The sequence below is a fragment of the Lelliottia nimipressuralis genome (assembly GCF_004115925.1).
Classification (GTDB): domain Bacteria; phylum Pseudomonadota; class Gammaproteobacteria; order Enterobacterales; family Enterobacteriaceae; genus Enterobacter; species Enterobacter nimipressuralis.
Genome location: NZ_SDDX01000010.1, coordinates 1 through 95,092, shown reverse-complemented (window position 1 = coordinate 95,092; position 95,092 = coordinate 1). Strand labels below are relative to the sequence as shown.

88 protein-coding genes, 1 other RNA gene, 2 pseudogenes and 1 riboswitch are annotated in these 95,092 nt (G+C 53.9%); of the genes and pseudogenes, 40 read left to right on the top strand and 51 right to left on the bottom strand.

Features of this window, described 5'->3' with window-relative positions; genetic code table 11:
• Nucleotides 1–51: 51 nt before the first annotated feature.
• The 3 genes from ETG88_RS10100 (at nt 52) to pnuC (ending at nt 2,140) form a co-directional block, all read left to right on the top strand.
• Nucleotides 52–176: non-coding RNA, RtT sRNA (locus tag ETG88_RS10100), on the top strand.
• A 163-nt stretch (nt 177–339) separates the two neighbouring features.
• Nucleotides 340–1,383 (top strand): quinolinate synthase NadA, encoded by a 1,044-nt coding sequence (nadA, locus tag ETG88_RS10095; protein WP_129035343.1) that lies wholly within the window; start codon nt 340–342, stop codon nt 1,381–1,383.
• Nucleotides 1,384–1,420: 37 nt separating this feature from the next.
• The gene (gene pnuC, locus ETG88_RS10090; protein WP_129035339.1) at nt 1,421–2,140 is read left to right on the top strand and encodes a nicotinamide riboside transporter PnuC; all 720 of its coding nucleotides are present in this window, start codon (nt 1,421–1,423) and stop codon (nt 2,138–2,140) included.
• Here pnuC and zitB read toward each other — a convergent pair.
• Together zitB and ETG88_RS10080 are read right to left on the bottom strand one after the other, a co-directional pair.
• Nucleotides 2,137–3,075: a CDF family zinc transporter ZitB gene (zitB, locus tag ETG88_RS10085; protein WP_102105247.1), complete on the bottom strand. Its 939-nt coding sequence runs from the start codon at nt 3,073–3,075 to the stop codon at nt 2,137–2,139. The two genes, pnuC and zitB, sit on opposite strands and share 4 nt — an antisense overlap.
• 107 nt (nt 3,076–3,182) lie before the next feature.
• Nucleotides 3,183–3,581, bottom strand: coding sequence for a YbgS-like family protein (locus ETG88_RS10080; RefSeq protein WP_100777159.1), 399 nt, complete (start codon nt 3,579–3,581; stop codon nt 3,183–3,185).
• A 317-nt stretch (nt 3,582–3,898) separates the two neighbouring features.
• On the opposite strand from ETG88_RS10080, the gene aroG reads away from it, so the two are divergent.
• The gene (gene aroG / locus ETG88_RS10075) at nt 3,899–4,951 is read left to right on the top strand and encodes a 3-deoxy-7-phosphoheptulonate synthase AroG (RefSeq protein ID WP_102105245.1); all 1,053 of its coding nucleotides are present in this window, start codon (nt 3,899–3,901) and stop codon (nt 4,949–4,951) included.
• A 62-nt stretch (nt 4,952–5,013) separates the two neighbouring features.
• Here the strand turns inward: aroG and gpmA are convergent, their stop codons facing one another.
• The 7 genes from gpmA to modE form a co-directional block, all read right to left on the bottom strand.
• On the bottom strand, nt 5,014–5,766 hold the full coding sequence (gpmA, locus tag ETG88_RS10070) for a 2,3-diphosphoglycerate-dependent phosphoglycerate mutase (RefSeq protein WP_102105244.1): 753 nt from the start codon (nt 5,764–5,766) through the stop codon (nt 5,014–5,016).
• Nucleotides 5,767–6,014: 248 nt separating this feature from the next.
• Nucleotides 6,015–7,055 (bottom strand): galactose-1-epimerase, encoded by a 1,041-nt coding sequence (gene galM / locus ETG88_RS10065; protein ID WP_129035338.1) that lies wholly within the window; start codon nt 7,053–7,055, stop codon nt 6,015–6,017.
• On the bottom strand, nt 7,049–8,197 hold the full coding sequence (galK, locus tag ETG88_RS10060) for a galactokinase (RefSeq protein WP_123429247.1): 1,149 nt from the start codon (nt 8,195–8,197) through the stop codon (nt 7,049–7,051). The genes galM and galK overlap by 7 nt, the downstream gene beginning before the upstream one ends.
• A 3-nt stretch (nt 8,198–8,200) precedes the next feature.
• Nucleotides 8,201–9,247 carry a galactose-1-phosphate uridylyltransferase gene (gene galT / locus ETG88_RS10055; RefSeq protein WP_100777154.1) on the bottom strand — a complete coding sequence of 349 codons (1,047 nt, stop codon included), beginning with the start codon at nt 9,245–9,247 and terminating at the stop codon, nt 8,201–8,203.
• Nucleotides 9,248–9,256: 9 nt separating this feature from the next.
• Nucleotides 9,257–10,273, bottom strand: a complete 1,017-nt coding sequence (gene galE, locus ETG88_RS10050; protein WP_100777153.1) for a UDP-glucose 4-epimerase GalE — start codon at nt 10,271–10,273, stop codon at nt 9,257–9,259.
• Nucleotides 10,274–10,478: 205 nt separating this feature from the next.
• A complete protein-coding gene (gene modF / locus ETG88_RS10045; RefSeq protein ID WP_129035337.1) occupies nt 10,479–11,951 on the bottom strand; it encodes a molybdate ABC transporter ATP-binding protein ModF in 1,473 nt (490 codons plus the stop codon).
• A 67-nt stretch (nt 11,952–12,018) separates the two neighbouring features.
• Complete coding sequence (gene modE / locus ETG88_RS10040) at nt 12,019–12,807, bottom strand: molybdenum-dependent transcriptional regulator (protein ID WP_129035336.1); 789 nt, start codon at nt 12,805–12,807, stop codon at nt 12,019–12,021.
• Nucleotides 12,808–12,935: 128 nt separating this feature from the next.
• On the opposite strand from modE, the gene ETG88_RS10035 reads away from it, so the two are divergent.
• From ETG88_RS10035 to modC, 4 genes are all read left to right on the top strand, one after another.
• The gene (locus ETG88_RS10035; RefSeq protein WP_072241805.1) at nt 12,936–13,085 is read left to right on the top strand and encodes an AcrZ family multidrug efflux pump-associated protein; all 150 of its coding nucleotides are present in this window, start codon (nt 12,936–12,938) and stop codon (nt 13,083–13,085) included.
• Nucleotides 13,086–13,262: 177 nt separating this feature from the next.
• Complete coding sequence (gene modA / locus ETG88_RS10030; RefSeq protein WP_100777150.1) at nt 13,263–14,036, top strand: molybdate ABC transporter substrate-binding protein; 774 nt, start codon at nt 13,263–13,265, stop codon at nt 14,034–14,036.
• On the top strand, nt 14,036–14,725 hold the full coding sequence (modB, locus tag ETG88_RS10025; RefSeq protein WP_100777149.1) for a molybdate ABC transporter permease subunit: 690 nt from the start codon (nt 14,036–14,038) through the stop codon (nt 14,723–14,725). Before modA ends, modB begins: the two co-directional genes overlap by 1 nt.
• 2 nt (nt 14,726–14,727) lie before the next feature.
• Complete coding sequence (gene modC / locus ETG88_RS10020; RefSeq protein WP_100777148.1) at nt 14,728–15,786, top strand: molybdenum ABC transporter ATP-binding protein ModC; 1,059 nt, start codon at nt 14,728–14,730, stop codon at nt 15,784–15,786.
• Here modC and ETG88_RS10015 read toward each other — a convergent pair whose 3' ends face one another.
• Entirely contained in the window at nt 15,787–16,605 is an 819-nt protein-coding gene (locus tag ETG88_RS10015) for a pyridoxal phosphatase (protein ID WP_129035335.1), read from the bottom strand.
• Between the two features lie 141 nt (nt 16,606–16,746).
• On the opposite strand from ETG88_RS10015, the gene pgl reads away from it, so the two are divergent.
• Nucleotides 16,747–17,742 carry a 6-phosphogluconolactonase gene (gene pgl, locus ETG88_RS10010; RefSeq protein ID WP_129035334.1) on the top strand — a complete coding sequence of 332 codons (996 nt, stop codon included), beginning with the start codon at nt 16,747–16,749 and terminating at the stop codon, nt 17,740–17,742.
• A 107-nt stretch (nt 17,743–17,849) separates the two neighbouring features.
• Here the strand turns inward: pgl and ETG88_RS10005 are convergent, their stop codons facing one another.
• The 8 genes from ETG88_RS10005 to ETG88_RS09970 form a co-directional block, all read right to left on the bottom strand.
• Nucleotides 17,850–18,170: a hypothetical protein gene (locus ETG88_RS10005; RefSeq protein WP_129035333.1), complete on the bottom strand. Its 321-nt coding sequence runs from the start codon at nt 18,168–18,170 to the stop codon at nt 17,850–17,852.
• Between the two features lie 29 nt (nt 18,171–18,199).
• On the bottom strand, nt 18,200–18,994 hold the full coding sequence (locus ETG88_RS10000) for a peptidoglycan recognition protein family protein (protein ID WP_206732578.1): 795 nt from the start codon (nt 18,992–18,994) through the stop codon (nt 18,200–18,202).
• 105 nt (nt 18,995–19,099) lie between these two features.
• Entirely contained in the window at nt 19,100–19,384 is a 285-nt protein-coding gene (locus tag ETG88_RS09995) for a type VI secretion system PAAR protein (protein WP_129035332.1), read from the bottom strand.
• 146 nt (nt 19,385–19,530) lie between these two features.
• A complete protein-coding gene (locus ETG88_RS09990) occupies nt 19,531–20,496 on the bottom strand; it encodes a hypothetical protein (RefSeq protein WP_129035341.1) in 966 nt (321 codons plus the stop codon).
• A 141-nt stretch (nt 20,497–20,637) separates the two neighbouring features.
• Nucleotides 20,638–21,600, bottom strand: coding sequence for a hypothetical protein (locus tag ETG88_RS09985; RefSeq protein WP_129035340.1), 963 nt, complete (start codon nt 21,598–21,600; stop codon nt 20,638–20,640).
• Nucleotides 21,601–21,664: 64 nt separating this feature from the next.
• Complete coding sequence (locus ETG88_RS09980; RefSeq protein WP_129035331.1) at nt 21,665–23,287, bottom strand: hypothetical protein; 1,623 nt, start codon at nt 23,285–23,287, stop codon at nt 21,665–21,667.
• 17 nt (nt 23,288–23,304) lie between these two features.
• The gene (locus ETG88_RS09975; RefSeq protein WP_129035330.1) at nt 23,305–24,138 is read right to left on the bottom strand and encodes a DUF4123 domain-containing protein; all 834 of its coding nucleotides are present in this window, start codon (nt 24,136–24,138) and stop codon (nt 23,305–23,307) included.
• A complete protein-coding gene (locus ETG88_RS09970; protein ID WP_129035329.1) occupies nt 24,138–26,096 on the bottom strand; it encodes a type VI secretion system Vgr family protein in 1,959 nt (652 codons plus the stop codon). The genes ETG88_RS09975 and ETG88_RS09970 overlap by 1 nt, the downstream gene beginning before the upstream one ends.
• An 826-nt stretch (nt 26,097–26,922) precedes the next feature.
• Between ETG88_RS09970 and tssF the strand changes: the two genes are divergently transcribed.
• The gene (gene tssF, locus ETG88_RS09965; RefSeq protein WP_129035328.1) at nt 26,923–28,755 is read left to right on the top strand and encodes a type VI secretion system baseplate subunit TssF; all 1,833 of its coding nucleotides are present in this window, start codon (nt 26,923–26,925) and stop codon (nt 28,753–28,755) included.
• 81 nt (nt 28,756–28,836) lie between these two features.
• On the opposite strand, the gene ETG88_RS09960 is transcribed toward tssF, so the two are convergent.
• Entirely contained in the window at nt 28,837–30,120 is a 1,284-nt protein-coding gene (locus tag ETG88_RS09960) for a putative acyl-CoA thioester hydrolase (protein ID WP_129035327.1), read from the bottom strand.
• Between the two features lie 224 nt (nt 30,121–30,344).
• On the opposite strand from ETG88_RS09960, the gene hutI reads away from it, so the two are divergent.
• From hutI to hutH, 5 genes and pseudogenes are all read left to right on the top strand, one after another.
• Complete coding sequence (gene hutI / locus ETG88_RS09955; RefSeq protein ID WP_129035326.1) at nt 30,345–31,568, top strand: imidazolonepropionase; 1,224 nt, start codon at nt 30,345–30,347, stop codon at nt 31,566–31,568.
• Nucleotides 31,565–32,503 carry a formimidoylglutamase gene (gene hutG / locus ETG88_RS09950; RefSeq protein WP_129035325.1) on the top strand — a complete coding sequence of 313 codons (939 nt, stop codon included), beginning with the start codon at nt 31,565–31,567 and terminating at the stop codon, nt 32,501–32,503. The genes hutI and hutG overlap by 4 nt, the downstream gene beginning before the upstream one ends.
• A gap of 19 nt (nt 32,504–32,522) precedes the next feature.
• Nucleotides 32,523–33,257: a histidine utilization repressor gene (locus ETG88_RS09945; protein WP_100777142.1), complete on the top strand. Its 735-nt coding sequence runs from the start codon at nt 32,523–32,525 to the stop codon at nt 33,255–33,257.
• Between the two features lie 127 nt (nt 33,258–33,384).
• Nucleotides 33,385–35,069: pseudogene (gene hutU / locus ETG88_RS09940) on the top strand (urocanate hydratase).
• Nucleotides 35,069–36,589 (top strand): histidine ammonia-lyase, encoded by a 1,521-nt coding sequence (gene hutH, locus ETG88_RS09935; protein ID WP_129035324.1) that lies wholly within the window; start codon nt 35,069–35,071, stop codon nt 36,587–36,589. The pseudogene hutU and the gene hutH overlap by 1 nt, the downstream one beginning before the upstream one ends.
• 103 nt (nt 36,590–36,692) lie before the next feature.
• On the opposite strand, the gene ETG88_RS09930 is transcribed toward hutH, so the two are convergent.
• Together ETG88_RS09930 and bioA are read right to left on the bottom strand one after the other, a co-directional pair.
• Entirely contained in the window at nt 36,693–37,169 is a 477-nt protein-coding gene (locus ETG88_RS09930; RefSeq protein WP_100777139.1) for a kinase inhibitor, read from the bottom strand.
• Nucleotides 37,170–37,240: 71 nt separating this feature from the next.
• Nucleotides 37,241–38,530 (bottom strand): adenosylmethionine--8-amino-7-oxononanoate transaminase, encoded by a 1,290-nt coding sequence (gene bioA / locus ETG88_RS09925; RefSeq protein WP_420890803.1) that lies wholly within the window; start codon nt 38,528–38,530, stop codon nt 37,241–37,243.
• 89 nt (nt 38,531–38,619) lie between these two features.
• Here bioA and bioB point away from each other — a divergent pair, with 89 nt between their 5' ends.
• Genes bioB through bioD form a run of 4 tightly spaced genes read left to right on the top strand, consistent with a single transcriptional unit; the run spans nt 38,620 to nt 42,244 of the window.
• The gene (gene bioB, locus ETG88_RS09920; RefSeq protein ID WP_100777137.1) at nt 38,620–39,660 is read left to right on the top strand and encodes a biotin synthase BioB; all 1,041 of its coding nucleotides are present in this window, start codon (nt 38,620–38,622) and stop codon (nt 39,658–39,660) included.
• Nucleotides 39,657–40,808 carry an 8-amino-7-oxononanoate synthase gene (bioF, locus tag ETG88_RS09915; protein ID WP_129035322.1) on the top strand — a complete coding sequence of 384 codons (1,152 nt, stop codon included), beginning with the start codon at nt 39,657–39,659 and terminating at the stop codon, nt 40,806–40,808. The genes bioB and bioF overlap by 4 nt, the downstream gene beginning before the upstream one ends.
• Nucleotides 40,795–41,550, top strand: coding sequence for a malonyl-ACP O-methyltransferase BioC (bioC, locus tag ETG88_RS09910; protein ID WP_129035321.1), 756 nt, complete (start codon nt 40,795–40,797; stop codon nt 41,548–41,550). Before bioF ends, bioC begins: the two co-directional genes overlap by 14 nt.
• Nucleotides 41,543–42,244 carry a dethiobiotin synthase gene (bioD, locus tag ETG88_RS09905; RefSeq protein ID WP_164971792.1) on the top strand — a complete coding sequence of 234 codons (702 nt, stop codon included), beginning with the start codon at nt 41,543–41,545 and terminating at the stop codon, nt 42,242–42,244. Before bioC ends, bioD begins: the two co-directional genes overlap by 8 nt.
• On the opposite strand, the gene ETG88_RS09900 is transcribed toward bioD, so the two are convergent.
• Nucleotides 42,207–42,929 (bottom strand): ABC transporter ATP-binding protein, encoded by a 723-nt coding sequence (locus tag ETG88_RS09900; RefSeq protein WP_102105222.1) that lies wholly within the window; start codon nt 42,927–42,929, stop codon nt 42,207–42,209. The two genes, bioD and ETG88_RS09900, sit on opposite strands and share 38 nt — an antisense overlap.
• Nucleotides 42,930–43,638: 709 nt before the next feature.
• Between ETG88_RS09900 and uvrB the strand changes: the two genes are divergently transcribed.
• On the top strand, nt 43,639–45,654 hold the full coding sequence (gene uvrB, locus ETG88_RS09895; protein ID WP_102105221.1) for an excinuclease ABC subunit UvrB: 2,016 nt from the start codon (nt 43,639–43,641) through the stop codon (nt 45,652–45,654).
• Nucleotides 45,655–45,745: 91 nt separating this feature from the next.
• Here uvrB and yvcK read toward each other — a convergent pair whose 3' ends face one another.
• The gene (gene yvcK / locus ETG88_RS09890; RefSeq protein WP_100777131.1) at nt 45,746–46,654 is read right to left on the bottom strand and encodes a uridine diphosphate-N-acetylglucosamine-binding protein YvcK; all 909 of its coding nucleotides are present in this window, start codon (nt 46,652–46,654) and stop codon (nt 45,746–45,748) included.
• A 227-nt stretch (nt 46,655–46,881) separates the two neighbouring features.
• A riboswitch (molybdenum cofactor riboswitch) is annotated at nt 46,882–47,015 on the top strand.
• Between yvcK and moaA the strand changes: the two genes are divergently transcribed.
• The 6 genes from moaA (at nt 47,003) to ETG88_RS09855 (ending at nt 50,474) form a co-directional block, all read left to right on the top strand.
• Nucleotides 47,003–47,992, top strand: coding sequence for a GTP 3',8-cyclase MoaA (gene moaA / locus ETG88_RS09880; protein WP_129035319.1), 990 nt, complete (start codon nt 47,003–47,005; stop codon nt 47,990–47,992). Its footprint overlaps the riboswitch before it by 13 nt.
• Nucleotides 47,993–48,014: 22 nt before the next feature.
• Nucleotides 48,015–48,527: a molybdenum cofactor biosynthesis protein B gene (gene moaB / locus ETG88_RS09875; RefSeq protein ID WP_100777129.1), complete on the top strand. Its 513-nt coding sequence runs from the start codon at nt 48,015–48,017 to the stop codon at nt 48,525–48,527.
• A gap of 3 nt (nt 48,528–48,530) precedes the next feature.
• A complete protein-coding gene (moaC, locus tag ETG88_RS09870) occupies nt 48,531–49,016 on the top strand; it encodes a cyclic pyranopterin monophosphate synthase MoaC (RefSeq protein ID WP_100777128.1) in 486 nt (161 codons plus the stop codon).
• Complete coding sequence (moaD, locus tag ETG88_RS09865; protein ID WP_123429230.1) at nt 49,009–49,254, top strand: molybdopterin synthase sulfur carrier subunit; 246 nt, start codon at nt 49,009–49,011, stop codon at nt 49,252–49,254. Before moaC ends, moaD begins: the two co-directional genes overlap by 8 nt.
• Nucleotides 49,255–49,256: 2 nt before the next feature.
• Nucleotides 49,257–49,709, top strand: coding sequence for a molybdopterin synthase catalytic subunit MoaE (gene moaE / locus ETG88_RS09860; RefSeq protein ID WP_129035318.1), 453 nt, complete (start codon nt 49,257–49,259; stop codon nt 49,707–49,709).
• A gap of 57 nt (nt 49,710–49,766) precedes the next feature.
• A complete protein-coding gene (locus tag ETG88_RS09855; protein WP_100777125.1) occupies nt 49,767–50,474 on the top strand; it encodes a Bax inhibitor-1/YccA family protein in 708 nt (235 codons plus the stop codon).
• Between the two features lie 77 nt (nt 50,475–50,551).
• Here the strand turns inward: ETG88_RS09855 and ETG88_RS09850 are convergent, their stop codons facing one another.
• The 3 genes from ETG88_RS09850 to ETG88_RS09840 are packed head-to-tail and all read right to left on the bottom strand — an operon-like array spanning nt 50,552 to nt 53,513.
• Nucleotides 50,552–51,514, bottom strand: coding sequence for a lysylphosphatidylglycerol synthase domain-containing protein (locus ETG88_RS09850; RefSeq protein WP_102105216.1), 963 nt, complete (start codon nt 51,512–51,514; stop codon nt 50,552–50,554).
• Nucleotides 51,514–52,755 (bottom strand): cardiolipin synthase ClsB, encoded by a 1,242-nt coding sequence (clsB, locus tag ETG88_RS09845; RefSeq protein ID WP_100777123.1) that lies wholly within the window; start codon nt 52,753–52,755, stop codon nt 51,514–51,516. The genes ETG88_RS09850 and clsB overlap by 1 nt, the downstream gene beginning before the upstream one ends.
• Entirely contained in the window at nt 52,752–53,513 is a 762-nt protein-coding gene (locus tag ETG88_RS09840; RefSeq protein WP_102105215.1) for an endonuclease/exonuclease/phosphatase family protein, read from the bottom strand. Before ETG88_RS09840 ends, clsB begins: the two co-directional genes overlap by 4 nt.
• 133 nt (nt 53,514–53,646) lie before the next feature.
• Here ETG88_RS09840 and ETG88_RS09835 point away from each other — a divergent pair, with 133 nt between their 5' ends.
• Nucleotides 53,647–54,057 (top strand): YbhQ family protein, encoded by a 411-nt coding sequence (locus ETG88_RS09835; RefSeq protein WP_100777121.1) that lies wholly within the window; start codon nt 53,647–53,649, stop codon nt 54,055–54,057.
• Here ETG88_RS09835 and ETG88_RS09830 read toward each other — a convergent pair.
• From ETG88_RS09830 to cecR, 5 genes and pseudogenes are all read right to left on the bottom strand, one after another.
• A pseudogene (locus ETG88_RS09830) lies at nt 54,019–55,124 on the bottom strand (ABC transporter permease). The gene ETG88_RS09835 and the pseudogene ETG88_RS09830 sit on opposite strands and share 39 nt — an antisense overlap.
• A 96-nt stretch (nt 55,125–55,220) precedes the next feature.
• On the bottom strand, nt 55,221–56,354 hold the full coding sequence (locus ETG88_RS09825; protein WP_129035317.1) for an ABC transporter permease: 1,134 nt from the start codon (nt 56,352–56,354) through the stop codon (nt 55,221–55,223).
• On the bottom strand, nt 56,344–58,083 hold the full coding sequence (locus ETG88_RS09820; protein WP_129035316.1) for an ATP-binding cassette domain-containing protein: 1,740 nt from the start codon (nt 58,081–58,083) through the stop codon (nt 56,344–56,346). Before ETG88_RS09820 ends, ETG88_RS09825 begins: the two co-directional genes overlap by 11 nt.
• On the bottom strand, nt 58,076–59,071 hold the full coding sequence (gene hlyD, locus ETG88_RS09815; RefSeq protein ID WP_100777117.1) for a secretion protein HlyD: 996 nt from the start codon (nt 59,069–59,071) through the stop codon (nt 58,076–58,078). Before hlyD ends, ETG88_RS09820 begins: the two co-directional genes overlap by 8 nt.
• Entirely contained in the window at nt 59,068–59,745 is a 678-nt protein-coding gene (gene cecR / locus ETG88_RS09810) for a transcriptional regulator CecR (RefSeq protein WP_100777116.1), read from the bottom strand. The genes hlyD and cecR overlap by 4 nt, the downstream gene beginning before the upstream one ends.
• Nucleotides 59,746–59,977: 232 nt before the next feature.
• On the opposite strand from cecR, the gene rhlE reads away from it, so the two are divergent.
• The 3 genes from rhlE (at nt 59,978) to ybiB (ending at nt 64,679) form a co-directional block, all read left to right on the top strand.
• On the top strand, nt 59,978–61,372 hold the full coding sequence (gene rhlE / locus ETG88_RS09805) for an ATP-dependent RNA helicase RhlE (RefSeq protein ID WP_100777115.1): 1,395 nt from the start codon (nt 59,978–59,980) through the stop codon (nt 61,370–61,372).
• A gap of 97 nt (nt 61,373–61,469) precedes the next feature.
• Nucleotides 61,470–63,647: an ATP-dependent DNA helicase DinG gene (dinG, locus tag ETG88_RS09800; protein WP_129035315.1), complete on the top strand. Its 2,178-nt coding sequence runs from the start codon at nt 61,470–61,472 to the stop codon at nt 63,645–63,647.
• Nucleotides 63,648–63,713: 66 nt separating this feature from the next.
• A complete protein-coding gene (gene ybiB / locus ETG88_RS09795; RefSeq protein WP_129035314.1) occupies nt 63,714–64,679 on the top strand; it encodes a DNA-binding protein YbiB in 966 nt (321 codons plus the stop codon).
• A 116-nt stretch (nt 64,680–64,795) separates the two neighbouring features.
• Here ybiB and ybiJ read toward each other — a convergent pair whose 3' ends face one another.
• The 3 genes from ybiJ to mcbA form a co-directional block, all read right to left on the bottom strand.
• Entirely contained in the window at nt 64,796–65,056 is a 261-nt protein-coding gene (gene ybiJ / locus ETG88_RS09790) for a DUF1471 family protein YbiJ (protein WP_100777112.1), read from the bottom strand.
• 285 nt (nt 65,057–65,341) lie between these two features.
• Nucleotides 65,342–65,608 (bottom strand): DksA/TraR family C4-type zinc finger protein, encoded by a 267-nt coding sequence (locus tag ETG88_RS09785; protein ID WP_100777111.1) that lies wholly within the window; start codon nt 65,606–65,608, stop codon nt 65,342–65,344.
• A gap of 122 nt (nt 65,609–65,730) precedes the next feature.
• A complete protein-coding gene (gene mcbA, locus ETG88_RS09780) occupies nt 65,731–65,997 on the bottom strand; it encodes a DUF1471 family periplasmic protein McbA (RefSeq protein WP_100777110.1) in 267 nt (88 codons plus the stop codon).
• Nucleotides 65,998–66,244: 247 nt separating this feature from the next.
• Between mcbA and rlmF the strand changes: the two genes are divergently transcribed.
• Nucleotides 66,245–67,162 carry a 23S rRNA (adenine(1618)-N(6))-methyltransferase RlmF gene (gene rlmF / locus ETG88_RS09775; RefSeq protein ID WP_164971791.1) on the top strand — a complete coding sequence of 306 codons (918 nt, stop codon included), beginning with the start codon at nt 66,245–66,247 and terminating at the stop codon, nt 67,160–67,162.
• A 34-nt stretch (nt 67,163–67,196) separates the two neighbouring features.
• On the opposite strand, the gene ybiO is transcribed toward rlmF, so the two are convergent.
• The 6 genes from ybiO to rhtA all read right to left on the bottom strand — a co-directional run bounded on the left by ybiO (nt 67,197) and on the right by rhtA (nt 73,808).
• The gene (gene ybiO / locus ETG88_RS09770; protein ID WP_102105208.1) at nt 67,197–69,410 is read right to left on the bottom strand and encodes a mechanosensitive channel protein; all 2,214 of its coding nucleotides are present in this window, start codon (nt 69,408–69,410) and stop codon (nt 67,197–67,199) included.
• Between the two features lie 138 nt (nt 69,411–69,548).
• The gene (glnQ, locus tag ETG88_RS09765; protein WP_100777107.1) at nt 69,549–70,271 is read right to left on the bottom strand and encodes a glutamine ABC transporter ATP-binding protein GlnQ; all 723 of its coding nucleotides are present in this window, start codon (nt 70,269–70,271) and stop codon (nt 69,549–69,551) included.
• Nucleotides 70,268–70,927, bottom strand: coding sequence for a glutamine ABC transporter permease GlnP (gene glnP, locus ETG88_RS09760; protein WP_095281341.1), 660 nt, complete (start codon nt 70,925–70,927; stop codon nt 70,268–70,270). Before glnP ends, glnQ begins: the two co-directional genes overlap by 4 nt.
• 78 nt (nt 70,928–71,005) lie before the next feature.
• Nucleotides 71,006–71,752: a glutamine ABC transporter substrate-binding protein GlnH gene (glnH, locus tag ETG88_RS09755; RefSeq protein ID WP_100777106.1), complete on the bottom strand. Its 747-nt coding sequence runs from the start codon at nt 71,750–71,752 to the stop codon at nt 71,006–71,008.
• A gap of 362 nt (nt 71,753–72,114) precedes the next feature.
• The gene (gene dps / locus ETG88_RS09750; protein ID WP_100777105.1) at nt 72,115–72,618 is read right to left on the bottom strand and encodes a DNA starvation/stationary phase protection protein Dps; all 504 of its coding nucleotides are present in this window, start codon (nt 72,616–72,618) and stop codon (nt 72,115–72,117) included.
• A gap of 302 nt (nt 72,619–72,920) precedes the next feature.
• On the bottom strand, nt 72,921–73,808 hold the full coding sequence (gene rhtA, locus ETG88_RS09745; RefSeq protein ID WP_100777104.1) for a threonine/homoserine exporter RhtA: 888 nt from the start codon (nt 73,806–73,808) through the stop codon (nt 72,921–72,923).
• Nucleotides 73,809–74,163: 355 nt separating this feature from the next.
• Here rhtA and ompX point away from each other — a divergent pair, with 355 nt between their 5' ends.
• Nucleotides 74,164–74,682, top strand: a complete 519-nt coding sequence (ompX, locus tag ETG88_RS09740; protein WP_100777103.1) for an outer membrane protein OmpX — start codon at nt 74,164–74,166, stop codon at nt 74,680–74,682.
• A gap of 91 nt (nt 74,683–74,773) precedes the next feature.
• Here ompX and ETG88_RS09730 read toward each other — a convergent pair whose 3' ends face one another.
• Both ETG88_RS09730 and mntS read right to left on the bottom strand, forming a co-directional pair.
• On the bottom strand, nt 74,774–76,357 hold the full coding sequence (locus tag ETG88_RS09730) for a phosphoethanolamine transferase (protein WP_100777101.1): 1,584 nt from the start codon (nt 76,355–76,357) through the stop codon (nt 74,774–74,776).
• 279 nt (nt 76,358–76,636) lie between these two features.
• Entirely contained in the window at nt 76,637–76,765 is a 129-nt protein-coding gene (gene mntS, locus ETG88_RS09725; protein ID WP_107703991.1) for a manganase accumulation protein MntS, read from the bottom strand.
• Between the two features lie 182 nt (nt 76,766–76,947).
• Between mntS and mntR the strand changes: the two genes are divergently transcribed.
• The 6 genes from mntR (at nt 76,948) to ETG88_RS09695 (ending at nt 83,970) form a co-directional block, all read left to right on the top strand.
• Entirely contained in the window at nt 76,948–77,421 is a 474-nt protein-coding gene (gene mntR / locus ETG88_RS09720) for a manganese-binding transcriptional regulator MntR (RefSeq protein WP_102105205.1), read from the top strand.
• On the top strand, nt 77,418–78,527 hold the full coding sequence (locus ETG88_RS09715) for an anion transporter (protein ID WP_102105204.1): 1,110 nt from the start codon (nt 77,418–77,420) through the stop codon (nt 78,525–78,527). The genes mntR and ETG88_RS09715 overlap by 4 nt, the downstream gene beginning before the upstream one ends.
• A 102-nt stretch (nt 78,528–78,629) precedes the next feature.
• The gene (locus ETG88_RS09710) at nt 78,630–79,733 is read left to right on the top strand and encodes an HlyD family secretion protein (RefSeq protein WP_100777097.1); all 1,104 of its coding nucleotides are present in this window, start codon (nt 78,630–78,632) and stop codon (nt 79,731–79,733) included.
• On the top strand, nt 79,730–81,301 hold the full coding sequence (locus ETG88_RS09705; protein WP_129035311.1) for a DHA2 family efflux MFS transporter permease subunit: 1,572 nt from the start codon (nt 79,730–79,732) through the stop codon (nt 81,299–81,301). Before ETG88_RS09710 ends, ETG88_RS09705 begins: the two co-directional genes overlap by 4 nt.
• A complete protein-coding gene (locus ETG88_RS09700; protein ID WP_129035310.1) occupies nt 81,301–82,824 on the top strand; it encodes an efflux transporter outer membrane subunit in 1,524 nt (507 codons plus the stop codon). The genes ETG88_RS09705 and ETG88_RS09700 overlap by 1 nt, the downstream gene beginning before the upstream one ends.
• A gap of 108 nt (nt 82,825–82,932) precedes the next feature.
• A complete protein-coding gene (locus tag ETG88_RS09695; RefSeq protein ID WP_102105201.1) occupies nt 82,933–83,970 on the top strand; it encodes an aldo/keto reductase in 1,038 nt (345 codons plus the stop codon).
• Between the two features lie 499 nt (nt 83,971–84,469).
• Here ETG88_RS09695 and ETG88_RS09690 read toward each other — a convergent pair whose 3' ends face one another.
• The 9 genes from ETG88_RS09690 to ETG88_RS09650 all read right to left on the bottom strand — a co-directional run bounded on the left by ETG88_RS09690 (nt 84,470) and on the right by ETG88_RS09650 (nt 92,978).
• A complete protein-coding gene (locus tag ETG88_RS09690) occupies nt 84,470–84,994 on the bottom strand; it encodes a fimbrial protein (protein ID WP_129035309.1) in 525 nt (174 codons plus the stop codon).
• Between the two features lie 22 nt (nt 84,995–85,016).
• Nucleotides 85,017–85,544 (bottom strand): fimbrial protein, encoded by a 528-nt coding sequence (locus ETG88_RS09685; protein ID WP_129035308.1) that lies wholly within the window; start codon nt 85,542–85,544, stop codon nt 85,017–85,019.
• A gap of 80 nt (nt 85,545–85,624) precedes the next feature.
• Nucleotides 85,625–86,149 carry a fimbrial protein gene (locus ETG88_RS09680; protein ID WP_129035307.1) on the bottom strand — a complete coding sequence of 175 codons (525 nt, stop codon included), beginning with the start codon at nt 86,147–86,149 and terminating at the stop codon, nt 85,625–85,627.
• A gap of 4 nt (nt 86,150–86,153) precedes the next feature.
• Nucleotides 86,154–87,191 carry a fimbrial protein gene (locus tag ETG88_RS09675; RefSeq protein ID WP_164971790.1) on the bottom strand — a complete coding sequence of 346 codons (1,038 nt, stop codon included), beginning with the start codon at nt 87,189–87,191 and terminating at the stop codon, nt 86,154–86,156.
• 1 nt (nt 87,192) lies between these two features.
• Nucleotides 87,193–89,805: a fimbria/pilus outer membrane usher protein gene (locus tag ETG88_RS09670; RefSeq protein ID WP_129035305.1), complete on the bottom strand. Its 2,613-nt coding sequence runs from the start codon at nt 89,803–89,805 to the stop codon at nt 87,193–87,195.
• Nucleotides 89,806–89,850: 45 nt separating this feature from the next.
• Nucleotides 89,851–90,543 (bottom strand): fimbrial biogenesis chaperone, encoded by a 693-nt coding sequence (locus ETG88_RS09665; RefSeq protein WP_129035304.1) that lies wholly within the window; start codon nt 90,541–90,543, stop codon nt 89,851–89,853.
• Between the two features lie 134 nt (nt 90,544–90,677).
• Nucleotides 90,678–91,220, bottom strand: a complete 543-nt coding sequence (locus ETG88_RS09660) for a fimbrial protein (RefSeq protein ID WP_129035303.1) — start codon at nt 91,218–91,220, stop codon at nt 90,678–90,680.
• 461 nt (nt 91,221–91,681) lie between these two features.
• The gene (locus tag ETG88_RS09655; RefSeq protein ID WP_164971789.1) at nt 91,682–92,620 is read right to left on the bottom strand and encodes a LysR family transcriptional regulator; all 939 of its coding nucleotides are present in this window, start codon (nt 92,618–92,620) and stop codon (nt 91,682–91,684) included.
• 94 nt (nt 92,621–92,714) lie between these two features.
• On the bottom strand, nt 92,715–92,978 hold the full coding sequence (locus tag ETG88_RS09650) for a hypothetical protein (protein ID WP_100777085.1): 264 nt from the start codon (nt 92,976–92,978) through the stop codon (nt 92,715–92,717).
• 299 nt (nt 92,979–93,277) lie between these two features.
• Here ETG88_RS09650 and ETG88_RS09645 point away from each other — a divergent pair, with 299 nt between their 5' ends.
• Nucleotides 93,278–93,820 (top strand): fimbrial protein, encoded by a 543-nt coding sequence (locus ETG88_RS09645; protein ID WP_129035302.1) that lies wholly within the window; start codon nt 93,278–93,280, stop codon nt 93,818–93,820.
• Between the two features lie 61 nt (nt 93,821–93,881).
• Nucleotides 93,882–95,092: fimbria/pilus outer membrane usher protein (locus tag ETG88_RS09640; protein ID WP_252152565.1), on the top strand; the 1,211-nt coding region annotated here is incomplete at its 3' end.

Here is a 95,092-nt window from a genome sequence, read left to right as displayed (position 1 = left end):
GAAAGGCGCCCTAAAGGCGCCTTTTTGCTATGTGCGATTCGGCAGGATTTTGATATGCGCGATTCGGCAGGATGAGAGCCTGCTGCAGGTTCGGGTCGAACGCAGTGAGACACCGGAGCCGCCTGCGGCGACGGCCCGAAGGGCGAGCGAAACGAGTCATCCTGCACGACCCACCAATGTAGAAAGGCGCCCTAAAGGCGCCTTTTTGCTTTCCAAATATTGTGACTTTTTTCCTTCAACGCGCTATCTTGTTTAGTATACAAAACACAATTGTCGTATCTTTCGTTCATAACGCAAAAGAGAGACATTATTGTTAAGCCAGTAAAACGAGAAGCAATGATGAGCGTGATGTTTGATCCTGAAGCCGCAATCTATCCTTTCCCGCCCAAGCCCGTGCCTTTAAACCGGGACGAAAAACAGTTCTACCGTGAAAAAATAAAGCGCCTGCTGAAGGAGCGGGATGCGGTAATGGTCGCACATTACTACACCGATCCCGAAATCCAGCAACTGGCCGAAGAGACAGGCGGTTGTATCTCCGATTCTCTTGAAATGGCGCGCTTTGGTGCGAAACATCCAGCCTCGACGCTGCTGGTGGCTGGCGTTCGCTTTATGGGCGAGACGGCAAAGATCCTCAGCCCGGAAAAAACCATTCTGATGCCTACGCTCAATGCGGAGTGTTCTCTGGATTTAGGCTGTCCGATCGACGAATTCAGCGCGTTTTGCGATGCCCATCCGGACAGAACCGTCGTTGTTTACGCCAACACCTCCGCCGCTGTCAAAGCGCGTGCAGACTGGGTGGTCACCTCCAGTATCGCCGTTGAACTCATTGAGCATCTGGATAGTCTCGGGCAGAAGATCATCTGGGCACCGGATAAACATCTGGGCGACTACGTGCAGAAGCAAACTGGCGCGGATGTGTTGTGCTGGCAGGGTGCGTGTATTGTGCACGACGAATTTAAAACCCAGGCGCTGGCACGCATGAAAGCCCTCTATCCTGACGCCGCGATCCTTGTCCACCCGGAGTCACCTCAGTCGGTAGTCGATATGGCTGATGCGGTGGGGTCCACCAGCCAGCTGATCAACGCCGCGAAAACTCTGCCGCAGCAGAAGCTGATCGTCGCCACCGATCGCGGCATCTTTTATAAAATGCAGCAGGCGGTTCCGGACAAAGAGCTGTTCGAAGCCCCAACAGCCGGAGAAGGCGCCACGTGCCGCAGCTGCGCGCATTGCCCGTGGATGGCGATGAATGGTCTTAAGGCGATTGCTGAAGGTCTGGAGTCAGGCGGAGCGGCACATGAGATCCATGTGGACGCTGCGTTGCGTGAGGGGGCGTTAATTCCTCTTAACCGTATGCTCGATTTTGCGGCTACACTACGCTCCTGAGATGAGATAACGCGTATCAGTACGCTCTGGGGAAAAGATGGATTTTTTTAGCACGCAGAATATCCTGGTTCATATACCAATCGGGGCGGGCGGCTACGACCTGTCATGGATTGAAGCTATCGGCACCCTGGCGGGGCTGCTCTGCATTTGGCTCGCAAGTCTGGAGAAGATCAGCAACTACGCCTTCGGCCTGATTAACGTCACGCTGTTCGCGATTATCTTTTTCCAGATCCAGCTCTATGCCAGCCTGCTGTTGCAGCTCTTTTTCTTCGCCGCGAATATCTACGGCTGGTATGCATGGTCGCGGCAAAACAGCGCTCAGGAAGCGGAGCTACAGATTCGCTGGCTACCTCTGCCAAAAGCCATCGCCTGGCTCGCGGCCTGTATCGTCGCCATTGGCCTGATGACGGTCTACATCAATCCGGTATTTGGATTCCTGACGCGCGTGGCAGTGTCGGTGATGTCCAGCCTGGGATTAAACGTCACTATGCCTGAACTGCAGCCCGATGCGTTCCCGTTCTGGGATTCCTGCATGATGGTGCTGTCGATCGCGGCGATGATTCTGATGACGCGTAAATACGTCGAGAACTGGCTGCTGTGGGTCATCATTAACGTGATAAGCGTTGTGATCTTCGCGTTGCAGGGCGTCTACGCCATGTCGCTGGAATATCTGCTCCTCACGTTTATCGCCCTGAACGGCAGCCGGATGTGGATTAACAGCGCGCGTCAGCGTGGCTCCCGCGCACTGTCCAGTTAATGGTGGTGATGGTGTGAATGGTCGGGCTGCGTCTCATTGAGATGGCAGTCCGGCCCACTACAGGTCTGATACTCCATCTGAATAGTGGCGTGCGAAATCTCGTAGTGGTGCTCCAGGAAGTGCTGAATGCGGCCCAGAAGTGCGTCGTGGTCGTGCGGAGGGATCACCTGGACATGCAGGGTCATCACCGGTTTCTCGCCCACCAGCCAGACATGCACATGATGAACATCGCGCACTTCCGGAATATCCCGGCACAGCTTGCGCTTCAGCGCCGAAATATCCAGCGAAACGGGCGCACCCTCCAGCAGTTCGTTCACACTCTCGCGTAACAATCCCCATGCACTGCGCAGCACCAGACAGGAGACCAGCACCGACAAGATGGGGTCGATCGGTGTCCAGCCGGTGGAGATAATCACCAGTGCCGCCACAATCGCCCCGACCGAGCCCAGCAGATCGCCCAGCACGTGTAACGCGGCCGCGCGGACGTTGAGGTTTTTCTCTGCGCTACCGCGATGCAAAATCCAGAAGGCGAGGACATTGGCCAGCAGCCCTGCCACGGCAATCACCATCATCGTCGTTCCGGCGACAGGCTGCGGATCGCGGAAGCGCTGGAACGCCTCCCAGACAATCAAAATCGTGATCACCACCAGCGCAATGGCATTGACGAAAGCGGCGAGAGTCGTGAGACGCAGCCAGCCGAAGGTATGGCGCGCGTTAGGTGGACGGCGGGAAAACTGCACGGCAATCAGCGCAAACAGCAGCGCAGCGGCATCCGTGAGCATATGGCCCGCATCCGCCAGTAATGCCAGAGAGCCAGAAATCAGCCCGCCGATAACCTCGATAACCATAAACGTGGCCGTGACGCCGAAAGCCAGCATCAGACGTTTAGCGTTTTCGTCCCCTGGAGAGTGTGAATGCGAATGCGTGTGCGCCATGAACTCTGTCCTGATGAGTAATCATTCTAAGTGTAGATTTTTTAACATTTTGCACAAAAAAGAAAGGAGAGCCTTCGCTCTCCTTCATTTATCCGATCCGACTCGTATTACTGCGTTGTGCCATCGGTTTTGGTATCGACATCGTTGTTGATCCCGTTGCCGGTTTCAACTTTCTTGTTGATGTCCGGACATTTCCCGTCTTTACACATCGAGTTTTTGTGAATTTCGTCCTTGGTCATCCCGTCATGGTTCATGGTGCCCGAGTCGGTCCCGTTCGGGTGCAGCATGGTACCGCCGCTGGTTCCGCTGCCCGTGTTGATATTACTGTTATCAACATTGTTTGGCGCCACGTTCTGTTTGGCGTCCGGCGCGACCTGGCCTGCTGCAGCTGCAGCGTTCGCCTGGCCATTATTATCGGAACCCGTAGAATCTGCTGCAAGCGCTGCGCCGCTCGCCATGGTCAGGGTTGCTGTCAGGAAAAGGGTTGCCAGTTTAGTCATTTTCATCATGCTGCTCCTGTTCTGGTCGTTATTTGCTGGATAACTTCTTCCAACAGTGCATCCGCGAAATCAATCGCTGAGTGGTCAAAGATTCCATTATCTGAACTTATGTCAGGATGGAATCACGTTTAAATGCATAAACAGAGTGGTTACATTTAAAAAGTTTAGGGCAGATCTCGTTATTCGCTACTTTGTCGCGTTTTTTAGGGTAATTCCAGGAATTATCCGTGCGAAGTGTAAAAGCCCGTTTACACTTCCAGGCTGACAAGTTAGATTGAAAGGATTGCATTCATTACTAAAAATATGTCAGAGCCGGAACGATCATGAATTATCAGAACGACGATTTACGCATTAAAGAGATCAATGAGTTATTACCCCCTGTAGCGCTCCTTGAAAAATTTCCCGCCACGCAAAATGCCGCCAACACGGTTTCTCATGCCCGCAAAGCGATCCATAAAATCCTGAAAGGTAACGACGATCGCCTGCTGGTGGTGATTGGCCCTTGTTCCATTCACGATCCTGCGGCGGCAAAAGAGTACGCTGCGCGCCTGCTAACCCTGCGCGAAGAGCTGCAAGGCGAGCTGGAAATCGTCATGCGCGTCTATTTTGAAAAACCACGCACCACGGTGGGCTGGAAAGGGCTAATTAACGATCCGCACATGGATAACAGCTTCCAGATCAACGACGGGCTGCGCATCGCGCGCAAACTGCTGCTGGAAATTAACGACAGCGGATTACCGGCCGCAGGCGAGTTCCTGGACATGATCACCCCGCAATATCTGGCCGACCTGATGAGCTGGGGCGCGATTGGTGCGCGTACCACGGAATCTCAGGTTCACCGCGAACTGGCGTCGGGTCTCTCGTGCCCGGTCGGTTTCAAAAACGGTACCGATGGCACCATGAAAGTGGCAATCGACGCCATCAACGCCGCCGGTGCGCCGCACTGTTTCCTGTCGGTCACCAAATGGGGCCACTCAGCTATCGTCAACACCAGCGGGAACGGCGACTGCCATATCATTCTGCGTGGCGGTAAAGAGCCTAACTACAGCGCAAAACACGTCGCAGAAGTGAAATCGGGCCTCGAAAAAGCGGGGCTGTCACCGAATGTGATGATCGATTTCAGCCATGCCAACTCCAGCAAGCAGTTCAAAAAGCAGATGGAAGTGGGCGCGGACGTTTGCCAGCAACTGGCTAACGGCGAGAAAGCGGTGATCGGCGTGATGATTGAAAGCCACCTGGTGGAAGGAAATCAGAGCCTGGAGAGCGGCGAGCCGCTGGTCTACGGGAAGAGTGTCACTGACGCCTGCATCGGCTGGGAAGATACGGACGCGATCCTGCGCCAGCTGGCAAACGCGGTTAAAGCGCGTCGCGGTTAATCCTTCTTAACCCAATAAAAAAGCGTGGATTGCTCCACGCTTTTTTTATATCTGGCGAATCATTACTTCGCTTTACCCTGGTTCGCTACCGCCGCCGCTTTCGCTGCGATTTCGTCAGCGTTACCCAGATAGTAACGTTTGATTGGGTTGAAGTTCTCATCGAACTCATACACCAGCGGTACGCCCGTTGGGATGTTCAGTTCAAGAATTTCGTCTTCGCCCATCTTATCCAGGTATTTCACCAGCGCACGCAGAGAGTTACCGTGAGCGGCAACGATGACGCGCTCACCGCTTTTAATACGCGGCAGAATGGTGTCGTTCCAGTAAGGCACAACGCGATCGATGGTCAGCGCCAGGCTTTCGGTCTGTGGCAGCTCAGCATCAGTCAGTTTCGCGTAACGCGGATCGTGGCCCGGATAACGCTCATCGTCTTTGGTCAGCTCTGGTGGGGTTACCGCAAAACCACGACGCCACTGCTTAACCTGCTCGTCACCGTATTTTTCAGCGGTTTCAGCTTTGTTCAGCCCTTGCAGCGCACCGTAATGACGCTCGTTCAGCTTCCAGGATTTCTCAACCGGCAGCCAGGCCTGATCCAGTTCGTCCAGCACGTTCCACAGAGTGTGGATGGCACGTTTCAGCACAGAGGTATAAGCAAAATCAAAGCTGAAGCCTTCATCTTTCAGCAGTTTACCTGCAGCTTTTGCTTCGCTTACGCCTTTCTCAGACAGATCAACATCATACCAACCAGTGAAGCGGTTTTCGTTGTTCCACTGGCTTTCGCCGTGGCGCACCAGGACCAGCTTAGTTACAGCCATATTGCACTCCTTAAGCTTATTGAATGATAACAATTCTCATTATATTGCCGTGATCGCTCAGGCGGCAACGCTTAACCCTAACCATAGCGAAAATAGTGGCCCAGTGTAAGATGCTTGTGAATTGAGGGTTATGATTTTGTCTGCGATCGACGCTATTTTCAGCAAGACGGACAAAAAAAGCCCTCAGCATGAGGGCCTGGCGGGTTGTCGTTCGGGTGGCCGGGGAAACAACGCGCCACCCAATATCGTTAGCGAGCGATAAACTGATAAACGGTCTCGCTCACATATTCCTGGCCCGGACGCAGAATGCAGTCAGGCTGCGGCCACTCGGCATGGTTAGGGCTGTCCGGCAGAAACTCACTTTCAAGCGCCATACCCTGCCAGTCGTGGTAATCACCCTGTTCGCGCGCAGGCGTACCGCCGAGGTAGTTCCCGGAATAGAATTGCAGGGCGGGAGCGCTGGTATACACCGTCATCTGCAGCTTTTCGTCGGCGGACCACACCTGAGCGGCAGGCTGGGTAGCATCTCCCTTCGCCTGCAGCAGGAATGCGTGGTCATAGCCTTTCACGTTGCGCTGATGGTCGTCGCTCAGAAAATCCGTTGCGACAGTTTTCGCGCTGCGGAAATCAAAGCTGGTGCCCTCTACGGACTTCAGTCCTTCAAGAGGAATTCCCATCGCATCGACCGGTAAATACGCATCGGCCAGGATCTGCAATTTGTGATTGCGTACATCCGTCTGATCGCCGTCGAGATTGAAATAGGCGTGGTTGGTCAAATTGACCGGACAAGGCTGGTCGACCGTCGCACGGTATTCAATACTGATACGGTTATCGTCCGTCAGGCGGAAGAGGGCAGAGGCAGAAAGATTGCCGGGGAAGCCCTGATCGCCGTCGGCGGATTCCAGCGCAAACAGCACTTCGCTGTCATTCTGCTGCACGATACGCCAGCGGCGTTTATCAAAACCTTCCGTGCCGCCGTGAAGCTGATTCTCGCCCTGGCTTGGCACTAAGGAATAGGTTTTGCCGTCCAGAACGAAGCGGCTTTTGGCGATGCGGTTAGCGTAGCGTCCGACAGAGGCACCCAGATAAGCCGCCTGGTTGACGTACTGTTCCGGCGATGCGCAGCCGAGCAGGGTCTCGCGCACGCTGCCGTCTGGCATGGGTACACGGGCAGAGAGTAGCGTCGCGCCCCAGTCCATCACCGTCACCACCATTCCTCCGCTGTTACGCAGGGTCAGCAGGCGATACGGCAGACCGTCAGGGGCGAGGGTTGGCGTTTCATTTAGCACTGTCCAGCTCCTTGGGTTGCTTTGCACACATAGAAAGTCTCTTTAATACCGGTTTTGGCTTCATACTGTTTTGCCACGGCATCCTGAACGGCGGGAACCAGCTCTTCCGGAATCAGCGCCACAATGCAGCCACCAAAACCGCCGCCGGTCATGCGCACGCCGCCTTTCTCGCCGATGGTCGCTTTCACGATCTCAACCAGCGTATCAATTTGCGGAACCGTGATCTCGAAATCATCGCGCATGGAGGCGTGGGATTCCGCCATCAGTTCGCCGATGCGTTTCAGATCGCCTTTCTCCAGCGCAGAAGCTGCTTCCACGGTACGGGCGTTTTCGGTCAGAACGTGACGCACGCGTTTGGCCACGACCGGGTCCAGTTCGTGCGCCACTTTATTGAATTCGTTTAACGAAACATCGCGCAGTTTAGGCTGCTGGAAGAAGCGCGCACCGGTTTCACACTGCTCGCGGCGGGTGTTGTACTCACTGCCGACCAGCGTGCGTTTGAAATTACTGTTGATAATCACCACCGCCGCGCCTTTCGGCAGGGAGACGGCTTTGGTGCCCAGCGTGCGGCAATCAATCAGCAGGGCATGTTCTTTTTTACCGAGCGCAGAAATTAGCTGGTCCATAATCCCGCAGTTACAGCCGACGAACTGGTTTTCCGCTTCCTGGCCGTTGAGGGCGATTTGCGCCCCGTCCAGCGGCAGATGATAAAGTTGCTGGAATACGGTGCCGACCGCCACTTCCAGAGAGGCAGAGGAACTCAGGCCAGCACCTTGCGGAACATTACCGGTGATCACCAGATCCGCGCCGCCGAAGTTTTTATTGCGCTTTTGCAGGTGTTTAACCACCCCGCGCACGTAGTTTGACCACTGCTGGGTATCATGAGCCACAATCGGCGCATCAAGGGAAAACTCGTCGATCTGATTGTCGTAATCGGCGGCAATCACCCGCACGTTGCGGTCGTCGCGTTTGGCGCAGCTGATAACGGTCTGATAATCGATCGCACAAGGCAGAACGAAACCATCGTTATAGTCGGTGTGCTCACCAATCAGATTGACGCGGCCAGGAGCCTGTATCGCGTGGGTGGCAGGGTAGCCGAATTTTTCAGCAAACAGGGATTGTGTTTTATCTTTCAGACTCATTTATTAGACTCCTGATTCGCGGTAGTGGACATCGCTGACGGCGCGCAGACGTTCTGCCGCCTGTTCTGCCGTCAGATCGCGCTGGGTTTCTGCCAGCATCTCATAGCCCACCATAAATTTACGCACCGTCGCGGAACGCAGTAGCGGCGGATAAAAATGGGCGTGTAACTGCCAGTGCTGATTCTCTTCGCCATTAAACGGCGCGCCGTGCCAGCCCATGGAATAGGGGAAAGAGCACTGGAACAGATTGTCATAGCGACTGGTCAGTTTTTTCAGCGCCAGGGCCAGATCGTCACGCTCGGCATCGCTCAAATCGGTAATGCGCAGGACGTGGGCTTTTGGCAGCAGCAGCGTCTCGAACGGCCACGCCGCCCAGTATGGCACTACGGCGAGCCAGTGTTCGGTTTCAACGACCGTGCGGCTGCCATCAGCCATCTCGCGCTGAACGTAATCCGCCAGCAGCGCTGACTGGTTTTCATCGTAATAAGCTTTTTGCAGACGATCTTCGCGCTCAACTTCATTCGGCAGGAAGCTGTTCGCCCACACCTGGCCATGCGGATGCGGGTTAGAGCAGCCCATCGCCGCCCCTTTGTTTTCAAAAACCTGCACCCACGGATAATCCTGTCCCAGCTCGGCGGTCTGCTGTTGCCAGGTGTTGATCACGTCGGTGAGGGCGCCGAGGCTCAGCTCCGGCAGCGTTTTGCTGTGGTCCGGCGAGAAGCAGATCACCCGGCTGGTGCCGCGCGCGCTTTCGCAACGCATCAGCGGATCGTCACTTTCCGGGGCATCCGGCGTGTCGGTCATCAGGGCGGCAAAATCGTTGGTAAACACATACGTGCTCTGGTAATCCGGATTTTTATCGCCGGTGACGCGGGTATTCCCCGGACACAGGAAGCAGTCCGGGTCATGCTGAGGCAGCGTCTGTTTCGCCGGCGTCTCTTGCGCGCCTTGCCATGGGCGCTTCGCACGATGCGGAGAGACCAAAATCCATTGCCCGGTTAACGGGTTATAACGCCGATGCGGATGATCGACGGGGTTGAATTGCGTCATGTCGGATCCTTAATCCGGATAGCCCTGGGGATGGCGTGACTGCCAGTGCCAGGTATCCTGTGCCATTTCATCCAGTGTGCGCGTGACACGCCAGTTAAGCTCTTTGTCGGCTTTGGAGGCATCTGCCCAGTACGCGGGAAGATCGCCATCGCGGCGTGGCGCGAAGTGATACGCCACCGGTTTGCCGCAGGCTTTACTGAAGGCGTTAACCACGTCCAGCACGCTGCTGCCCACGCCAGCACCGAGGTTGTAAATATGCACGCCGGGTTTATTCGCCAGCTGCTGCATCGCCGCCACGTGACCATCGGCCAGATCCATGACGTGAATATAGTCGCGCACCCCGGTGCCATCTTCGGTTGGGTAGTCGTTGCCAAAAATTGCCAGCGAGTCGCGGCGGCCCACGGCCACCTGCGCGATGTAGGGCATCAGGTTATTCGGGATGCCCTGCGGATCTTCGCCCATATCGCCTGACGGATGTGCGCCAACCGGGTTGAAATAACGTAGCAGAGCGATGCTCCAGTCCGGCTGCGCTTTTTGCAGGTCGGCCAGAATCTGTTCCACCATCAGCTTGCTTTTGCCGTACGGACTTTGCGGCGTGCCGGTCGGGAAGCTCTCGACGTAAGGAATTTTAGGCTGGTCGCCGTAGACGGTGGCCGATGAGCTGAAGATAAAGTTTTTCACGTTCGCAGCGCGCATCGCGGAGATCAGGCGCAGGGTACCGTTCACGTTGTTATCGTAGTATTCGAGAGGCTTAGCGACGGATTCGCCGACCGCTTTCAGGCCCGCGAAGTGAATCACCGTATCAATGGCGTGGTCGTGAAGGATTTCGGTCATCAGCGCTTCGTTGCGGATATCGCCTTCCACAAACGTGGGCTGTTTTCCGCCGAGGCGCTCAATGACGGGCAGCACGCTGCGCTTACTGTTGCACAGGTTGTCGAGGATGATGACATCATGGCCATTTTGCAGCAGTTGCACACAGGTATGACTTCCAATGTAACCGCTACCACCCGTTACCAGAACTCGCATATTTCGCTCCATTAGGCTTATGGTATGTAATAACCATAGCATAACAGAGACGTGAAAAGTGTGACATGGGATAAAATAGTGGAATCGGTTACACTGAATCACGCACGCGAATTTGTAATGAGATGGCCCATTATAAATCAAAGAGATAACAATGTATTACTGCAGGTTGTCTGAAAAAGAGGGGCACGCCCCTCTGAGAGAACGATCAGCGAATGCGGCTTAACTCATAGCGATACTGCTCGCCGTGAGGAACAAACTCCAGCCGGTGGGTGATACAGGATGGCGCATCTTCCGCATGGTGGGAAACGAACAGCAGTTGTGTTTCGCCTTCGCTGATTAAAACGTCCACAAAGCGGCGTATCAGCTGGCGATTAAGCGGGTCGAGACCCTGCAGCGGTTCATCCAGAATCAGCACCGTAGGGTGCTTCACCAGCGCGCGGACGATCAGCGCCAGCCGCTGCTGTCCCCACGATAAACTGTGAAACGGCGCATCCGCCACGCGTTTATCCATCCCCAGAATATCCAGCCACTCCTGTGCCAGCTTGTGCTGTTTGTCAGAAACCGCCTGATAGATACCAATGGAGTCGAAATATCCCGACAAAATCACGTTTCGCACCGTGGTGCTGACGCGGTAATCGAGGTGCAGGCTGCTGCTGACGTAGCCGATGTGTTTTTTGATATCCCAGATGGTTTCACCGCTGCCGCGACGACGGCCAAACAGCGTCAGATCGTTACTGTAACCCTGGGGATGATCGCCGGTAATCAGGCTCAGCAGCGTGGATTTCCCCGCGCCGTTGGGGCCGGTGATTTGCCAGTGCTCGCCGGGGTTCACCGTCCAGCTCAGTCGATCGAGGATTGGGCGATCGTTATAAGAGACGGTACCGTTTTTCAGCTCGATGCGCGGCTGGTGGTTGTCCAGCAAATGCCGCGCCGAAGGGGCGTCTGGCTCGGGGAGTGCAATGCCGTCGAGTTTTTCGCTGTGCGCCAGCTGGGCGATCAGGGCCTGCTGAAGCAGCGCCTCTTTTTCGCCGGTTTCTGTCAGACAACAATCCACCAGCACGCCCGCGTACTGCACAAAATCGGGGATCTCATCGAAACGGTTCAGAACCAGCACGAGGGTATAGCCCTGCTGATTCAGCGTCGCGAGCAGGGAGGCCAATTGCGCGCGGGATTGCACATCCAGCCCGTCGAACGGCTCGTCGAGGATCAACAGATCCGGCTCGTTCATCAGCGCCTGGCAAAGCAAAGTTTTGCGCGTTTCCCCCGTCGAGAGGTACTTAAAGCGTCGCTCCAGCAGGCCAGTAATACCGAATAGTTCGGCCAGCTGCTGGCAGCGAGCAGCGTCTTTTCTTTCGTCCTGGATAATTTCTGCGGTGGTGCGGCCCGTATCCTCTTCGCCTGGGCTGAGCAGATCGGTGTTATTGCGCTGCCACTCGTCGCTGACCAGTTTTTGCAGCTGTTCGAAGGAGAGGCGCGTGATGCGGGTAAAACTGCACTGACGTTCGCCCTTAAGCAGGGTGAGCTCACCCGCAAGCGCGCGAGCCAGCGCGGACTTGCCGCTGCCGTTGGTGCCGACAAACGCCCAGCTTTCGCCGGCGCGCAAGTTGAGTTCGGGCAGTGAGAGGGTTCGTGTGTCGCTAAGACGAAACGTGCCTTGCGAAATTTGCAATGATGACATGACTTATCCCATTTTTTGCAGCGATATGCATCAGGGATACTCACTGGCGGCAGGTTTGTCAACGCACTTAGCACAACGTGGCGATAATCACCCGGTCAGCATTAAAATATGCGGTGACGTCAGCACCTTCCGATAAATCTTCTGCTTCGGCCAGCGGGACCGTGGCGCACAGCACTTGCCCATCGGGCAGGGTCATAAGCACTTCGCTCTGTTCGTCGCCGCGCGCAATGTGGCTGATCTTTCCGTGCAGTTGGTTATCGTCGTCTTGGGCCTGCTTTTCATCCAGCGTGATATTCACCCACGGCGCTTTCAGCAACACCAGCACCTCTTTGCCTTCGTCCAGCCCCAGTCGTTCGCCGCTCTGCGCGGTAATCGCCACTTTGAGCCGCGTCGTGCCGTCGGCCAGCAGAATATCCACGTGCTGCTGAACCTGGTCGCGATCGCGTGCGGTCACGGTGCCAAACCACTGGTTTCGCGCGCTGGTTTGCAGGGAGAAGCGGGAAATGGCGGCCAGCAGGCTGTCGAGGGGTAACGCGTCGTCATCGCTCAGGACGTCGAAGGCTTTTTGCTGGATCTGGGCCAGCAGATCGTAGAGCTGAATCAGGCGCTGGCCGTAGCGGGTTAGCATCGCGCCGCCGCCGCCCTTACCGCCGGTCGCCCGATCCACCAGCGTCTGTTCGCTCAGGCTGTTCATCTCATTGATGGCGTCCCAGGCACTTTTGTAGCTAATGCCCGCATTCTTTGCGCCCTGGCTAATTGAACCGGTTTGTTCTATCTGTTTAAGCAGGGCAATACGTCGCGGATCGGCGAAAAGCTTCTGCTGAAGTCGAAGGGTAAGGAGAATTTCGGCCTGCATAGACGGTGTCCTGGCAAAAAGCGTATTGTGACCCAATTGCCCGACAGCGCAAAGCCTACCGCACAAAAGGGGATGTTTTTCTGACTTTTCAGGGTAGAATACGCCATTCACAGTGTCTGGAGAAAACCATGTTAGAGTTGTTGAAAAGTCTGGTATTCGCCGTGATCATGGTACCCGTAGTGATGGCCATCATCCTCGGCGCCATCTACGGCCTGGGTGAAGTGTTCAACGTCTTTTCGAACATCGGTCACAAAGACCAGCCTAAAAAGCAGCATTAATTCCTCCCAAAACGCCCGGCCAGTCCGGCGTTTTGCTCTCAAGTTTCCGCCTCTCCCGCCGATAGTAGTTTCAGAATCAGCTTTGTTTACCCCTTAAACGGTACGATTTAACGCTAGGTTATCCCTGCAGTTATCGTTATATTTGTCTGTATATAACGACACTCACAGGAGCTACAAATGGCACGTACATGGTTACGCCTTTTCGCAGGGGCAACACTGACACTTACCGTCGCCGGGCAGGTACTGGCTGACGAAGGGAAAATCACGGTCTTTGCGGCGGCGTCGCTGACCAACGCGATGCAGGACATTGCGGCGCAGTATAAAAAAGAGAAAAACGTCGATGTGGTTTCGTCGTTCGCCTCGTCTTCCACTCTGGCTCGCCAGATCGAAGCCGGTGCGCCTGCGGATCTGTTTATTTCTGCCGATCAGAAATGGATGGATTACGCGGTGGAGAAAAAATCGATCGATACGGCCACCCGTGAAACCCTGCTGGGTAACAGCCTGGTAGTGGTCGCGCCAAAAGCCAGCGCGCAGGGCGAGTTCACTATCAACAAAGAGACTAACTGGACCAGCCTGCTGAAAGATGGGCGTCTGGCGGTGGGCGATCCGGACCACGTTCCGGCAGGCATCTACGCAAAAGAAGCGCTGCAAAAACTGGGTGCGTGGGATACATTATCGCCGAAACTGGCTCCGGCTGAAGATGTGCGCGGCGCCCTGGCGCTGGTGGAGCGCAACGAAGCGCCGCTGGGAATTGTCTACGGTTCCGATGCGGTTGCCGGTAAAGGTGTGAAAGTGGTTGGGACCTTCCCGGAAGATTCGCACAAGAAAGTGGAATACCCGATCGCCATAGTTGATGGACATAAAAATGCGACGGTCAGCGCCTTTTACGACTATCTGAAAGGGCCTGAAGCGTCTGCCATCTTTAAACGTTACGGATTTACGACTCACTAATGATATTGACCGATCCTGAATGGCAGGCCGTGCTGCTGAGCCTTAAAGTCTCTTCCCTGGCAGTTGCCTTTAGTTTGCCTTTTGGGATCTTCTTTGCCTGGCTGCTGGTTCGCTGCCAGTTTCCGGGCAAAGCCCTGCTCGACAGTGTGCTTCATCTTCCTCTCGTGTTGCCGCCGGTGGTGGTCGGGTATTTATTGCTGATCGCAATGGGGCGACGCGGTTTTATCGGCCAGTGGCTGTATGACTGGTTCGGCCTGACGTTTGCTTTTAGCTGGCGCGGCGCGGTTCTGGCGGCGGCAGTGATGTCTTTCCCGCTGATGGTGCGTGCGATACGCCTGGCGCTGGAAGGGGTGGACATCAAGCTGGAGCAGGCGGCGCGTACTCTCGGTGCCGGGCGCTGGCGGGTGTTTTTCACCATTACGCTGCCCCTTACGTTGCCGGGAATTATCGTCGGTACGGTACTGGCGTTTGCCCGTTCTCTGGGTGAATTCGGCGCGACCATTACTTTTGTTTCAAACATCCCCGGCGAAACGCGGACCATTCCGTCGGCGATGTACACCCTGATTCAAACGCCGGGCGGGGAAGGGGCTGCCGCACGGCTGTGCATTATCTCCATTGTGCTGGCGCTGGTGTCGCTGCTGATTTCTGAATGGCTGGCGCGTCTGAGCCGCGAGCGGATGGGGAAATAATCATGCTGGAACTCAACTTTACTCAAACGCTCGGTAACCACTGTCTGGTGCTCAACGAAACGCTGCCCGCTAGCGGAATTACCGCCGTCTTTGGCGTTTCGGGCGCGGGAAAAACTTCGCTGATTAATGCCATCAGCGGGCTGACGCGCCCGCAAACCGGGCGGATCGCGCTGAACAATCGCGTGCTTCACGACGCGGAAAATAAGATTTACCTGGCCCCTGAAAAACGGCGCATCGGCTATGTGTTCCAGGACGCGCGCCTTTTTCCGCACTATAAAGTGCGCGGCAATCTGCGCTACGGCATGGCGAAAAGCATGGCCGGTCAGTTTGATAATCTGGTCACGCTGCTGGGCATTGAATCGCTGCTGGACCGGCTCCCGTCGTCGCTCTCCGGCGGTGAAAAACAGCGTGTGGCGATTGGCCGCGCGCTGTTAACCGCACCGGAACTCCTGCTGCTGGATGAGCCGCTGGCGTCGCTCGATCTGCCGCGTAAGCGCGAGTTGTTGCCTTATCTGCAACGCCTGGCGCGGGAAATTAACATTCCGATGCTCTACGTCAGCCACTCGCTGGACGAGATTCTGCATCTGGCGGACAACGTGCTGGTGCTGGAAAACGGCAGCGTGAAGGCCTTTGGACCGCTGGAAGAGGTGTGGGGCAGCAGCGTGATGTATCCGTGGCTGCCGAAAGAGCAGCAGAGCAGCATCCTGAAGGTCAGCGTGCTGGAGCACCATCCGCACTACGCCATGACGGCGCTGGCGCTGGGCGATCAGCATCTGTGGGTCAATAAGATCGACAAGCCGCTGCAATCCGCGCTGCGTATACGCATTCAGGCGTCGGATGTTTCTCTGGTCCTCCAGCCGCCGTTGCAAACCAGTATTCGTAATATTTTGCGCGCGAAAGTGGCCCAGTGTGTGGACGATAACGGCCAGGTGGAAGTACAGCTGGAAGTGGGCAGCAGAAAGCTATGGGCGCGCATCAGCCCGTGGGCCAGGGATGAGCTTGGCATCAAACCTGGCCTGTGGCTTTACGCGCAGATCAAGAGTGTCTCGATCACCGCCTGATCACAGCAGATGGGTGTAAATGTACTGCGCGATGCTGTCGGTGGTGTTGTCGCCAATGACCACGTTGGCGCGCGCTTTGACGGCATCGTCGGCATTGCCCATCGCCACGCCAGTGCCGGCAGCCTCCAGCATGCTGATGTCGTTGTAGTTATCCCCGAAAGCGATCACGTCTTTCATCGACCCGCCCTGAGATTCAACAAACTGCGTCAGGCGTTTGCCTTTGCTGTTGCCCTTACGCGCGATATCCACCTGATCGTGCCAGGACCATTCGCACTCCAGCCCCAGCGTCTGCTCAACATGTTTCGCGAACGCGTTCAGCTTGTTCGTATCTTCGTCCGTCAGGGCAAATTTCCAGATAGCATCGACGTCGGCGGCCGCCTGGCGTAGGGATGAGACCTGCGTAAAGACCGGACGCTGGGCCTCGGGCAGTGACAGCGCCCAGTTGCTGGTACGGATGACATGCCCGGTCGGGCGCTCATAGAGCATGGCGTGATCCACGTACATCAGGCCGTGAATGGCGTGCTCATCCAGCAGATCAATCAGTTGTAACGCCTCAGTCACCGGCAGCGGATCGGACTCAAGAACCTTTTTTGCATGATAATCATACAAATAAGTGCCATTACAACAAATTGCAGGTGTATCTAACGCCAGTGCCTGATAAAAAGGATGAATGGCAACGTGATGTCGACCGGTAACAATCAGGAGTTGATATCCCGCTTCCTGAGCACGTTTCAGTGCTTCGAGCGAAGAGGGGAGCAGGGTTTTTTGCGGGGTTAACAGCGTACCGTCTAAATCCAGAGCAATCACACGCGAGGTCATTTGTTCTTCCGGGTTAATGTTGAATTATGGTCTTAGGGGATGGTACACCGAGAGGCGTGACCCACAAAATGCCAGGCTAAAATTCAGCATTCACCGTTAAAAAGTTAATCACTTTCACGCGCAGTGAGGAGAGGAGTATTCATGAAACAAACCGTTTATACCGCCAGTCCTGAGAGCCAGCAGATCCACGTCTGGCGTTTGAATGCGGAAGGCTCGCTCACGCTGGTGCAGGTTGTTGATGTGCCGGGACAGGTGCAACCGATGGTTGTCAGCCCGGATAAACGTTTTCTGTACGTAGGCGTGCGTCCTGAGTTTCGTGTGCTGGCCTACCGCATTGCACCGGACGATGGTGCTCTGACCTATACCGCCGAAGCGCCGCTCCCGGGCAGCCCGACGCACATCTCGACCGATCGCAAAGGCCAGTTCATCTTCAGCGGTTCTTACAATGCGGGCTGTGTGAGCGTCACGCGTCTGGAAGATGGCCTTCCGCGCGACAGCGTGGAAGTGGTTGAAGGGCTGGAAGGCTGCCACTCGGCCAATATCTCTCCGGACAACCGCACGCTGTGGGTTCCGGCGCTGAAACAGGATCGAATCTGCCTGTTTACCTTGAGCGACGACGGCCACCTGGCCGCGCAGACCCCGGCGGAAATCACCACCGTTGAGGGCGCAGGCCCGCGCCACATGGTGTTCCACCCGAATCAGCAGTACGCCTATGTGGTGAATGAGCTAAACAGCTCTGTCGACGTGTGGGCACTGAACGATCCGAACGGCAAGATTGAACGCGTTCAGACCCTGGACATGATGCCGTCAGACTTTACTGACACCCGCTGGGCGGCGGATATTCACATCACCCCGGATGGTCGTCATCTGTACGCCTGCGACCGAACCTCAAGCCTGATTACCATTTTCAGTATCTCTGAAGATGGCAGCGTGCTGGCAATCGAAGGCTTCCAGCCAACCGAAACCCAGCCTCGCGGCTTTAACATTGATAACAGCGGTAAATTCCTGGTGGCGGCGGGGCAGAAATCCCACCACATCGCGCTGTATGAAATCAAAGGCGAGCAGGGCCTGCTGGAAGAGAAAGGCCGCTATGCCGTAGGCCAGGGCCCAATGTGGGTGGTGGTAAACGCGCACTAAGCGGCGTAAAAACAAAAAACCTCGCAGTTGCGAGGTTTTTTTCAACTGACGGGCAGCCCTGTCTTTGAAGGGGACGGCGATTTTTTTCATTGAACATATCTTCTTTTTTAGTCTGGAATATAAAACCCGTTAAGGAGCATCTTTTTTGTTATTTTTTGTTTACATTCCATTAATTCATTGCCATATCTAATCTTGCAGTAATTAGCAAGTTCGTTATTTTTTGCGGGGGATAGGGATGAGCTTCTTAATACTTCCGTTGGAGATACTGGCATTTCAAAAATTAGATTGAGGGCTATATCGTGTTTAATGAAAACGACCGGGATCCAGTGTAAATCGCCCTCTTCATAGTAAGGCTCTTTATCGATTCCAATTAAAAAATATGCACATGCAATAAAAAAAATAGCATTGGAAAGTAAATTATTTGGCATTCTCCAACCTCGATTTGCTATATATGAAACTATTTTTCACCAGGAGAAGTTAGATTAAATTGTGCTCTTAGGCTGGCCGCAATTTGAAGTCCATAAGTTCCTGGACATGCCCTTCCCAATGCATTTAACGTAGCAAATTCTCTATGGCCTCCTAACTCTTTAATCGGGAAGTGTTTTATAAGTATTTTGACCAAAGCTTCTATCGCGTTTTTTTGTTGAATTGTTGGTAAGTCAAATGATTGATCCCAGTCATCCTTAAACTGCCCTGAAAACTCACTGAGGCTGTCCCATCGCGATGGACCATACTTTCCGGCCTCACCTGGTAAACTAAAATCAGATAAAAACACTATTCCAATATGCCCTGTATTGGCACCTTTTAGATGAGCACCTTTTTCGCGTATATCTAATGTTTCAAAGATTACGCCTAGACAATCAATTGCATAATGATAACTTAAGTGACCAAAGCTATTGATATCCGTTTTCTCGGCCTGTCGTAACTTGTTTAAGGAATCTTCATCACAAGAATAGCTATTTCCTGCATGATGTAATACTATTGCCGAATAATTCCAGTCATCACCATCAGATACTTGGGCTTTCTTTGCACCCCACTCACTACGTGTTTTTATAGTTAAGCCTGATTCCCGTGTTTCAGATAATATACTCTCTCTTATTATTCTTTTATCTTCTCTTGTTTTAGCAATTGCGTTAAGTCCCATTCGAAGTAAATCTTCGGTTGTTTTTGAGTAATCATTGTCCATATAGATATCATAGTCCTTTTGTTTTTCTAAAATTAGCATGGAGAGGGAGAGCGGATAGGCATCCATCCTATTCAGATGTTGATTATGAACCTCACAAATATTGTTTTATGTATTTCACTTATTTTTCAGTATATTATAAAAATATATGCACTCAGGATGAAGTATAACTATCTACCCGATATTAACGGTTCCACCACCTATAATTACACCTCCGCAATCAATGGTGTCGTTAGTTCTTGCCGCGGGTAATCCGTCAATAAAAACGCTTGATGAACCGCTGCTTATTTTGCGGGAGTGGGGCGGATGTAAAGGCTTTTCATGTGGTGTTAGTGGGTCCCCCAGACGAGCTGAGGGGAGATTGTCAATAAATACAGTGGGAGAACCCGCTGTGATAGTGGTTTCATGGTAACCATCATGCTGGGTACCTTTGTCAGTGACTCTGGCCGCTAAAGGCATTTTAACCTTCCTTTGAATGAAATAATCGTAATCAGAATATTATATTTTCAGTTGCAAATGTTAGAATTACTGATTAACTGATGCATTATTGAGTTGCAGTGATACCCGTCACATTACATAATAAATATGACGGGTAAAATTTATATCTATACAACCGGGACAAATTTACCATTAATTAATGAAAACACTGGAACATAGCTACTCATCTGTTTGTCACCATAAGTGAATATTATCGGCGAATACGCTGGGGTTGATTTGTTGTATAATTGTACCATCCGACCTTTATTAATAACTCTGACATCATAATCTTTCCATATAATAGGAAGTATTTTGATTTTTTTTTCCTCAAGGTTTTCTTTTGTATACAATGATAATAATATTTCATCCTCATTATTATGGGTTGTGGCGGACCATATTTTCAATGCCTCGCGGTCAAATTCTTTCAAACGCGCTCGATCTCCTGAGCGAATAATATCAGCCAATTCCATATAGGCGGCTTTTAACTTCTGTATCTGTTCATCGCTGCCGGTAAACGGAGTTGCCCGGGTCCAGACCCAGTCAGGGAGCCCTGTTACAGTAATTTTTTGGGTAAACTGAAAGAGTTTCATTCCCTTAGGGAAATAGGTTTCATCAAAGTAATCTGGATCAATAAAGCCAGGCGCAGCCTGTTCTGCCAGAATCTCTTTTCGTGTGATGGGATGCTGGCTGTCTGATTGTGTCTCAGGAATTCCCTGATCGTTAATTGTCACTTTTATAGATGACAATGTCATTTCATCTTTCTCAACCGATTGAACCACATCCAGGCTGCACTCTGCTTCAGGCGAAAACTTAGCCCGCGCTTCTGCACTGGCCGGTTTATCGGAAAACCAGCCTAACGCCCCAATTTCAAGGCTGATTTCATTTTCACCATTCTCCATCATCATCATTGCGTTCGTGCTGGAAATCGCGCCGGTGGAATCACCATTTTCTATCCAGGCTGAGCGTCGATTACTAAAACCGGTGACGCCATTAGTTTTGATAGCGCAATATGCATCTTGGATATTAAATCGGCTGCGGATAGTTTTAGTAGTATTATCTAAATAAAGTACTACACCCACGATGATTCCTGTCATTAAAAAAATTCTTTTTTTGTATTTTATCTTCATGTGAATGGTTTCATGTTTATAAATATGAGGTTTTTAATATATATGCTATGCTGCCACTTTTGTTAAGCTCATTATAAAAACCTTGAATTGGTACTAATAATTATAGAATTAAACCACTGGGATGAATTTACCATTGATTAAGGAAAATATTGGTGCGTAGGTATTCATAACTTTCTTTCCATCATCACGGATATAAGTATAAGTCAAAGGTGATAAAAGTGGTTTTGATTTATTATATAACTGTACCATACGACCTTTATTCATTACCCGAACAGCATAGTTATCCCATCTAATAGAGAGCATTTTTATTTTTTTATCTTCTAGGTTTTCTTTTTTATATAATGAGAGTAATATCTCATCCTCACTACTTGGGGTCGTGGCAGACCATATTTTCAGCGCCTCGCGGTCAAATTCTTTCAGGCGTACTCGATCTCCGGAGCGGATAATTTCAGCCATTTCCGTATAGGCGGCTTTTAACTTTTGTATCTGTTCATCGCTGCCATTAAACGGAGTTGCCCGGGTCCAGATCCAGTCAGGGAGCCCTGTTACAGTAATCTTTTGGGTAAACTGAAAGACTTTCATTCCCTTAGGGAAATAGGTTTCATCAAAGTAATCTGGATCAATAAAGCCAGGCGCAGCCTGTTCTGCCAGAATCTCTTTTCGTGTGATGGGATGCTGGCTGTCTGATTGTGTCTCAGGAATTCCCTGATCGTTGATTGTCACTTTGATAGATGACAATGTAATTTCATCTTTCTCAACCGAATGAACCACATCCAGACTGCACTCTGCTTCAGGCGAAAACGTGGCCCGCGTTTCTGCATCGGCCGGTTTATCGGAAAACCAACCTAACGCCCCAATTTCAAGGCTGATTTCATTTTCACCATTCTCCATCATCATCATTGCGTTCGTGCTGGAAATCGCGCCGGTGGAATCACCATTTTCTATCCACGCTGAGCGTCGATTACTAAAACCGGTAACGCCATTAGTTTTGATAGCGCAATATGCATCATTAATATTAAATCGAGTGCGAATGGTCTGTATGCTATCACCTGAATAAAGTACTGTGCCCATAATACCTCCTGTTAGAAAAATGACTGTTACAAAATATTTTGCTTTCATCGCAATCTCCGTTTAGTTAGTAATGTGTTGTATTATGATTATTATCATTTCCTTCACCACTGTTTGATAAAGGATTAGTACCCATCGCCCAAGGTTTTGTTTGCACTGGTGGCGTAATCTCTGGTTTTTTTATACAACGTATTTTTCCATATAAATTAATGCGCAATGGCGATTCTGATGGTTTTAGAGCTGCGCATAGTTGCCATTCCTTCTTTACTTTATTTTCTGTTTTTTTATTACCATTTTGAACATCACCATCGTCAAGGCTATAGCTTACATCAGCCATAAACTCAAACGTACCTTTAATACCATCATGATATAAAGCAAGGTCAAGACCGTTATCATGTGGATCAAATTCAAATCCGGCAATGGCTCCTATAGTGCCTTTAGTATTTGCGGTCAGTTTTACAACAAAAATTTCGGCCTCAAATGTTGCACTGACTACTCCTTTTAAACCCAAATAAATTTGATTCTTCTTGGCTATGTTAAAATCCCACTGTTTATCTTTTTCAACATAGACAGAACCAAGGTTAAGATTAATTCCCGTAGCAATCTCGATATAGCATTCAACACTAGTTCCATGTTTTTTGAGATAATCACGGCATCTGTTGACAAGATCGTCAATTTTACAGTAGGCACAAATAAAAGAGATGATGTCAAATTTAAATTTTGCTTCTAAAAAAGGTTTACCAAATAAACCATAGAAATGACAAGGGCCATCCTTAATGTCGATATATTGATAGGCATATGAAATCCCAATTTTTGCAGGTTCTATTTTAGCATTGAATAGAGAGTATTTTCGTGTGCCGTCTTGATTTTCAGGATCAGGAGCGAAGTATTTGTTGATATTTTCAATCAGAGAATCGACTCTCCTTAACTGTTCTAGGGTTTTTATTTGCCGTAATTTTCTTATTTCCTCTTCATATTTGTGTGAATATTCAACATTACCGATCTTAATACCAAAATCAACAGTTAAAGTTGTCTTGTTTGACCATTCGAACTGAGCCGTAGAATTCTGCCATCCATCACGGAGTTTATTTTTATTTTTAGGCTTTGTATTCTCCATGGCTTCGCGAGATTTTATTCTTTCATCACGACGTTCTTTAATAGTTCTTTCCCGCCTCGAGGAGATTATTTCGTAGCTTAGACCTGTAGTAAAACGAATTTCAATTGTAGGGTAAACGTAGATTTGTGCATATCGGCTACGCTCGTAGCAACCGTCAACGACTACGGTATAATGAGCAGGTTCATCAAAGATATCCAGCGGAGTGGTTATTGAACTTAGATATTCCCAGGGAGAGCGAAATGCACTAACAACATCAATATCTTTTTTCTCTCCTTTAAAATGCAGCGTAACGCTATTGGGATTTCCGTCAGTTGTTAGTTTGGAATCATGATTTCCTGATGCTTCCTCTAGCCATGCGTCATGTGAACCACTCTTGCTACACTGGCACACTATAGTGATATCACCCTCACATCCATAGCCTTTGTCGAGTATTTTAAACGGAGCTGTACCTTCTTTTGACCAAATATGTTTCTCCTTATTAGCTGGAAAATCCGTTATCACATCAAGAATACAGGGATCAGGAAGACCACATTCCGCACACGCCTTTCCTGCGGTTGAAGATGGAGATGCCATAAACTATTTCCTTTTGTTTATTGTGGAATAAAGCCAAGTTCCCCTAAAGCGAGTTGTTGAACTCGAGAATGTTCAGGGTATGACTTATTACTGAGTAGTTCATTCCATGAGTCAGGAATATCATTAGTGTCACTGATATTATTCTTTAGCATTAACATCGTCATAATTCTGATGGAATGATCATCCGTGATATTTAATGACTTGCAGTACAAGAAGTATTCCTCTGCCAGGTTTATTGCTGCTTTATTGTTTTCTGATGTTATTAAATTTGTGTTTTCTTTATTTTCAATAATAAAAGTTGATAACTTGTCCAGATAGTTTTTATGAGCCTGCTGTTCTAGTTGCTGATATTGCCTGTAATTCAGAGAGAGCATAGTGAAAGACACCAACTTAGCGTTGTTATCGTCTGGGACTCTAACTTCGGAAAAATTATCCTCATGATATATCCCATCATAACTGCTACTTACCTGGGACACTGGTTTTAAAAATAAATTAAGCTGACGAGGTGTTAAAACTGTAGTTAACGCCCAGATATTTCTCGGATCATAGAAGCGCATGAGGACAGGTTTAGTTTGTTCAGGGATCATCACCCATAAATAGCGACGGAAATGCTGCTGTAGTTCCCGTAAAGACAAATCGGATTTAAAGTATATCCCCCATGGCGTTGTTTTCTCGTTTAGCCAGGTATTCACTTCTTCAGTGACCACTACAAGATAGGGTGCTAGTGCAACCAGTTCCGGCTGAACAGGTTCTGCATACAAGCAACAATGTGGCGGAATCGTTTCTTTTAGAAAATTGACCAGGTCTGATTCGATTGCACCATCCACAATCGCATATTCTATCATCTCCATCAGACGCCATCCTTCGGGCAATGGGATACAAATATCGTTCCATTTCCCGCGGCAGCTTTCAGTATTACCGGGCGCATTGGTAAGATAACTTCTCCTGGGTTACCGAGTCCGTTCAAGTTTATCTTTGGACCTTTTATGTCCACTCCACCTGAATGAATCACTACAAAAGAGCTGCCAACTCGTAGGCTAATTTTGCTGTCGCTCTGTAAAACAATGTCCCCCTGTACGCTAATGCCGAGAGCACCGGCGACCTTCCGGGCGAGATCGCCTTTGACCTCTAAACCATGGTTACCTTCCACCAGACTGACATGGTCTTTTGTTGTTTTGTGATCCTGCTTTCCGTCCACAGTGACTTTGCGGTCATTAGCCACTACCAAATTTTCATCATGACCGATGCTTACAGTCCTGTCATAATTCACTCGTTCATCTTTGCTGTTGAGTACTACAACCTGCATATTTTTTTGTGCATGCAGGTAAACTTCTTCCTGGTTTGTTGCATCATCAAAACGCAGCTCATTAAACCCGCTACCCTTATACGTCTTTGACCGTATCGTCATTTGCGTTTTTGTTCCCGGCAAATTCCCTGGTGAGCGATTATCCTGATGGTACGTCCTGCCCATGATGATTGGCTGGTCTGGATCACCGTTAAGGAAATCTACAATCACTTCCTGGCCAACACGTGGTATTGCAATGTTGCCAAATCCTGTTCCTGCCCATGCCTGTGATACGCGTACCCAGCATGAGCTATCCTCGTTTCCCGGACAGTAGCGGTCCCAGTGAAAGCGAACCCGCACTCTGCCATGTTCATCGCAAAATATTTCTTCGCCTGCAGGACCAGTGACAATCGCGCTTTGTGGCCCATCTACGGAAGGTTTCATCTGCGGTATTGCGCGCCATGTCCGGTCTGCTGGTATGACCTCAAAGCGATTACTAAGCGTTGTTCCAGCCCCCTGACTTCCATGCAATGCCTGTGGCTGGTCCCCTGTCAGTACACTTCCCATAACTTGCCATTCACGGTTCAACAGATCAGATGGGTGTTCCGTCAAAGAGAAACGCTTTCCCGGCCATAATTTGGGGGAGTTGCTGTAGCCGATCGCCATCTCTGCATCATGCCTCCAGCCTTCTATTTGATAACGTGCAAAATCCTGTCCGTGCTGCTCATCTTTAAACCGTCCAGGATAATCGAAAATTTCATACTGCGTCAGTTGGCCATTCAAATGTTCACCAGCATGGTTGTAGTAGCCTGGCCAGCCCGGAGTTTTGAATGTGTAATCCTGGGTTTCTACTGATGAAGGGCGTATCTGTGCATGATATCTAAACTGATAGATACATTCGGCAGATTCCCCTGCCGCTACATTAGGATTAAAAAGAATGGCCCCCATTGACGACACACCTGCCACGTCGTCGCACAACACCAACTTTTGCTCTTCACCGGAGGGGGCGTGCCAGTCAAAAAAGAAAATCCCTTCTTCCGACCAAAGACGAGTTAGAAAAGCAAGGTCACTTTCACCGTACTGTACACAGAACTCTCGCGTTGGGTGCTCACTATAAAAAACGGGTGTCCATTCAGTGATACCATTCTCACTCAATAATGTGGAAGAGATGGTCTTAATATCCTGCTGCTGGAATATACGGAAGTTCCGCCGTAAACCGCTACGCCAAAGGGGAGGGGAGATGATCAGATGGTATCCCATTTGCCAGTGATTGTTTTCACTCAGGGTGACAGCGGTGACAATTCCTCGGATGTAACGCTGCGCAACCATCCCATCCCAGATGGTTAACACCGCATTTTTTTCGAGAAAATCTGTAGCTGTCAAATCAGGAAGGCTGCTGGCGATATCCACTTTCAGCAGGAAATGTTTGGAGTACGACTGAACCAGCCTAAAGCTGACTACCGCAGTAGTTTTCTCCATCAGTCCGTCTACTTCTAACGTAAAACGCAACCCCTTTAAGGACATATAACCCCCTTTGCATATCCATATGAAATGCCACTTTCAGGCATCAGTGACTGTACTGTGCTACGTCTGATTTTAAATACGCTACCGCCGAAGTATCCGGCATCCACCATCTCCCATAAAATAGAGTTCAGAACTCACTGCCTTTTTACTTTTATGGGCATTCATTAATACGCTTGCAGCCCATATCGGCCATATACTGTTTGTATTAACCAATACCCTTAATGTTGTTCACTATAATCGAATCTTTCATGTGCCCACCGCCCGTCGAACCGCTATTCTCTTACTCGTGTTAACGGGATTTATGTTTGTTATAGTCTAAAGGGGAACATGTATTAGCTTACAACATCATCCAGGGTGAAGGTATTCTATATTATTTGTATTCTATGTAATGTATTTTTTCTTTGAATATAAAACTGTGTTGCATATATTTTATCTATGCGTGTGTTTTCAGGTGTCCCTTGAGTTTATCATGCTAATTGTAAAAATGAGGATGGTGATTTAATGTGATAGTACACTAATTTTTTTTGAGAACATTGATGTCTATAAATGGGGGGTTAGTCTTCGGTAATATTTCTTTTCATGAATATGTTAATATTAAATCCATGCCATTAAATTTTATGCGAGAGTCAAGTTTTTCACATTACCCGCACAATTCATTGCCGGGGAAGGTATGCAAGCTGACTATAAAAACATTCATCTAGTCGATGCTTCAGTTGTCGCATGATTGATCTTTAACAAGGAATGAGTGCCATGGAAAAGGAATGGATATCCGAGAGTTTGAGATTCTGTTGGATAATTATCCAAACTAGTGAATGGAGTAAAGCTAATGTCTTTTGAAGAACATTATTATCGGGAGGAGTTGGATTATCTGCGTCAGCTCGGAAAGCTGCTCGCTGAGGAAAAACCTCATCTGGCGCGTTTTCTGACCGAAAAGGAGGGAGATCCGGATGTTGAACGTCTGCTAGAAGCCTTCGCTTTTCTTTCTGGTGGTCTGCGGCAAAAACTGGAGGATGAATTTCCTGAATTTACAAATAGCTTGATTAATATGCTGTGGGCTAATTATCTACGTCCGGTGCCCTCTATGGCGGTAATCGAATACAAACCTTTAGCTACTCAACTTTCTGCACCCGTTTGTGTTAGACGTAATGAGCTCATTTGTTCAGGAGCAGTACGTGTAACGTCTCCTGGGCGTAAAATTTTGGCAGAAAATACTGGCCATGGAACTCCGTCGTGCCGATTTACACTAGCGCGTGACATCTGGCTGCAACCCCTTTCTATCGCAGATGTGAGAAATACAAGTAGTTTGAAAAAAGGTTGTATCGAAATCGATTTTTTTACAGATGGAGGCATTAACGCATGTTCGCTGGACTTGAACAAGCTGACATTTTGGCTTGGCAATGAAGATGATTACACCCGATATCAACTTTATTTATGGTTCAGTCAGCACCTGATGGATGCAGAACTCGTTTCCGGTGAGAGTCGACTGCATTTGCCTGATTTGTGGCTTGAGGCTGTGGGATTCGAACATAATGATGCCCTGCTTCCCTGGCCAGAAAACACTCATAGTGGTTTTCGGGTGCTTCATGAGTATTTTTGCTTTCCGGAAAGCTTTTACTTCTTCCGCATGCGAGGTGTACCTTTGCTGCCCGATAATTTCCCAGTCAAAGCTTTTACATTGTGTCTACACTTTAACCTGCCATTACCCACAGAAAAAAAATTAAGCAAAAGTTCATTGCGCTTATACTGTGCGCCGGCAATTAATCTTTTCCCCCACAATGCTGAACCTATTAGTCCGGATGAAAGCACGGCACAATTTAAGTTACGCGCAAGCCATCAAAATCCTGAACTCTATGATGTCTTTCAGGTGAAGTCAGTCTCCAGCAAAATTATTGCACTCGACGAAACACCTGGAACGGGTGACAGAACGCGTATCTGGCCGCAGTTTGAAGGATTTCAGCATCAGCTCGAGTATAATCTTCGTCGTGAAGTCGTTTATTGGCAACACCGTACAAAAACGTCTCTTTTTCAGCAAGGTTTGGATCATTCTATTGCTTTTGTTCATGGAGATGGCAGAACACCGGAACGAACCTCAGTTAACGTCGAAGTGTTCAATGTCTCGCTTATTTGCACCAATCGAATGCAACCAGCTTCACTTCAGGTTGGTGATATTTGCATACCCATAGACAAAAACCCAGCTGTTGCCTCTTTCAGTAATATTACGCGTCCGACTCGTCCGCTTTATCCAATGACTAACGGAATTATGCACTGGTCCCTGCTCTCTTGCATGAACCTGAACTATCTCTCTTTACTTGACAGAGAGGCGTTGATTCAGGTGTTAAGTACTTTTGATTTACCCGGAATTAATGATTTTCATCACGCACGGCTCTCTTCGAATAAGCTGGACGCCATCGAAAAGATGGTGTCCGAGCCGATAGACCGCTTGTTTAAAGGCGTACCTGTTCGGGGAATGTCCACTACATTATGGGTTAATCCCACCCCGTTTATTTGCGAAGGGGAGATCTATTTGCTCGGGGCTGTGTTGTCCAGTTTCTTTGCCATGTATGCCACCATCCATTCTTTCCACAGTCTCAAAATCATTAACCTAGAAAACCAGGAATCCTGGGAATGGCTTAATACTGGCCAGCATGCTCTTATGTAGGGAAGGACGTTTTGACTGCACTAAGCCGCTTGAAACAAAAAACCTCGCATTTGCGAGGTTTTTTATGCCCGGCGTTCGGGATTACTGCTTCGGCTCTGCAACCACTTTGCTGCCCAGACCGCGGTTGTTGTATTCCCACATGCGGTTGAAGTTAGCGTCGTTCAGGTTGCGCTGCACGTTTCCTTTATCATCCATCGCGCCGGTGTTACCGGAGTAAGGACGTTTGGAGATCGCCGCGTCGGCCCATGGTTTTGCCATGTTAAAGCCTTCGTTAATCACGCTGTCGCGGATCACGACCTGACCGTTGGTGGCAGAGTCGATGTCCAGTGAACGTCCCAGCTGCGCCAAGCCGTCACCAGCTGCGGTAAAGCGGCTGTTCACGGCCAGGAAGCCGTAGAACATGTTGGACAGCGTTGCAGGTGCAAACACGTAACCTTCCTGCTGAGTACGGGAGTTCACCACGCGGAATTCGGTGTTATCAAACACCACCGCGCCGCGACCGGAGACGATATCCACATCACCTTCAATATAGCTGTTGGTCACCTGAGTTCGGGTCAGACGGTTATTCTGCAGGGTGTTCTGCACACCGCTGTTGGTCACGAAGAAGGTGTTCTGACGACCCAGAATGTTCACGTTGTTGATCTGAACTTTGTCGCCGTCAGTACGCAGCGCCACAGCCTGATGGTTACCCGCATCCACGCTATCACCCAGGGTGTTCTGGATGGTCAGGTTCTGCAGTTGCAGGCCGTTGTTCTGCGACCAGAACACCGCCGAGCACATCATGCCGATAGTGGCGCTCTGCTTGCTCTGGCAGCTGTCGAACATATACCACGCTGGTTTGCCCGGCATATATTTACCGGCCGGGTTCACCAGGTGACGCCAGGTGTTGCGGTCGATTTCTGAGTCGATCGCCAGACCGATTTTCACGTCAATCGCTTTATCACCGGTACCGTAAATCGTAATGCTGCCCGGTGCGGCGGGAACGTAGACCGTCCCTTCGTACTCGCCTGGCAGAATTGCGATGTACTGGCGTGATGCGCTGTGTTTCGTAATGGCAGCGTCAACGGCAGCCTGAATGCTGGTGTGCGTCACGCCCTGCGTGCCTGCCGGGCCAACCACGAAGTTAGGCTGTGCAGGAACGCTAATAGAAGAAGGGGTCCACGGTGCCGCATTCGGGTCCATGGCAGTGTAATAATGTGCAGCGGTGAAGTTCTTCGCTTCGCCAGCAGACAGAATAGGGCGAGATGCCGTGCCTGGTGCGGCCTGCTCAGAGGGCAGCTGGTCAGGTGGCGTTGAGCTGCACGCTGACAGTGTCACGCCAAAGGCGAGTGCCAACGCCAGACGAGAAATCCTGGAAATGTTCAAGGGAAAGCTCCTTGCTTCGCGAGTCTTAACGGGATGATCGAAATAGCCTGCTTTTTTATACTAAGTTGAGCGAAACGGGAAGATGAAATACGAAAAAGTTGCATATTTCACCCGCGCCCGGCGGGGAAGTCGTCACAAATAAATAACAATTTCCGTAAAGCCGGTTGACACGGGCAAACGAATGAAAATAAATGTCTATACAACTCATGACAAGCGGAAGTCCTATGCAGCAGCTTCATCCCGACGATCTTATCTGGCGTAACGCACGACTGGCGACCATGAACCCTGATGAACCCGCACCTTACGGCCTGCGTGACAACGCAGCTCTGGTGGTACGCGGCGAGAGGATTGTGGCGATTATCCCTGAAACGGAGGTCCCGGCCACGCATGCTCATCAGGTCGATCTCGGGGGACGACTGGTCACGCCCGGTCTGATCGATTGTCACACCCATCTGGTGTACGGTGGCGATCGCGCCGCAGAGTGGGAGCAGCGTCTGAACGGCGTCTCTTATCAGACCATCAGCGCTCAGGGCGGCGGAATCAATGCGACCGTGGCCGCCACCCGCGAAAGCGATGAACCATCATTACTGAAGCGGGCGGAACAGCGCCTGCATCGCCTGATGCAGGAAGGCGTCACCACCCTTGAGATCAAGTCGGGCTATGGCCTGAATGCGCAGACCGAAGAGAAAATGCTGCGCGTCGCCCAGACTCTGGCGCAAAGCCATCGGGTTGAAATCAGCCCAACGCTGCTCGCCGCTCACGCCGTGCCGAAGGAGTACCGTCAGGATCCGGACGCTTATCTGACGCAGGTTTGCGAGCAGATCATGCCGACTCTCTGGCGCGAAGGGCTGTTTGAAGCGGTGGACGTATTTTGCGAGAACGTCGGCTTCACGCTGTCGCAGACCGAACGGGTGTTTCAGGCGGCCGCCGCGCTGGGCATTCCCGTCAAAGGCCACGTCGAACAGCTTTCCAGGCTGGGGGGCGCCGCATTAGTGAGCCGCTACCACGGCTGGTCCGCCGATCATATTGAGTATCTCGATGATGCGGGGGTCAACGCGATGGCGCACAGCGGCACGGTCGCAGTGTTGCTTCCCGGCGCATTCTACTTCTTACAGGAACACCAGCGCCCGCCTGTCGATCAGCTGCGAAAACAGGGCGTGCCGATGGCTGTCGCCACAGACTACAACCCCGGCACCAGCCCGTTTGCCAGCCTGCATCTGGCGATGAACATGGCCTGCGTGCAGTTTGGTTTAACGCCGGAAGAGGCGTGGGCAGGCGTGACGCGTCACGCGGCACAAGCGCTGGGTCGGGGTGCCACCCACGGTCAGCTGAAGGCCGATTTTGTCGCTGATTTCGTCATCTGGGATGCCGAGCGCCCGGTGGAAATGGTCTACGAGCCGGGGCGTAATCCGCTCTATCAGCGTGTGTTTCGAGGGAAAGTATCATGACACTCTGGCGGCCAACGCCCGCTGATCTCTGGCAGGGGCGCGACGACAGCAGCGAAGCCAGCAACGCGCTGCGAATTTTTCAGACTATCGCCCAGACCGATCGTTTTGCGCCCAAAAGTTCAGGCATTGCACTGTTAGGTTTCGAGTGTGATGCAGGCGTGTGGCGCAACCATGGGCGGCCCGGTGCCGCGCAGGCGCCCGACGTGCTGCGTAAAGCGCTGGCAAATATGGCGAGCTACAGCGGGCACGACACGCTGACCGATATGGGCACCATCACCGTTGCGGGCGATCGGCTCGAAGATGCTCAGCGCGCGCTGAGTGATGCGGTGCTGGCCTGCCAACAGTCGGGTATGCGCACGCTGGTGTTTGGCGGCGGCCACGAAACGGCCTGGGCCCACGGTCGCGGAGTGCTGGATGCCTTTCCTCACGAACGCGTTGCGATTATCAATCTCGACGCGCACCTTGATCTCCGCAAGGCCGACCACGCCACATCAGGCACGCCGTTCCGCCAGCTCGCACAGTATTGCGAGGCGCAGAATCGCGAGTTTCAGTACGCCTGTCTGGGCGTCAGCCGGGCGGCGAATACACAGGCGCTGTGGGACGAAGCGGCCCGCCTCAACGTGACGCTGGTGGAAGATCTCGATTTTCGCCGCGAGGCGTTACCGGTGCTGGAAAGCGTCCTGGCGCAGGCCGACCGCGTCTATCTGACCATCGATCTCGACGTACTACCTGCCGGTGAAATGCCTGCCGTCTCAGCCCCGGCGGCGCTCGGCGTGTCGGCCCTGGATATAATGCCGGTGATTGACGAAATCTGTCGCAGCGGAAAATTGCAGGCAGTAGATTTGGTCGAGTTTAATCCAATATACGATCGAGACGGACAGGGCGCGCGGCTCGCGGCGCGTCTGGCCTGGCAAATTGCTCACTGGTGGGCATAAATCATTTTAAGGAGTAACAATGTTTTCACGCTCACCGAATCCGCCTTCCGGCGCGCCAGCCCCTTTCTACGAAAAGGTGAAACAGGCCATCAGCGAGAAGATCGCCACCGGCGTCTGGCAGCCGCACGACCGCATCCCCTCCGAGGCCGAACTGGTGGCCCAGTTTGGTTTCAGCCGTATGACCATCAACCGCGCACTGCGTGAACTCACGGACGAAGGGCTGCTGGTGCGTTTGCAGGGGGTGGGAACGTTCGTCGCCGAGCCGAAAGGGCAGTCGGCGCTGTTTGAAATCCGCAGCATTGCCGACGAGATTGCCTCGCGCAATCATCAACACCACTGTGAAGTGCTGGTGCTTGAGGAGACACAGGCCAGTGCCGAGCAGGCGGTTGAGCTGAATGTCAAAGAGGGGGCGCGGATTTTCCACTCGGTGATGGTGCATTTCGAGAACGACGTTCCGGTGCAAATCGAGGATCGCTGCGTCAACGCCGAACGGGTGCCCGATTATCTTCAGCAGGATTATACCCAGACCACGCCCCACGCCTGGCTGTCACAGGTCGCTCCGTTGACGGAGGGCGAACACATTGTCGAAGCGGTGCGCGCCACGCCGCAGGAGTGCGAACGACTGCGCATTAAAGAGCACGACCCGTGCCTGCTGATCCGCCGCCGCACCTGGTCTTCCGGGCAGATTGTCTCGCACGCCAGACTGTTATTCCCCGGTTCCCGTTACCGGTTACAAGGCCACTTTATGTCATAGGTTTTCAAAGCGTGATAGCTAACACAATATAACAAAATTGTATCTTTATTGTTAAATCTGACCTTGTGCGTGGTTGTCTATACAAGTATATCTGTTTGTATCTTTCATCCCGTATGAGGACCACACAATGTCGTCAGGTAAATACCGTCAGCAGGATGTCCGCGCCCCGCGCGGCACCACGCTCACCGCCAAAAGCTGGCTCACCGAAGCGCCGCTGCGCATGTTGATGAACAACCTCGATCCCGACGTCGCCGAAAACCCGCACGAGCTGGTGGTGTACGGTGGCATCGGTCGCGCGGCGCGTAACTGGGAATGCTACGACGCCATTGTGGACGCGCTCACCAACCTCGAAATCGACGAAACCCTGCTGGTGCAATCCGGTAAACCGGTCGGGGTGTTCAAAACCCATAAGAATGCGCCACGGGTGCTGATTGCCAACTCAAACCTTGTTCCGCACTGGGCAACCTGGGAACACTTTAATGAGCTTGACGCCAAAGGGCTGGCGATGTACGGCCAGATGACTGCGGGCAGCTGGATCTACATTGGCAGCCAGGGCATCGTGCAGGGCACCTACGAAACCTTCGTTGAAGCCGGACGCCAGCACTATAACGGCTCCCTGAAGGGGCGCTGGGTGCTGACCGCCGGGCTGGGCGGCATGGGGGGCGCGCAGCCGCTGGCAGCAACACTGGCGGGTGCCTGCTCCCTGAATATCGAATGCCAGCAGAGCCGCATCGATTTCCGCCTGCGCACCCGCTATGTCGATGAGCAGGCCGACAATCTCGATGACGCGCTGGCGCGCATTCAGAAATACACCGCCGAAGGCAAAACCGTGTCGATTGCCCTGTGCGGCAACGCGGCGGAGGTCGTTCCGGAACTGGTGGCGCGCGGCGTGCGCCCGGACCTGGTCACCGACCAGACCAGCGCCCACGATCCGCTTCACGGCTACCTGCCAAAAGGCTGGAGCTGGGAAGAGTACCAGCAAAAATCCCAAAGCGACCCGGAAGGGACGGTGCTGGCCGCCAAACGCTCGATGGCTGAGCATGTGTCGGCGATGCTGGCGTTCAGCAAAATGGGCGTACCGACCTTCGACTACGGCAACAACATTCGCCAGATGGCGAAAGAGATGGGCGTGGAAAACGCGTTCGACTTCCCTGGTTTTGTCCCGGCCTATATCCGTCCGCTGTTCTGTCGCGGCATTGGCCCGTTCCGCTGGGTAGCGCTCTCGGGCGACCCGGAAGATATCTATAAAACTGACGCCAAAGTGAAAGCCATCGTCGCCGACGACGCGCACCTGCACCACTGGCTGGACATGGCGCGCGAACGCATCAACTTCCAGGGGCTGCCCGCGCGTATCTGCTGGGTGGGGCTGGAGTGGCGCCAAAAACTCGGCCTGGCCTTTAACGAAATGGTGCGCAGCGGCGAAGTCTCCGCGCCGATTGTGATTGGTCGCGACACCTGGATTCCGGCTCAGTCGCCAGCCCGAACCGCGAAACCGAAGCCATGCAGGACGGCTCTGACGCGGTCTCTGACTGGCCGTTACTCAACGCCCTGCTGAACACCGCCAGCGGCGCGACCTGGGTGTCGCTACACCACGGCGGCGGCGTCGGGATGGGCTTCTCCCAACACGCGGGCATGGTGATTGTCTGCGACGGCACCGACGAAGCTGCCGCCCGCATCGCCCGCGTACTGCATAACGACCCGGCGACAGGCGTCATGCGCCATGCCGACGCGGGCTACGACATCGCGGTTGACTGTGCGAAAGAGCAGGGGCTGAACCTGCCGATGGTCGCCGCCACACAAGGAAAACACTGATGAATGCACTGACTATTACGCCCGGCGCGCTGACCTTCGCTCACCTGCGCAGCGCCTGGCGCCACCCGGTGACGCTAACACTGGATGAAAACGCCCATCAGGCGATCAACGACAGCGTCGCCTGCGTGGAAGCCATCGTCGCCGAAGATCGCACGGCCTACGGCATCAACACCGGTTTCGGCCTGCTGGCGCAGACGCGCATCGCCACGCACGATCTGGAAAACTTACAGCGCTCGCTGGTGCTATCCCACGCGGCAGGGGTCGGCGAACCGCTGGATGACGAGATCGTCCGACTGATGATGGTGCTGAAAATTAACAGCCTGGCGCGCGGTTTCTCCGGTATCCGCCTGAGCGTGATTCAGGCGCTTATCGCTCTGGTCAACGCGCAGGTCTATCCGTGGATCCCGGCCAAAGGCTCGGTGGGGGCCTCGGGCGATCTGGCGCCGCTGGCGCACATGTCGTTGCTGCTCCTCGGCGAGGGCAAAGCTCGCTGGCAAGGGCAATGGCTGCCCGCCAAAGAGGCGCTGCAAAAAGCCGGATTAACGCCAATTACGCTGGCGGCGAAAGAGGGGCTGGCCCTGCTGAACGGCACCCAGGCTTCCACAGCGTTCGCCCTGCGCGGTCTGTTCGAAGCTGAAGATCTGTTTGCCTCGGCGGTGGTGTGCGGTGCGCTGACCACGGAAGCCGTGCTCGGTTCGCGTCGTCCGTTTGATGCCCGTATCCATGAGGTGCGCGGCCAGCGCGGGCAAATTGATGCGGCGGCGATGTACCGTCATCTGCTGACTGATACCAGCGCAATTGCGGATTCGCACCATAACTGCGACAAGGTGCAGGACCCGTACTCCCTGCGCTGTCAGCCGCAGGTGATGGGCGCGTGTCTGACGCAAATCCGTCAGGCCGCTGATGTGCTGCTGGTGGAAGCGAACGCGGTTTCCGATAACCCTCTGGTGTTCGCCGAGCAGAATGACGTGGTGTCGGGCGGGAACTTCCATGCGGAGCCGGTGGCGATGGCCGCCGATAATCTGGCGCTGGCGATTGCCGAAATAGGTTCGCTCTCTGAGCGTCGTATCGCGCTGATGATGGATAAACACATGTCGCAACTGCCGCCATTCCTGGTGCGCAATGGCGGCGTAAATTCCGGGTTTATGATTGCCCAGGTGACGGCGGCGGCGCTGGCGAGCGAGAACAAAGCGCTGTCCCATCCGCACAGCGTGGACAGCCTGCCGACCTCGGCCAATCAGGAAGACCATGTCTCTATGGCGCCGGCGGCCGGGCGTCGTCTGTGGGAGATGGCCTACAATACGCGCGGCGTGATTGCGGTCGAGTGGCTGGCGGCGGTGCAGGGGATCGACCTGCGTGAAGGACTGAAGTCCAGCCCACTGCTGGAGCAGGCGCGCCAGACGTTGCGAGAACACGTCTCGCACTACGACGACGACCGTTTCTTTGCGCCGGATATCGATAAGGCGATGGAATTGCTGAAGGCGGGGAGCCTGGTGACGTTATTACCCGCGGTGCTGTAAAGCAAAGCCCGGCAGCGCTGCGCTTGCCGGGCCTGTAAAACGACGTTTTCGTGATGAATGAACCGTACAGGCCGGGTGAGGCGACGCCGCCGCCCGGCTTTTTTTACGAATACATCGCCGTAATCGACGCACTTCCCAGCGTGTGAAAATGCACGTTAAAGCCAACCATCGCGCCGCTCGCGCCTTCATCGACATCGATCTTCTCAACGTCCAGGGCATGAACGGTGAAAATATACCGGTGCGTCTCGCCTTTTGGCGGCGCCGCGCCGCCATATCCGGCTTTGCCGAAATCGGTGCGGGTCTGAATGGCCCCTTCCGGCAACGCCGTTAAATCAGAGCCGGAGCCCTGCGGCAGCACGCGCGTGTCAGCGGGCAGGTTTGCGACAATCCAGTGCCACCAGCCGGAGCCGGTTGGCGCATCCGGGTCGTAGCAGGTGACGACAAAACTCTTCGTCCCCGGCGGAACATCATCCCAGGCCAGGTGCGGCGAAATATTATCGCCCTGATAACCCATGCCGTTAAACACGTGACGCTCGGGTAATTTTTCACCGTCGCGCAGATCCTGACTGATTATCTTCATGCGATTTCTCCGTACGTAGCCATGCAAAAAGTGTACTGCATAAAACAGCATACCGAAGCTAACGCGTTGGGTTAAATCGCAAAATGTGCGGGAATGTTAACAGCCTCATTCACCGCGCGGGTCAGCTTCTGCAATTGCTCTGGGGTGATGATGTACGGCGGCATCAGGTAGATCAGTTTGCCGAACGGTCGCACCCACACGCCACGCTCGACGAAGAAACGTTGCAATGCCGCCATGTTCACCGGATGGCGCGTTTCGACCACGCCAATTGCGCCCAGCACCCGCACGTCGGCCACGAACGCTGACTGCGCCGCGCTCGCCAGTTCACGCGTGAGCTGCGATTCAATCGCCGCAACCTGCGTCTGCCATTCACCGCTTTCCAGAATAGCCAGACTTTCACTGGCGACCGCGCAGGCCAGCGGATTGCCCATAAACGTCGGGCCGTGCATAAAGCAGCCGGCTTCGCCGTCGCTGATGGTGTCGGCTACGTGACGGGTCGTAAGCGTTGCGGAGAGGGTCATGGTGCCGCCCGTCAGGGCTTTACCGAGGCACAAAATATCCGGGGCGATGTTCGCATGGTCGCAGGCAAAGAGCTTGCCGGTGCGGCCAAATCCGGTCGCGATTTCGTCGGCAATCAGCAGGATACCCTCCCGATCGCACATCTTTCGGATGCGTTTCAGCCACTCGGGATGATACATGCGCATTCCGCCCGCGCCCTGAACGACAGGCTCAAGGATCACGGCAGCAATTTCGTGGCGATGGGCGGCCATCAGACGGGCAAATCCGACCATATCCATTTCGTTCCACTCGCCGCCAAAACGGCTTTGCGGCGCCGGGGCGAACAGGTTTTCCGGCAGATAACCCTGCCACAGGCTGTGCATCGAATTATCGGGATCGCAGACCGACATCGCGCCGAAGGTGTCGCCGTGATAACCGTTGCGGAAGGTGAGGAAACGCTGGCGCGGCTCGCCTTTCGCCTGCCAGTACTGCAGCGCCATTTTCATCGCCACTTCCACCGCCACCGAACCGGAATCGGCGAGGAAAACGCATTCCAGCGCGTCCGGGGTCATGGAGACCAGCCGACGACACAACTCAATCGCCGGCTGATGGGTGATCCCGCCAAACATCACGTGGGACATCTGGTCAATTTGCGTTTTCATCGCCGCGTTCAGGCGCGGATGGTTGTACCCGTGGATGGTTGCCCACCAGGAGGACATCCCGTCGACCAGCGTTTCGCCGGTGGCCAGATGCAGTTCACACCCGTGCGCCGAGTCGACCGGATAAACGGGCAGCGGGCGGGTCATGGAGGTGTAGGGGTGCCAGATATGTTGCTTGTCGAAGGCGAGATCGTCCGGGGTCATAATCGACTTGTAAACCATTTTGAAAAGTTTTAGGTTTACAAGTATAAACCGAACCCACAATGAACTGAACCCCTTTTTGGAGAAGCCCGATGGCTAACCCTGTACGTTGGACAATGTCGCAAGTCACCGAATTATTTAACAAACCTTTCCTCGAACTGATGTTCGAAGCCCAGCAAATCCACCGCCAGCACTTCGATCCGCGCCATGTGCAGGTCAGTACGCTACTGTCGATCAAAACCGGTGCCTGCCCGGAAGACTGCAAATATTGCCCACAAAGTGCGCGCTACAAAACCGGGCTGGAGGCCGAGCGGCTGATGGAAGTGGAGCAGGTGCTCGACTCGGCACGCAAGGCGAAAAACGCCGGTTCGACCCGCTTCTGCATGGGAGCCGCGTGGAAAAACCCGCACGACCGTGACATGCCGTATCTGGAGCAGATGGTGCAGGGCGTGAAAGCGATGGGGCTGGAAGCTTGCATGACGCTCGGCACGCTCAACGAAACACAGGCTCAGCGCCTGTCGGCGGCGGGTCTGGACTACTACAACCATAACCTCGATACCTCGCCGGAATTCTACGGCAATATCATCACCACCCGCACCTACCAGGAGCGTCTCGATACGCTCGACAAGGTGCGTGACGCCGGGATTAAAGTCTGCTCCGGGGGGATCGTCGGCCTGGGTGAAACGGTAAAAGATCGCGCCGGTCTGCTGTTGCAACTGGCGAATTTGCCGACGCCGCCGGAAAGCGTGCCGATCAACATGCTGGTGAAGGTCAAAGGCACGCCGATGGCCGATAACGACGATGTGGATGCGTTTGATTTTATCCGCACGATTGCCGTCGCGCGCATCATGATGCCGACCTCGTTTGTGCGCCTCTCCGCGGGCCGTGAGCAGATGAGCGAGCAGACTCAGGCGATGTGCTTTATGGCGGGCGCAAACTCAATTTTCTACGGCTGCAAACTGCTGACCACGCCAAACCCGGAAGAGGACAAAGATGTCCAGCTGTTCCGCAAACTGGGGCTGAATCCGCATCAGACCGAGGTGTTGACGGGGGATAACGAGCAGCAGCACCAGCTGGAACAGCAGCTTTTCAACGCCGACACCGAACAGTTCTACAACGCGGCAGCCCTATGACCTGGCAACACCGCATCGACGCCGCACTGGAGGAACGCCGGGCGGCGGACGCATTTCGCTCGCGCGCGGCGGTCGAAAGCGGCGGGCGTTTTCTGATCCGCGAAACGCGCCGGTTCTGCAACTTTTCGAGCAACGATTATCTCGGCCTGAGCCAACATCCGGCGATCATTCGCGCCTGGCAGCAGGGGGCGGAAACCTGGGGCGTCGGCAGCGGCGGGTCGGGGCATGTGACAGGCTATACCACCGCGCATCAGGCGCTGGAAGAGGCCTTGGCCGACTGGCTCGGCTATCCCCGCGCGCTGTTGTTTATCTCCGGTTTTGCCGCCAATCAGGCGCTGATTGCAGCCCTGATGGGAAAAGAGGATCGGATTGTCGCCGACCGCCTGAGCCACGCCTCCCTGCTCGAAGCGGCCAGCCTCAGCCCGGCGCAGCTGCGCCGGTTTGCCCATAACGACGCCGCCCAGCTCAACGCGCTGCTGGCGAAATCCTGCGATGGGCAACAGCTGGTGGTGACCGAAGGGGTCTTCAGCATGGACGGTGATTGCGCTCCGCTGGGTGAACTCCATGCCGCAGCACGCCAGCACAACGCCTGGATGCTGGTGGACGATGCCCACGGCGTTGGTGTGCTGGGCGCGGAAGGGCGCGGAAGTGCCGCCCGCCAGGATGTTAAACCGGAGCTGCTGATTGTGACTTTCGGCAAAGGGTTTGGCATCAGCGGCGCGGCGGTGTTGTGCAGCGAATCCGTCGCGGATTACCTGCTGCAATTCGCCCGCCATTTGATCTACAGCACCAGTATGCCGCCTGCGCAGGCCGTGGCGCTGCTGGAGGCGCTGAAGGTTGTCCGCAGCGCAGAGGGCGAACAGCGGCGACACACTCTGGCTGCGCACATCCAGCGCTTTCGGGCGGGCGTGCGCGAGCTGCCCTGGCAGATGACCGATTCGCAAAGTGCCATCCAGCCGCTGATTGTGGGCGAGAACAGCCGTGCCTTGCATCTGGCGCAGCAGCTTCGCGAGCGTGGCATGTGGGTGACGGCGATCCGTCCGCCAACCGTTCCGGCGGGTACCGCGCGATTACGCCTGACCCTGACGGCCGCACACCACACGCAGGACATTGATGATTTACTGGAGGCGCTGCATGACGCAGGTTAACAAGCAGGCCATCGCCTCTGCTTTCGGGCGAGCGGCGCAAAGTTATTCCCGACACGACGATCTGCAGCGCCGGAGCGCCCAGGGGCTGAAAACGCTGCTCGGCGAGGGGCGTTTCCACGCCGTGCTGGATGCAGGCTGCGGGCCTGGCGCAAACAGCCGTCTCTGGCGCGAGGCGGGCAGCCATGTGACGGCCCTCGACCTCTCCCCGCAAATGCTGGAACAGGCGCGCTATCAGCAGGCGGCCGATGATTATCTGGTGGGGGATATCGAGTCTATTCCGCTGCCGGACGCGCAGTTTGACCTGGTCTGGAGCCATCTGGCGGTGCAGTGGTGCTCCAGTCTGCCGCAGGCATTGCGCGAGCTGTATCGGGTCACGCTTCCCGGCGGCACGGTTGCCTTCACCACGCTGCTCGATAACTCTCTGCCGGAGCTGAATCAGGCCTGGCGTGCGGTGGATGAACGGCCGCACGCCAACCGTTTTTTACCGGAGCAGGCGGTGAACGACGCCCTCGCCGGGTGGCGCTACAGGGCCATCACGGAGGTCGTTACTCTCTCTTTCAGCGATGCCCTGAGTGCGATGCGCTCGCTGAAAGGGATTGGCGCCACCCATCTGCACGACGGACGGGCGCGAAAACCCCTCACGCGCGGCGAGCTGACGCAGCTTGAGCTGGCGTGGCCGCGTGTGCGCGGGGAATTCCCGCTCTCTTATCAACTCTTTCATGGGATTATCGAACGTGACTGAACGCTATTTTGTCACCGGAACCGACACTGAAGTCGGTAAAACCGTCGCCAGCTCGGCGCTGTTGCAGGCGGCGCGTTTGCAGGGATTCATTACCGCCGGGTACAAACCGGTGGCCTCCGGCAGCGAGATAACGCCGGAAGGCTTGCGCAACTCCGACGCGCTGGCGCTGCAACGCCACAGCACGCTTGCACTGCAGTATCAGGCGGTGAATCCGTACACCTTCGCCGAGCCGACCTCGCCGCACATCATCAGCGCCGACGAGCAGCGCCCGATTGCGTTTTCGGTTCTCTCTGCGGGCCTGCGGGCACTGGAGCAGCAGGCGGAATGGGTGCTGGTCGAAGGGGCTGGCGGCTGGTTTACGCCGCTCTCGGCGCATCAGACGTTTGCTGACTGGGTGCAGGAAGAACAGCTGCCAGTGATCCTGGTCGTGGGCGTTAAGCTCGGCTGTATCAACCACGCGATGCTCACCGCGCAGGCGATTCAGCAGGCCGGTTTACGCTTCGCAGGCTGGATCGCCAACGACGTGGTGGCCCCAGGTAAACGTCATCAGGAGTATCTTGCGACGCTGAAAAACGTCCTTCCTGCGCCGTTCCTCGGGGAGATCCCCTGGCTTGCTGAGGGCGCAGAGCAGGCCGAGACAGGGCAGTATCTCGATCTCAGCGTCTTGCATCCAGCGACATCCAGTGGGCGATAAGCTCATCATCCAGCTCGTTAACGTGGCCCTGAGCCACGTTACGCCCGCGATACAGCACGCAAAAACGATCGGCCACCCGGCGAATAAACGACAGCTGCTGTTCCGCTAACAGCACCGTCATTCCCAGCTCCCGACTCAACCGCATCAGCAGCTGCCCAAGCCGGATGGCAAAGGTGCTTCCCGTGCCGTGCAGCGGCTCGTCCAGAATCAGCAGGCGAGGGCGGCAAATGAGCGCATTGGCCAGCGCCAGCTGGTACTGCTCGTCGGGTGACATCCCCGTCGCTCTGGCGTGACGCAGCGGCCAGAGCTGGGGAAACAGCTCGTAAATATCACTGCTCGCCGCCGCATCGGGCGCACCTTTGGCACGCATGGCGACGTGCAGATTCTCCTCGACGGTGAGCTGAGAGAAAATACGCCGGTCCTGTGAGACATAGCCAATGCCCGGCATCGCGCACTGCTCAGGTGCAGCGCTGCTCAAATTGCACGGTGGCGCGCCCGCTTCATGCCAGATGATGGTGCCGCTCTCAATGGGCAACTGGCCGGTGATGCAGTTGATAAGCGTGGTTTTGCCCATACCCGGCAGCCCGATAACGCCTGTACACATCCCTGGCGGCAAATCCAGATCGACATTCCACAGCGTGTGCTGACTTCCATAGAACTGATTAACGGCGCGCAGACTTAGCATATTTCACTCCTTAAAACGCATGAGGGATGAGACGTCTCAGGATAATCTGCAAAACCCTTGCCATAACCGATGGCGTGGTTCGATATGCTGCACTTTTCAGATTTGGCTCACAGCCGCTAAAAGGGCGTGCTGTGCACATAATGACGGAAATGTGATTAAGATCTCGCCAGTCGGTTATGCGCGGTGGGGCTGAATATCATCAAAAAAGAGCTATAAATATTTTTTACGGACATGCCCTTGGGAAAAACCGGGAATTTGCGGAGTCGCGGTCTGTACGGGCTGGAAGCACTTATCCACTATTCCTGTGGATAACCATGTGCATTAGAGTTAGAAAACCTGAGGCAAGCGAGAGAAGACGCGGCCTGCGCATGAATTGATGCGAAACGCGGCTTTAAGAAATATCTTCTATGAATTAACGAGTTAGACAAAAGCAATCATCGTCATGAAAGTGTCACTGACTGCCATAAAACTATCATTACGTGGCTTGACAAATGTTAAAAATAGAAATGTTCTGGGGATAACCGAACATTGCTGGTGTTTTATCTCGTCACAGCCTAAATTTTGCCCCCTTTCGCGCTCATCAGGCGGATGCTAATCCAGATATCCTTACACGCCACTGGTTTTACATCCAGTATTTATTACTGGCAAATTTGCCAGCCGCGAGTAAAATTACTCACCTGCCGCTTTTTCCGTCATCAGGTTGTCGCCCATGAGTAAATTGTTCAAATTGAATTCTGCTTTCCGTCCGTCTGGCGATCAGCCGGATGCGATCCGTCGCCTGAAAGAGGGGCTGGAAGACGGGCTGGCGCACCAGACCCTGCTGGGTGTGACCGGTTCGGGCAAAACCTTTACCGTTGCCAACGTGATTGCGGATCTGCAGCGCCCGACGATGGTGCTGGCCCCCAACAAAACGCTGGCGGCGCAGCTGTATGGCGAGATGAAAGAGTTCTTCCCGGAAAACGCGGTTGAATATTTCGTCTCCTACTACGATTACTACCAGCCGGAAGCCTACGTACCCAGCTCAGACACCTTTATCGAGAAGGATGCTTCGGTCAACGAACATATCGAACAGATGCGTCTGTCGGCGACGAAAGCGCTGCTTGAGCGTCGGGATGTGATCGTGGTGGCGTCGGTCTCCGCCATCTATGGTCTGGGCGACCCGGATCTTTACCTCAAGATGATGCTGCACCTGACCATCGGGATGATTATCGATCAGCGCGCGATTTTACGCCGTCTGGCAGAGCTGCAGTATGCCCGTAACGATCAGGCGTTCCAGCGTGGTACTTTCCGCGTGCGCGGCGAAGTGATCGACATCTTCCCGGCAGAATCCGACGATCTGGCCCTGCGCGTTGAGCTGTTTGACGAGGAAGTCGAGCGTCTGTCGCTGTTTGATCCGCTGACTGGCCACGTTGAGTCGGTGATTCAGCGCTTTACCATCTACCCGAAAACCCACTACGTTACCCCGCGCGAGCGTATCGTACAGGCGATGGAAGAGATCAAAGTGGAGCTTGCGGACCGTCGTAAGGTGCTTCTGGCTAATAACAAACTGCTCGAAGAGCAGCGCCTGAGCCAGCGTACGCAGTTCGATCTAGAGATGATGAACGAGCTGGGTTACTGCTCGGGCATCGAAAACTACTCGCGCTATCTCTCCGGGCGTGGTCCTGGCGAGGCACCGCCGACCCTGTTCGATTATCTCCCGGCTGACGGTCTGCTGGTGGTAGACGAATCTCACGTCACCATTCCGCAGATCGGCGGCATGTATCGCGGTGACCGCGCACGTAAAGAGACGCTGGTGGAGTACGGTTTCCGTCTGCCGTCGGCGCTCGATAACCGCCCGATGAAATTTGAAGAGTTCGAGGCGCTGGCCCCGCAAACGATTTATGTGTCGGCCACGCCGGGTAACTACGAGCTGGAGAAATCCGGTGATGAAGTTATCGATCAGGTGGTACGTCCAACGGGCCTGCTGGACCCTATTATCGAAGTTCGCCCGGTGGGAACGCAGGTGGACGATCTGCTCTCAGAGATCCGCGCTCGCGCATCGGTTAACGAGCGTGTGCTGGTCACCACGCTGACCAAACGTATGGCGGAAGACTTGACCGAATATCTGGAAGAGCACGGGGAGCGCGTGCGCTATCTGCACTCGGATATCGATACCGTTGAGCGTATGGAGATCATTCGCGATTTACGTCTTGGCGAGTTTGACGTGCTGGTGGGGATCAACCTGTTGCGAGAAGGTCTCGACATGCCAGAGGTGTCGCTGGTGGCGATTCTGGATGCCGACAAAGAGGGCTTCCTGCGTTCTGAGCGCTCCCTGATTCAGACCATTGGCCGCGCGGCGCGTAACATCAACGGGAAAGCGATTCTGTACGGTGACAAAATTACGGCGTCGATGGCGAAAGCGATCGGCGAAACGGAACGTCGTCGTGAGAAACAGCAGCAGTACAACGAAGAGCATGGCATCACCCCACAGGGGCTGAACAAGAAAGTGGTGGATATTCTGGCGCTGGGTCAGGGGATTGCGAAAACCAAAGGCCGCGGAAAAGCGCGTCATCCGGTTGAGGCTGATGCGGTGGAAGTGCTGCTGACACCGAAAGCGCTGCAGCAGAAAATCCACGAACTGGAAGGGCAGATGATGCAGCATGCGCAGAATCTGGAGTTTGAAGAGGCGGCGCAACTTCGCGATCAGCTGCATAAGCTGCGCGATCTGTTTATCGCGGCGTCGTAACTCGCGTTGCCGGGCGGCATTGCGTCTGCCCGGCTAACCGTTCGGATGCGTTGTCGGCCCGGTTAGCGTACCGCCACCGGGCGCAGTTCGGTTATCCCAACGCCTGAATCGCTTTTTCCAGCGCCAGGCGCAGCAAATGCCGGTCGTGGCGATATTTAATATCACTCGCTTCCAGCTCTGTCTGCACCACCACACGGCCTTCCATACCTGAAACATCCACCTTCGGCCCTACAACCACGCCGTCGATAATTTTTTTACCGACGTACTGCTCCATCAGATTGAGTTTATCGGCAAGCGAAAGGCTGGCGGCGGCAGGGCTTAGCTCTTTCCCCAGATTACCGATATACACCATCGGCGCGGGGGTTCTGCGCAGCGCCTGAGCCAGCTCTTTTACCAGCAGCAGCGGCATCAGGCTGGTGTAAAAACTGCCAGGGCCGATGAGGATCAGATCCGCCTCGCTGATTGCTTCCACCGCTTCGCGCGTGGCGGGAACAGTAGGGTAGGTCATCAGCTCTTTGGGGGGGACTACCAGCTGGTCAATATTGACCTCGCCGTAAACTTCATGCCCTTCCATGTCGATCGCCATCAAATCGACCGGTTGTTCCGACATAGGAATCAGGAAAGCATCCACTTTCAGCAGATTTCGGATTAAATTGATCGCCTCAAGCGGGCGCACGCTCAGGTGATCCAGCGCCTTTAACATCAGATTTCCGAGGTTATGCCCGGAAAGTTCCCCGTTACCGCCAAAACGATACTCAAACATCGCCGATGCGACGCTTTGTTCGGTAATTAACTGGTTAAGACAGTTACGCATATCGCCCCAGGCGATACCGCCTTCTGAACGACGAATACGACCTGTTGAGCCACCGTTATCGGTGGTGGTCACGATCCCGGTGAGCCTGGAGCCCAGCGAGGATAATGACGACATAACCCGCCCCAGCCCATGCCCTCCGCCGAGAGCGACCACACGGTCAAGATCCGCAAAAGTGCGATTGCGCATACAGATTCCTTATGACATTTGATCCGCGTAACAGTAACCCAACTACCCCTAAAAGACGATGCCCGACCCCTGTCAAAATGACGTATATCAATGCGAAACATTGATTTTTACGTATTCTGTAGTGAAAGTGCACGATCAGGTCGCTATATATATAATTATATAGCGAAATCGGCGAATGGCGAAAGCGCCGTTTCCGCGCTACTATCGGCATAACCCACGTTTTCAAATTTGAAAACATACACTCTAGCCCTGGCGCCTGTGTCACACGATATGGCGCCCTGGCCGTGACGGAAACGTCACCAGGGTACAGAAAGAAATGACTGTGCCTCCCGTACTGGAAAGGTGTACATGGCTTCTCAACTCACAGATGCTTTCGCGCGTAAGTTTTTCTATTTACGTCTGTCGATTACCGATGTGTGCAATTTTCGTTGCACCTATTGCCTGCCAGACGGCTACAAGCCGGGCAGCGTCACCAATAACGGATTTCTTTCCGTCGAGGAAGTGCGCCGCGTCACGCGTGCGTTTTCTGAGCTTGGCACGGAAAAAGTGCGTCTCACGGGTGGCGAACCCTCTCTGCGTCGTGATTTTCCCGACATCATCGCCGCTATCCGTGAAAACGAGAACATTCGCCAAATCGCCGTCACCACCAATGGCTATCGCTTAGCCCGCGATGTGGCCCAGTGGCGCGATGCGGGTCTCACGGCCATCAACGTCAGCGTCGACAGCCTCGATGCACGCCAGTTTCACGCCATCACCGGGCAGGATAAGTTTCGCCAGGTGATGCAGGGCATCGATGCGGCGTTCGAAGCCGGTTTCGACAAAGTCAAAGTCAATACGGTGCTGATGCGCGATGTAAACCATCACCAGCTCGACACCTTCCTCGCGTGGGTCAAACCCCGCCGCATTCAACTGCGTTTTATTGAGCTGATGGAGACGGGCGAGGGCAGCGACCTGTTCCGTCGTCATCACATCTCCGGCATGGTGCTGCGCGATGCGCTGCTGAAGCGCGGCTGGATCCACCAGATTCGCCAACGTAGCGACGGCCCTGCGCAGGTCTTTTGTCACCCGGATTATGAAGGGGAAATAGGGCTTATCATGCCCTATGAGAAAGACTTCTGCGCCACCTGCAACCGTCTGCGCGTCTCGTCTGTGGGCAAGCTGCATTTGTGTCTGTTCGGCGACGGCGGCGTGGATCTTCGCGATCTGCTGGAAGACGATGCGCAGCAGGAGGCCCTCGAAGCGCGCATTTCTGCTGCTCTGACGCATAAAAAACAGACCCATTTCCTGCATCAGGGCGACACCGGGATTACACAAAACCTGTCTTACATCGGCGGGTAATCGGCTTAAAAGGAACCAGAAAATGAGTCAGGTCAGCGCTGAATTTATTCCGACGCGTATTGCTATTCTTACCGTTTCTGAGCGCCGTGGTGAGGAGGATGACACCTCCGGCCACTGGCTGCGCGACGCCGCCCACGAGGCGGGGCACAGCATCATTGATAAAGCGATAGTGAAAGAGAATCGCTACGCCATTCGCGCTCAGGTCTCCCAGTGGATCGCCAGCGCAGAGGTGCAGGTGGTACTGATCACCGGCGGCACCGGTTTTACCGCAGGCGATCAGGCGCCAGAAGCGCTGCTCCCGCTCTTCGACCGCGAAATCCAGGGCTTTGGCGAAGTGTTCCGGATGCTCTCCTTTGAGGAGATCGGTACGTCCACGCTTCAGTCGCGCGCCGTGGCCGGGATCGCCAACAACACCCTGATTTTCGCCATGCCAGGCTCTACCAAAGCTTGCCGCACCGCGTGGGAGAACATCATCGCTCCGCAGCTGGATGCTCGCACTCGTCCGTGTAATTTTCATCCTCATTTGAAGAAATAAGCTATGTCGCAATTGACCCACATTAACGCCGCTGGCGAAGCGCATATGGTGGATGTTTCCGCCAAGGCCGAAACGGTGCGTGAAGCGCGCGCCGAGGCTTTCGTAACCATGTTGCCAGAAACCCTGGCGATGATTATCGACGGCAGCCACCACAAGGGTGACGTTTTCGCTACTGCGCGTATCGCCGGAATTCAGGCTGCAAAACGCACCTGGGATCTTATCCCGCTGTGTCACCCGCTGATGCTCAGCAAGGTTGAAGTGAGCCTGCAGGCTGAGCCGGAGCACAACCGCGTGCGTATCGAGACGTTGTGCCGTCTGACCGGCAAAACAGGCGTCGAGATGGAGGCCTTAACGGCGGCCTCTGTTGCGGCGCTCACCATTTACGATATGTGCAAAGCGGTGCAGAAGGATATGGTGATTGGCCCGGTTCGTCTGCTGGCGAAAAGCGGCGGCAAATCCGGTGATTTCAGGGCGGACAATCATGATTAAAGTGCTTTTTTTTGCTCAGGTGCGAGAGCTTGTCAATACCGACAGCCTGACCCTCGAGACGCCGTTCGACAACGTCGAAGCCCTGCGTGCCCATCTGGCGGCGCAAGGCGATCGCTGGGCGCTGGCGCTCGAAGAGGGAAAACTGCTGGCGGCAGTGAATCAGACGCTGGTGGAGTTTTCCCATCCGCTTAACGCCGGTGATGAAGTGGCGTTTTTCCCGCCAGTTACAGGGGGTTAATCATGTCTGACACGCGGATTATTGTTGGACCGGAACGCTTTAATGTCGGCACGGAATACAGCTGGCTGGCCGAGCGCGACGAAGACGGCGCGGTGGTGACGTTTACCGGTAAAGTCCGGAACCATAATCTGGGGGAGAGTGTGAGCGCGCTGACCCTCGAGTATTATCCGGGGATGACGGAAAAGTCGCTTGCCACTATCGTGGAAGAGGCCCGTCAGCGCTGGCCACTTGGTCGTGTCACGGTTATTCACCGCGTCGGCGAAATGTGGCCTGGCGAAGAGATTGTCTTTGTTGGCGTCACCAGCTCGCATCGCGGTAGCGCGTTCGATGCCGGTGAATTTATTATGGATTATCTCAAAACCCGCGCGCCGTTCTGGAAGCGTGAAGCCACACCGGAAGGGGAACGCTGGGTGGAATCGCGTGACAGCGACAAGCAGGCTGCCAGCCGCTGGTAACCGGATGGCGCGGATGTGTTAATCTTAAAAGGTGTGCCCACTTAATCAGGAGTTATCATGGACCGATTTCCACGTTCGGATTCAATCGTTCAGCAGACGCGTAGCGGCCTGCAAACTTATATGGCGCAGGTGTACGGCTGGATGACCTGCGGCCTGCTGTTAACCGCGTTTATCGCGTGGTACGCAGCCAATACCCCCGAACTGATGATGTTTATCTTTTCCAGCAAAATCACCTTCTTTGGGCTGATTATCGCCCAGCTGGCGCTGGTGTTTGTGCTTTCCGGACTGGTGCAAAAGCTCAGTGCGGGGATGGCGACCACGCTGTTTATGCTCTATTCGGCGCTGACTGGCCTGACGCTCTCCAGTATTTTTATCGTCTACACCTACTCCTCTATCGCCAGCACCTTTGTGGTGGCCGGTGGGATGTTTGGTGCCATGAGCCTCTACGGCTACACCACCAAACGCGATTTGAGCGGTTTCGGCAATATGCTGTTTATGGCGCTTATCGGGATTGTGCTGGCGTCGCTGGTGAACTTCTGGCTGAAAAGCGAAGCGCTGATGTGGGCGGTGACGTACATCGGGGTGATTGTGTTTGTCGGCCTGACGGCGTATGACACTCAGAAGCTGAAAAACATCGGCGAGCAGATTGACGTGCGTGACAGCGGTAACCTGCGTAAATACGCCATTCTTGGCGCGTTAACGCTCTATTTGGACTTCATCAACCTGTTCCTGATGCTGCTGCGGATTTTCGGTAACCGCCGCTGATGGCTGTGCCCGGCGGCGTTTACGCCTGCCGGGCATGCAACTCGTCGTTTGGTCAGTGGACCGCCACACGGATTTCGTTATTTCGCCATCGCTTTCTCATTCTTCGCCCGCAGCTTTTTCGCCCGACTCTCCAGAATCAAATAGCCGACCGTCGCCAGTGCCAGCGGCAGGAAGTAGTACAACATTCGATAGGCCAGCAGCGCCGCGATAATCGTGCCGTGGGACACGTGTTCCCCCGCCAGCAGGGCAATAAACACCGCTTCTAACACCCCGATACCGGCCGGAATGTGGACAATTACCCCGGCAATACTGCTCACCAGCAGCACGCCAAGCACGAAGAAATAGTTCACCTCTTCGCCAATCAGCAGCCAGATAATGGCCCCCATCACCATCCAGTTAGCGCTGGAGATCACCATCTGCACCAGCGCGAACTTCCACGATGGCAGCACCAGTTTCTGCCCTTTGACGGTCATATGACGGCGTTTAGCGAATGCGCAGGCCCAGAGATACGCCGCGATGATCAGCAGCAGGACGATGCCCAAAATCCGCAGCGTCGTTTCGTCGATATACCAGTGGGCCGGAAGCTGCACCACGCCAATGGTGAAAATCACCCCGCCGAGCAGGATATACCCGAGCCAGTTTGTGGTGATGCTTAGCGAGAAAATGCGCGTGATGGTACTGCCCGGCAGCCCGAGGCGCGAATAGAGGCGGTAGCGCATGCCGATGCCGCCCACCCAGGTGCTGAGGGTCAGGTTAAAGGCGTAACAGATAAACGACACCAGCATTACCTGGCGTTTCGCCAGCTTATGCCCGCAGTAGGCGCGGCCTAGAAGGTCGTAGCAGCCGTAAATCAGATAGCTGACGATCACCAGCCCGACGGCGCTGAGCAGCACCAGCCGGTTGTAGTTGCGGATGACTTTCCATACCTCTTCCCAGTCAATTTTCTGCGCGTATACCACCAGCAGCACGGCAACGGCAATGAAAAACAGCCAGGTGAGAATGCGTTTAGCCAGCCGCCAGCGCGGATGTGATTTGCTCATTACGGTTTCACCCCTGAGTTTTCGGCTTCAACCCGATCCTGGGTCTCCATTTCCGGCTGAACAGGCGCCGGCACCAGTGCGAGCTTGGGCGTATGAGCCGGCAGCCAGCCCACCAGCGCCGGGAAGTGGCGCAGGAAGTGGAACACCACCACGCTTTTGGTCAGATTCCACCAGGTGCGTTTCGGCACCATCGAATCATCTACCCGCACGCAATCGCGAGCGATAATGCCCGTAAGATTGTCGCGCAGGGTCTGGTTAAATGCGCGATCGTGGATGATCAGATTTGCCTCCAGATTAAGGGACAGGCTCAGGGGATCGAGATTGCTGGAGCCAACGGTCGCCCAGTGATCGTCCATCAGCGCCACTTTTCCGTGCAGCGGGCGGCGGCGATACTCGTAAATCTGCACGCCACCTTTGACCAGATAGTCGTACAGCAGCCGCGCGCCGACGGTGACAATCGGCATATCCGGCTCGCCCTGTACAATCAGTTTGACCCGCACCCCACGCCGTGCGGCATTGCGCATGGCATGCAGCAGACGGTAGCCGGGGAAGAAATAGGCGTTGGCGATGATCACTTCGCGCTTCGCATTGGCGAGCATCTTCAGATAGTGGCGTTCAATATCGTCCCGATGCTCGTCGTTATCGCGCCAGATAAACAGCGCCTGCGCCTCCCCGGGCTGGCGGTTTTCTTCCGGGCGATGATGGCGTTTCCACCAGCGGCGCACCGCCGACTGCCCCGGCAGATTTTCCAGCTCAAAGAGTAAAATATCCTGCACCACCGGGCCTTCTACTTTCACCGCATAATCCTGCTTCGCCTCCGGGCCGTAGTCGGACATGTGTTCGTCGGAGTAGTTGATCCCGCCCACGAACGCGACGTTACCATCCACCACCACAATTTTGCGGTGCATCCGGCGAAAGACGTTGGTACGCATGCCGAAGAGCGGCGGGCGCGGATCGTAATAGCGGAACACCACGCCTGCGGCGGTCAGCTCGTTGACGAAGCTATCGCTGAGGTCGGGCGAACCGTAGCCGTCGAGCAGCACTTCGACTTTGACGCCGCGCTGAGCCGCGCGCAGCACGGCCTGATGGAGTTGACGGCCCACGTCGTCCTCGAACCAGATAAACGTTTCGAGAATAACTTTTTGCTCTGCCGCATCGAGGGCAGCAAAAACGGCGGGATAATACTCATCGCCATTTTCCAGCAGCGTAATTTGGTTACCTTCTCGCCATGAACTTTTCATAAGTGAATCTCCGCACTTAACGGGGCATGGTCAGACAGGTGACGCCAGCCGCGCAGCGCCAGGGTGCTCGGATGGCTGGCGTGGGCGTTTTTGACGTAAATGCGATCCAGGCGCAGCAGAGGAAAACTGACCGGGAAGGTGCGCGCCGGGCGGCCATGCGCCCGGGTAAAAATCTCATCCAGCCCGGAATCGGCTTTCAGCGGGCGGTTTGCGCGCTGTCGCCAGTCGTTAAAATCACCGGCGATAACCACCGGATCGTTATCCGGCAGCGAATTGACCCAGCGGGTCATCATCTGCAGCTGTGCCTGGCGGTGCGCTTCCCGCAGGCCGAGATGCACGCAGCCCACGTGAACCGGAAAGGCCAGATCCGGCGGTTTTATCCGACAGTAAAGCAGCCCGCGTTTTTCACTTTCTCCCACCGATACGTCGTGATTCTCATAATGTTCGATGGGAAAACGCGACAGCACCGCGTTGCCGTGATGGCCTTCCGGGTAGACCGCGTTGCGGCCATAGGCATAGTCGCTCCACATGGTATCAGCCAGAAATTCGTAGTGGGTGGTGTCTGGCCAGTTCTCGACGTGCAGCGGATGAATATCGTGGGCGCCCATCACTTCCTGCAGACACACGATATCCGCGCCGACGGTACGTACCGCGTCACGCAGCTCGGGTAAAATGAAGCGGCGGTTAAATGCCGTGAAGCCTTTGTGTGTGTTAATCGTCAAAATTTTGAGCGAAAAATGCCGGGTTTTTTGCGTCATATGCTCCTGCCAGCGTCACTATCCTGATGAAAATAAAGTGTAGTCGGCGTCACAAAAAGATGCGGTGTTACGGAATTTTCCGTAAAGTGCGGTACTCTGAACTAGCAGAGAAATATCCTTCAGGAGAGAAGCCATGAAGTGGCAACAACGCGTTCGTGTCGCAACTGGCCTCAGTTGCTGGCAGATAATGTTGCATTTACTGGTCGTGGCGGTACTGGTAATGGGCTGGAAGAGCGGCACGCTGGTGCATGTCGGCTTGGGATTATGTGCGATGTATGGCGTGACCGTGCTGTCGATGCTGTTTTTACAGCGTCACCACGACGCGCGCTGGCGTGAAGTGGGTGATGTGCTCGAAGAGCTCACCACCACCTGGTATTTTGGTGCAGCGTTAATCGTCCTGTGGCTGCTGTCGCGGGTGCTGCATAACAACCTGCTGCTGGCCCTGGCGGGCCTGGTCATTCTGGCAGGACCCGCAGTGGTCTCATTGCTGACCAAAGAGAAAAAGCTAGGCGATATTGCGTCTAAACATCGCGTACGCCACTGAGCCTGTCGTGGCCGCTATGACCAGTAGCGCCACAAACTTCCCCACACAATATCCAGACTCGCATCCTTCAGATAGATCTGCTTGGTGATATCGGTAAAGTGCCGAATCGGATTCACCCACGTCAGATCCTGTAGCCACACCGGCATGTTTTCGACAGGCGAAACATACCCTGAGAGCAAAATCGCCGGCATCATAAAGACAAACACCCCGATAAACGCCTGCTGCTGCGTTGAGCAGAGCGCCGAAATCAACAGCCCGAATCCCACTAGCGACAGCCCGTAAATCAACATGGTGAAGTAAAACAGCGCCAGCGATCCGGCAAACGGAATTTGATACGCCCAGATACCTATGCCGAGCACAATACTGGCCTGGAAAGTGGCGACAATCAGCGCAGGCACGGCTTTCCCGACGAAAATCTGCCAGGTGGCGAGCGGGGAAACCAGCAGCTGATCCAGCGTCCCTTGTTCACGTTCGCGGGCGACGGAGAGCGACGTCACAATCATCACCCCAATGGTGGTGATCATCGCGATAAGCGACGGCACCACGAACCATTTGTAATCCAGGTTCGGGTTATACCAGTTGCGCACCACCAGCTCGCTGTTATTCGGCCTGGCTTTCCCCTCCATCAGCTCCTGCTGGTAATTCTTCACGACCTGCTGCAGGTAGTTGGCGGCGATTTGCGCACTGTTGGAGTTGCGCCCGTCGAGAATCAGCTGCATCGGCGCGGTCTGGACGTTATCCAGGTTACGCGAAAAATCGGCCGGGAAACGCACCAGCAGCAGCGCCTTTTGCGTGTCGATGGTGGGCTGGATCTCCTGCGGACTTTTCAGCAGCAGCACATGGGTAAAAGCTTTGGCGCGGGCAAAACGCTGGGTCAGCTCCACGGAGTGTTTGCCGTTGTCTTCGTTGTAGACGGCGATGGTGGCGTTGGTCACTTCCAGCGTCGCGGCAAACGGAAACAGCAGAACCTGAATCAGCACCGGCAGGATCAGGATCGCGCGGGTTTGCGGTTCACGCAGCAGCGATTGCAGCTCTTTGCGAATTAATGTCCATAAGCGATGAAACATCGTGTCATCCTCGTGTCGGGTGGCGCTTCGCGACCCCGACCTACAAAACCACGTCGGCCCGGCAAGCCTCTCTACCGGGTATGTTTTAGACGGCGTTTAATCCAGACGCCGTTTCGTTTTCAGCCACGTCAGGCCGATAAACATCACCGCCGACGCCATCAAAAACAGAATATTGACGATCAACACCGCCGGAATATTCCCCGCCAGGAACAGGCTTTGCAGCGTGTTCACAAAGTAGCGTGCCGGGATGATATAGGTCACCGCGCGGATAATGGCGGGCATACTGTCGATCTGGAAAATAAACCCGGAGAGCATAATCGACGGCAGAAACGCCGCGTTCAGCGCCACCTGTGCGGCGTTAAACTGGTTGCGGGTGATGGTCGAAATCAACAGGCCCATGCCCAGGGTGCTGAGTAAAAACAGGCTGGTGATCAGGAACAGGAGAATCAGCGAGCCGCGATAGGGCACCTCAAGGATAAACACCGACACCAGCATACAGAGCAGCATCGCCAGCATGCCGAGGAAGTAATAGGGGATGAGCTTGCACAGCAGCAGTTCCACGCGCGTCACTTCCGTGGAGAGCAGGGCCTCCATGGTGCCGCGCTCCCATTCGCGGGCAATCACCAGCGAAGTGAGGATCGCGCCGATGACGGTCATGATTATCGTCACCGCGCCGGGGATAATGAAATGCTGGCTGATGGCGGCAGGGTTAAACCAGTAGCGGGTTTGCAAGTCGATCAGCGGCTCAAACTTTTCGCCGCGATCTTCCGCACGCTGCATCTGCCACAGCTGCCAGATCCCCTCGACATACCCCTGCACAAAATTGGCGGTGTTTGGCTCACTGCCGTCGTTGATCACCTGAATCGGTGCGTCGGTATTTGCCCGTGCCATATTGGCGGCAAAATCCACGGGGATCACCACAAGCCCACGAATTTTCCCGGCCTGCATCTTCTGGATCAGCGCTTCACGGTTATCGCTGATGGTGGCGTCGATGTAAGGCGAGCCGGTCATTGCATGGGTGAAATCGAGCGCTTCTTCGCTCTGCTGTTCCAGTAAAATCCCCACCCGCAGCTTGCTGGAGTCGAGGTTTATCCCGTAGCCAAAGATAAACAGCAGCAGCAGGGGGATCACCACCGCAATCAGCCAGCTGCTCGGGTCGCGCACGATCTGCCGCGTCTCTTTGACGCACAGAGCGCGCACCCGGCGCCAGGAAATCGCCTTAATGCTCATGGGCGTGCTCCTTATCCCAGTCGTTAATCAGGGTGATAAACGCTTGTTCCATGGTGGGATCGGGCTGCTCATCGTCGGCCGCCTGAGCTTTTAAATCGTCCGGCGTGCCGTGGGCAATCAGCTTGCCGCGATAGACCAGCCCGATGCGGTCACAATACTCCGCTTCATCCATAAAGTGGGTCGTCACCATCACCGTGACGCCTTTCTCCACCATGCTGTTAATGTGCAGCCAGAACTCACGGCGGGTGAGGGGATCGACGCCGGAGGTCGGTTCATCGAGAAACAGAATATCCGGCTCGTGCATCAGGGAGCAGGCCAGCGCCAGCCGCTGTTTAAAGCCGAGCGGCAGTTCGTCGGTGGCGTGCGAGGCAATATGGGTAAGACCAAAGGCATCGCTCATCCGGGCAATTTTTTCACTTTGCGCCCGCCCGCGCAGGCCGTAGACCCCGGAGAAAAAGCGCAGATTCTGCTCGACGGTCAGATTGCTGTAGAGCGAGAATTTCTGCGCCATATAGCCCAGATGCTGACGGGCTTTGCCGGAGCTGACCTTCAGATCCATATCCAGCACCAGCGCTTTACCAGAGGTGGGCACCAGCAGGCCGCACATCATTTTAAAGGTGGTCGATTTCCCTGCACCGTTCGGCCCGAGCAGACCAAAAATTTCCCCGCGCTTCACGGCGAAATTGACGTTATCCGTCGCGGCGAAATCCCCGAACTTTTTGGTTAAGGATTTGGCTTCGATCACCGTCTCGCCGGGCGTACCCTCTACCGTATGCAGAATGGCCCCCAGCGGCGACTCAGAGGTGCTGGCGCCGCCAAGGAGGTCGATAAACGCATCCTCAAAGCGCGGGGCGGTCTCTTCTATCTCAATTTGCGGCATGCCCTGTGCCTGGCGGATATCGTCGGCGGTGGCCTCTTTTTTGAGGATCACGCGCACCGAACGCCCCTGAATCATGCCGTCGCTCACCTGCGGACATTTCAGTACCCGCTGCAACAGTTTGCGGTTGGTCTCATCGGGGCTGTGTAGGAGAAAACAGCGCCCGGACATCTGCTGCGTCAGCGCCGTCGGCTCGCCCTGATAGAGCAGTTCGCCTTCGTTCATCAGCAGGACGTCGCGACACTGTTCGGCCTCGTCGAGATACGAGGTGCTCCAGAGGATCAGCATTCCGTCACCGGCCAGTTCGTGGACCATCTGCCACAGCTCGCGGCGAGAAATCGGGTCCACGCCAACGCCGGGTTCGTCCAGCAATAACACTTTCGGTTCGCCCACCAGGGTGCAGGCCAGCCCCAGTTTTTGCTTCATGCCGCCGGAGAGCTTACCGGCCAGCCGGTCGGTAAATGGCCCAAGCGAGGTAAACTCCAGCAAACGGGCGAAGGTTTTTTGCCGCGTTTCGCCCGTGACGCTGCGCAGATCGGCATACAGATTAAGGTTTTCCATCACCGTCAGATCTTCGTACAGGCCAAATTTCTGCGGCATATAGCCGAGCATCGCATGCAGTTCGCTGTCGTCTTTGATCGGGTCCAGCCCGAGGACTGAGGCCGTACCTTCGTCGGGTTTCAGTAATCCGGCGAGCATCCGCATCAGCGTCGTTTTACCTGCGCCATCCGGCCCGACCAGCCCGGTGACATAGCCTTTTTGCAGAGTGCAATTAAGGGGTGCTACTGCGGGCTTATCCATGCCCGCAAAGCGTTTCACCAGATTATTGAGCTGGATAACCGCATCATTCATGTCGGTCCCCATCGTTAAATTTCACCGTGATCGGCATCCCCTGGCGCAGCGCGTCGTCGGCATCGGTCACAATAATGCGCAGGCGATAGACGAGGTCCGTGCGCAGATCCGGGGTTTCAACGGTTTTTGGTGTGAACTCGGCGGTCGGAGAGACAAACCCGACTTTACCGTGATAGGGCTTATCGGGACGCCCGTCGGTGTAGAGCAACAGCTCGCGCCCTGGCTGGGCCTGATTCAGATTCGGTTCATCAATGTAGGCGCGCACCCACACCGGGCGGGTGAGGGAGAGCGTCAGAACGGTGCTGCCCGCGCTTAACATGCTGCCTGGCTCCACGGCGCGGGTCATCAGGGTGCCGTTGGACGGGGACACCAGCGTGGTGTCATGCAGATCCAACTGCGCCTGCGCCAGCTGTGCCTGAGCCTGTTCGAGACTGGCTTTTGCCTGGGCGATATCCTGCGGACGGTTACCGGTGCGGTACTGGCTTAATTTGTCCTGGGCGGATTTCAGCGTGGCCTGGGCCTGATCGCGCGAGGAGCGAGCGTTTTCCAGATCGTTTGCGGAAATGGTGCGGCTTTTCCATAACCCCTGCTGGCGGTTGTAGAAGTTCTGCGCGTAATCAAACGCGGCCTGCGCCTGTTTAACGGCAGCTGCGGCCTGCGCGACCTCTTCATCGCGATAGCCCGCCAGCATCAGATCATATTGCGCCTGAGCCACGGACACGCTGGCTTTGGCCTGCATCAGCGCATTTTCGTACGGTGCTTTGTCCAGCTGGCCCAGCGTCTGCCCGGCGGTGATGGTATCGCCTTCGTCCACCGTGAGAGATTCCAGCCGCCCTCCGACGCGGAAGCTCATATTAAGGGTGCGGATATCCACGTTGCCGTAGAGCGTAAGACCGCGATCCTGCTGGCTCTGATACCACAGCCAGCCGCCGATCCCGGCTGCCAGTACAACGACCACCGCCAGTATGGCGACGACAGGTTTTTTCATGACTCCAGGCTCCTTTGCGTTAAACCTTGCAGGATCAGGTCGAGATGACAGGTGATGACCTGACTGATCTGCGCGGATTTATCCTCATCAAATTGTGTCCAGCCCGTGCGCAGCAGGATGGTTTCCCGGCCCAGGCGAAAAGCGAGCACTTCGCCGAGTAGCGCATGGGTATGCAAAATGGTCTGTGTGTCGTTCGCATCGCGCCCGGTGTAGGCCGCAATCAGCTGCGTCAGGTGGGTGTGCATCGGGGCAATAACCTGATCGTGGACCCGCTGGTAGGCGGCGGTGGGCGAGAGCTGCTCCCGCGAAATAAACTTACTCAGATTCAGCGTATCGTCGTGGGTGAGCAGGGCGATCATATTGTTGCAGGCGTTCAGGATAAGCGCGCGGATGGCGGCGCGATCCGGCGATGGCTCGCTAAGCAGCGCGGTGGCGGCAGCAACCTGTTCGTGAAAACGGCTGCCAATGAAATCGGCGATCCACTGGGCGCATGCGAGATACAAATCTTCCTTCGAACCGAAATAGTAGGTGATGGCAGCAATGTTTTGCCCGGCCTGCGCGGCGATATCGCGGGTAGTGGCGTGCAGGCCATATTCGCCAAACTGGGCAAGTGCTGCGGCAATCAGCTGGCTTTTGGCCTGTTCACCTTTGGTGGTCGTCGGAGTTGGATTCATAGCGTCATTAAAAATTAATCAATCGATTGATTAAGATTATGTTTAAATTTTCACCTTGTCCAGTCGGGTGGAGCAATATTTTGTTGATGAATCCCGCCGGGATATTTTATGCGCCATGTCACAAAATCTGCTACACTCCGCTGCTTCGTGACATTGTGGTTTTTGTCCTACTCGTTTCGTCTTATCTCCCTGAAAACTACACCTGTGACGGTCGGGGCGGTTCGGAGTTTTTATGTCTTTTGATACCCTTGGCCTGAACCCGGAAATTCTGCGCGCTGTTGCAGAGCAGGGCTACGTTGAGCCAACCCCTATTCAGCAGCAGGCGATCCCTGCGGTGCTGGAAGGCCGTGACCTGATGGCCAGTGCCCAGACCGGCACCGGTAAAACGGCTGGCTTTACCCTGCCACTGCTGCAGCGTCTGGTTCAGAAAGAGCCTCACGCGAAGGGCCGTCGCCCGGTCCGTGCGCTGATCCTGACCCCCACCCGTGAACTCGCTGCGCAAATTGGCGAAAACGTCCGGGAATACAGCCGTTACCTCGACATCCGTTCGCTGGTGGTTTTCGGTGGTGTGAGCATTAATCCACAGATGATGAAACTGCGCAGCGGCGTTGACGTTTTAGTCGCCACGCCGGGCCGTCTGCTGGATCTGGAACATCAAAACGCGGTCAAACTGGATCAGGTTGAAATCCTGGTGCTGGATGAAGCAGACCGTATGCTGGATATGGGCTTTATCCACGATATTCGTCGCGTGCTGGCAAAACTGCCTGCACGTCGTCAGAACCTGCTGTTCTCCGCGACCTTCTCCGACGAGATCAAAGGGCTGGCGGAAAAACTGCTGCGTAATCCGCTGGAAATCGAAGTGGCGCGTCGCAACACCGCCTCTGAGCAGGTGACCCAGCACGTTCACTTCGTCGACAAGAAGCGTAAGCGGGAACTGCTGTCCCAGATGATTGGCGAAGGTAACTGGCAGCAGGTGCTGGTCTTTACCCGTACCAAACACGGTGCCAACCACCTGGCGGAACAGCTGAATAAAGATGGCATTCGCAGTGCAGCCATCCACGGCAACAAGAGCCAGGGGGCGCGTACCCGTGCGCTGGCCGATTTCAAATCGGGCGACATTCGCGTTCTGGTGGCAACGGATATCGCGGCGCGTGGCCTCGACATCGAAGAGCTGCCGCACGTCGTGAACTATGAGCTGCCAAACGTTCCGGAAGATTATGTTCACCGTATTGGCCGTACTGGCCGTGCGGCGGCAACCGGTGAAGCGCTGTCTCTGGTTTGCGTCGATGAACACAAACTGCTGCATGACATCGAACGTCTGCTGAAAAAAGAGATCCCACGCATCGCCCTCGAAGGCTATGAAGTGGATGCTTCCATCAAAGCGGAGCCAATTCAGAACGGTCGCCAGCAGCGTGGCGGCGGCGGTGGTCGTGGACAGGGCGGTGGTGGCCGAAGCCAGCAGCCGCGCCGTTCAGAAGGTGGCGCACCAAAAGCGGCAGGCAAACCGCCGCGCCGTACGGGTGACGCGAAACCCGCCGGGGAAAACCCATGGCGTAGCGGGGAAGCAAAACCCGCAGGTGAAGGCCAACGCCGACGCCGCCCGCGTAAACCTGCCTCCGCGCAGTAATCTGGAAGCCCGGCTCTAACGCCGGGCTTTTCTTTTTGCGACAACCCCGCGAACGTGCCACAATAGTGGCTGTTTATACAGTATTTCAGGTTCCCCGATGGCTTTAACCGCTGCGCTCAAAGCGCAAATTGCCGCCTGGTATAAGGCGCTGCAACAGCAGATCCCCGACTTTATTCCCCGAGCCCCGCAGCGGCAGATGATTGCCGATGTGGCGAAGACGCTCGCCGGGGACGACGGGCGGCATCTGGCGATCGAAGCACCCACTGGCGTCGGGAAAACCCTCTCCTATTTAATTCCTGGCATTGCCATCGCCCGCGAAGAGCAAAAAACGCTGGTGGTCAGCACCGCCAACGTGGCATTGCAGGATCAGATCTACAGCAAAGACTTACCGCTGCTGCGTAAAATTATCCCTGAGCTGCGGTTCACCGCTGCGTTTGGACGCGGGCGCTACGTGTGCCCACGCAATCTGGCGGGGCTTGCCAGTACCGAAGCGACCCAGCAGGATTTGCTGGCGTTTCTGGATGATGATCTCACCCCGAATAACAAAGCCGAGCAGGAGCTGTGCGCAACGCTGAAGGTCGATCTCGACGGCTATAAATGGGACGGCCTGCGCGATCACACGGATAAAGCCATCAGCGACGATCTGTGGCGTCGCCTGAGCACCGATAAAGCCAGCTGCCTGAATCGCAACTGCCATTACTACCGTGAATGCCCGTTCTTCGTTGCACGTCGCGAAATCCAGGAGGCGGAAGTGGTGGTGGCTAACCATGCGCTGGTGATGGCGGCGCTGGAGAGCGAATCGGTTCTTCCCGATCCGAAAAACCTGCTGCTGGTTCTCGACGAAGGACACCATCTGCCGGACGTGGCGCGCGATGCTTTGGAAATGAGTGCAGAAATCACCGCGCCATGGTTTCGCCTGCAGCTCGATCTGTTCTGTAAGCTGATTGCCACCTGTATGGAGCAGTTCCGCCCCAAAACCACGCCGCCGCTGGCGGTGCCTGAGCGACTGAGCGCACACTGCGAAGAGATCTACGCCCTTATCGCCTCACTCAACACGATCCTCGATCTGTATCTTCCGGCCACCCAGGAAGCGGAACATCGTTTTGCGATGGGGGAGCTGCCGGATGAGATCATGGAGATCTGCAAGCAACTGGCGAAGCACCTGGAAAAGCTGCGCGGGCTGGCGGAGATGTTCCTCAACGATCTCAGTGAAAAAACCGGGACGCATGACGTAGTGCGCGTGCATCGCGTTTTATTGCAGATGAATCGCGCATTGAGCATGTTTGAGAGCCAAAGCAAGCTGTGGCGGCTGGCGTCGATGGCGCAGGCCTCCGGCGCGCCGGTGACCAAATGGGCGACGCGGGAAGCCAAAGACGGGCAAATTCACCTCTTCTTCCACTGCGTGGGGATTCGCGTCAGCGATCAGCTGGAAAAGCTGATCTGGCGCAGCGTGCCGCACGTGGTGGTTACGTCTGCAACGCTACGCTCCCTCAACAGCTTTTCGCGGTTGCAGGAGATGAGCGGTCTCAAAGAGAAAGCGGGCGACCGCTTTGTCTCGCTGGATTCCCCGTTTAACCACTGCGAGCAGGGCAAACTGGTGATCCCGAAAATGCAGCATGAGCCGCTAATGGAGCATGAAGTGCAGCATATTGCCGAGATGGCCGCCTATTTCCGCGAGCAGGTCGAAAGCAAGAAATACCCCGGCATGCTGGTGCTGTTTGCCAGTAATCGCGCGATGCAGCTGTTTTTAACCTATGTCACTGACCTGCGCTTATTGCTGCTGGTGCAGGGCGATCAGCCGCGTTACCGGCTGGTGGAAACCCACCGTAAACGCATTGATAACGGCGAGCGCAGCGTGCTGATCGGTCTGCAGTCCTTTGCGGAAGGGCTGGATTTGAAGGGCGACTACCTGACGCAGGTGCATATCCATAAAATCGCATTCCCGCCCATCGACAGCCCGGTGGTGATCACTGAAGGCGAGTGGCTGAAAAGCCTCAACCGCTATCCGTTCGAGGTGCAAAGCCTGCCTGCGGCATCATTTAACCTGATTCAGCAGGTGGGGCGACTGATTCGTAGCCACGGCTGCTGGGGCGAAATCGTCATTTATGACCGACGATTGCTGACCAAAAACTACGGCCAGCGCCTGCTTAACGCCTTACCGGTATTTCCTATCGAGCAACCCGACGTACCGGAAGTGACAAAGCGGCCAACGACCGTGGTGGCGGCGCGGAAAAAAGCGCCGGGTGCGAGACGACGAAGTCCCGGCAGAAAATAAGCAACACTATCGTTGATGGCTTTTTCAGGGCTATAGTGTGTCAATGTTGTTGCCAGGAGAAATGTCGTGGATTATCGCAAAATTATCAAAGAGGTAGGGCGCGGGAAGAATCATGCCCGCGATCTGGACCAGGAAACCGCTCGCGCGCTCTACACCCACATGCTGAACGGCGATGTGCCGGAGCTGGAGATGGGCGGCATTCTGATTGCCCTGCGCATTAAAGGCGAAGGAGAAGCGGAGATGCGCGGGTTTTATGAGGCGATGCAGGCGCAAACCTTCCGCCTGACGCCGCCTGTCGCCAAACCGATGCCGATTGTCATTCCCACCTATAACGGTGCGCGCAAACAGGCGAACCTGACGCCGCTGCTGGCGGTACTGCTGAACAGGCTCGGTTTCCCGGTCGTTGTGCACGGCGTCAGCGCCGATCCCACGCGCGTGCTGACTGAAACCATTTTTGAATTAATGGGCATTGCACCGACGCTTCATGCCGGACAGGCGCAGGCCAAACTCGAAGGCCATCATCCGGTCTATATTCCGGTGAGCGCGCTGTGCCCCCCTCTCGAAAAACAGCTGGATATGCGCTGGCGCATGGGCGTGCGTAACAGTGCTCATACGCTGGCGAAACTGGCGACGCCGTTTGAGGAAGATGCTGCGCTGCGTCTGTCCAGCGTCTCGCATCCGGAGTATGTCACTCGCGTGGCGGGCTTCTTCGCCGATATTGGCGGTAAAGGTCTGTTGATGCACGGCACCGAAGGCGAGGCGTATGCCAATCCGCAGCGCTGCCCGCAGATAACGCTTATCGACAAGCAGGGCACGCGCGTCGTGCTGGAGCGCGGTGAGGAGCCGGAAGGCGACGTCGTTCTGCCGACGGCAAAAGATGCTGAAACCACGGCCCGCTGGACCGAGCGCTGTCTGGCCGGGAGCGAACCGGTTCCGCACTCACTGAAGCTACAGATGGCGTGCTGTTTGCTGGCGACGGGGGAGACGGATTCCGTCGAGGCTGGGCTTAAACGCGTGGCAGAGTTTTTCTAGACAAAAAAAAGCCCGTCCGGTGAGGACGGGCAAACAAAGGGTAACAACAACAGGGTCAATGAGGGTTGGAGCAACTCGCCAGAGGGTATAGCGAGCGTGGAGCATAATTCGTTGGGTTATTTGTAGATAACCGCAGTACCGCTAAGTTTGTTGTTGGTGTTAGCAGAAGTGATGGTGTAACCACTTGCACCCGCAGCAGACGCTTTCTCAGCCAGTTTGGCTTCCAGACCATCCAGCGTGGTCGCGCCTTCAGCACTCACCACACCGATTTTATTCATGTTCTGCGCCTGAGCAGAAGTCACAGATTCCGCAGCGAACGCGCCAAATGACAGAGCAGACAGGGCAACAGCGGCAACAGCATATTTGATGGTTTTCATAGTTAATCTCTCGCAGGTTATTCTGTTAAGGGGACGATGTTCCGTCGATGTGATAAGTATCACGTTTTCTTGCGAAAGATAAAATCGAAGAGAATTGACAGCATTGCTCAAAAAAATTGAATGACAAATAACTTATTGATTATTAATAAATTCAGAGCAGCGTTTTACAGTTCTTGTCGTTGCGCTTTACAGAGGGAGTAAAGAGGGCACGTTTTGCCACGCGGTCTTAAAAAAACCGTGAGCGTAAAGGTAACCGCTTACGGCATCGTTTAAGGTAAAGAAGAGTCAACGTAGCTGGCTGTCTTTCGATCCCCTGCGATTATATCCTGAATGTGAAGTGTTTTTTGAATCTTTACTCTGCTGGCATGCGATGCACAGCCTTACGCCTGGCATGGCTTTACGCCGCGCCTCGGGAATGATCTCCCCGCACTCCTCACACTCATACAGACTTTCACCCTGCGGTATCTCACCGCGAACGCGCGCGACAGCATCTTCAATTGTACTGTTGATCTGCTCGTTCACGGCATCGTCATTTGCCCAACCGGAAGCCATAGCTCTCTCCTGATGGAAGATAAACCTTCATAGAATGAATATGGGGTTGAAAAACGTACAGTCAAGACAAGCGAAAAGAGAACTGCATCTTTTTAAACAGATGCAGTTCGATGGCGGGGAGACTATTTGTAGATGGTTGCTGTGCCAAACATACGATTGTCGCCGCTGGCGGATTCCACAACGAACCCTTTAGCCCCTTCCTGACGGGCTTTCTCAGCCAGCTTATGCTGAAGATCGTCAAGATTCGCGGCGCCGGTTGCGGAGACTGTCCCTGCAGGACGTAGCTGGCTGGTGTCGCTATCGGTCGTGAGCGGCTGAACGGACCAGGCGGGAAGCGAGGCGGTTGCAAGGGCTCCGGCAACAACGATGAGTGTCAGGTATTTTTTCATAATCACATCCTCTAAGTCTGAATGACAATGGGTGATTCAGATTAAGTTTAGAAGGATACGGAGTGTGATTTAGCGCAAAAATTTGATGGTGATCTGCTTATTTTTTGAACGATATAAATTGACAAATTATTGACAGATCATAGACATACAGGTTGCTGATTTTTGGCGATTTGTTGTGTCAGAAAGAGAGTTATTTACCGTTGGGTCATCAGAGGGTATCTTACGCCGCTGTGAAAAGGAGAATGCCATGACTGCCCAAAAGCCGGGATTACACCCGCGTAACCGCCATCGTAGCCGCTACGACATGAATGCCCTGTGTCAAAGCTGCCCTCAACTGCAGGAATTTATCGTGCAGACCCCAGCGGGTGAACCCTCAGTTAATTTTGCCGATCCGCTGGCGGTAAAGGCGCTGAACAAGGCGCTTTTGGCCCATTTTTATGGCGTTGCGCAGTGGGACATTCCGGAAGGTTTTCTCTGTCCACCGGTGCCAGGACGCGCGGATTATATCCATCATCTCGCCGATTTGCTGGCGGAAGGCAATGGCGGTGAGATCCCGAAACAGGCGACGGTGCTAGATATCGGAACCGGCGCGAACTTGATTTACCCGCTGATTGGCGCGCATGAGTACGGCTGGCGTTTTACGGGCAGCGAAACGGGGCCGGAAGCCTTTGCCAGCGCCCAGGCGATCATCAATGGTAACGAGGGCTTAACCCGCGCCATCCGTTTGCGTCGCCAAAAAGATGCCTCCATGATTTTCAACGGCATCATTCATAAGAATGAAAACTACGATGCCACAATGTGTAATCCGCCGTTCCACGATTCGGCAGCCACCGCCCGCGCCGGTAGCGAGCGCAAGCGCCGCAATCTCGGCCAGGCGGAAGAGGGTGCGCTTAACTTCGGCGGCCAGCAGCACGAGCTGTGGTGCGAAGGGGGCGAAGTGGCCTTTATCGAGAAAATGATCGCCGAAAGTAAGCCGTTTGGCCGTCAGGTAAAATGGTTCACGACGCTGGTCTCTCGCGGCGATAACCTGCCGCCGCTCTACCGTGCACTGACCGACGTCGGCGCGGTAAAAGTGGTGAAAAAAGAGATGGCCCAGGGACAGAAGCAGAGCCGCTTTATCGCCTGGTCCTTTATGGATGATGCGAAACGCCGCCGACCCTTCTGATGCCTGTTGCCCGGTGGCGCTTGGCTGACCGGGCCTACAGGGTTGGCTCCTGCGGCGGCGGTGGTGACACCGGTGCGGGGAGCACCTGGTAGGTTTGCACCGGCGGTCGCACGTCGGCGATATCGAAGTGTTTCTTCACCATGCTGTCGAGGGCAAACCGCACCGTCCACTGCTTGAGCGGCTGGGTGGTGAACGAAACGCGCAGGGTAAAGGCGGTATTCGTCAGCCCGACAATCCCTGCAAACGACGGCTCACCGATCACCAGCCCGCGAATATCGTCCATCTCCATAAGCTCTTCAACCGCCGATTTCAGCGCCTGTTTCGCTTTATCCGCATCCTCATGCCGATCCACGTCGTAATTGGCCACCACCGACCCGATACCGCGCACAAAGTTGGCGAAGGTGGTAATCGATGACCACGGAATGATGTGGTACGCGCCGGTATCCTGGCGCACGCCGACCGAACGAATCGACATCCGCTCGACGGTGCCGGTTAACGGCCCAATCGTGACCAAATCGCCCGTATTCATCCCGTTCTCAAACTGAATAAAGATCCCGGTAATAATATCTTTCACCAGGGTTTGCGACCCGAAGGAGATCGCCAGACCCAGCGCACCGGCACCTGCCAGCAGTGGAGCGATATTCACGCCGATTTCAGACAGCACAATCATGATGGTGATGGTACTGATAATCACCGCCAGCGCGTTGCGAAACAGGGTCAACAGCGTGCGTGCGCGAGCGCTGGGGAGCGGGCGGCCGTGAATATCGGACACCAGCCGGTTTTCAATCAGGCTGGCGAGCAGCGTCCAGCCGATAGCCGAGAAGAACAGAATCAGCGCGATGCGAATTAAAATATCCACGGTTTTTTCGCCCGCGCCGTTGTGCATCCAGTTCCAGAAATCAAACAGACTCCAGGCGCTGAGCAGAAGCATCACGGCGATACAGACGGTCAGGATCCGCGCCACTTTCAGGGAGGCGGAGATCCAGCCATTCACTCGTTTTTGCAGTTCGGGATAATTTCGCTGTACCTGCGGGGACAGGGTAATGGTTTTTGAAATCCAGCGTGAAAGCAGGCCGGAGACAAAGGCCGCGATGCCGATAATTGCCAGACTGTGGAAGGTGGCACCCATCATAAATTTCAGGCTATTACCCGGATCGAACAGGGAGAAGAAGCACAGTACGATGAAATAGGCGCTCGCCAGCCAGTGCCACACCAGGGCGAAGGCGCGGATAAACAGGCTAAAGAATGAGAGCGAGCGGTCCGCCAGATGCAAAAGGCCGTTGGTAATCGCCTTTTTATTATGAAAAATCAGGTACAGCGCCCAGACGGTAATCCCGAGCATAATCAGCACGTTTGCCAGGGCGCCAATTTGCACGTTGACCTGATTCGAGATAATGGGCACCGCGACCAGCAGGCCGTAGCCAATCAGACCGCTTAGAATGCTCAGGCGTAGCGCCCAGTATTTGGCGCTTTCGTCATTGACGGTGAACGGGCGTAAATCCGGCACGCGCGGGCTAAATATCAGGCGTAACAGAGCTTTAAAGAACTCGATCAGGGCGAAGGCATTGAGAAACAGGCTTTGCTGGAAGGCGATGGTTTGGCTTCCGGCATTTAGGTTATCGCTCAGTACCTGGCCCACAAACAGCGTCAGGGCCAGAATCAGTAAATCAATGACGAACGCGCCTGCGATCATGAGCGGCAAGTGAAGCCAGCTGCTTTTCTCACGATTTTTTCTGCGTCCCCACTCTCCCATTTTGCGGTACAGCGGCCACGCGCATAGCCGCGCCAGCCAGTAAAAAGCGAAGATCGCCCCGGCCAGCATCAGGAAGTGGCTGGCGGCGTTGCTGAATGTTTGTGGGTTGAAGGGTTTATGCGGGGAGCCAATCAGGTTGCGGTAGAGCTGTGCGAAGCGGGCGGAGAGGGCTTCGCCGTAGTGCCGACTGACGTCAGTCACATTCTCCAGCACGGTTTTTTCGCTTGTCACTTCAGGTGGCGTAATGCTGGGGACCGGCTCCTGCGGCGGCGTTTTCGCAACGGTGCGCAGCTGGTCGATGAGTTCTTTGCGCGACGTGTCATTCTCCAGCACGTCGGCCAGCGCGCCATAGGCAGCTTTCTTTTGCTCAACGTCCGGCTCCGCAGCAGGCGTGCTCGACTGAGAGGCAGACGCGCCTGAGGTAACGCCCGGGAGGGTGACAGCCTGAGCGGGTGCACCGAACAGGCAAAGCAAAAGCAGCAGGATCCACGGCACGGCTTCCTCCGATGAAGAAAATGTTCAGCAAAATGATAAGTATAGATGGCAGGTGGGGCAGAGAAGTTTTTGGGAACAATCCGGCATAAAAAAGCCGGGCGACAGAGCGGCCCGGCTGGTGTGAAGCAACGGCGATGATTACGACACGTGCTGCAAGAATTCCTGCAGGCGCTGGCTAGGCGGGTTAGCAATCAGCTCTTGCGGATTACCGTCTTCCGCAATTCGCCCTTTATCAATGAAAATCAGCCGGGATGCCACTTTCTCGGCAAAGCCGATTTCATGGGTCACGATGACCATCGTCATCCCTTCTTCCGCCAGATCCTGCATAACCTTCAATACTTCGTGACGCAGTTCCGGGTCGAGCGCGGAGGTTGGCTCATCGAACAGCATCATTTTCGGTTTTACAGCCAGCGCGCGGGCGATAGCCACACGCTGCTGCTGGCCGCCGGAAAGCTCGGACGGATAGTGGTGAGCACGCTCGGCAAGGCCGACTTTCGCCAGCAGCTCTTTTGCCAGCTTTTCAGCCGCCGCTTTGTTGGCACCGCGCACGCGCTGTGGACCAAACATCACGTTTTCCAGCGCCGTCAGGTGCGGGAACAGGTAGAACTGCTGGAACACCATACCCGCTTCCTGGCGAATCAGACGCTCGTCCACTTTCGGGTCGTTGACCTTCAGGCCATCAACGATCAGATCGCCGCTGGTGATCTCTTCAAGCTTGTTGATGCAGCGCAGCAGCGTCGATTTACCGGAACCTGACGGCCCGATAATGACGACAACTTCGCCCTGTTTGATGTCCAGATCGATGTTATGCAGCACCTGGGTTGGACCAAAATGCTTGGAGACGTTTTTAAATTCAATCACAGGATTTTCATCCTTCTTTCAAGGCGACGCAGAACAAAGCTCAGCAGCAGCGTAATAATCAGATAAACAACGGCCACGGCACTCCAGATTTCCAGTGCGCGGAAGTTACCGGCAATGATCTCCTGGCCCTGACGGGTCAACTCGGCCACGCCAATTACGATAAACAGCGAGGTGTCTTTAATACTGATGATCCACTGGTTACCGAGCGGCGGCAGCATACGGCGCAGCGCCAGCGGCAGGATCACGTGGCGAATGGTTTCGCGGCGAGACAGCCCCAGTGCCAGACCCGCTTCGCTAAAGCCTTTATGAATCGACAGTACCGCGCCGCGCGTGATTTCCGCGATGTAGGCGCCGGAGTTGATCATAATGGTCACCACGGCGGCGCTGAACGGATCAATGCGCAGATCGGTGAAAGCCATTGGCAGGGCGAAGTAGATAAACATGACCTGGACGACGATAGGCGTTCCGCGGATCACTTCGATGAAAACCAGTGCGATGTGGTTGGCAATCCAGCCGCCGTAGGTGCGAGCGAAACCAGCCACGAGGCCGATAAACAACCCGCCAACCAGACCGAGGACCGAAATCCACAGGGTCATTTTGGCGCCTTCAAGCAAGAGAGGAATGGCAGGCCAGATGGCGCTCCAGTCAAACTGCATGATAATTTCCTGTTACCGTGGTTCTAAAAAGCAGGGGCGAAAGGTCGCCCCCGAGCGTACTTCTTCTTTTAAGAATAATTATTTTGGCTCAGTGCCGAACCATTTTTTGTAGATTTCGTTGTAGGTGCCGTTCTCACGCAGGGTTTTCAGCGCGCCGTTCACTTTGGTACGCAGATCGTCGCTGCCTTTCGGGAAGGCGATACCGTACTGCTGTGCTTCTAAAGACTCGCCAACCGCTTTGAATTTGCCGTTGCCCGCAGTTTTGATGAAGTACAGGATGTTTGGTGTGTCGTGCAGTACCGCGTCAGCGCGGTTGGTGCCCAGTTCCATGTAAGCGTTGTCGATATTCGGGAACTGACGCAGGTCTTTGGATTTGATGTTGGCTTTTGCGTAATCAACAGAACCGGTGCCGCTTTTCACTGCAACCACTTTGCCGTCGAGATCTTTTACGCTTTTCACGTCGTTGTTATCAGCCTTAACCATCACCAGCAGGCCGCTTTTGTAGTAGCCGTCAGAGAAGTCGATCGCTTTTTTACGTGCGTCAGTGATGGTGATACCTGCCAGCGCAACGTCAACGTTTTTGGTTTGCAGTGCAGGGACGATACCGCTGAAGTCCATTGGCTTCAGGGTGTAATCAAGTTTAAGTTCCTTCGCGATAGCTGCCCACAGATCGACGTCAAAACCAACATACTGATCGCCCTGTTTGAATTCAAAGGGGACGAAGGCGGTGTCGGTTGCGACGATGAGTTTTTTATCTGCAGCGTGAGAGGACACGGCAAAAGCCAGGGTAAGTGCAGCCAGTGAAACTTTTAATACAGACTTCATAGCATTTCCTTTTATATCCACGGGGCGATCCCCTGCGAGAACAAACGGCTACATGAAAAAATCGTGCCAACATTGCAACTCATTGTTTTGCAAAGAGGATGATGTCATGTGTTGCACAGCAACCGGTGCAAACCGCTTTTGTTGCACCAAAATGGAGCGCTATTTTGGTGCAGTCGGGTTTGCTTAGCCGACGGGTGGCTATTAAGCGCAGATAACGGCGATAAAACAATCTTTCGTTAACGATTTTGTGAGGTGATTATTACAACTAATTTACTTTTGCAGAAGGGGAGAGCAAAAGTGTGCACCATAAACGTGCAAAACCCCCGCCGGGCGGCGAGGGTTTTATAGATAATTCGTATGGATTATTCGATGTTAGATTCGATAAACCACAGGAATTGATCCAGGTCGCGAGAAGCCGCGGTTAAGATATCTGCGGTGTCTTCGTCTTTGGTTTCGCCAATCGCTTTACGTACATCGTTCGCGACGATAGCGTAACGGTCAGCCAGCTCTTTCAGGTGATCCTGAACGGTGTGGATATCCAGCGGGTAGCTTTTCAGTGGCGTTTTGCTGTTAATGACCTGAGTGGTACCCAGGGCAACACCGCCCAGCTGCACGGCACGTTCAGCCATGGTGTCCAGGTGGGTCACTAACGCAGTCCGGAAACCATCCAGCATTTCATGAACGGCGATAAAGTTGGCGCCGCGCATATTCCAGTGGGCCTGTTTAGTGATCAAGGACAGGTCAATGAACTGGATCACCTGGCGATTCAGCAGCTCAATCGTTGCTTTCTTATCGCTATCCGAGACATCGTTACGGGTATAAAGCAGATTAGACGCTTTCGTTTTAACCAGTTTAGCGGTACTCATAATCTCATATCCTCTTGATGTTTTATGTTCCAGGTAATTACCGGAAATAAGTATAGCACCGCTTTTATATTCTGCCGGGATGGCTGTGCCTATCGGTTTAATAGCGAAAGGGAAGGGGGTTTTGTAACTTATTGATATTAAGTGATTATGATTTATTATATGCGGATGAGTCTTAATTACGCCCTCTTTTCATGGGCGACAGAGAATATTTCACCGTGATGACAAAATATGTAAGGAAATAAAACCAGGGGTAAGTTGGCCTCTATTCTGCATGGCTGTAAAACCATGCAGAACAGGGAGCATTAATTGACGTCGATTTTCTTAATTTTGGTTTCAGGCCGCATGGTGAGCGTCGATCCCATTGACGCGGCAATAATTGAGCACAGCGCCAGCGTCTGAGTGAAGGTCAGGCTTTCTCCCAGGAAAACCATCCCCGACAGGGCGGCGAGCGCCGGTTCCATGCTCATCAGCGTGCCGAAAATGCGGGTTGGCAGGCGCGTCAGGGCAATCATTTCGAGCGAGTAGGGCAACGCGGTGGAGAGAACGGCGACCGCAAGACCTATCGGCAGAATGGACCACTGCCAGATGGATTCCGTTGCTTGCGCCATCCCAATCGGCACAAAGATGATCGCAGCGATGAGCGAGCCGAGTGCGACGGTGGCAGGGCCATGCTCTTCACCCGCACGTTGCCCGGTGAGGATATAGACCGCCCAGCAGGCTCCCGCACCGAGAGCCAGTGCGGCACCGGTTAAATCCACATGAGAGATGTTCTGCCCCAGCGGCAGCAGGAACCACAGGCCCAGCACGGCCAGCACCACCCAGACAAAATCGACGGGGCGACGGGAAGAGAAGAGCGCCACGGCCAGCGGGCCGGTGAACTCCAGCGCTACCGCGATGCCCAGCGGTACGGTCTGGATCGACAAATAGAACAGATAGTTCATTCCGCCGAGGGACAGTCCGTAAAAGAGCAGCGGCAGGCGTTGCTCTTTTTTAAATCTCAGCCGCCAGGGTTTGAAGATTACCACCAGAATTAAGGTACCCAGCGCAATACGCAGCGCCGTGACGCCAGGGGCACCCACCAGTGGGAAAAGGGATTTTGCCAGTGATGCACCACTCTGAATGGACAGCATAGCGATGAGTATTACAACGATGGGCAACCAGACTGGCGCCTTGCGAGACATCCCAGGCATCCTTTCTCCTGTCAATTTATGTCAAAGGGAGTAAAGGTCGCAGTGTAATTGAAATAATCAGGCAGCGGTTGAGACTTTGTTGAAAAAAAATGCCGCGAAATCCGTAGAATGAGCCACTATTGATGGATTAATAAGCTAACAGATTAGGATTAATCTGGATGAATGTAATGGCGTTGACGCGCAAAATCAGCGTATAAATGTGGAAATTCAGTGTTTTTTGAACAAGATAGCTGACCTTTGAAATGTTCTGTTACATCAAAGGATCGGTTAGACAACACGAATCACAAAGAGTTTCACAAGATTTTTTGATATATTTAAAACTTACGGATTTACTTGAAGCACATTTGAGGTGGTTATGAAAAAAATTGCATGTCTTTCAGCACTGGCCGCTGTTCTGGCTGTTTCCGCAGGTACCGCTGTAGCTGCTACTTCCACTGTTACCGGTGGTTACGCTCAGAGCGATATGCAGGGCGTAGTAAACAAAGCTAACGGCTTCAACCTGAAGTACCGCTACGAGCAGGACAACAATCCGCTGGGCGTGATCGGTTCTTTCACTTACACCGAGAAAGATCGTTCTGAAGATGGCGCTTATAACAAAGCTCAGTACTACGGTGTTACCGCTGGTCCTGCTTTCCGCCTGAATGACTGGGCAAGCATCTACGGTGTTGTAGGTGTTGGCTACGGTAAATTCCAGCAGACTGAAAACGAAAGTCTGAACCGCACTGCTTCTACCAGCGACTACGGTTTCTCCTACGGCGCAGGTATGCAGTTCAACCCAATCGAAAACGTTGCTCTGGACTTCTCCTATGAGCAGAGCCGTATCCGCAACGTTGACGTTGGCACTTGGATCGCAGGCGTGGGTTACCGCTTCTAATCACTTCGGTGAGCCAGTAAAAAATCCGCCCAATGTGGCGGATTTTTTTTTACCCTCTTCCAGTGGAAGAGGGTGCCAGACCGACGTCAGCTTACCTGCTTTTCACCTCGAAAACATCCGTACCCAGATGGGTATACTCCACTTTCTGTAACTTGAAGTTGGTGATATAGACCGGCGGCGCTTTCTTGTTTGAAATGAACGAATAGCTGTTGGCGATCTCTTTTGCCGAAATCCCCGTCCATTGTGAGAAGAATTTCAGGAAATCATTGGCTGAACGACGCGCTTTGATGATGCGATGAGTTTTGTCATCGCTGGAGAGCACCATAAACGGCACCTGGAAGTTCTGCTGGAACTTATCGTCATGGGCCAGGTACTGCACCTCTTTGCCGCGCTCTTTAAACGCCAGACCGTGATCCGAGAAGTAGACCATCGAGAAACTGTCGCCGGTGTTGCGCAGCTGGGTATAGAGTTTACTCAGCAGGTCGTCGGTTTGCGTCATGGTGTAGAGGTAGCACGACGTCTCTTTCGACTGCACGAATTCCGCGTATTTCCCCTGAGTACGATCGCACGCCTGCGGATGCGAGCCCATCAGATGCAGAACGATCAGCTGCGGCTGGGTGCGCTGGCTGGCGAAGACCTGCGACGTCATCTTCAGTAAGGCTTCGTCTTTGGTATTTTTATCGGCCTCAAAATCTCCGCTCTTCAGGAACTGCGCTTCATCCGCACGTTTGGCAATGCTGGCGATGGCCGTGTCGTATTCACCGATCTGCCCCTGATTGGAGAACCACCAGGTCTGGAAACCGGCGCGGTTGGCCAGAGTCACGAAATTATCCTGATACTGCGGTTTGCCATCAACCACACGGCTGAGCGTCAGGCCGAGCGATTTCTGCGTCGAGCCGCTTGCCGCGACATAATCGGTAAACAGGGTGCCGTTTACTGAGCTGGCAAACGGCGTGTTATCCCAGTGCCCGCCGAATGCGCCCAGCGCATCGCGGCGCGCGCTCTCGCCAATCACCACCACGTAGGTGTGATATTTCGGTTTGACCGCCAGCACGTTCCAGGTGTCTTTCATGTTCGACAGCTCCGCCATACGCGTCTGCTCATCGAGCACTTCTTTATTGTTCACCACAATATCTTTGACGAAGCGGAAAACCGGATAGCCGGTGTCTTTTAGCTTGAACACGCCGCCCCACGCCAGGTTTTGCACCGGCGCGACAAAAAAGGTCGCCACGCCGATAACCAGGCACAGGTTTTCAATCATGCTCCACGGTTTTTTCTCCTGCGGTTTGCGGCGAACGGCAATCACCCCAAGAGCAAAAATAAACAGACCGATGACGTAGCTGTACCACGGGAAGATGGTCAGGATCTCCGTGGACTCTTCCATATTGGTGGAGTGCAGCGCCAGCAGGGTGTTGAAGTTAGGGGCGCCGTACGCCTGACCAAACGGGTAGTACATCGCCGCGACGACCGAGCAGATCCCGACCACCACTTTTTGCGCACGCGGCGCGCTGCGCCACATCAAATGGAGCAGACAGGTAAAAGCGACGGCGTAGAGCAGGCTAAAGGGATAGCCCAGCGCAAAGTTAATGAGCAGCGATTGCAGAAAGTAGAATCCCGTCCACGGGCTTAAGGCCCGACTGCGGGTAATAAATGTTTCTTTCAGGGTTAAATTCATAGGTCACTATCATGAAAACGCCATGTGCTCACCCTGGCGTCGAGGGTCAAAGCCTGCCTGACAGTGCGTGGAGAGGGAATGAGGGTCCGCTTCAGCGAGCCGCAATTGGTGCAGGGCTGCAAGAAGATAGAGCCAGTCGGCATTCAGGTCAACAGTTGCTAAGAAGATGTTTTGCGAGAGGGATTACAAATCCGTAAAAAAGATCGGGAATTGAGGGCCAACAGAGCAGTTTGCGCGGAAAGTGTGACAGAAAAATGAAGCGGCGTACCGCGACGCCGCTTAGTGGGACGGTTTATCGTTTTGCTCTGATTTACCGTTAAACATATCGCACAGCATGTTCAACAGCATCAAGCGTACTTTAAAGGGAGAGTGGCTAAACACTTTCATACACCTCTTGAATTCGTTCATGTGACCTCCTGATTTCTGATCCCTTCGATCCGTGAAGGGTGACTGCATTACATACAGATATAGCACAGGCTATATTGTATAGCTATGGCTAATTCGTTAATTTTTTGTGCTTGTAGAGGGATCGTTTACACTGTGCGCTCAAGATATATGACGCCAGGGGCGTCACCCACTGAGGAAGGACAATGAACCGTCGCGCAGGTAAGCCCATTACAAAAAAAAAGACGCAACTGGTGAATGTTGAAGAGCATGTTGAAGGGTTTCGTCAGGTGCGTGAGGCGCACCGTCGCGAGCTGATTGATGACTACGTCGAGCTGATTTCCGATCTCTTTCGTGAGGTCGGTGAAGCGCGTCAGGTGGACATGGCTGCGAGGCTGGGGGTGTCTCAGCCTACGGTTGCCAAAATGTTAAAACGTCTGGCCTCGGTTGGGCTGATCGAAATGATCCCGTGGCGCGGCGTGTTTCTGACGCCAGAAGGGGAGAAACTGGCTCAGGAGAGCCGGGAGCGTCATCAGATCGTTGAAAACTTTTTACTGGTGCTCGGCGTGAGCGAAGATACTGCCCGCCGCGATTCGGAAGGGATTGAACACCACGTCAGCGAAGAAACGCTGGAGAAATTCCGCGAGTTCACGCGTAAATTTGGGTCCCCTGCTGAATGAGCATTCCTGGACTGCGGGCACTCGCCCGCGATCGCTTTTTCCATCTTCTGTTATTGATTGGCCTTGGGCTGAGCTTTTTCGTTCCCTTTGCGCCTGCGTCCTGGCCGGCGGCTATCGACTGGCACACCATTATTACCCTGAGCGGGCTGATGATGTTGACCAAAGGGGTGGAGCAGAGCGGCTACTTTGACGTCATCGGTCGCAAAATGGTGCGCCGCTTTGCCACCGAGCGCAAACTGTCGCTGTTTATGGTGCTGGCGGCGGCGCTGCTGTCGACGTTTCTGACTAACGATGTGGCGCTGTTTATCGTCGTGCCGCTGACCCTGACGTTACGCAAGCTGTGCGAGATCCCGGTTAACCGGCTGATCATCTTTGAAGCGCTGGCGGTTAACGCCGGATCGTTGCTGACGCCGATTGGCAATCCGCAAAATATTTTGCTGTGGGGACGTTCCGGATTGTCCTTTGCGGCCTTCACCTGGCAAATGGCGCCTCTCGCGCTGGTGATGATGCTCTCTCTGCTGGTGGTCTGCTGGTTTGCTTTTCCGGCTAAACCGCTTCGCTATCACAGTGGCACCCAGGCCTCCCCGTGGAATGCGCGGCTGGTGTGGGGCTGCCTCGCCCTGTACATCATTTTCCTGACGGCCCTCGAACTTAAATATGCCCTCTGGGGCGCACTGCTGGTGGCGGGCGGCTTCCTGCTGCTGGCGCGGCGGGTGCTGATTAGCGTCGACTGGACGCTGCTGCTGGTCTTTATGGCGATGTTTATCGATGTGCATCTGCTGATCCAGCTGCCGGTATTGCAGGGCGCGCTGCACAGTGTGAGCGGACTCTCGCCGCTCGGCCTGTGGCTGACGGCCATCGGGTTGTCGCAATTTATCAGCAATGTTCCCTCGACCATTCTGCTCATCAACTATGTGCCGCCAACAGTGCTGCTGGCTTGGGCTGTTAACGTCGGCGGTTTCGGCCTGCTGCCGGGATCGCTCGCCAATCTGATTGCGCTGCGTATGGCAAATAACCGCCGGATCTGGTGGCGATTCCACCTCTGGTCCCTGCCAATGCTGGTGTGGGCGGCCGCGGTCGGTTTCGGATTATTCCTTCTCATATAGTGCGCTAATTGTCAGCTTTTCCTGGCAAATGTATAGCAACGTCCTAACTTTAGTGAACGGCATAACTGTGATGCCGTTCACTGACAGGAACGTTGTTGGCATATGGCAGAGACAAACGAAAACGCTGAACAAAACGAAAGCGCAGATCAAAACGAAAAAAGCGAGCGCAAACGCCCGGGTAAAAAGCCCCTCATTATCCTTGGGATAGTGGTGGTCATCATGGTTATCGTGGCGCTGGTGTGGTGGCTTCTGACCCGAAATGAAGAGACCACCGACGATGCGTTTACCGATGCAGATGTGGTGACTATTGCCCCGAAAGCAGCGGGCTACGTTACCGAACTGCGCGTGCGTGATAATCAGCGGGTGAAAAAGGGCGATCTACTGGTCGTTATCGATCCGCGTGACACCACCGCTCAGCGCGATCAGGCGCAGGCGCAGTTAGGGCTGGCCGTGGCGCAGTTGCACCAGGCACAGGCTCAACTGGCGCTCTCAAAAGTGCAATATCCGGCCCAGCGGGACGAAGCGAAAGCGCAGGTGCTGAAAGCGCAGGCGGATATGGCGAATGCGCAGGCTGAATACCGCCGTCAGCGCGGTGTCGATCCGCGCGCCACCACGCAACAAAGTATTGATTCTGCGAACGCCCAGTTGCGCAGCGCTCAGGCCGGTCTGGCCAGCGCCCAGGCACAGCTGGAAGTGGCGGAGCAGGTTCAGCTCCAGATCCGCCAGCAGGAAACCAACGTCGAAGCGCGTGAACGCCAGGTCGATCAGGCGAAAGCTCAGCTCGAAACCGCCACGCTGAATCTCTCTTACACCGAAGTGCGCGCCCCGTTTGATGGGTTTGTCACCAAACGTAACGTCCAGCCGGGTACCCTGGTGCAGGCCGGAACGGCGCTCTTTTCGCTGGTCTCACCGGATATCTGGGTGGTGGCGAACTTTAAAGAGTCGCAGCTTGAGCGTATGCGTCCGGGCAATAAAGTGGCGATCACCGTTGATGCCTGGCCGGACATGAAGCTGGAAGGGCATATCGACAGTATTCAGCAGGGGAGCGGCGCGCGTTTCTCGGCCTTCCCGGCGGAAAATGCTACCGGCAACTTTGTGAAAATCGTGCAGCGCGTCCCCGTGAAAATCGTTATCGACAAAGGGCTGGACCCGAACATGCCTCTGCCGCTGGGCCTCTCCGTTGAGCCGAAGGTCACGCTGGAATGACGGATCACAGCCACGACAACTGGCGGCCCGCCAGTAATCCCTGGGCGGTGGCGATTGTGGTCACGCTCGCGGTGTTTATGGAGATCCTTGATACCACCATCGTTAACGTGGCGCTGCCGCACGTGGCAGGCTCGCTCTCGGCAAGCTACGACGAGTCGACCTGGGTGCTCACCAGCTATCTGGTTGCCAACGGTATTGTGCTGCCCATCTCCGCGTTTCTGAGCCGGGTGTTTGGGCGCAAGCAGTTCTTCCTGATCTGTATCGTGATGTTCACCATCTGCTCCTTTCTGTGCGGTATCGCGACGGAGCTGTGGCAAATCATTCTGTTTCGCATCATGCAGGGCTTTTTTGGTGGCGGCCTTCAGCCGACGCAGCAGTCGGTGCTGCTCGATTACTTCAAACCAGAGGATCGCGGCAAAGCCTTTGGCCTGTCGTCGATTGCGATCATCGTCGCCCCGGTGCTGGGGCCGACGCTCGGCGGCTGGATTACCGATAACTACTCCTGGCGCTGGGTCTTTTTTATCAATATTCCCGTTGGGATCGTGACGGTACTGGCGATTTATCAGCTGCTTGAAGATCCGCCCTGGGAGCGTAAATCCGAAGAGAAACTGAGTATCGACTGGACCGGGATTGGCCTTATCGCCCTGGGGCTCGGCTGCCTGCAGGTGATGCTCGATCGCGGCGAAGATGACGACTGGTTCTATTCAAACTTTATCCGCACCTTTGCGGTCCTGACGCTTATTGGCATTATCGGCGCGATTTACTGGCTCCTGTATGCCAAAAAACCGGTGGTCGATCTGCGCTGCATGAAGGACAAAAACTTTGCCGTCGCCAGCCTCTTAATGGCCGGAATGGCGATGATTTTGTACGGCAGTTCGGTTGTGATCCCGCAGCTTGCCCAGCAGGATTTGGGTTACACCGCCACCTGGTCGGGGATGGTGCTCTCGCCCGGTGCGGTGCTGATTGTCCTGACCATTCCGCTGGTGTTAAAGCTGATGCCCGTCGTGCAGACGCGCTGGATCATCGCCTTTGGTTTTGCCTGTCTCGCGGTGTCGTTCTTCTGGTCGCGAACCTTAACGCCGGATATCGATTTCGAAACCCTGGTGCTGTTTCGTAGCGCCCAGTCGTTCGGGCTGGGGTTCCTGTTTGTTCCACTCACCACCATTGCGTTTATTTCGATACCGAGGCGGCTTAACGCCGACGCCGCCGCGCTGTTTACCATGTTCCGTAACGTCGCGGGTTCGATTGGGATCTCGCTTTCCACCGCCGCAATCACGGAGCGTGCGCAGACGCACAGCGCACATCTGGCCTATCACGCGTCGCCTTTTAATGAGCAGTTCCAGCTGGCGCTGCGGGAGTCGGCGCAGGCCATTCAGAACTTCACTACTCAGATCGGCAATCCGCTGGATATCGCTACCGGACGCATGTACCAGACCATGATTGAACAGTCGCGCTTCCTGGCCTACGTGGACGTTTTCACGATCCTGAGCGCGGTGGCGCTAATACTGATCCCGTTTTGTTTGTTGCTCTCGCCGGTGAAAAGCGAGGGGAGTGCAGGAGCACATTGATGATGTACAGACGTTTATCCCCCCTGTTTTTAATGCTGCTGTTAGCGGGGTGCGCCGTAGGGCCTGATTACCAGCCGCCCGCACCGCAGACGCCTACGACATGGAACGATCCTGGCGATGCGAGCGCGAAGTCTCAAACGCAGAGCAGCGCGGTAAACCCGCGCTGGTGGAAAACGTTTGGCTCCGCGCAGCTCGACAGCTTGGTTGAGCGGGCGATTGCCGGAAACCTCTCGCTGCAGCAAACCGTCCTGCGCATCGCCGGTGCCCGCGAACAGATAAACCAGGCGGGCGGGGCGTTTTATCCCTCGGTGAACGGTAATCTGCAGGCGACCCGCCAGCAGCTGGGACTGGAGGGGGAGCTAAAATCGCATGGCGTTTACGATCAGCTGGATGACGTTGACCCCGATCTGAAAGGGGCGCTGGGGCCGCTCACCCAGCCGATAAATCTCTATCAGGGAAGTTTTGATGCCCAATGGGAACTCGATCTGTGGGGCAAAGTGCGTCGTCAGGTGGAAGGTGCCGAAGCCCAGCAGCGTGCGGCTATCGAACAGCGCAACGACGCCCTGGTCTCACTGGAAGCGGAGGTGGCGCGGGCCTGGCTGCAACTGCGCGGGGCGCAAAGCGTGATGGCGACGCTCAATACGCAAATTGAGAGCGCACAGCAAACGCTCGATCTGACCGAAAGCCGCCAGCGTGGCGGTCTGTCACCGCAGATGGACGTGGAAAACGCCCGCGCGCAGCTGGGCAATCTGGAAGCGCAACTGCCGCAGTATCAGGCCCAGGAGCGTCAGGCGATGAACGGTCTGGCGATTCTGCTGGGTAAACCGCCGGGTGCGCTGGACAGCGAGCTGCGTTCCGTCCAGCCGCTGCCCGCATTGCCTGACATTGTGCCGACAGGTATTCCGTCGACGCTCGCCCGTCGCCGTCCGGACGTGCGTGAGGCGGAGGCCAATCTTCACGCCGCGACAGCGCAAATTGGTGTCTCCGTTGCCGAGCTGTTCCCGAGCGTGTCGCTCTCCGGCCAGTTTGGCCTGCGCAACAGTGAAACCAACTGGCTCACCGACTGGAGCAGCCATTTCTATAGCGTCGGTCCGCAGGTGTCGATCCCGATTTTCCAGGGCGGACGACTGGTTTCGAGCGTCAAAGTGGCGCGTGCGCAGCAGGGCGCCGCCGTGCTCGATTATCGTCAGACGGTGCTCACCGCGCTCGGCGATGTGGAAAACGCGCTGGTGAGCTATCGCACCGACCAGCAGCGGGAAGCGGGCTTAGGCAAAACCATCGACGCGCTGCAAAACGCGTTCGATCTGGCGAGCGACAGCTATCGTCAAGGGATCGCCAGCTTTATCGACGTGCTGGATGCTCAGCGCCAGCTGGCTCAGGCGCAGCAGCAGCGCGCGCAGTCGCAGGTGCAGAGTGCTCTCGATCTGGTGGCGCTCTACAAGGCCCTCGGCGGAGGCTGGGAGCCGTATCAGCAGGTAAATTTGCCGGACTATTCGGTGTTTGGCGACGCCCCGCGCGGATAATGTTCAGAGGATTGGGCAAGAAACAAACAGGAACGCCACATTCGCATTTTGCAGGCGCGGGGTATAACTGTCCGGCACCCATCAAACGAACATTGTGAGGAACGTCATATGCGTTATCAAAAACTGGGCAATACCGGTCTGTTTGTTTCTGAGCTTTGCCTTGGCACCATGACCTTCGGCGGGGAAGGTGGCATGTGGGGAAAAATCGGCCAGCTTCAGCAGAGCGATGCGGAAAAACTGGTTGGCCGTGCGCTGGATGCCGGGATTAACTTTATTGATACTGCGAACGTCTATTCAGAAGGGCGCTCGGAGGAGATCACCGGCCAGGCGCTGAAAAACCTCAAAATCCCGCGCGAAAACGTCGTTGTCGCCACCAAAGTGTTCGGTGAAACCGGCACCGCAGGCGTTAACTCACGCGGCAGTTCGCGTTATCACATCATCAGCAGCGTTAAAGAGAGCCTGCGCCGTATGCAGCTCGATCATATCGATCTCTATCAACTGCACGGTTTCGATCCGGCAACGCCGATCGAAGAGACGCTCTATGCCCTCGATAATCTGGTGCAACATGGCCATGTGCGCTACATCGGTGTCTCTAACTGGGCGGCATGGCAGATTGCGAAAGCGCTGGGGATCTCCGAGCGTCTCGGGCTGGCGCGTTTTGCCTCGCTACAGGCGTACTACACCATTGCCGGGCGCGATCTGGAACGTGAACTGGTGCCGATGCTGCAAAGCGAAGGCGTAGGGCTGATGGTCTGGAGCCCGCTAGCGGGTGGTTTGCTGAGCGGCAAATACGGTCGTGACGGCCAGAGCGAGGCGGGTGGACGTCGTCTGGAGTTCGATTTCCCGCCGGTGGAAAAAGAGCGCGCGTTCGACTGCGTGGACGTGATGCGCACCATAGCCGAAAGCAAGGGCGTTTCAGTCGCGCAAATCGCGCTGGCGTGGCTGCTGCATCAGAAAGTGGTGAGCAGCGTTATCATCGGAGCCAAACGCGTGGATCAGCTGGATGACAACATTGCCGCAACGAATATTCGCCTGAGTGATGACGAACTGAAACAGCTCGACGCCGTCAGCGCGCTGCCGCGGGAATATCCGGGCTGGATGCTGGAGCGACAGGGTGAATATCGCCAGAATCAATTGAAAGGGTAATGGTCATTAGTCAGGCGGTACTGTATTCATTTCGCTTCTAATATCAACGAAGATGCTCGCAATGTCGGAGAAGTAACAAGTGTCTGTATAAGATTTACTATCAGGCTTAAAGAGATTGTTATCCGTACTCTCTGACAGTTGAGCGCATTGAATCAATAACGCCGCCTGTGTACTGCACCCATTTTGTGGGACTCTCAAACTTGAGAGTCCCATGTCCGGACGTAATATTTCTTTTAAGAACGTCTGGAAGTCTTTATGCGCTATTTTTCCAGCATCAAGGCTATCGTTTAACTTTATCTCGGTTCAACATTCGTAAACCCAGGTGAGGATCTGATTTGCAGCTTGTGATTATTGTAGTGATGAGGAATTAAGCCCAAAGGTAACGGTGTATCTATCGACAGGCATGGGAACTGATGTGAATTGAAGTAAACAGATTACGGCACAAAGAATCATAAAGTAACGCTTTCTGGTAAAGGCAGCATCAGAGATGCTGCCTTTGTTACCCATAAATAAAGCTCAGTTCCATTTGCGCTGCCACGTTGCCGGTGGTTGCTCCCCCTTTAGGCGAAATCATCCGCGCTTTCATGGGGAATGAAGCGGTATGCGACAAAGGATCAATGCCAATTGACAGGGTCGCGCCGGGATTGAGCGCTTTACCTTCTGCCTCACTGGTCACATCAATAGCCACTTGGGTGCTTGAGCCGGTGTTTTTGTAGTACTGCGGATCTACCGGATCCGCGGTACCACTTAACGTCAGCTTCACCGTGGTGCTTGTAGCCGGGCACTTTTCCAACTCGACTTTAAATTCTACCCAGGGCGAACTGCTGCCAGCGGTAGTAAAATTTGACGATGTAAAAGAGCCCAAATCAACGTTCGGTATAGCCACCAATAGACAAGGAGAGGCCGTTACCGTTGCATTCACCGCTACGCTGGTATCCCCTCCCGCGATGCAAGGTAAAGAGGGGAGCAGTATGGCAGCCATGCAGCCGGAAATAAGCCGCGTTCTGCTATTGAATTTGCCCATAATTTACCTGCCGCTTGATGAATTAATGATAGGCGAAGGTCACATCAACGGCCGTGGTATAAACACCCGGCATGATGTTGCCACTGATGGAATGCATGCGCGCTTTCACTTTAAACTCAGCGGCATTGTTCACGGTATTCACGGTATAGGTATTTTTGGTACTAGTGATTAACGTTGCATCCGATTTCGCCAGCTGAATGCTGCCGGTGCTCACTGCCGCATTGCTCGAATCTTTCATCTGATAGCCGTCAGTGTCGCCGGAAACAGCCGTACCGCTGAAAACGGCATCCACGGATTTGGTGGTGGCAGGGCAGCCAGAGAGTGAAATCGTGGCTTCAGACGACCAGTCTGAGTTGGCGTCAGCGGTCGCCACATCGGCGGCATTCAGACTAAAGTCAATCGGAATGGACGTTGGGGCTTTGGTGGTACAGGATGCTGCGGTCACCGTTGCCGTAATATTTATGGTGGTATCGGCCGCCTGAGCATTGGCCGCTGAAATGATGCCCATCAGTGCCAACGTGGTCAGAATCGTTACTTTTTTGTCGTGCATGAGAATTCCTTTTTTACTTTCCATTCATAGATAATTAAAAGCGCTCTGTCGTGATGAGCGATTGTTGTCACAATAACGAATTAGTTATAAATAAAGCTTGCGGTAATAATCGCTTTGACTTGTCCTGGCGTCGCAGGGCCATGACCGTTGTTTAACAAACGTGCTTTCAATGGAATTGAAAGATCGCTCTGCTGCGGGTCGAGATCGAAAACCTTCAAATAGCCATTCTGATAGCTATGATTTTCTTCATCGCCTGACAGCTCAATCATGACGTTTTCCGCCGTCCCCTCATTTTTATAGAACTGAATATCCTTGTCCGGTGTGCCTGCCATTGTCATGCTTACCCGAGAACCGGGTTCACAATCGACCAGTTCAATGCTATATCCGCTATTCCAGTCTGTGGCATCACCGAGAGTCGCCAGCGTGTTGGCACCTATTGCATCTTTAAAAATAATATCCACATTATTTGTTTTTACTTCACAGGTGGCGGCGACGACTAACCCACTGTAATTAATGGTGACAGTATTAACTTCACTTGCATGCACGTGTGCAGTAAAACAAAATATGGCTTGCAGTACGCCCGTTAAATATAATTTATTCATCATATTCTTACCTGTACTCAAAGTTTACCGTTACGGTATTGGCAAACTCACCGAGAGCGATAGCACCATCGTTATATCTGACTGGTTTAGCAACGATGTTATAATTCTTGCTGTTGGTATAAAGCGTATCTTTTCTGGCAGTTGATAAATCAACGGGTTGTGCGTTATCTTGCCATGTGAGTTTAAGACCCAAATTGTCGCGACTGGTCTTCGCTATTCCCCCGGCTGCATCATAGCTGCCGTTACCTGATGCGACTGAGATTTTGATCGGCGTCTGACTGCTGTTGCAGGTGACACCAATCGTTGCGACCTTTTCTTCGGCAAGGTTATTAATAATGTCTTTTGATGTCAGGGCATCCCAGCGGATATCAATCGTTTTATCTGTGTCTACTACACATGTGGTTGCTTTTAGATTGACGGTTACGTTGAGTGTGACTTTTCCAAGCCACTTATAGTAATCCCCTCTAGTTTTATCATAAGCTTCAACTTGTCCCAGTGTGCCGGAATATTTATACGTACCGGGCACGGCCCCGTTAGATCCCTGGCTTGAAACGAGTGAAAATATCAGCGTAGAGTCTACTGCGAATTCGTGCTCATTTAATTGTTTCAGAGGTATATTGAGCCGGTTGGACGTCGCATAATTTATGCCGCCGTCTGTATTTTCATAACCCACCATGAAGGCTAATTTCTCTGCGTTACCCGAGTTGGGGAGGAGTGCATATTGCCCTTCGGCGGATGCACCAGCTGGATATACGCCACCCGCTAAACTGAGTGAGTAATATATTTCATGCATTGACGTATCGTCTTCAGTAGACGCACAGTACAAATCATGATCGGTCAGGACCTTAGTGAGGACATAATCCCCCTCACTGATTAAATCTGTATTATCCTGTGAGATATAGGCGTTTATTGTTCCGGAAAACGTAATCATTGCGGAAGCATTACATTTGAGTGCGTCCACTGCTAATACTTTATATGAAGGTACGAAAAACAGTAAAAGTAAAATGAGCAAAGGTGATTTTATTTTCATCAATATATCCATCATTTTATCCCTTGTTTGCCAACTGGCATTTTGCAATGACGGCAGGCAAAGCCTGCGCCATATCATCGGCACTCAACTGATAGTGAATTTTGCACTGCTGGTCAGCCCCTTTGCCCCACTGAGCAATCAGGATGCCTTTCTCCGGTAAACCACTTAAATAAGTCACACCCTGTTCGCCGACAATGCCTGCGTTGGCATCTTCTTTTTGGGTATTTTCCGCAAGCAGGGCGACGGTGGCGCCAAATGGCAATGGGGTGCCGTCCTGACGCGTTAAGGTCATCATCACGCGATAGCCTACACGTGCGTTGAAACGGGCTTTGACTACCGCACCGCGGGTAGGGATAACGTCTCTGGCGCTCTCATCGATTTCGACCTTGTCGCCGACGCTGGTGGTATCGAGGCTCACACGGGTGCGACGGTACGGGCTGATATAGGGCACGATAGCGTAGCCACGGAAATCGGTTTGCACCCCGGTGTTGTTCAGGACCCGGGTGTTATCCGCGCCCGGTGCCGCCACCAGCGCTACGGTTTCGCCCAGTGGTTGTGAGAGGGTGATGCCTTCACTGTGTGCCACCACACCGCCCTGCAAACCGTAGTTCACTCGGTGCTGGTCTTTGCTGTAGCTGTAGCCGACGTTGCTGTTCCCGTACTGACCCTGATAATTCAGACTGGCATTACCGCTGTTACCTTCACCCTGATTGGTATAACCCTGAGAAACGCTGTAGTTCAGGTTGTTGTCGTCCAGCAGCGAACCACTGATACCGGTGTTTTGCTGCACGCGTCCGTCAGAGTCATGGCTGACGCTGTAGTTGGCCCACGCCGATTTAAGCCAGCGGTCGAGCTGGATCGACACGGAAAGTGATACCTGACGGTCGTGCTTATCATCGGCCATCGAGTTATCGGAGTAGGCGATGTTATAGCTGATCCCATGCCAGGTGTTGCTGTAACCGGTTTGCAGCGTCTGCTCTTTGCTATCGTCCCAGTAATCCTGCACGCTGGCGGAAAAATAGAGCGAGCCGCCGTTTTCACCGAGCTGCTGGTTAACGGAACCATCCACACGACTGCGTTTATGCGTGCGGATGTTGTAGTCGCTGTAGTCAGTATCTTCGTCGTTGAGTACGACGGAATCATCGAGGCTGTAGAAGCCGCTGGTGGAGTAGCGATAGCCTACCAGACGGAAATCAGTATCGGTCTCGGCGAAGGTCTTCGCATACAGGAAACGGTATGATTGCCCTTGCGAGGTTTCCCCTTCTGGCAGTTTGGTCCGCGCCTGGGTCACGTCAACCGAAATGGCACCCAGCTCGCCGAGGTTTTGACCGATCCCGACGGCGGCGGCGGCGTAGTTCTGCGTGCCCTGCATCCCGCCATATAGCGTGACGCCTTTACCGAAACCATGAATCAGCGTGAACTGGCCGAAGTCCGGTTTTTCAGAACCATAGCCGTTGCGGTACTGACCCGCGGTGAGGCTGAATTTGGTGTGGCCTTCGCGCTGTAAAATAGGGACCGAGGCATAAGGCTGAACGAAGGTCTGAGTGGTGCCGTCTTCTTCTTTAACTTTGACGGTTAAATCACCGCCGTCGGCGCTCGGGTAGAGATCGGTAATCTCAAAGGCGCCCGGGGTGACGTAGGTCTGGTAAACGGTGTAACCATTTTGTTCGATGGTGACCTGGGCGTTAGTTTTGGCTATGCCGCGGATCACCGGTGCAAAGTTCTTTAAGCTATCGGGCACCATGTCATCGTCAGAGGCCAGTTGCGCTCCGCGGAATTGCAAACTGTCAAACACGTCCGCATTGGAATAACTGTCTCCCAGCGTTAGCGCGGCTTTTAACGCCGCGATGGAGCGCTGCACATAAGTATTGACGTTGTTAAAGGTTCGCTCGCCGTTGTTATCATTCCAGGTGGAGTAATTGCGTAAGCGCCAGGCGCCCAGATTTACACCACTGCGCAGATTAAGGTAGTAGCTGTCCTGGTTATCGTTGCCGTTGGCACCCGAGAAGTTGTAGTTGAGCAGCAATGCTGGAATGCCTTCATCCCAGAGTGACGGGTCAACATAACCGCGAGCGGCACTGGACATCAGCTTTTGGGGAATGCTGATATCCAGGCGCTGTTGTTCAAAATCAAACGTCGTTTTCGCCGAGGGAATGGATTGCAGCAGAGAACTGCATTGTTCCGTTGATGCACTGACTGGTGACGATGTGGCCTCGCCACGTTGCACCAGCGCCAGTGCGGCATCGGTTTTTAAGCCGTAGGAGCTTAATGTCTCATCAGAGAGGCAGGGGATGAGGCCCGTGCTGTCGCCCCTTGAAAATGCACTTTTATCCGGATTGGTGATAAATTCAACTTCACGGTGATCGACGATATTCTTATTCATGTAGATATCGACCGTGTATTTACCCGGGGCCTGGCCGCCTGCCTTCGATGAAAACGCAGAGAGATCGCTGACTTCGGTATCTGAATCAATTTGCTCCAGAAACGCAGGGTTAAATCCTCCGGCATAACTGCCACCAGAAAAAAGTGAAATAATAAATGCGCTAAGGGCAGAATATTTAAAACTATTCTGGGTGAAAGAGCCTAACCGTGCCGTTTGGCTCGTATGTTTTTTTTCTAACAGCAGCATGTTATTCTCTTGTAAGAAAATGGTGTTATTTATTTCGCTTTGAAATTAATTTGCGACTGCGGTTAAAGGCTCTGAAACGCCACCAAAATCATTGATAAAGGTAAAGCTCACATTATTACCGGCACCTTCTGGCATCTCGTAATGTGTTTCTGATTTTGGCAATACCATATTGATATCTTTGACGGGTTTGCCTGAGACATTAATCTCATTGAAACTCACGGAATACGCGGTCGGGTTCTTAACCACTAAATCTTTACCCTGATGTCTCCACTGCAGATGTGACCCGGCCTCGCTGGCATTGCCATGCAGGCCTGTAGGGCGGTAGAACAACTTGATCCGCGTTTTAATGGCGAGCTGAAGGGTGTTCTGCGCATCGGCGTTTTCTGGTACAGGCGGTATCGCTTTTACGTTGACGTAGAAAACGGATTCGCGATCGCCGGGTAAATCACCCGCGGTTTTCATAATGCGCATCATATTTTCTTTTTCCGCATTCAATCTGAACAGCGGAGGCGTAATAGCAAATGGGACTTTTTTATTGCCATTGGCATCATCAATCCATGACTGAACCAGAAAATACTGATCGGCATTCTTATTATTTATGGTGAGTGACGCTTCTTTGTTTTTGGCGTCATATACCACGCGGGTAGCGCCTAATACAATACCACCGGAACCTGCGGCAAATGCAGACTGGGATGCAACAAGTAAAGCAAGCGAAGAGATAATTAATTTACCGTACATAATAATAACCTACAGTGAATGAAAACCGGAATCAGGACAAACGAATTCCATTCTGTCTTTAACAGAACAACGACTCCGAACCCGGTTTTATATTTCTATGCGACGTTAAAGCACACAGAGGTTCATGTTAAATTTTACTGGTAGGTGATTGTGAAGTCGCTGGTTGCGTTCGCATCACCGGTGGTTGCTTTGCCAAATGCTTTGTAGTTCGCTGTGAAGTAAAGCGACTGGGAAGCAACGTTTGGCGTCAGGGTCATAGCGCCAGACTGCGTGTTAGGCGAAATCACGGTGCCTTTTGCATCAGAAATCTCAATCCCTACGTTGGTGGCAACGGTGCCCGCGTCGGTGCCATCAGATGAGGAGATGTTGAATAAGGTTGTATCTTCAGTTGGGCTGGATCCGCCGAATGAAATCTGTGCCGATTTCACCGCCGCAGTACAATTTAGCAGATCGATCTGGAAATTCTTAGCAGTTGAACGTTCGCCAGATGAGGCCAGATCTGCCGCCGGTACGGTGCCCAGCATCACGTTTTGGTTCTGTGACGGTATGGAAACCGTGCATGGTGCATCAGCAATTTTGCCCTGGAAATTCACAGTACCGTCTGCCGCCAGTGCGGATGCAGAAACAAAACCAGCCAAAGAGATCATGGCGCAAAGAGTATTCTTCTTGAAAGTCATAATATTTCCTTATTAGGGCATTTAAAAACCCGTTAAATGAACCAGTAACGCAAACTTAAAATTGCACAACTATTCCAGGGTGTACGGCCAAAGATGAGTAAGCGACGGAGAGAGTCATCTGGTAAGAAGATTCAAATTCGGCAGATGCAAGATAGTGGAAAGCTGAATTAAAAATAGAGAGGAATCTGAGGTATAAAATGGCTTTTCGTAATAATCAATTAAAATCAATGGGTTGCAATTGTTTTTGTTTTTTTAATGATAACTTAAAGAATTTGTAATTATTGACAGGAGTGAGGGTGATGGCACACTTGTTCGTTCTTTTGATAAATCCTCCGCTATTCAATCTCTAATGCAACAGTGAGTTCTAATAATTACATCGCGCGAATATAGCCTGTCACGGATAATGACAGGCTTGTGTGTAATTAAGTATTTATAAATGTGTGCAATAGAAACGGAATGTATTATTTTTTCGAGAAATTTTCACTCAAATAGTCGAAAAGCCGGGTATTCATTTTTTTATTGAGATTGGTTTTGTTATAACTCATGGCGATTTCGACCGTAGGTAGCTCAATATCGCTCTCCAGCGCTTTAATATTAAAAGCATCTTTGAAGCGGTTGAGCAGCCAGCGAGGGACGATGGCCACTGAATTTGTTGATTCAATGTGGCTGAGAATCGACATAAACGAGGGGCTTCTGAGTGTGAAGTTGCGATCCGCAAGCAGCTTGTTCTCAACGCGCTGACGCGTAATCACCGCCGGCAATTCGTCTGTGTGGATATAACAGAACATTTCTGTTTCGACGTCTTTTTCTCTGAACGTTGTCTCAAGCCGCGGGTGGTTTTTCCGGCAGATAAAGACTAAATCTTCCTCGCCAATCAGAAACGATTTGGTCGACATACCGAGACTCTTGTTCACCCCAAAGACCAGGTCGACCTGCCGTAACGACAGAGAGTCGCTAAAGCTGTCAACCATATTGTCGCTCACACGGTGAACGATTTCACAGGTGATATTCTCGTTTTCGAAAAACTCACTGATGATAGGGATGATTTTTATGGACAAGTAGATAGGGCATTGAATAACCAACTGATTGTAGTATTCAGCCTCTTCAAAATCTTCAATATTGCTGATCAAGGCTTCCAGACTGTCCTTTACTTTAAGATGGAGTTTCGTCGCAATGGTGGTGGCGCGCAGTTTTTGGCCATCACGCAGGAAAAGCGGATCGCCAAAGTAATCTTTAAGTTTTTGAAGCGACTGACTAATACTCGGGGAGGAAGTATGTAGCAGGGTTGCGGCATTTTTGACACTACCCGTGGTATAAACTGCATCCAAAACCATTAAAAGGTTAAGATCAAACTTCCTTATTTTAAGAGACTCCGCGTGTTCTGGCCTCGTTTCGCTCATTCCAGACCTCATTACCTAATGGTTGATCTTTTTGTAGGTAATCATAGTAGCACTGTTCCTGGGAGCGAGTGTACCTCTATGAGAGTGATTCTGGTTACCGTTTAACTTTGCCCATTCGGTCCATCCATTGCGAAAACTCCTCTTCGTAAACATAAACGATTTCCTCGTCTAAATAGTTAAATTCACTTTTTTGTCTGTACGCCATGCAGGGGAATGAGGCGGGCAGATTTTCTGCGATCGCGGCTTCGATTTCATGTGAGTTAAGAAGGCTAGGGTACTCAGCATCATCGCCGGAACTGAGAATTTGCATATACCACTTTTCGTACTCCTCTCGATTGCCCAGAAAAGTGATGTCCATAGCCTAGCTCCAAAATTATTTTATTTAAGGTAACAACTATCCTATGGATGATGCCAGTATCAAATCAACACATAATTTCTTAATGAATCATTTCGATAATTTATCTTCAATTTTTCTTCGGAAACATAATCTATCCCGTAAGATACTTGGATGGCATTATTAATGATTCTTTAACTCCGAAATAAAAAATATCTTATTTAGAAATAAATTTATTACCTTATAATTCATTTGTCGTCACCGTAAGGCCCATTCATTGGCCTCATGACAAACATTCATTAGCATTTTAGGATTTCATTTATATGAAAATTAAAGCATTAACCCTCATAGTTCTGGGCCTGAGCCCAATTGCGTCGTTTGCAGCAGATGGCGATATCACATTCACCGGTAAAGTGACTGCATCGGCCTGTTCACTCAAAGGTTTTAACGGTATGGCGTCTACATCTTCATTGATGTCTCTGGCGAGCGTGAGCCCTGAATCCTTTAATGGCGCAGGGGGTTATGCAGGCATGAAGGATTTCACTATCGATCTGCAGGATTGTGATATCACCACCATGAAAAATGCCCGCGTTTCCTTCAGCGGCACGCCCGATACTGTCGATAACGAAATATTGAAGAACACTGAAACCAACGGCCCTGCTGAGGGTGTCGGTATCGCTATTTTAGAGAATGATGGTGCCACGCTGGTTGATATTAACGGTGGTATACCGTCTCAATCTCAGACGTTAAGTGCGGGCGATACCGAGTTGAAATTCAAAGTGGCTTATAAAGCCAACACCGCTACTCCGGCGGTAACCGCAGGTAATGTCAAAGCCAAAACCTTCGTTGATATTACATATAATTAATATTTTTGGTTTTTAAATTTAATCGCTGGTTAATTATTTGTGATAAAAAAGCAGGCCTCTTTTGAAAAAACATTATTATTCTTTATTAGTGGAAGTTTTCATTTTAGCGTCTGCTTTAGTTTCGTCTTATTCTCAGGCAGCAGCAAACGACAGCGCCTTTGACGCTGACTTCCTGCGCAAAGATTCCCAGGAAATACCCGAACAATTTTATCACCCGGACCAGGTGGACGCGGGGGTGAAAACCGCCGATATCGTGCTCAACGGCCATATTCTGTTTAAAACCAAAGTTGAATTTATTGCCACAAAAGCCGGTGAGAGCGCCACGCCCTGTCTGACCCAGGCGCTGCTGCACCAGATGGGGCTGGACACGCATCTCGACGCACTGGCGAAAGCGGGGAATGAAACCTGCTACGACTTCCTCAAAAAATGGCCGGACGCCCGGATCAGCTACGACGAGTCGATGCAGCAGCTGGTTATCAGCGCCCCGCAGGCGGCGACCAGCGTGGCCGGGCAGACCGAGATGATCGACCCGTCGCTGTGGGATAACGGGGTCAATGCCCTGCGGCTGGGCTACTCCGGCTACGTGTATCACACCGACAACCACAGCGACGATGCGGGTTCGGGCAGCAGCGACAATGCCTACCTGAGCCTCAACTCCGGCGTGAACCTCGGGAGCTGGCGTTTCTACAGCTTTGATACGTTTAACAAATCTGACCTGGGCTGGGAGCAGAACCACGACCGCGCCTATGCCGAACGGGATATTGCGGCGCTGGTCTCACGCTTTACCGCCGGGGACGTGTATGCCAGCACCTCCAGCGACGTGCTGGGGATTTTACCCCTGCGCGGGGTGACGCTGGAGACCAACGCCCAGATGCTGCCGTCGGACACCTTTAGCTACTCGCCGGTGATCCGCGGCGTGGCGCGCAGTAACGCCCGCATCGTTATCCGCCAGCGCGGCAACATTATCTACAGTGAAACCGTCGCCCCCGGCAGCTTCGCCATCAAGGATCTGAATAACGGCCAGATTGGTGCGGACCTGGACGTCACGGTGGAGGAGAGCGACGGCAGCAGGCAGCAGTTCACGGTGCCGTACACCGCGCTGCCGAACATGCTGCGCCCCGGCACCTGGCGCTACAGCCTGAGCGCGGGCCGCTATCGCGATGACGGGCTTTCCTGTCAGCCCCTCGTGGCGCAGGGCAGCCTGCAGTACGGCTGGGACCGGTTCACGCTGAGCGATTTGATTGTGGCGGGGGAAGGGTACCAGTCCATGGC

Bases quoted from the DNA above. Each gene is read 5' to 3' on its own strand.
- ETG88_RS10005 (WP_129035333.1), bottom strand. From the start codon at position 18,170: ATGCCAAATAATTTACTTTCCAATGCTATTTTTTTTATTGCATGTGCA.
- zitB (WP_102105247.1), bottom strand. From the start codon at position 3,075: ATGGCGCACACGCATTCGCATTCACACTCTCCAGGGGACGAAAACGCT.
- ETG88_RS09715 (WP_102105204.1), top strand. From the start codon at position 77,418: ATGAGCATTCCTGGACTGCGGGCACTCGCCCGCGATCGCTTTTTCCAT.
- mntR (WP_102105205.1), top strand. From the start codon at position 76,948: ATGAACCGTCGCGCAGGTAAGCCCATTACAAAAAAAAAGACGCAACTG.
- ETG88_RS09660 (WP_129035303.1), bottom strand. From the start codon at position 91,220: ATGACTTTCAAGAAGAATACTCTTTGCGCCATGATCTCTTTGGCTGGT.
- modA (WP_100777150.1), top strand. From the start codon at position 13,263: ATGGCACGTACATGGTTACGCCTTTTCGCAGGGGCAACACTGACACTT.
- hutI (WP_129035326.1), top strand. From the start codon at position 30,345: ATGCAGCAGCTTCATCCCGACGATCTTATCTGGCGTAACGCACGACTG.
- ETG88_RS09700 (WP_129035310.1), top strand. From the start codon at position 81,301: ATGATGTACAGACGTTTATCCCCCCTGTTTTTAATGCTGCTGTTAGCG.
- ETG88_RS09710 (WP_100777097.1), top strand. From the start codon at position 78,630: ATGGCAGAGACAAACGAAAACGCTGAACAAAACGAAAGCGCAGATCAA.
- moaE (WP_129035318.1), top strand. From the start codon at position 49,257: ATGTCTGACACGCGGATTATTGTTGGACCGGAACGCTTTAATGTCGGC.
- moaB (WP_100777129.1), top strand. From the start codon at position 48,015: ATGAGTCAGGTCAGCGCTGAATTTATTCCGACGCGTATTGCTATTCTT.
- ETG88_RS09930 (WP_100777139.1), bottom strand. From the start codon at position 37,169: ATGAAGATAATCAGTCAGGATCTGCGCGACGGTGAAAAATTACCCGAG.
- pnuC (WP_129035339.1), top strand. From the start codon at position 1,421: ATGGATTTTTTTAGCACGCAGAATATCCTGGTTCATATACCAATCGGG.
- rhlE (WP_100777115.1), top strand. From the start codon at position 59,978: ATGTCTTTTGATACCCTTGGCCTGAACCCGGAAATTCTGCGCGCTGTT.
- tssF (WP_129035328.1), top strand. From the start codon at position 26,923: ATGTCTTTTGAAGAACATTATTATCGGGAGGAGTTGGATTATCTGCGT.
- bioB (WP_100777137.1), top strand. From the start codon at position 38,620: ATGGCTAACCCTGTACGTTGGACAATGTCGCAAGTCACCGAATTATTT.
- nadA (WP_129035343.1), top strand. From the start codon at position 340: ATGAGCGTGATGTTTGATCCTGAAGCCGCAATCTATCCTTTCCCGCCC.
- ETG88_RS09645 (WP_129035302.1), top strand. From the start codon at position 93,278: ATGAAAATTAAAGCATTAACCCTCATAGTTCTGGGCCTGAGCCCAATT.
- ETG88_RS09835 (WP_100777121.1), top strand. From the start codon at position 53,647: ATGAAGTGGCAACAACGCGTTCGTGTCGCAACTGGCCTCAGTTGCTGG.
- hutH (WP_129035324.1), top strand. From the start codon at position 35,069: ATGAATGCACTGACTATTACGCCCGGCGCGCTGACCTTCGCTCACCTG.
- ompX (WP_100777103.1), top strand. From the start codon at position 74,164: ATGAAAAAAATTGCATGTCTTTCAGCACTGGCCGCTGTTCTGGCTGTT.
- modC (WP_100777148.1), top strand. From the start codon at position 14,728: ATGCTGGAACTCAACTTTACTCAAACGCTCGGTAACCACTGTCTGGTG.
- ETG88_RS10035 (WP_072241805.1), top strand. From the start codon at position 12,936: ATGTTAGAGTTGTTGAAAAGTCTGGTATTCGCCGTGATCATGGTACCC.
- bioC (WP_129035321.1), top strand. From the start codon at position 40,795: ATGACGCAGGTTAACAAGCAGGCCATCGCCTCTGCTTTCGGGCGAGCG.
- aroG (WP_102105245.1), top strand. From the start codon at position 3,899: ATGAATTATCAGAACGACGATTTACGCATTAAAGAGATCAATGAGTTA.
- modE (WP_129035336.1), bottom strand. From the start codon at position 12,807: ATGCAGGCCGAAATTCTCCTTACCCTTCGACTTCAGCAGAAGCTTTTC.
- ETG88_RS10000 (WP_206732578.1), bottom strand. From the start codon at position 18,994: ATGGATGCCTATCCGCTCTCCCTCTCCATGCTAATTTTAGAAAAACAA.
- ETG88_RS09730 (WP_100777101.1), bottom strand. From the start codon at position 76,357: ATGAATTTAACCCTGAAAGAAACATTTATTACCCGCAGTCGGGCCTTA.
- ETG88_RS09855 (WP_100777125.1), top strand. From the start codon at position 49,767: ATGGACCGATTTCCACGTTCGGATTCAATCGTTCAGCAGACGCGTAGC.
- pgl (WP_129035334.1), top strand. From the start codon at position 16,747: ATGAAACAAACCGTTTATACCGCCAGTCCTGAGAGCCAGCAGATCCAC.
- ETG88_RS09685 (WP_129035308.1), bottom strand. From the start codon at position 85,544: ATGCACGACAAAAAAGTAACGATTCTGACCACGTTGGCACTGATGGGC.
- ETG88_RS09825 (WP_129035317.1), bottom strand. From the start codon at position 56,354: ATGAGCATTAAGGCGATTTCCTGGCGCCGGGTGCGCGCTCTGTGCGTC.
- rlmF (WP_164971791.1), top strand. From the start codon at position 66,245: ATGACTGCCCAAAAGCCGGGATTACACCCGCGTAACCGCCATCGTAGC.
- ETG88_RS09785 (WP_100777111.1), bottom strand. From the start codon at position 65,608: ATGGCTTCCGGTTGGGCAAATGACGATGCCGTGAACGAGCAGATCAAC.
- ETG88_RS09980 (WP_129035331.1), bottom strand. From the start codon at position 23,287: ATGGCATCTCCATCTTCAACCGCAGGAAAGGCGTGTGCGGAATGTGGT.
- ETG88_RS09995 (WP_129035332.1), bottom strand. From the start codon at position 19,384: ATGCCTTTAGCGGCCAGAGTCACTGACAAAGGTACCCAGCATGATGGT.
- ETG88_RS09670 (WP_129035305.1), bottom strand. From the start codon at position 89,805: ATGCTGCTGTTAGAAAAAAAACATACGAGCCAAACGGCACGGTTAGGC.
- glnH (WP_100777106.1), bottom strand. From the start codon at position 71,752: ATGAAGTCTGTATTAAAAGTTTCACTGGCTGCACTTACCCTGGCTTTT.
- ETG88_RS09650 (WP_100777085.1), bottom strand. From the start codon at position 92,978: ATGGACATCACTTTTCTGGGCAATCGAGAGGAGTACGAAAAGTGGTAT.
- ETG88_RS09900 (WP_102105222.1), bottom strand. From the start codon at position 42,929: ATGCTAAGTCTGCGCGCCGTTAATCAGTTCTATGGAAGTCAGCACACG.
- ETG88_RS09665 (WP_129035304.1), bottom strand. From the start codon at position 90,543: ATGTACGGTAAATTAATTATCTCTTCGCTTGCTTTACTTGTTGCATCC.
- clsB (WP_100777123.1), bottom strand. From the start codon at position 52,755: ATGAAAAGTTCATGGCGAGAAGGTAACCAAATTACGCTGCTGGAAAAT.
- ybiJ (WP_100777112.1), bottom strand. From the start codon at position 65,056: ATGAAAACCATCAAATATGCTGTTGCCGCTGTTGCCCTGTCTGCTCTG.
- modF (WP_129035337.1), bottom strand. From the start codon at position 11,951: ATGTCATCATTGCAAATTTCGCAAGGCACGTTTCGTCTTAGCGACACA.
- ETG88_RS09975 (WP_129035330.1), bottom strand. From the start codon at position 24,138: ATGGAGATGATAGAATATGCGATTGTGGATGGTGCAATCGAATCAGAC.
- rhtA (WP_100777104.1), bottom strand. From the start codon at position 73,808: ATGCCTGGGATGTCTCGCAAGGCGCCAGTCTGGTTGCCCATCGTTGTA.
- ETG88_RS09695 (WP_102105201.1), top strand. From the start codon at position 82,933: ATGCGTTATCAAAAACTGGGCAATACCGGTCTGTTTGTTTCTGAGCTT.
- mntS (WP_107703991.1), bottom strand. From the start codon at position 76,765: ATGAACGAATTCAAGAGGTGTATGAAAGTGTTTAGCCACTCTCCCTTT.
- ETG88_RS10015 (WP_129035335.1), bottom strand. From the start codon at position 16,605: ATGACCTCGCGTGTGATTGCTCTGGATTTAGACGGTACGCTGTTAACC.
- dps (WP_100777105.1), bottom strand. From the start codon at position 72,618: ATGAGTACCGCTAAACTGGTTAAAACGAAAGCGTCTAATCTGCTTTAT.
- ETG88_RS09990 (WP_129035341.1), bottom strand. From the start codon at position 20,496: ATGACAGGAATCATCGTGGGTGTAGTACTTTATTTAGATAATACTACT.
- mcbA (WP_100777110.1), bottom strand. From the start codon at position 65,997: ATGAAAAAATACCTGACACTCATCGTTGTTGCCGGAGCCCTTGCAACC.
- gpmA (WP_102105244.1), bottom strand. From the start codon at position 5,766: ATGGCTGTAACTAAGCTGGTCCTGGTGCGCCACGGCGAAAGCCAGTGG.
- galE (WP_100777153.1), bottom strand. From the start codon at position 10,273: ATGCGAGTTCTGGTAACGGGTGGTAGCGGTTACATTGGAAGTCATACC.
- ETG88_RS09945 (WP_100777142.1), top strand. From the start codon at position 32,523: ATGTTTTCACGCTCACCGAATCCGCCTTCCGGCGCGCCAGCCCCTTTC.
- ETG88_RS09985 (WP_129035340.1), bottom strand. From the start codon at position 21,600: ATGGGCACAGTACTTTATTCAGGTGATAGCATACAGACCATTCGCACT.
- galT (WP_100777154.1), bottom strand. From the start codon at position 9,247: ATGACGCAATTCAACCCCGTCGATCATCCGCATCGGCGTTATAACCCG.
- modB (WP_100777149.1), top strand. From the start codon at position 14,036: ATGATATTGACCGATCCTGAATGGCAGGCCGTGCTGCTGAGCCTTAAA.
- bioA (WP_420890803.1), bottom strand. From the start codon at position 38,530: ATGACCCCGGACGATCTCGCCTTCGACAAGCAACATATCTGGCACCCC.
- ETG88_RS10080 (WP_100777159.1), bottom strand. From the start codon at position 3,581: ATGAAAATGACTAAACTGGCAACCCTTTTCCTGACAGCAACCCTGACC.
- yvcK (WP_100777131.1), bottom strand. From the start codon at position 46,654: ATGCGCAATCGCACTTTTGCGGATCTTGACCGTGTGGTCGCTCTCGGC.
- ETG88_RS09850 (WP_102105216.1), bottom strand. From the start codon at position 51,514: ATGAGCAAATCACATCCGCGCTGGCGGCTGGCTAAACGCATTCTCACC.
- hutG (WP_129035325.1), top strand. From the start codon at position 31,565: ATGACACTCTGGCGGCCAACGCCCGCTGATCTCTGGCAGGGGCGCGAC.
- moaC (WP_100777128.1), top strand. From the start codon at position 48,531: ATGTCGCAATTGACCCACATTAACGCCGCTGGCGAAGCGCATATGGTG.
- ETG88_RS09690 (WP_129035309.1), bottom strand. From the start codon at position 84,994: ATGGGCAAATTCAATAGCAGAACGCGGCTTATTTCCGGCTGCATGGCT.
- ETG88_RS09680 (WP_129035307.1), bottom strand. From the start codon at position 86,149: ATGATGAATAAATTATATTTAACGGGCGTACTGCAAGCCATATTTTGT.
- hlyD (WP_100777117.1), bottom strand. From the start codon at position 59,071: ATGAAAAAACCTGTCGTCGCCATACTGGCGGTGGTCGTTGTACTGGCA.
- bioF (WP_129035322.1), top strand. From the start codon at position 39,657: ATGACCTGGCAACACCGCATCGACGCCGCACTGGAGGAACGCCGGGCG.
- ETG88_RS09840 (WP_102105215.1), bottom strand. From the start codon at position 53,513: ATGACGCAAAAAACCCGGCATTTTTCGCTCAAAATTTTGACGATTAAC.
- uvrB (WP_102105221.1), top strand. From the start codon at position 43,639: ATGAGTAAATTGTTCAAATTGAATTCTGCTTTCCGTCCGTCTGGCGAT.
- cecR (WP_100777116.1), bottom strand. From the start codon at position 59,745: ATGAATCCAACTCCGACGACCACCAAAGGTGAACAGGCCAAAAGCCAG.
- ETG88_RS09675 (WP_164971790.1), bottom strand. From the start codon at position 87,191: ATGATGGATATATTGATGAAAATAAAATCACCTTTGCTCATTTTACTT.
- galK (WP_123429247.1), bottom strand. From the start codon at position 8,197: ATGAGTCTGAAAGATAAAACACAATCCCTGTTTGCTGAAAAATTCGGC.
- glnP (WP_095281341.1), bottom strand. From the start codon at position 70,927: ATGCAGTTTGACTGGAGCGCCATCTGGCCTGCCATTCCTCTCTTGCTT.
- dinG (WP_129035315.1), top strand. From the start codon at position 61,470: ATGGCTTTAACCGCTGCGCTCAAAGCGCAAATTGCCGCCTGGTATAAG.
- ETG88_RS09655 (WP_164971789.1), bottom strand. From the start codon at position 92,620: ATGAGCGAAACGAGGCCAGAACACGCGGAGTCTCTTAAAATAAGGAAG.
- ETG88_RS09970 (WP_129035329.1), bottom strand. From the start codon at position 26,096: ATGTCCTTAAAGGGGTTGCGTTTTACGTTAGAAGTAGACGGACTGATG.
- moaA (WP_129035319.1), top strand. From the start codon at position 47,003: ATGGCTTCTCAACTCACAGATGCTTTCGCGCGTAAGTTTTTCTATTTA.
- ETG88_RS09820 (WP_129035316.1), bottom strand. From the start codon at position 58,083: ATGAATGATGCGGTTATCCAGCTCAATAATCTGGTGAAACGCTTTGCG.
- ETG88_RS09705 (WP_129035311.1), top strand. From the start codon at position 79,730: ATGACGGATCACAGCCACGACAACTGGCGGCCCGCCAGTAATCCCTGG.
- moaD (WP_123429230.1), top strand. From the start codon at position 49,009: ATGATTAAAGTGCTTTTTTTTGCTCAGGTGCGAGAGCTTGTCAATACC.